96 protein-coding genes and 1 pseudogene (1 of these 97 running past the window's edge) are annotated in these 115,343 nt (G+C 40.1%); 68 read left to right on the forward strand and 29 right to left on the reverse strand.

Features of this window, described 5'->3' with window-relative positions:
* Positions 1–306 precede the first annotated feature (306 nt).
* The 3 genes from AC1DOK_RS10000 to AC1DOK_RS10010 all read left to right on the forward strand — a co-directional run bounded on the left by AC1DOK_RS10000 (position 307) and on the right by AC1DOK_RS10010 (position 2,004).
* Positions 307–663, forward strand: coding sequence for a histidine kinase (locus tag AC1DOK_RS10000; RefSeq protein WP_477554129.1), 357 nt, complete (start codon positions 307–309; stop codon positions 661–663).
* Positions 664–815: 152 nt separating this feature from the next.
* Complete coding sequence (locus tag AC1DOK_RS10005) at positions 816–1,463, forward strand: DUF2625 family protein (protein ID WP_477554130.1); 648 nt, start codon at positions 816–818, stop codon at positions 1,461–1,463.
* A gap of 187 nt (positions 1,464–1,650) precedes the next feature.
* Positions 1,651–2,004: a hypothetical protein gene (locus AC1DOK_RS10010; RefSeq protein ID WP_477554131.1), complete on the forward strand. Its 354-nt coding sequence runs from the start codon at positions 1,651–1,653 to the stop codon at positions 2,002–2,004.
* Between the two features lie 265 nt (positions 2,005–2,269).
* On the opposite strand, the gene AC1DOK_RS10015 is transcribed toward AC1DOK_RS10010, so the two are convergent.
* The 3 genes from AC1DOK_RS10015 to AC1DOK_RS10025 all read right to left on the reverse strand — a co-directional run bounded on the left by AC1DOK_RS10015 (position 2,270) and on the right by AC1DOK_RS10025 (position 5,904).
* A complete protein-coding gene (locus AC1DOK_RS10015; protein ID WP_477554132.1) occupies positions 2,270–2,659 on the reverse strand; it encodes a hypothetical protein in 390 nt (129 codons plus the stop codon).
* A gap of 213 nt (positions 2,660–2,872) precedes the next feature.
* On the reverse strand, positions 2,873–5,197 hold the full coding sequence (locus tag AC1DOK_RS10020) for an ABC transporter permease (RefSeq protein ID WP_477554133.1): 2,325 nt from the start codon (positions 5,195–5,197) through the stop codon (positions 2,873–2,875).
* 2 nt (positions 5,198–5,199) lie between these two features.
* Positions 5,200–5,904, reverse strand: coding sequence for an ABC transporter ATP-binding protein (locus AC1DOK_RS10025; RefSeq protein WP_477554134.1), 705 nt, complete (start codon positions 5,902–5,904; stop codon positions 5,200–5,202).
* Positions 5,905–6,205: 301 nt separating this feature from the next.
* Here AC1DOK_RS10025 and AC1DOK_RS10030 point away from each other — a divergent pair, with 301 nt between their 5' ends.
* Complete coding sequence (locus tag AC1DOK_RS10030) at positions 6,206–6,469, forward strand: S-layer homology domain-containing protein (RefSeq protein ID WP_477554135.1); 264 nt, start codon at positions 6,206–6,208, stop codon at positions 6,467–6,469.
* A gap of 66 nt (positions 6,470–6,535) precedes the next feature.
* Here the strand turns inward: AC1DOK_RS10030 and AC1DOK_RS10035 are convergent, their stop codons facing one another.
* Genes AC1DOK_RS10035 through AC1DOK_RS10045 form a run of 3 tightly spaced genes read right to left on the reverse strand, consistent with a single transcriptional unit; the run spans position 6,536 to position 10,826 of the window.
* A complete protein-coding gene (locus AC1DOK_RS10035) occupies positions 6,536–8,140 on the reverse strand; it encodes a xylulokinase (protein WP_477554136.1) in 1,605 nt (534 codons plus the stop codon).
* Between the two features lie 3 nt (positions 8,141–8,143).
* Positions 8,144–9,337: a class II aldolase/adducin family protein gene (locus AC1DOK_RS10040; RefSeq protein ID WP_477554137.1), complete on the reverse strand. Its 1,194-nt coding sequence runs from the start codon at positions 9,335–9,337 to the stop codon at positions 8,144–8,146.
* Between the two features lie 10 nt (positions 9,338–9,347).
* Entirely contained in the window at positions 9,348–10,826 is a 1,479-nt protein-coding gene (locus tag AC1DOK_RS10045) for an aspartate aminotransferase family protein (RefSeq protein WP_477554138.1), read from the reverse strand.
* Positions 10,827–10,974: 148 nt separating this feature from the next.
* Here AC1DOK_RS10045 and AC1DOK_RS10050 point away from each other — a divergent pair, with 148 nt between their 5' ends.
* Both AC1DOK_RS10050 and AC1DOK_RS10055 read left to right on the forward strand, forming a co-directional pair.
* Positions 10,975–11,628 carry a TetR/AcrR family transcriptional regulator gene (locus tag AC1DOK_RS10050; RefSeq protein WP_477554139.1) on the forward strand — a complete coding sequence of 218 codons (654 nt, stop codon included), beginning with the start codon at positions 10,975–10,977 and terminating at the stop codon, positions 11,626–11,628.
* A gap of 519 nt (positions 11,629–12,147) precedes the next feature.
* Complete coding sequence (locus AC1DOK_RS10055; protein WP_477554140.1) at positions 12,148–15,240, forward strand: S-layer homology domain-containing protein; 3,093 nt, start codon at positions 12,148–12,150, stop codon at positions 15,238–15,240.
* 505 nt (positions 15,241–15,745) lie between these two features.
* Here AC1DOK_RS10055 and AC1DOK_RS10060 read toward each other — a convergent pair.
* From AC1DOK_RS10060 to AC1DOK_RS10090, 7 genes are all read right to left on the reverse strand, one after another.
* Positions 15,746–18,157 carry a glycoside hydrolase family 38 N-terminal domain-containing protein gene (locus AC1DOK_RS10060; protein WP_477554141.1) on the reverse strand — a complete coding sequence of 804 codons (2,412 nt, stop codon included), beginning with the start codon at positions 18,155–18,157 and terminating at the stop codon, positions 15,746–15,748.
* A gap of 18 nt (positions 18,158–18,175) precedes the next feature.
* On the reverse strand, positions 18,176–21,022 hold the full coding sequence (locus AC1DOK_RS10065) for a glycoside hydrolase family 2 TIM barrel-domain containing protein (RefSeq protein WP_477554142.1): 2,847 nt from the start codon (positions 21,020–21,022) through the stop codon (positions 18,176–18,178).
* A gap of 151 nt (positions 21,023–21,173) precedes the next feature.
* Positions 21,174–22,388 (reverse strand): Gfo/Idh/MocA family protein, encoded by a 1,215-nt coding sequence (locus tag AC1DOK_RS10070; protein ID WP_477554143.1) that lies wholly within the window; start codon positions 22,386–22,388, stop codon positions 21,174–21,176.
* Positions 22,389–22,403: 15 nt separating this feature from the next.
* A complete protein-coding gene (locus AC1DOK_RS10075) occupies positions 22,404–24,626 on the reverse strand; it encodes a hypothetical protein (RefSeq protein WP_477554144.1) in 2,223 nt (740 codons plus the stop codon).
* A gap of 182 nt (positions 24,627–24,808) precedes the next feature.
* Positions 24,809–26,413 carry an ABC transporter substrate-binding protein gene (locus AC1DOK_RS10080; protein WP_477554145.1) on the reverse strand — a complete coding sequence of 535 codons (1,605 nt, stop codon included), beginning with the start codon at positions 26,411–26,413 and terminating at the stop codon, positions 24,809–24,811.
* A gap of 51 nt (positions 26,414–26,464) precedes the next feature.
* Positions 26,465–27,352 carry a carbohydrate ABC transporter permease gene (locus AC1DOK_RS10085; protein ID WP_477554146.1) on the reverse strand — a complete coding sequence of 296 codons (888 nt, stop codon included), beginning with the start codon at positions 27,350–27,352 and terminating at the stop codon, positions 26,465–26,467.
* Positions 27,353–27,379: 27 nt separating this feature from the next.
* Entirely contained in the window at positions 27,380–28,348 is a 969-nt protein-coding gene (locus AC1DOK_RS10090; protein ID WP_477554147.1) for an ABC transporter permease, read from the reverse strand.
* Positions 28,349–28,556: 208 nt separating this feature from the next.
* Between AC1DOK_RS10090 and AC1DOK_RS10095 the strand changes: the two genes are divergently transcribed.
* From AC1DOK_RS10095 to AC1DOK_RS10150, 12 genes are all read left to right on the forward strand, one after another.
* On the forward strand, positions 28,557–30,923 hold the full coding sequence (locus AC1DOK_RS10095) for a helix-turn-helix domain-containing protein (RefSeq protein WP_477554148.1): 2,367 nt from the start codon (positions 28,557–28,559) through the stop codon (positions 30,921–30,923).
* Between the two features lie 32 nt (positions 30,924–30,955).
* A complete protein-coding gene (locus AC1DOK_RS10100; protein WP_477554149.1) occupies positions 30,956–32,752 on the forward strand; it encodes a DUF1565 domain-containing protein in 1,797 nt (598 codons plus the stop codon).
* Positions 32,745–35,627, forward strand: coding sequence for a glycoside hydrolase family 2 TIM barrel-domain containing protein (locus AC1DOK_RS10105; protein WP_477554150.1), 2,883 nt, complete (start codon positions 32,745–32,747; stop codon positions 35,625–35,627). Before AC1DOK_RS10100 ends, AC1DOK_RS10105 begins: the two co-directional genes overlap by 8 nt.
* Before the next feature lie 84 nt (positions 35,628–35,711).
* Positions 35,712–36,761 (forward strand): aldose epimerase family protein, encoded by a 1,050-nt coding sequence (locus AC1DOK_RS10110; protein ID WP_477554151.1) that lies wholly within the window; start codon positions 35,712–35,714, stop codon positions 36,759–36,761.
* 546 nt (positions 36,762–37,307) lie between these two features.
* Positions 37,308–38,024 carry a HoxN/HupN/NixA family nickel/cobalt transporter gene (locus AC1DOK_RS10115; RefSeq protein WP_477554152.1) on the forward strand — a complete coding sequence of 239 codons (717 nt, stop codon included), beginning with the start codon at positions 37,308–37,310 and terminating at the stop codon, positions 38,022–38,024.
* Positions 38,025–38,210: 186 nt separating this feature from the next.
* Positions 38,211–38,513, forward strand: coding sequence for an urease subunit gamma (locus AC1DOK_RS10120; RefSeq protein WP_477554153.1), 303 nt, complete (start codon positions 38,211–38,213; stop codon positions 38,511–38,513).
* A gap of 34 nt (positions 38,514–38,547) precedes the next feature.
* Complete coding sequence (ureB, locus tag AC1DOK_RS10125; RefSeq protein ID WP_477554342.1) at positions 38,548–38,868, forward strand: urease subunit beta; 321 nt, start codon at positions 38,548–38,550, stop codon at positions 38,866–38,868.
* On the forward strand, positions 38,868–40,580 hold the full coding sequence (gene ureC, locus AC1DOK_RS10130) for an urease subunit alpha (protein ID WP_477554154.1): 1,713 nt from the start codon (positions 38,868–38,870) through the stop codon (positions 40,578–40,580). Before ureB ends, ureC begins: the two co-directional genes overlap by 1 nt.
* Positions 40,581–40,590: 10 nt before the next feature.
* Complete coding sequence (gene ureE / locus AC1DOK_RS10135; RefSeq protein ID WP_477554155.1) at positions 40,591–41,046, forward strand: urease accessory protein UreE; 456 nt, start codon at positions 40,591–40,593, stop codon at positions 41,044–41,046.
* A complete protein-coding gene (locus AC1DOK_RS10140) occupies positions 41,039–41,722 on the forward strand; it encodes an urease accessory protein UreF (RefSeq protein WP_477554156.1) in 684 nt (227 codons plus the stop codon). The genes ureE and AC1DOK_RS10140 overlap by 8 nt, the downstream gene beginning before the upstream one ends.
* Positions 41,723–41,746: 24 nt before the next feature.
* Complete coding sequence (ureG, locus tag AC1DOK_RS10145) at positions 41,747–42,358, forward strand: urease accessory protein UreG (protein ID WP_477554157.1); 612 nt, start codon at positions 41,747–41,749, stop codon at positions 42,356–42,358.
* A gap of 1 nt (position 42,359) precedes the next feature.
* Complete coding sequence (locus AC1DOK_RS10150; RefSeq protein ID WP_477554158.1) at positions 42,360–43,184, forward strand: urease accessory protein UreD; 825 nt, start codon at positions 42,360–42,362, stop codon at positions 43,182–43,184.
* Positions 43,185–43,189: 5 nt separating this feature from the next.
* On the opposite strand, the gene AC1DOK_RS10155 is transcribed toward AC1DOK_RS10150, so the two are convergent.
* Complete coding sequence (locus tag AC1DOK_RS10155; RefSeq protein WP_477554159.1) at positions 43,190–44,131, reverse strand: urea transporter; 942 nt, start codon at positions 44,129–44,131, stop codon at positions 43,190–43,192.
* A 224-nt stretch (positions 44,132–44,355) separates the two neighbouring features.
* Between AC1DOK_RS10155 and AC1DOK_RS10160 the strand changes: the two genes are divergently transcribed.
* Positions 44,356–44,868, forward strand: a complete 513-nt coding sequence (locus AC1DOK_RS10160; RefSeq protein ID WP_477554160.1) for a Crp/Fnr family transcriptional regulator — start codon at positions 44,356–44,358, stop codon at positions 44,866–44,868.
* A 35-nt stretch (positions 44,869–44,903) separates the two neighbouring features.
* Here the strand turns inward: AC1DOK_RS10160 and hmpA are convergent, their stop codons facing one another.
* Positions 44,904–46,136 carry an NO-inducible flavohemoprotein gene (gene hmpA / locus AC1DOK_RS10165; RefSeq protein WP_477554161.1) on the reverse strand — a complete coding sequence of 411 codons (1,233 nt, stop codon included), beginning with the start codon at positions 46,134–46,136 and terminating at the stop codon, positions 44,904–44,906.
* 461 nt (positions 46,137–46,597) lie between these two features.
* On the opposite strand from hmpA, the pseudogene AC1DOK_RS10170 reads away from it, so the two are divergent.
* The 15 genes and pseudogenes from AC1DOK_RS10170 to AC1DOK_RS10240 form a co-directional block, all read left to right on the forward strand.
* A pseudogene (locus AC1DOK_RS10170) lies at positions 46,598–46,834 on the forward strand (phosphorothioated DNA-binding restriction endonuclease family protein); the annotation flags it as partial.
* A gap of 159 nt (positions 46,835–46,993) precedes the next feature.
* Positions 46,994–47,560 carry a recombinase family protein gene (locus AC1DOK_RS10175; protein WP_477554343.1) on the forward strand — a complete coding sequence of 189 codons (567 nt, stop codon included), beginning with the start codon at positions 46,994–46,996 and terminating at the stop codon, positions 47,558–47,560.
* Positions 47,561–47,824: 264 nt separating this feature from the next.
* Positions 47,825–49,708: a type I restriction-modification system subunit M gene (locus tag AC1DOK_RS10180; protein WP_477554162.1), complete on the forward strand. Its 1,884-nt coding sequence runs from the start codon at positions 47,825–47,827 to the stop codon at positions 49,706–49,708.
* Positions 49,709–49,758: 50 nt separating this feature from the next.
* Positions 49,759–50,538: a restriction endonuclease subunit S domain-containing protein gene (locus tag AC1DOK_RS10185; protein ID WP_477554163.1), complete on the forward strand. Its 780-nt coding sequence runs from the start codon at positions 49,759–49,761 to the stop codon at positions 50,536–50,538.
* A 470-nt stretch (positions 50,539–51,008) separates the two neighbouring features.
* Complete coding sequence (locus AC1DOK_RS10190; protein WP_477554164.1) at positions 51,009–52,772, forward strand: AIPR family protein; 1,764 nt, start codon at positions 51,009–51,011, stop codon at positions 52,770–52,772.
* A 672-nt stretch (positions 52,773–53,444) separates the two neighbouring features.
* Positions 53,445–55,484, forward strand: coding sequence for a caspase family protein (locus tag AC1DOK_RS10195; protein ID WP_477554165.1), 2,040 nt, complete (start codon positions 53,445–53,447; stop codon positions 55,482–55,484).
* Positions 55,485–55,602: 118 nt separating this feature from the next.
* The gene (locus tag AC1DOK_RS10200) at positions 55,603–55,812 is read left to right on the forward strand and encodes a hypothetical protein (RefSeq protein WP_477554166.1); all 210 of its coding nucleotides are present in this window, start codon (positions 55,603–55,605) and stop codon (positions 55,810–55,812) included.
* A gap of 929 nt (positions 55,813–56,741) precedes the next feature.
* Positions 56,742–59,882 (forward strand): DEAD/DEAH box helicase, encoded by a 3,141-nt coding sequence (locus AC1DOK_RS10205; protein WP_477554167.1) that lies wholly within the window; start codon positions 56,742–56,744, stop codon positions 59,880–59,882.
* 226 nt (positions 59,883–60,108) lie between these two features.
* Entirely contained in the window at positions 60,109–61,269 is a 1,161-nt protein-coding gene (locus AC1DOK_RS10210) for an ABC transporter substrate-binding protein (RefSeq protein WP_477554168.1), read from the forward strand.
* Between the two features lie 34 nt (positions 61,270–61,303).
* A complete protein-coding gene (locus AC1DOK_RS10215) occupies positions 61,304–61,666 on the forward strand; it encodes a hypothetical protein (RefSeq protein ID WP_477554169.1) in 363 nt (120 codons plus the stop codon).
* A gap of 230 nt (positions 61,667–61,896) precedes the next feature.
* A complete protein-coding gene (locus AC1DOK_RS10220) occupies positions 61,897–62,427 on the forward strand; it encodes a hypothetical protein (protein ID WP_477554170.1) in 531 nt (176 codons plus the stop codon).
* On the forward strand, positions 62,424–63,170 hold the full coding sequence (map, locus tag AC1DOK_RS10225; protein ID WP_477554171.1) for a type I methionyl aminopeptidase: 747 nt from the start codon (positions 62,424–62,426) through the stop codon (positions 63,168–63,170). Before AC1DOK_RS10220 ends, map begins: the two co-directional genes overlap by 4 nt.
* A 266-nt stretch (positions 63,171–63,436) precedes the next feature.
* Complete coding sequence (locus AC1DOK_RS10230; protein ID WP_477554172.1) at positions 63,437–64,882, forward strand: alpha/beta hydrolase family protein; 1,446 nt, start codon at positions 63,437–63,439, stop codon at positions 64,880–64,882.
* A gap of 266 nt (positions 64,883–65,148) precedes the next feature.
* A complete protein-coding gene (locus tag AC1DOK_RS10235) occupies positions 65,149–65,718 on the forward strand; it encodes an SF0329 family protein (protein WP_477554173.1) in 570 nt (189 codons plus the stop codon).
* Between the two features lie 77 nt (positions 65,719–65,795).
* Positions 65,796–66,776 carry a BtrH N-terminal domain-containing protein gene (locus AC1DOK_RS10240; protein WP_477554174.1) on the forward strand — a complete coding sequence of 327 codons (981 nt, stop codon included), beginning with the start codon at positions 65,796–65,798 and terminating at the stop codon, positions 66,774–66,776.
* Positions 66,777–66,849: 73 nt separating this feature from the next.
* On the opposite strand, the gene AC1DOK_RS10245 is transcribed toward AC1DOK_RS10240, so the two are convergent.
* Positions 66,850–68,379, reverse strand: coding sequence for a flavocytochrome c (locus AC1DOK_RS10245; RefSeq protein WP_477554175.1), 1,530 nt, complete (start codon positions 68,377–68,379; stop codon positions 66,850–66,852).
* A 373-nt stretch (positions 68,380–68,752) separates the two neighbouring features.
* On the opposite strand from AC1DOK_RS10245, the gene scfA reads away from it, so the two are divergent.
* From scfA to AC1DOK_RS10260, 3 genes are all read left to right on the forward strand, one after another.
* Positions 68,753–68,902, forward strand: coding sequence for a six-cysteine ranthipeptide SCIFF (gene scfA / locus AC1DOK_RS10250; RefSeq protein WP_477554344.1), 150 nt, complete (start codon positions 68,753–68,755; stop codon positions 68,900–68,902).
* 122 nt (positions 68,903–69,024) lie between these two features.
* Positions 69,025–70,410: a thioether cross-link-forming SCIFF peptide maturase gene (gene scfB, locus AC1DOK_RS10255; protein ID WP_477554176.1), complete on the forward strand. Its 1,386-nt coding sequence runs from the start codon at positions 69,025–69,027 to the stop codon at positions 70,408–70,410.
* A 182-nt stretch (positions 70,411–70,592) separates the two neighbouring features.
* Entirely contained in the window at positions 70,593–71,237 is a 645-nt protein-coding gene (locus AC1DOK_RS10260) for a formylglycine-generating enzyme family protein (RefSeq protein WP_477554345.1), read from the forward strand.
* Positions 71,238–71,337: 100 nt separating this feature from the next.
* Here AC1DOK_RS10260 and AC1DOK_RS10265 read toward each other — a convergent pair whose 3' ends face one another.
* The 4 genes from AC1DOK_RS10265 to AC1DOK_RS10280 all read right to left on the reverse strand — a co-directional run bounded on the left by AC1DOK_RS10265 (position 71,338) and on the right by AC1DOK_RS10280 (position 75,240).
* A complete protein-coding gene (locus tag AC1DOK_RS10265; RefSeq protein WP_477554177.1) occupies positions 71,338–71,976 on the reverse strand; it encodes an ABC transporter ATP-binding protein in 639 nt (212 codons plus the stop codon).
* Positions 71,973–73,619 carry an ABC transporter permease gene (locus AC1DOK_RS10270; RefSeq protein ID WP_477554178.1) on the reverse strand — a complete coding sequence of 549 codons (1,647 nt, stop codon included), beginning with the start codon at positions 73,617–73,619 and terminating at the stop codon, positions 71,973–71,975. Before AC1DOK_RS10270 ends, AC1DOK_RS10265 begins: the two co-directional genes overlap by 4 nt.
* A gap of 1 nt (position 73,620) precedes the next feature.
* Positions 73,621–74,703, reverse strand: a complete 1,083-nt coding sequence (locus tag AC1DOK_RS10275; RefSeq protein WP_477554179.1) for a Fe(3+) ABC transporter substrate-binding protein — start codon at positions 74,701–74,703, stop codon at positions 73,621–73,623.
* Positions 74,704–74,952: 249 nt separating this feature from the next.
* Positions 74,953–75,240 (reverse strand): transporter, encoded by a 288-nt coding sequence (locus tag AC1DOK_RS10280; RefSeq protein ID WP_477554180.1) that lies wholly within the window; start codon positions 75,238–75,240, stop codon positions 74,953–74,955.
* Positions 75,241–75,581: 341 nt separating this feature from the next.
* Here AC1DOK_RS10280 and AC1DOK_RS10285 point away from each other — a divergent pair, with 341 nt between their 5' ends.
* The 8 genes from AC1DOK_RS10285 to AC1DOK_RS10320 all read left to right on the forward strand — a co-directional run bounded on the left by AC1DOK_RS10285 (position 75,582) and on the right by AC1DOK_RS10320 (position 82,517).
* The gene (locus tag AC1DOK_RS10285; RefSeq protein WP_477554181.1) at positions 75,582–76,811 is read left to right on the forward strand and encodes a chloride channel protein; all 1,230 of its coding nucleotides are present in this window, start codon (positions 75,582–75,584) and stop codon (positions 76,809–76,811) included.
* 236 nt (positions 76,812–77,047) lie between these two features.
* Positions 77,048–77,524 carry a GNAT family protein gene (locus AC1DOK_RS10290; protein WP_477554182.1) on the forward strand — a complete coding sequence of 159 codons (477 nt, stop codon included), beginning with the start codon at positions 77,048–77,050 and terminating at the stop codon, positions 77,522–77,524.
* A gap of 118 nt (positions 77,525–77,642) precedes the next feature.
* Complete coding sequence (locus AC1DOK_RS10295) at positions 77,643–78,074, forward strand: MarR family winged helix-turn-helix transcriptional regulator (protein WP_477554183.1); 432 nt, start codon at positions 77,643–77,645, stop codon at positions 78,072–78,074.
* A 127-nt stretch (positions 78,075–78,201) separates the two neighbouring features.
* Positions 78,202–78,555, forward strand: a complete 354-nt coding sequence (locus AC1DOK_RS10300; RefSeq protein ID WP_477554184.1) for a carboxymuconolactone decarboxylase family protein — start codon at positions 78,202–78,204, stop codon at positions 78,553–78,555.
* A 93-nt stretch (positions 78,556–78,648) separates the two neighbouring features.
* Positions 78,649–80,343: a dihydrolipoyl dehydrogenase gene (lpdA, locus tag AC1DOK_RS10305; RefSeq protein WP_477554185.1), complete on the forward strand. Its 1,695-nt coding sequence runs from the start codon at positions 78,649–78,651 to the stop codon at positions 80,341–80,343.
* The gene (locus AC1DOK_RS10310; protein WP_477554186.1) at positions 80,336–81,277 is read left to right on the forward strand and encodes a lipoate--protein ligase; all 942 of its coding nucleotides are present in this window, start codon (positions 80,336–80,338) and stop codon (positions 81,275–81,277) included. The genes lpdA (AC1DOK_RS10305) and AC1DOK_RS10310 overlap by 8 nt, the downstream gene beginning before the upstream one ends.
* A gap of 164 nt (positions 81,278–81,441) precedes the next feature.
* On the forward strand, positions 81,442–81,825 hold the full coding sequence (locus AC1DOK_RS10315; RefSeq protein ID WP_477554187.1) for an iron chaperone: 384 nt from the start codon (positions 81,442–81,444) through the stop codon (positions 81,823–81,825).
* Between the two features lie 32 nt (positions 81,826–81,857).
* Entirely contained in the window at positions 81,858–82,517 is a 660-nt protein-coding gene (locus tag AC1DOK_RS10320; protein ID WP_477554188.1) for a pentapeptide repeat-containing protein, read from the forward strand.
* A gap of 295 nt (positions 82,518–82,812) precedes the next feature.
* On the opposite strand, the gene AC1DOK_RS10325 is transcribed toward AC1DOK_RS10320, so the two are convergent.
* Positions 82,813–83,043 (reverse strand): hypothetical protein, encoded by a 231-nt coding sequence (locus AC1DOK_RS10325; RefSeq protein ID WP_477554189.1) that lies wholly within the window; start codon positions 83,041–83,043, stop codon positions 82,813–82,815.
* A gap of 24 nt (positions 83,044–83,067) precedes the next feature.
* On the opposite strand from AC1DOK_RS10325, the gene AC1DOK_RS10330 reads away from it, so the two are divergent.
* From AC1DOK_RS10330 to AC1DOK_RS10350, 5 genes are all read left to right on the forward strand, one after another.
* A complete protein-coding gene (locus AC1DOK_RS10330) occupies positions 83,068–83,913 on the forward strand; it encodes an SDR family NAD(P)-dependent oxidoreductase (protein WP_477554190.1) in 846 nt (281 codons plus the stop codon).
* Between the two features lie 2 nt (positions 83,914–83,915).
* Positions 83,916–85,463 carry an AMP-binding protein gene (locus AC1DOK_RS10335; RefSeq protein ID WP_477554191.1) on the forward strand — a complete coding sequence of 516 codons (1,548 nt, stop codon included), beginning with the start codon at positions 83,916–83,918 and terminating at the stop codon, positions 85,461–85,463.
* An 84-nt stretch (positions 85,464–85,547) separates the two neighbouring features.
* Complete coding sequence (locus AC1DOK_RS10340; RefSeq protein ID WP_477554192.1) at positions 85,548–85,724, forward strand: hypothetical protein; 177 nt, start codon at positions 85,548–85,550, stop codon at positions 85,722–85,724.
* Positions 85,717–86,298 carry an ATPase gene (locus tag AC1DOK_RS10345; RefSeq protein WP_477554193.1) on the forward strand — a complete coding sequence of 194 codons (582 nt, stop codon included), beginning with the start codon at positions 85,717–85,719 and terminating at the stop codon, positions 86,296–86,298. The genes AC1DOK_RS10340 and AC1DOK_RS10345 overlap by 8 nt, the downstream gene beginning before the upstream one ends.
* A gap of 150 nt (positions 86,299–86,448) precedes the next feature.
* Positions 86,449–87,219, forward strand: a complete 771-nt coding sequence (locus AC1DOK_RS10350; RefSeq protein WP_477554194.1) for an alpha/beta fold hydrolase — start codon at positions 86,449–86,451, stop codon at positions 87,217–87,219.
* 73 nt (positions 87,220–87,292) lie between these two features.
* Here AC1DOK_RS10350 and AC1DOK_RS10355 read toward each other — a convergent pair whose 3' ends face one another.
* On the reverse strand, positions 87,293–87,877 hold the full coding sequence (locus AC1DOK_RS10355) for a GNAT family N-acetyltransferase (protein ID WP_477554195.1): 585 nt from the start codon (positions 87,875–87,877) through the stop codon (positions 87,293–87,295).
* Between the two features lie 280 nt (positions 87,878–88,157).
* Between AC1DOK_RS10355 and AC1DOK_RS10360 the strand changes: the two genes are divergently transcribed.
* The 9 genes from AC1DOK_RS10360 (at position 88,158) to AC1DOK_RS10400 (ending at position 98,045) form a co-directional block, all read left to right on the forward strand.
* Complete coding sequence (locus AC1DOK_RS10360; RefSeq protein WP_477554196.1) at positions 88,158–88,820, forward strand: SGNH/GDSL hydrolase family protein; 663 nt, start codon at positions 88,158–88,160, stop codon at positions 88,818–88,820.
* A gap of 195 nt (positions 88,821–89,015) precedes the next feature.
* On the forward strand, positions 89,016–89,666 hold the full coding sequence (locus tag AC1DOK_RS10365; RefSeq protein ID WP_477554197.1) for a Vat family streptogramin A O-acetyltransferase: 651 nt from the start codon (positions 89,016–89,018) through the stop codon (positions 89,664–89,666).
* 255 nt (positions 89,667–89,921) lie between these two features.
* Positions 89,922–90,920: a YiiG family protein gene (locus tag AC1DOK_RS10370; RefSeq protein ID WP_477554198.1), complete on the forward strand. Its 999-nt coding sequence runs from the start codon at positions 89,922–89,924 to the stop codon at positions 90,918–90,920.
* 18 nt (positions 90,921–90,938) lie between these two features.
* Positions 90,939–91,973 carry a DUF3829 domain-containing protein gene (locus tag AC1DOK_RS10375; protein WP_477554199.1) on the forward strand — a complete coding sequence of 345 codons (1,035 nt, stop codon included), beginning with the start codon at positions 90,939–90,941 and terminating at the stop codon, positions 91,971–91,973.
* Between the two features lie 104 nt (positions 91,974–92,077).
* Positions 92,078–93,856: a LytS/YhcK type 5TM receptor domain-containing protein gene (locus tag AC1DOK_RS10380; RefSeq protein ID WP_477554346.1), complete on the forward strand. Its 1,779-nt coding sequence runs from the start codon at positions 92,078–92,080 to the stop codon at positions 93,854–93,856.
* A complete protein-coding gene (locus tag AC1DOK_RS10385; protein ID WP_477554200.1) occupies positions 93,834–94,580 on the forward strand; it encodes a LytR/AlgR family response regulator transcription factor in 747 nt (248 codons plus the stop codon). The genes AC1DOK_RS10380 and AC1DOK_RS10385 overlap by 23 nt, the downstream gene beginning before the upstream one ends.
* A gap of 143 nt (positions 94,581–94,723) precedes the next feature.
* A complete protein-coding gene (gene cstA / locus AC1DOK_RS10390) occupies positions 94,724–96,529 on the forward strand; it encodes a carbon starvation protein CstA (RefSeq protein WP_477554201.1) in 1,806 nt (601 codons plus the stop codon).
* 115 nt (positions 96,530–96,644) lie between these two features.
* The gene (locus AC1DOK_RS10395) at positions 96,645–97,247 is read left to right on the forward strand and encodes a hypothetical protein (RefSeq protein WP_477554202.1); all 603 of its coding nucleotides are present in this window, start codon (positions 96,645–96,647) and stop codon (positions 97,245–97,247) included.
* A gap of 42 nt (positions 97,248–97,289) precedes the next feature.
* Positions 97,290–98,045, forward strand: a complete 756-nt coding sequence (locus tag AC1DOK_RS10400; RefSeq protein WP_477554203.1) for a hypothetical protein — start codon at positions 97,290–97,292, stop codon at positions 98,043–98,045.
* 169 nt (positions 98,046–98,214) lie between these two features.
* Here AC1DOK_RS10400 and AC1DOK_RS10405 read toward each other — a convergent pair whose 3' ends face one another.
* Positions 98,215–99,384, reverse strand: coding sequence for an MFS transporter (locus AC1DOK_RS10405; protein ID WP_477554347.1), 1,170 nt, complete (start codon positions 99,382–99,384; stop codon positions 98,215–98,217).
* Positions 99,385–99,766: 382 nt separating this feature from the next.
* Here AC1DOK_RS10405 and AC1DOK_RS10410 point away from each other — a divergent pair, with 382 nt between their 5' ends.
* Positions 99,767–100,348 (forward strand): TetR/AcrR family transcriptional regulator, encoded by a 582-nt coding sequence (locus tag AC1DOK_RS10410; RefSeq protein WP_477554204.1) that lies wholly within the window; start codon positions 99,767–99,769, stop codon positions 100,346–100,348.
* A 435-nt stretch (positions 100,349–100,783) separates the two neighbouring features.
* Here AC1DOK_RS10410 and AC1DOK_RS10415 read toward each other — a convergent pair whose 3' ends face one another.
* Positions 100,784–101,557, reverse strand: coding sequence for a helix-turn-helix domain-containing protein (locus tag AC1DOK_RS10415; protein ID WP_477554348.1), 774 nt, complete (start codon positions 101,555–101,557; stop codon positions 100,784–100,786).
* Here AC1DOK_RS10415 and AC1DOK_RS10420 point away from each other — a divergent pair.
* The 4 genes from AC1DOK_RS10420 (at position 101,475) to AC1DOK_RS10435 (ending at position 104,196) form a co-directional block, all read left to right on the forward strand.
* Positions 101,475–101,681: a helix-turn-helix transcriptional regulator gene (locus tag AC1DOK_RS10420; RefSeq protein WP_477554205.1), complete on the forward strand. Its 207-nt coding sequence runs from the start codon at positions 101,475–101,477 to the stop codon at positions 101,679–101,681. The two genes, AC1DOK_RS10415 and AC1DOK_RS10420, sit on opposite strands and share 83 nt — an antisense overlap.
* Positions 101,682–101,734: 53 nt before the next feature.
* On the forward strand, positions 101,735–102,478 hold the full coding sequence (locus AC1DOK_RS10425) for a formylglycine-generating enzyme family protein (protein ID WP_477554206.1): 744 nt from the start codon (positions 101,735–101,737) through the stop codon (positions 102,476–102,478).
* Positions 102,479–102,520: 42 nt separating this feature from the next.
* Positions 102,521–103,483: a helix-turn-helix transcriptional regulator gene (locus AC1DOK_RS10430; protein WP_477554207.1), complete on the forward strand. Its 963-nt coding sequence runs from the start codon at positions 102,521–102,523 to the stop codon at positions 103,481–103,483.
* A gap of 86 nt (positions 103,484–103,569) precedes the next feature.
* On the forward strand, positions 103,570–104,196 hold the full coding sequence (locus AC1DOK_RS10435) for a type 1 glutamine amidotransferase family protein (RefSeq protein ID WP_477554208.1): 627 nt from the start codon (positions 103,570–103,572) through the stop codon (positions 104,194–104,196).
* Between the two features lie 88 nt (positions 104,197–104,284).
* On the opposite strand, the gene AC1DOK_RS10440 is transcribed toward AC1DOK_RS10435, so the two are convergent.
* Complete coding sequence (locus tag AC1DOK_RS10440) at positions 104,285–104,857, reverse strand: TetR/AcrR family transcriptional regulator (protein WP_477554209.1); 573 nt, start codon at positions 104,855–104,857, stop codon at positions 104,285–104,287.
* Positions 104,858–105,034: 177 nt separating this feature from the next.
* Here AC1DOK_RS10440 and AC1DOK_RS10445 point away from each other — a divergent pair, with 177 nt between their 5' ends.
* Both AC1DOK_RS10445 and AC1DOK_RS10450 read left to right on the forward strand, forming a co-directional pair.
* Complete coding sequence (locus AC1DOK_RS10445; RefSeq protein ID WP_477554210.1) at positions 105,035–105,736, forward strand: ABC transporter ATP-binding protein; 702 nt, start codon at positions 105,035–105,037, stop codon at positions 105,734–105,736.
* A complete protein-coding gene (locus AC1DOK_RS10450) occupies positions 105,736–108,783 on the forward strand; it encodes an FtsX-like permease family protein (protein ID WP_477554349.1) in 3,048 nt (1,015 codons plus the stop codon). The genes AC1DOK_RS10445 and AC1DOK_RS10450 overlap by 1 nt, the downstream gene beginning before the upstream one ends.
* A 225-nt stretch (positions 108,784–109,008) precedes the next feature.
* Here AC1DOK_RS10450 and AC1DOK_RS10455 read toward each other — a convergent pair whose 3' ends face one another.
* A complete protein-coding gene (locus tag AC1DOK_RS10455) occupies positions 109,009–109,575 on the reverse strand; it encodes a TetR/AcrR family transcriptional regulator (protein ID WP_477554211.1) in 567 nt (188 codons plus the stop codon).
* A gap of 195 nt (positions 109,576–109,770) precedes the next feature.
* Between AC1DOK_RS10455 and lpdA (AC1DOK_RS10460) the strand changes: the two genes are divergently transcribed.
* Positions 109,771–111,174 (forward strand): dihydrolipoyl dehydrogenase, encoded by a 1,404-nt coding sequence (gene lpdA / locus AC1DOK_RS10460; RefSeq protein WP_477554212.1) that lies wholly within the window; start codon positions 109,771–109,773, stop codon positions 111,172–111,174.
* Between the two features lie 50 nt (positions 111,175–111,224).
* Here the strand turns inward: lpdA (AC1DOK_RS10460) and AC1DOK_RS10465 are convergent, their stop codons facing one another.
* Positions 111,225–112,163 carry a helix-turn-helix transcriptional regulator gene (locus AC1DOK_RS10465; protein WP_477554213.1) on the reverse strand — a complete coding sequence of 313 codons (939 nt, stop codon included), beginning with the start codon at positions 112,161–112,163 and terminating at the stop codon, positions 111,225–111,227.
* Between the two features lie 124 nt (positions 112,164–112,287).
* Between AC1DOK_RS10465 and AC1DOK_RS10470 the strand changes: the two genes are divergently transcribed.
* Positions 112,288–112,734, forward strand: a complete 447-nt coding sequence (locus AC1DOK_RS10470; RefSeq protein ID WP_477554214.1) for a VOC family protein — start codon at positions 112,288–112,290, stop codon at positions 112,732–112,734.
* A gap of 171 nt (positions 112,735–112,905) precedes the next feature.
* On the opposite strand, the gene pgmB is transcribed toward AC1DOK_RS10470, so the two are convergent.
* Both pgmB and AC1DOK_RS10480 read right to left on the reverse strand, forming a co-directional pair.
* Entirely contained in the window at positions 112,906–113,583 is a 678-nt protein-coding gene (gene pgmB / locus AC1DOK_RS10475; RefSeq protein WP_477554215.1) for a beta-phosphoglucomutase, read from the reverse strand.
* 58 nt (positions 113,584–113,641) lie between these two features.
* Positions 113,642–115,343 carry the 3' portion of a glycoside hydrolase family 65 protein gene (locus AC1DOK_RS10480; RefSeq protein ID WP_477554216.1) on the reverse strand. Its footprint extends 587 nt past the window's final position, so 1,702 of the gene's 2,289 nt are visible here — the last part of the coding sequence; the start codon falls outside the window, past its right edge; the stop codon is at positions 113,642–113,644.

A 115,343-nucleotide genomic window follows, 5' to 3' on the forward strand; every position in this document is an offset into this window, starting at 1 on the left:
TGACTGCCAATGGGAATTGTATTTAGTTAATTCATTCACTTTGGAGCAACTTCAGGTACTTGATAAAGCAAAGATTAATTTACCCGAAAATTGGTTCACAGATTGGTTATCAAAGATTGTTGAAGATAAAAATCAATTGAACTAACGGGAAACGATAGCTAAATAAACAACAGGAAAAGGCAGCCAGACTATCGGCTGCCTTTTCTCAACTAACGGGCAGGTTAACGCGGTGCCAATGTAGAAGATTATGCAAATACAATCGATGATTAATTTTATGAAAAAGAAGAACATCGGGAGGCAATAAAATTGGGAAAGCATAATGAATTATTTCAAGATCTAAAACAAATAAGGGATAGTTGGGCAGAAGTGGATTACCTCGGTCCAAATGCGGTTATTCCTGACTGGTCTGATTTAAAAGGAGAATATCAGATATTAAATAACCTACTTGGTACAGAAGAAGGAATTGAAGCATTTAAAAAAGTTTTACAAGATAGAATTGATGGAGTCTTACATTCGGTTTTAGTTATGATAGACGGTGGTACAGAACTAGCCGAGAAATTCACTATTGACCTTGTTGTTGAAGATACTAGGGAATCCCTAAAGGAAGGGATTGCTTTACATGAAGAGTTTACGGGATATTTGCTTGATGCTGAGGACCGTTAAATTACTACGCTAACGGTAAACGATAATTGAATGAAGCAGATTGCAGCGGCAGTCTGCTTTTTTCATTGAAGTAACGGGTAGACTAGTGCAGTAAGAGGTAATTAAAGTTATTATTAAATAAGTTGTTGAATTTATTTTAGAGGAGTTACCGCATGAAGCCGTTAAATGAGCTTGTATTTGAGGATGAATCAGCACTTTTCATGATAAAACAATGGATTGTTGAATCTAACAATTGTAATGGAGCAATTATCCTCCCCTCTTTCAAAGAACATGGCGAAAAAGAATTGTTTCGCCTTCAAGTAACAACAAAATCAACGCTTGGCGCTGTCGCATATTCAACAGGTGGTATTTTACTTCAAAATGGATGGCTTCGTGTTTTAGGTTCAGGTCATGATAATTTACCAAGAACAATTACATCATGGACTGAAAAATGCAAGTTGGACAATGCCTTATTGGTTGCTGATGATGTAGTTGGCGGTTTTTTTGCTTTAAATGGCGGGTTCTTTGATGAAGGTAAAGGAGAAATTTTTTATCTTGCTCCTGATACGTTAGCGTGGGAATGTTTAGAGATGGGGTATACTGATTTTCTGAATTGGTCCTGTACGGGGGATTTGTCGGGATTCTACGAACCATTTAGATGGAATAGATGGGAAACCATTGTTCCTACGCTGGATGGGAATCAGGGCATTTCTATTTACCCCTATCTTTGGTCTAATGAAGCAAAGGAAAGTGGAATTGAAAAATGTTCAAAAAAAGCAGTACCATTAGAAGAACTTTGGGGGGCTTACTTTACATTTTAGAGAGCAATTAGGCACAGAATAAATAACATTTTTTGTTAAATATTCATTACACTATGGAAGAACGTAATTTCTTCCATAATCTGTGGCGCTTGCGCTGCATGTATGGCTAACGGGCAGGTTAGTTGAAAGGATTTGATAACTGGTTCACGAATAAAGCTGTATAAACGGATTTAAGGGGTAGTGGCGGGTGGCATTAGACAAAGTTATCGGAGCCGTGCTGTATTCTGTGACATTTGTTCGTGATTATATTCAGTTTGGTTTTCATTGCGAAACCGTTGATGCATGTCTAACTGCTTATGCTTTACCATCGGTAACGTTGAACGGTGTGGAGTATAGTTATGAAGCTATAGGTTACCGAGATGCCCTGTGCGGCTTAATCGACCAAAACGTTCAAGAGGTTCACACGGGGAATGATGATTCAATAAAAATAATGTTTGAAGGAAATGATGAGCTATTTATTAGACCTAATGATAAAGAACGAGAAATACTTGTTGAATATGCGGTATTTCTATGTGGTGATGTTTTTCAAGTATGGAATTAGGTCTCATTTGTCATTGAACTAACGGGAGACGATAGTACAATTCAGTAATACTTTTTTACCAAGTCATAATGTATTGTAAATGAACAAAAAAATGGATAGAGATTCAGATGTATTCTGAAAACTCTATCCATTTTTATTTCACCAATAAAATGTCTAACATCACATTCAATTGCTTATCATTATTGACTATAGTGGACTTCCTATAACTTTTAATAAAACGTTTTACAGGCTTTATTATTTTGGTGAGATAAGGAAGGATTCCTTCTTAATCACTAGCAAATAACTTCTTATCAAAAAACAAGAGAAGTAAGAATAATCCAATCGCAATCAGCAGGATGGTTGCTGGAATGATGAAAGCGAGCAAGGTTGCGGTACTTTCCATCTTATTGTATAGAAGCATGCCCAAAGGCATAAGTCCTCCACCGATCATGCTCAAGGTAGCATGCCATTTGGCAACTCGGATTAAGCTGACTTGCTTATGTACTTTATAGAATATGCCGTATGCAAATAGCGTAAGCCAACCGACGACAAGAATATGACCATGGCCAGGTACGAGCGTATAGTCCTGTCTGCCGGCCAAATCTGCCCCTAGAAGCGCGCCAATTAGCGAATAGATAGCTGCAATCCGAAAAAGCCACTTACTGTAGTTGTTCATCATCATCTCTCCTTCATTTATAAATAATCCATATTGTAACGAAGGAATATGAACGCAATATGAACAAATTATTGATAATTTTAAAAATTTAGTTTTTTATTATGTCCAATAGTTGTGAAAATGTAATTGGAGTTACAGAATGAAAGCACACTTTTAACAGTTTTCTTGCGGTTCTTTCAAATTTACTCGCAACTGTTGTAACTGAAAAAAGTTTTACTCTATACTTTTCAACGATTCAATCATATTTATTTTGTTTACTTTTCTCCTAAGCAGTAAGTTAGATACAACGGTAAGCAAGTATGAAAGAATAATTGAAACCAACATGATCACAATATTTAATTTATTGGGGATTTGTTGATGTGAGCTGGACAATACCTTTACAATCATCGAAAACATATATCCGCTTAACGGTAAGGCTACAAGTACCGCAAATGTGGTTAGGATGATGTTTTCAAAAAAGATAAGTCTGTTTATTTTATTTTTTTGATATCCTAGTACCTTCAGTGTTGCCAGCTCGCGATTCCTTTCATAAATGTTTATGGAAGATATCGTATATATGGCGCCGAAGGAGAGTATGACGGCACAAACGATAAACATGATAAATACAAAACTATTTTGTTTCACGATATATTGAGCTTCTTTCCTTAGATCAGTCTTATCTGTAATTGCCTCCACATGCTGATCTTGTTCAAAGAAGCTGCGAATGCTTACCAGATCTGCTGAGCTGCCTGCTTCAACTAACAGCGAGGTTGGACTGTAGTCGATGTCAAAACTCTTTAAATACGCTGGCGTGATATAAAACGACGGATTCGAATACTGGGTAGATATTTTTGAAACCTTCATGTGTACAGCTTTATTGTTAAACTCAGGTGCCGTGAGCTTTAATTGGATGATATCCCCTTCTGAAATCTGATAAACGTCGGCGTAAGATTTGGGAACCAGCACCCCACCATTATCCAATTCTATCCTATTTTCATTTTCGTCAAAGAAATGAATAAGATTGTTTTCTTGTTCAGTAACAACTAAGGTTGCATTTTCTTTGTCATCTTCTTTTATGAATTCAACAGGCAAGGTGGATAAGTCATAACTATTTTTTATACCGGTGGGTAATTTTATCGAAGCAGAAGGCGTTCCCATCGTATAATCCACTCGTAAATCATAAGTAAAAACATCTTCAACTTGGCTAGCTACTTTTAGCAAGGATGATTGAGTACCCAAAGCGGTTATCAATAAACTCGCGCTTACAACAACACCAACTGAACTCGCTAAAGCTTTTAATTTATTTAAAAATATATTTCTCAAAATGAGTTTGTAACTATAGGAAATATGACTCCATAAACCCGGAATTTTTTCGATAAATAACTTTTTCATCGTCTTTGGCGGTTTAGGACGCATAGCCTGAGCTGCACGTTCTTTTAATATGTTTCTGCCGCTTAAGTAACATGACAGGACTCCAAAAGCGCTTGAGATAATGATGGGAGGAATGATCGACAATAAAGACAGTGAGTATGTAACATCTGGCAGAGAGAAGGATCTTGCACTCGACACTGTTACTAATGGAATAAATACGAAAGCAGCAATGACAGAACCTAGGATTGAGCCTATGATCCCTACCAGCACAGGGAATCCCATGTAATGAAGCATGATGCTTCTGTTCTTTACACCCAAAGCCTTCATAATCCCTACTTGATTTCTTTGCGAATCTATAATCATCGACATGGTAAGAAACAGGATGACAGCTGAAATCAAAAAGAGAACGAAAGGTATAACCTTACTCATCATGCCATTATTATGGATCGTTTGATTGATTTTGGAGTAACCGAAACTCCGTTCTTTACTTACTTGATCCAAATATGTAAGGTGCTTGGACCCGGCTTCAATGGATTTACCAAGTTGGTCAATATCGTAACCTTCTATGGCATCAATGATGATTTCATTATAGGAAAATCCGTCTGCGATCAGGGGTATTGCCTCTTCGGCAATATAAGCTACCCCGTAGGTTTTATGATCTTGTGTTTCGTTCTTTTTGACATGTTCAACATTTTCACCCAAGCCGATAATTGTAAACTCGAAATCTCTTCCATTCGTATTTATACTTATTTGATCAGCGACATGATAATCATGTTCTTTTGCATAATGGGAATCTAATAAGATCTCATTCTTTTGTGACGGGATATTACCCTCAATCATAGTAAGCGTATTAATCTCATTTTTGACAGGGATGGAATGAATTTTTAACGAAGCTTTATAGTCCTTAAAGAGCTGGATAGCATCAAAGGTATAACGTCCTTCTATTTTAGAGATACCTTCAATTTTGCTGAAGCCAGCCACGTCATCTTTGGAAATTTGACTGTAATATACATTCAAGTCGCTTAAATTATATTCATGAAAGTAATCCTTCGTAAAAGAACTAAGCTTCTCACTATAAGTTACAAGCCCCGCATAGAAAAATGCTCCTACTGCAACAACCAAAACTAAGGCTATAAATTGCCCGATCGATTTTTTAATGTCCCTCAGCAATTTCGAAAATAACTTCATTATCACCACTCAATCCCTTCAACACTTTGTTTTTCATCATTAATTGTAACGCTTTCGATCATTCCGCTTTTCACCTTGATAACTTTATCTGCCATAGGAGCAATAGCGGAGTTATGCGTGACTAGAACGACGCATTTCTTCGTGTCTCTGTTCAAATCCTGAAGAAGCTTTAAAACGGACTTACCTGTAACATAATCCAAAGCTCCGGTTGGTTCATCACAGAGTAAAAGCAAAGGGTTTTTGGCAACAGCTCTAGCGATAGCAACTCTTTGTTGTTCGCCTCCAGAGAGCTGGGAAGGGAAGTTTTTGATACGATTCGTTAACCCAACTTTATGTAAAATATCTTTCGCATCCAGATGGTTCTTACATACTTCAGTCGCAAATTCAACATTTTCTAGAGCGTTTAAATTCGGAATTAAGTTATAGAATTGAAATACAAAGCCAACCTTCTCACCGCGATATTCTGTTAATTTCTTTTCGGTGAGGCTTGTTATCTCTTGATCACCAACAAACACTTGACCTGAGGTAGCCGTATCCATACCGCCAAGTATATTCAAGATCGTACTTTTACCAGCACCACTTGCACCCAATATAACGACGAATTCTCCTTCTGATATGGAAAAGTTAACACCACCCAGGGCTTTGATTGGCACATCTCCTATTTTGTATTCTTTCGTTACTTTTTTGAATTCGATTAACTGTTTCACTTCTTACATCTCCTCGTATCGTATTTTTGAAAAATTCTGACTTATTTAATAGGAGTACAATCATGTCCGAATTTGTTACACTGCATCTCTGTTGTTTGTTTTATCCTCATGTTTTTATTGTAGGCGATTCAGATATTGACAAAATGGACCTGTGATGGGTTTTGCGACTGGACCTAGGTCGAGGAGGAGGTCGATCTGAGGGATGAGAAGTGTATCCTCGCCGTAGTATCAAAGCAAGCTTTTCGAGGCTTGCCATAGTGATTGATGGTGGTGGCTTTGGAAGGCTTTTTCACTTATTAAATTGAGTTTTTTAGCTGAACGACTATTCTCATTTTCCCAACTGAATAAAGATGTTTCCAAAGGTAATTTCACAGATCTATCCAGTGCAAGTTCTTATGCAGTGAATGCGATTCAGAATGCAGCACAGGCTGGAATCATTAACGGTAAGAGTGACGGCAACTTTGATCCACAAGGGAAAGCAACTCGTGCTGAGACCCTGACGATCTTACTTAATGTATTGAAGCTTCAGCCTGAAGTGAAGAAGCTACTGGAGAGCTTAATCTAATTTCTTATCCTAAAAAGACAGTATCCCATGTGGATGCTGTCTTTTCTCATTCATATTTCGCTTATATTATCTGTTCCCATCATTCAAAATTCCAAATGCCTTCTTATTATTCTTATACAACGATTTAAACACTTCAAAATAGGTATCATAGGTCGCTTTATTATCTAGATTAGGCGTATACCTTGCGCTGACATTAATCAAAGCTTTGGCGTCATCCACCTGCTTAATAATGCCTAGCCCTATAGCCGTAATTACGGCTGCACCAATGGCTCCGACATTTTGCGGATTATCAACCGTTTCGATTTCCCGTCCAAGTACATCCGCAAGGATCTGGCAGGTTAGAGGAGCTAAGGCTCCGCCACCAACTAGACGAATGGTTTGTGAAGTCTTTGTTCTGGACTCCTGTGCTTCGAGCTGCCACCGCAGATGATAGCAAACCCCTTCAAGAACGGCATGGATGAGCTCTGTTTTGCCAGTATCGAGACTGATGTTAAAAAACATGCCTCGTGCATTCGCATCTTCAAACGGACTTCGATTCCCATGGAGCCATGGTGTGAAGATCACGCCATTACTGCCAGCTGGTACATCCTTGATCGCATGCATCATGTAATCGTAGAGACTGAGATAGATTGTTTCTTGTGAATCCGAGATCTGTTTCTGATCTAAGTAGATACCGATTTCATCGAGTGCCAGATGATTCTTCACCCATTCCAGGCATTTACCTGCTGTCTCCAGTTCACTAAAATAGTTAAAGTAACTGGGGTTAGCGCCTACAATCGATGCTATCATATTCTTCGTATCGAGCTGCTGTTTCTTGACCACGGTTGATACCCAGCCAGATGTACCCAAATAAATGTGCGTATCCCCTTCGCCTACTGCACCTGCGCCTACCCCAATCAGAGAGGCGTCGCCACCGCCACCAAATACAGGTGTTCCTTCTTGAAGTGAGAGTTCAGCAGCTGCTTTACTTGTTAATCCACCAACCTGTTCAGTAGAAGCGATCACTCTTGGCAAATGCTCCATATTCACCCCAAACATTCGGCACATTTGCTTGCTGAAGGACTTGCGGCCTTGCCTAGTATCATAGAGGAGTGTCGCATAGGCACTATCTTCGGTCATGACGAATTCACCTGTACACTTATGAAGCAGGAATTCTTTCACATCCAGCCATTTATGAATTTTCTTGAAAATGCCCGGTTCATTCCTCTCGACCCACTTATATTTCCATACAGGGTCCTTGACGCTTGCTGGAACTGCCTTCGTAATACGTAGCGATTTCAATAGCTTAAAGACGTTAACTCCCGCAATTTGCAGCCCATGCATCAAGCCTTCTCGGTGTTCTTTCTTAGCCCGATTATCCATGAAGCTCATGGCTTTACGCAGAGGTTCACCATGCTCATCGACGAGTATCAGTCCCTGCATTTGTGCACAAAAGGAAATCCCTCCTATCATGTCAGCTGAAATCTGATGTTCGCTAAGCACCTTCTGTGTAGTCTTACACATCGCGTTCCACCAATCGTGGGGATCCTGCTCAGCGCCTCCATTATCGAGAATAGTTAGTTCATATCCTTCAATTGCACTAGCAATGAGTGTTATCGTTTCGCCGATTTCATAGACACAGGTTTTGACCCCCGAAGTTCCTATATCATAAGTGATGACATGTACACCCACAGATTACACCTGCTTCCTTACTTGCTTCGAATATTTCTTCAAATAAACGAATCGCATGAGCAGGCTTTCTATAGGATGGATCGTCTTTACTTGACCAAATAGAGAGGCTCCAATATGTGCTTTGCTATTCTTCTCTAGGACCATACCGACGGCAATGGCATCTTCCTCCGTACTACCGCAGCACAAGGCACCTTTATTATGGATAAAAACAACCGAAGCTCGTTTTAAGCCATGCGTTATGGCACGAGGCGTATTCTCTACATTCTTAGCAGAGGTTCCTACAATTTGGGCAAAATCATCTAGTAGTGGCTTGAGTGGGAGATTCGTGTGGGAAATGGCTTGAATTTCTGGGGTGACGTTCCATATGATGTGGTTGATCTTGCGATATTGATTATAAATCGTCTGATAAATCTGGGCTTCCTCTGGCAAGGAGGCATGAAGCTCATTGTTACGTATCTCGATTTCGGTGCTAGTGTTATATAGTACGAAGCCATTCTCCGTCCGCCTGCTATGATAAAAGGTTCTATCACTGAATCCCGTTGTCTTTTTGATATTAGCTCCACTTAATGCTAGTGCAAACTGGCTCATCCTATAGAGATCAGCATCCTTGGATCCACTAAGCTTGATATACTCGGCAGTTATATAGTTCTTACAAGCCTTCTCTAGTTCTAGCGCCACATGAAAAGCTTCCTCATCATCACTCCCAAAGCAGAGCGCGCCATGATGCTTCATAATCACGGCTTTCCCTGTGGAATGAGTAAGTGCTACGGCTACATGCTCACGAAGCTTCTTCGTACTAGGTAGCGCGTAGTCTGCGCAAATCACCTTATCAGCCAGACAAGGATCAGCATTCTCCAACTCAATCGCATGGAGTCCACAAGCGCTTATAACAGAAGCATATTCTTGATGGGTATGGATAACAAACTGCATATCAGGGAAGAGCTTATACACCTCTGCATGAACACCTTTTTCAGAGGAAGGCTTAATAGTTCCGCTGTAGTTACAATCTGCGATTTGAACGGTAACGATATCCTCAGGAGTAAGTGTTTGATAGTTCCTGCCACTCGGTGTGATGACGAACTGTTCTTCATTAATCCGGTGGCTCACATTCCCCCATGTGCGGGCAATTAATCCAGACTCGACAAGCCTTATTCCAGCTTGAATGACTTTTTTTTTGGCCTCATCAATAGTAACCATGCTCGTCACCTCATTCCTGCTTAATGGCAACATTCTTAAAAATCGTCTCGAATCGTCTAAGCACATCTTCAATCATCTCAGACGTATAGGCAGCGCTAGTGTAAAGTCTGCTTCCTGCTAATGTAACAATTCCTTCTGCCATGTAAGCTGCACCCATGTGCTCCATTTCTTTCTTGCGTTTGGAGGTTTCAGATAGAATTGAAGGGATTTGCCATGGTTTGGACCAATTGATTGCAAAATGCATCGTGCCAACCGTCTCCAGATGACAGATCGATCCTTGGTTGAAAGCAACGAACGGCAGCTTGTATTTCTCAATCAGAGCTTGCAAGCCCTCCGTTAATAGATCCGCCATTTGCCCGGCCTTCTGGACTGCACCTGTTCTTTCAATTTCACACAAGGTATAATAACCAGCCACACAGCTGAGTGGATTAGCCGCCATCGTTCCCCCAACAAGTGCCTTCTTATGCTTCTCTCCAGACCCTATTCCTGCTGATAAATATTTCATATATTCCTTCTTGCCACCAAGTCCACCTGCACCCGGATATCCGCCTGCAACAACCTTCCCGAACACAGTTAAATCTGGGGAAACACCATAATACCCCTGCGCACCAGACATCCCAATCCGAAATGCCGTAACTACCTCATCAAAAATCAGCAATGCCCCGTACTTTCTACATAACTGCTCCACACCTTTATTAAAATCACGATCAACTGGCCTTGTGCCACTTTCTGGACCTAGAGGTTCAATTAAGACAGCTGCTGTACCGCCACGGAATCGGTTTAACCGGAGCTTTCTCTCCAAATCATGAAGATCATTCGGGAAAAATTCCTGCGTATGCTTAAAAATGTAACGTGGAACGCCATGCGCTTGTGTCCATTTGGAACCAGGAATACGTATCCCGTATGCGAGCTGATCGCTCCAACCATGGTAGGCTCCGCCCATTTTGATGATGTTCTTCTTCTTGGTCACTAACCTTGCTACCCTTATCGCAGCCATGCAGGCTTCTGTTCCTGAACCTAACATTCTGAACATGTCGACAGACTCGATGCTGTCAGCAATTTTCTTACCTAACTTATACTCGTATTCATGAAACAGTCCCGTAGATGGCCCACAGTCGTTCAATAATGCGATGACCTTCTCACGCACTTCAATCGGATTGCTACCGAGTACCGTCGGGCCGCCAGCTTGCAGAAAATCATAATAACGATTCCCGTCGATATCATACAGGTAAGCGCCTTCGGCTTTGGTGAACACGAGAGGGAACGGATGGTTGAATGCGAGGTTATGCTGTACACCACCAGGAATAATTCCTTGCGCTTCTTCGATCATTTCTTTGGATTTGGCACACTTGTGCTCGAAAAAATCCTCTTCATAACGCTTCAGAATATCAGGTTTGATCGTATAAATCGGCATTTGAATTAATTGATCAAGTTTAAGTGTCACTTGCTTAACATCTGGATAATGGGTAATGGCAAATGGTTGCTCCATAGGTACCTCCATTGTTATAATAATAAAGTGAGTGAATATTCACTCATTATTACAATACCATTTTTACCTCAAAAGTAAATAAGTTAATTGAATATTGAGTTATTATATATATGACCCATTAAACCACAAGAATGAGGGATCTAAAGCGATGCAATCCGAATATTATCAAGAAGCATTCACGAAAATTGCCGAAGAAAAGCAAAAGAAAATCTTAGATGCAGCCATTACTGAATTTGCAGAGCATGGCTATGGTAGTGCCAATATTAATCTGATCGCGGACAACGCTGGAGTCAGTGTGGGGGCGATGTATAAATATTTTTTGAGTAAAGAGAAGCTCTACCTAGCGGTTGTGCAGTATGGTGTTCAGAATCTCAATGCCGTTCTGGAAGAGATCATGAGCAGTAAAGGAGATCTACTAGAAAGAATCGAGCGTATTATTCATGCCATACAATCCTATACAAGAGAACATATTTATTTGACGAAGCTATACAATCAGATGACGACGGAGCATCATTCAGACCTTGTGTGGCGAATCGTTTCGGATATGGAGGGCGTAACTGCTGGATTGTATGCCTCATTTATAGAGGAAGCGCAGAAGGAGGGTACGGTTAGGCCAGAGGTGAATGCCAAGCTGTTTGCCTTTTTCCTGGATAATCTATTCATGCTCTTACAGTTCTCCTATTCCTGTGAGTATTATAAGGAGCGGCTGAAAATGTTCGTTGGAGAGGATGTTTTTGAGCAAGATGAGCTAGTGGCAGACCAGCTTATAGCGTTTATTAAAGGAGCTTTTTTCTTAAAATAGATATCGAGATCGTGAATTGCGCTATAGAACGAACTGTCCACACTAAGTTGTCCTTAGTAGAACATGGGCTTGTGGATAGATTGGAACTATAATGTTGAATATTGTGATTTTGTTGATAACATAATGAATTCGTGCTCACTTGTCCAGTAGATTATCCACTGTATCAACAGAATGGAGTAGGTATAATAATTGTCGGCGGACTGCAACAATTTAATCGTATATGAAATGAGTATTATTTTCAGGCTTTTCGGAGGCTTGCCATTGTGATGATGATGGTGTTGGCTCGGAGAAGTCTTTTTTAGCGCAACGAATCGATTTTAATAGATAAAATGTTACAAAAATAGACTATATTTGGTATAATATTCTTAGGTTATATTTTCCAATAATGAATATGTTATTGCCAAAGCGATATAAGCATTGTATCCACACGAGTCTCCATAAATATATTGCTGACTTTGTTGTTGTTAACTAGTTTCATAACTTATGAAAGGACTGATTTTTATTATTAGTTTGATAAGATTGACCAAGAAGATTATGTTGGTACTGCTTTGTATGCTTATTCTATCTAACGGATTCACTCAGCTTCGATTAATAGGGGCTGCATCCGCATCTGCTCCGACGACCGTGACATTTAGCTCGACCGAAGACAGTTCATGGGATGATGGGATTGCTGAGGATAACGAAGGCGATTCGGATGATGTTCCCGGTATCACTATGCAATTCTATAATATTAGCAACTCGAGTGGTACCTTAATTAACAAGCCTTTAGTTCATGGAGATTCTAATAGTAACGATGGCTTCAATGCATTAACAAGTTACGAAATAGATATGAGTAATAACGGTTGGACAGGTATGGGGATAAAATCAGCGATTGGTGAGGAGTTTCAGCTCAATGGCTTCTTTTATTCAAACTATGGTGAAATTTCACCCATTCAGATTACAGTAGATGGCTATCGAGACGGTACTAAAGTTGCAACGACTTTATTTCAAGCAGATAAAGAAATGGATTTTTACATGTCTAAATATGTAACGCTAAATGACGATTTTGATAATGTTGATACTGTGCTTCTTCATTCAAGCGAACCAAGCTGGCATGGGATTAACAATATAGAAATTGATAGCGCAATAGTGCCAATCATCGATTTTGCAACCACGGCGAACACGAGTACAACAGCAGCATTCAGCTGGACAGCTGCAATTGGAGCGACAGGGGTTATCATCCAGCAGTCGCCAGCAGGACAGAACAGCTGGACAACCGCGAGCACAGGAGCAATCGATACGAATGCAATCTCAGCTACAGTGACGGGACTTAGCGCACTAACGGACTATAAATTCCGACTTGTAGTTACAGGAGGAGCGAATGCGGGTCTTTCGAATACGGCAAATGTTACGACAGATGCTACACCAACCTATTTAATTAAACTGATTCTTGATCAAATAGCGACAGCACTGAATCAAGGCTACGCATCAGGTACACAAGAAACCAAAACCATTGATGTAACGAATGTCGGGACTGGTAACTTGTTGAACCTGTCTGCAACACTCAGTGGAATAAATGCAAGTGATTTTGTAATCTCACAGCTAGCTCCTTCATTAAACAGTGGTGCGCCAGCTGCGTCATTTACAGTCAAAGCGAAGGACGGATTGGTGGCTGGGACGTATACAACAACCGTGACGGTATCCGCAACCAACATGACGGACATGACATTCACGGTTACGCAAGTTGTTAATATGCCGAATGCTCCTGCCAATCCGCAGAATCTTAGTGCGGTTAGAGGAGATCGTCAAGTTAGTTTGAACTGGAATACGGTCACGGAAGCAACTTACTATAACGTTTATATGGCAACCGTAACCGATCAATTTGGCAGTACACCTATTGCAACGGTGACGGATGCTAATTACAACGTACAGAACCTGTTAAACGGGACAAGCTATTACTTTGTAGTGAAAGCTGGCAATCTAGGAGGCTTGAGCGCAGAATCGAATCAAGTGAGCGCAACGCCGGCAACTGTTCCAGCAGCTCCAATGAATGTGATAGCAGTCGCTGGTAGCGAACAAGCAACAATTACCTTCACTGCTCCGACAGATAATGGTGGTAGTGCCATTACGGGATATGAGGTAACAGCTTCACCAAGCAATATCATAGTGACTGGAACATCAAGTTCAATTACGATGATAGGATTGACTAATGGAGAGAGTTATACATTTACTGTGAAGGCAATCAATAGTGTGGGTAGCAGTGTCCCTTCTAACAATACTAATGCGGTCATGCCGAGGTCACATTCCAGCGAAGGTGGGAACAGTACAACTGCTCCTACACCACCAAGTACACCAAATACTCCAACTACACCAGGGCCCCCAAAAACAAGCGTAGATGTGATAGTTAATGGCAAGGGTGAGAATGTCGGAACGGCAACGGAAACCAAGATGGATGATCAGACGGTTACTACAATTACAATTGATCCGAAGAAGCTCGAAGACAAGCTTGCAACAGTAGAACAGAATGTGGTCATCACGATTCCGGTTAATACGAATTCCGATGTTGTGATCGGGCAATTGAATGGTGAAATGATCAAGAGCTTGGAGCAGAAGCAGGCGACCATCGAAATCAAAACCGGGAGCTCGTCTTATACCATTCCAGCACAACAAATCAACATGAATGCGATTTCGGAACGGTTCGATAAATCTGTGGAACTTAAGGACATTCAGATTCAGATCGAAATCGCCATACCACAGGCAGACACAGTGAAAATCGTAGAGAATTCAGCAGTTAAAGGCGGATTTACGATAGTTGTCCCACCACTTAACTTCACCGTAAGAGCGACTTCAGGAAATACTACGATTGAAGTGTCTAAGTTCAATGCTTATGTAGAACGAATTATCGCCATTCCTGACGGCATAGATCCTAGTCAAATTACGACAGGAATTGTTGTAGATCCGGATGGTACCGTTCGTCATGTTCCTACGAAAATCATTGTTATCGATGGTAAGTATTATGCGAAGGTGAGTAGCCTGACCAATAGTACATACTCCATCGTCTGGCATCCTATTACGTTTAAGGATGTCACACAGCACTGGTCGAAGGATGCCGTCAACGACATGGGCTCGCGGATGATCATAAGTGGCGTCGGTAATGATTTCTTTGATCCTGATCAAGATATTACCCGTGCTGAGTTCGCAGCTATTATAGTTCGTGGATTGGGATTGAAGCTGGAGAGCGGTGCAGCGCCATTCTCGGATGTAAATACTTCGGATTGGTATAACAGCGCCATTCAGACAGCTTACTCCTACAATCTAATCAGCGGATATAGCGACGGCACCTTCCGTCCTATGGATAAGATAACGCGCGAGCAGGCGATGACTATCATTGCGAAAGCGATGAAGATTACCGGACTAAAAGCAAAGCTTCCAACCGTTGAAGAGAACCTACTAAACCCATTCGCCGATGCGAATCAAGTGTCCGAATGGACGAAGACTTATATTGCTGACAGCCTACAGGCAGCAATCGTGTCGGGAAGAAGCAACTCTCAGCTTGCCCCGACAGCTCACATTACAAGAGCAGAGGTAGCTGTTATTGTTCATAGATTGCTGCAGAAGTCTGATTTGATTTAATCCTCATACGTGTAGAAATAAGGGTTATCCTAGAGCGGATGTATAGTCTGCTCTAGGATAGCCCTGTTTTACGTTATTCTACCTATACGCAATTTCAAATTAACAAGCTTCTTCTTATTGCTGGTTGGGATTGACGTTAGATAACGCTCATCTACGCACTAAATAAAAGAAAATTCTGACTTTTTTAAAGGAGTACAATCAAGTCCGAAATTGTTACACTGCATCTCTGTTGTTTGTCTTGCCTTCATGTTTTTATTGTAGGCGATTCCGAGATTGACAAAATGGACCTGTGATGGGTTTTGCGACTGAACCTAGGCCTAGGAGGAGGTCGGTCTAAGGGACGAGAAGTGTATCTTACCACATTTGAAGTGGAGTGTAGCTCTGAGTACACTTTACAATGTAAAAGGCAGACAAAGGAACCTCCTTTATCTGCCTTTATGAACTTATTAGTGATAACAAAACGTCTCTACAGGATTACACGATATACCTTCAGGCAAATTGCCTATTAAACGAAAGAATAGTAGCCTAGGACAGGACAGTTAGCAGCCTTTGCTGCTTGGAAGGCTTCGTGCTCATTTAACGAATTATTTAACAAGAGAAAATAACGATATTGATGGAAGCCGCCCAAATCTACTTTAAAATTGGTTTCCCAGAAATTATTCATGACCCAGGCATACACATCATCAATATTGTTGACATCCTTTTCGCCGCATAATTTGATCTCATGCGATTTGATATCTCCCATTGCAATAAGAGGCGTATCAGGTGTCGCGATGATTAGAGAGTTGTTCGATGACTGGTAGCACATGCCATTCTGTAAGGCATAGAAATCGGTGCAGGTTCCCGGCAGTTGATCGATTCTTGGACGGAAGATCGCACCCGTTTTTTCAACCCAAAATTCTTCATTGTCATAGCCTGTTGTGAATGGTAATGCCAAATACAAGTTTTCTGGTTCCCAAACACTTGTTTTATGGAAGCGGAAATCGACATCAATTCGAGGAATCTCCTTGTATGCAGTTAGGATCAGGGAGCTGGCATTGGTACCTTTCACCTGGTAGCCTAGCTCAACACGAGAATAAAGCGGCCCGTCTTCCAGCACAGTGGCAGATAGGAGTTTTCCGATATCCCTTTGCGTATGCAATGCCTTGCGGTTACGTCCCATCAGGTGCCTTTCCTCAAACTGGGTTGTTTTGACAGGCGTTACTTCATAAATTGGAGTAAAGGCGTTAAATTTGCTGGTTGGTTTGATTAGCTCCTTATCGTTGATCTTGTCATAGATCGAAGTGATGCCTTGTTCTTCTTCATATTGAATACGGAAGAACTTGTTTTCCAGTTTATAAGGAGTTACAACAGAGCCCGTCTGAAGTGTTTCGGCATATGTTGCTGCCAAATCGTTTACACGCTCGATTGCTACCTTGGCACGATTACCGGCTGAAATTAAAGGAGGTGCGGCAATGTCCCTGATCACGTAGCTTTTCTTCTGCTTAGCATCCAGCTTCACTAGGATATTGATTTCGTATCCACGCGAATAATGTCCAATTTGATGAGGTACAACTTTTCCAGTATCCTTCTCCAATATTTCAAAATGCTTGTGTCCAACTAAAGTTTCTAAACTAACATTTAGGACATCTATTACAGCGAAGTCATGTGGATTGATAGCTCCAAAAGTCAGTTCTTTATGAACTGAGATAGGGGTTTCCCCATGGAAATAAGTTATCTGGTCGATAGCTCTTGAAGCAGATTCGTTGGCTTTGAGCGCAAATAAGCTTTTCCTTAAATCGAGTTTATTGACATTCGGATGCCATGGCTCATCGATGGATGATGCGTAACCCCAAGTGTGCTCAGCATAGAACATTAAATTGTATTCGATACTGTCGAATACATCTTTGCCTATAATTTCACCATCTGGATCGAGCTGGCGTGCAGCGTACAGCTTTCTGCTTGCTTCGCGATAATGCTGGACGATATTTGGTGTAGAGCCTACGCCATCAGCCCACCAATCGGTCCAATCGCCAGAATAGGTTGGGATTTCAACTTCAGCTTGGTTTAGAATATCAAAGAATTCATCCAGTGTTACCATCTGAAGCTCAATTTCCTGGCCGTGCACCGCATTGTATTCATGAATGAATTCGACGATTTTGGTACTTGCAGGAGCGTTATCTGTCATCCTTCCGGAGAGACTGACCGGTACAAAATCATAAGGATGCTGCTGCTCTCTTAGTCCTCTTACATAGGCATCGATTCTTTTCTCGGCCTTATCGAAACTACTCAAGTGTTCAAGATTCAGACCATCACGAATCGTATACTCGTAATCATTATCGTGACAAATCAGCTCATTGCCGATCAGATAATGCTCTCCATTCCATACAAGCAACTTATTCCCCTTTGGCGACTGCCAGTAGAAAGGCATTTGCTTCTTGAATAAAGGGTGGTAGCCATGATGAGTATGAATGCAGGACATCAAGTTTCGGATCCCATTCTCATATAGCGCATCAGCGTATCCCCAGCCATAGCCGTTAATATCAGCGGTCATGGCAGAAGTCATTTGAATCGAGTAACGCTCCATACTTTTCACACTGCGAGCAATTGTATGGTTTAGAACGGTATAATCAACTAATTCTGTCATGTTGAGATAGTTGCCAGAAAGCCCAATTTCGCCTGATTTGACATATTTAATAAAATCATCGATATAGGATTGATCAGCGGTTTCGAGGAATTTCTCTACGCACCAGAAGCTTTCACAATTCCATTTGAAGCCTTCCCACTTGGTTTCTCCCGCATGAATGGCATTTAGAAAATCAATGACTTCTTTAATATAATAAATATGATGCAGTTCTATTTTCTCTTGATAATCGGTATAGCCAATATCTGTGTGGCTGTGATGGATTAAATACAAGGTGAATTTGGGTTGTGACATAGGAGCGCCTCCTCGATATTATGATTTCGCTTGGACTACAATCGTATAGTCGAACACAAATTCTTTATCAGTTAGACGATATTGTTCCAATGTGTAGGGACCACAGCTTCCAGAGCCGACACCGGTCATTGCATAGTCAATATTCCATACCGTGCAGCCATTTTTCTGTAACTCGAAATGATGTTTCTTAACAGCGAGCTCTTCACGCGTGTATTCCGAGGCGCAAAAGCTGAACGGCTTTGTGCTGCATACTTTAAGCGTCGTATTCCCATTCGATAGTGAACATTCTTCTGTATCGTAGTGCGAACCGTTCTCCTGAGGAAAAATATAGTTTTCAAAAAGTTCCGGCACGGTTGCATGAAACATACTTTTGTAACTGCCAGCATGCTTATCACTATAGCTCTCCTGCGGGCCATAGCCGAAATAGGTGCAATTCTGAAAATCGCCCTTTAGGAAATAGCGCATGCCAAAACGCGGCAGGTATGCAAGATCGTTACGCACGGATACCTGCAAGGAGACTTCAACAGATCCGCTTCCATACACTTTATAAACTGCTTGTATATTACAGAAAGGCGCTGCACGATCTGCTACAAGCGAGAGAGGGCAGGTAATAGTAACACATGAATTCGATTGTTCTACCGATGTTTCATAAGTATAGGCATATGCTGCATCCAGTCGAAGGCTTTTCCAGGAATGTGGACCGTACCAGGCAATTCCAGCCTCAGTCATATCGTTATCAGTAGGGGCGCGGTAAATATCAAATTCAGCCGGTTTGGCAAAACACTCGATCCCATTAACTACATACGAATCAAAAGTACCGAGTTCTGTATTAAAATGATAAGAAAATGCCTCGCCGTGTACCAGCCATCCAGTTTCAGTCTTCTGAGCCGATAGGGTGTGATGCGATACAGGCAAGCTCATGCTGAATATCTCCGTGGATAGATCAAATTGATCAAATCCCAAGGATGTTCCGACCGGGATTAGCGGATGTTCAGCTTTTTGTAGATATTCAAATTTCAGATAGATGCGCGAACCATCTATATGTGGAAGTGAAATCGGCAATTGTGCTTTCGAATGCGGAGCAAGACTGAAATCGGTAATAGCGCCTTCTGCTATTTTGGTGCCGTTCTGTTCGAGTGTCCAGACAATGACAAGAGCATCGGAAAGGTCTGCAAAGTCTAGTTTGTTGTCTGCCCAGAAAGTGTTAGCTTCTCTTGTAACATGAACAGGACGGGCACAGTTTTTCAGCTCCAGCAAACCGGTATGCGGCGTGCGGTCGGGATACACTAATCCGTCTACGCAGAAGTTACCGTCATGTAGCTCTTCGCCGAAATCCCCGCCATAAAGATACTGTGCGTTGCCATTCGCGTCGTGTTGTACAATCGCATGATCGCACCATTCCCACACAAAACCGCCGGCAAAACTAGGATAACGATAGAACAAATCATAGTATTCGGATAAGCTGCCGGGACCATTGCCCATTGCATGGGTAAACTCACACAGGATCAATGGCTTGTTGCTTTCCTGAGCCCGTTTTTCTGTATACTCAAGATCAGGATACATATGGCTTTCCAAATCCATGATATCAAAGTTGAATTTCCCCTCATCCTCGGGCATATAGTTTTTGGATTCATAATGAAGCAGACGTGAGCTGTCCATCTTCCGCACAACGTCAACAGCGGTTAACGTATTGACACCTAATCCACTCTCGTTGCCAAGTGACCAGATGATTACACAAGGGCGGTTGATGTCGCGAGTGACTAGACGCTGCACACGGTCCACAATAGCCGTTTGGAACTGCGGATCATGATGGACAAGGGCATACCAGTCATTATCGCGCAAACCATGGCTCGACCATGCGCCATGCGTTTCCATGTCGCCCTCATCAATCACATAGAAGCCATATTCGTCACACAAATGATAAAATTCCGGTGCGTTTGGGTAATGTGATGTACGAATGGCGTTGATGTTATGCTGCTTCATCAACTGCAAATCACGTACCATTTGCTCACGTGAAGCCACATAACCGGTATCGGGATAGCTATCGTGGCGGTTTACGCCTTTTAATTTGATGGGCTGCTCGTTGACAAGCAACACTTTGCCTCGTGTAGATATGGTCCGAATCCCAATAGTATCTACTATTCGCTCGTGTAAGGTATCTAGTACCATCTGATACAAATATGGCTGCTCGGCATTCCAAAGCACAGGGTTTTCTATGGTCAGACAAAGTGTGTCGTCGCATGTTTCGCCCTGAGCAACAGGCTTGCCTGCGGCATCCAGAATTTGAATGGATTTGTGAAGTGCAGGTCCTTCATCTTCAAAGTGGAAAGATACCTTTGCGCTTCCAGGTTCTATCAACATTTGCACCACATAATGGCGAATGTAGTTTTGCGGGCGTTTCAGCACATATACATCGCGGAAAATGCCCGACATACGGAATTTATCCTGTGCTTCCAGATAAGTTCCATCACACCATTTGAGAACCACAACCATGATTTCGTTCTCACCACTGTGCAAGAACGGGGTAATATCATATTCTGCAGTAGAGTGTGATACCTGACTATATCCAACAAATAGTCCATTAAGAAACACATAATGACAGGAATCTACACCTTCAAAATTTAGATAAAAGCGCATTACTTCTGTAAGCTGCACTGAAAAAGTTCGTTTATAAACGCCACACGGGTTTTCTTTGGGCACAAAAGGCGGATTATATGGAATTGGATAATCAATGTTGACATATTGATGCTTGTCGTACCCGTACATTTGCCAGTTAGAAGGAACCGGGAGGACGCTATCCGGAGTACCATCCAGAGAAGCTTCGGCAAAGGAAGGATAATACTTAAATTGCCAGCTTCCGTTCAACAGCAGCACACACTCATTGTTTACTTTCGAATTAGTGATTTGGTTAGGTGCACAGGGAATATAATAAGCCCGGTCAGGCATTGTGTTTACCCGGACGGATTGTAAATCCTGATGATAATTGTAGTTCATAATACCAGTCCTTTATCGTTATTTAAAAAGTGACAGGATAAAATTGTTCGCTTTCGGAAGACGCTTTGGCCTGCAGGCATACAAGGGTACTTCTGATACCGTCTTTCAGCGAGGACACAGATTCGGTTGTTTTGCCCTGCATCAGATGTACAAAATTCCGCATGAGAACAATGTCTCCACCGCCATGACGCGAGCCTTGATCATCGAGACGCACAGTGGTTACTTTATCACTCATGTGGTCAAATACTTTGATTTCATTGGTGGCGAAATTGAATTCTACGGTGCCCTTATAGCCATATAACCTAGCCCCTCGGCGTGCAGCACCTTTGCGGGCAAAGAAGTTCTGCGAATACATGGCGTGCATGCCGCTCTCGTATTTTACAATCATACTGCCAGAGTCCTCGTTGCCTGTGTCTACTGCAAATCCGCAGTAGTCGCTGCGTGGCGTGTCATTACGTAAATGAATGATGTTGTAAGTACTATCCATGCAGGTTTCCCACTTATCGCATTCGCTGCAGCGCAAGCCTGCTGGCATATCGCCCTTGTAAATCTGCTTGGACTTCATTGCACAAACTTTGACAGGCTCTTCTCCTAACAGATAGTTGATGACATCGATATCATGCGTCGCCTTTTGCAGGAATAGTCCATGTGAAATAGCCTCATTGCGGTACCAATCATGGAAATATACAAAACCATAAGGTACATCATTGAACGCTTGTACATGTTCCACCTTACCAATTGTGCCAGCATCCAGAATGCGCTTTACTTCCTGCACGATCGGTGTGACGCGTAACGGGAAAGAAACAACGGTAGGAGCCATTGCTTTCGCTTCGCACTCGGCAAGCGTTCTCAAATCCTCCATCGAAGTCGCTACCGGTTTTTCCAAAAACAACGGCAAATTGCGTTCCAGTACCTTGGTCGCAAAATAAGTATGCGTATTGCAGTTCGTACCTACGATCACGCCGTCCAGTTTCTCTTTGTCCAACATTTCGTCTGCATCTGTATAAAAATGAATGGTATCTGGATTCATCTCGCAGCTGCGCAAAAGTCCGTCGATTTTATCGATTTCCATATTGTGCATGGTTTCTTTGGAGCCGTCCTTCTTCATCAGAGCACGCACGCGCTCATGGTTGGTATCTGCGATTGCTTTGATACAAATTTCATAAGGCAGCGCGAACAGATCATCCATCAGCATGTCGATCCGTACGCCGTATCCAATAACACCAATATTCAACATCATGAAAGCCTCCTGTTATTTTTTGAGTTCAATTTGTATTCGCTCTCCGGCTGAAAGTGGCACAGTTTTCATTGCTTCAAAGTAATTGTGCGTCATGCGCCCTGCGTCTGTATGTTCGTCAGCTAGCAAGGTGACAATTGTGCTGTATGCTGTAGGATTATACAATTCCAGCGATACAGAGTCTGGATTCCACTGTGTGACAAAGCATTCCACATGGTCAAACACCTGCAGTATGCGGCTTGTAAAATCTACATAGACGCCCGGTACTTCGACGAATGTAAGTAACATAGAAACTTCCGGCCAGTTGGAGCCATAGAGGAACTCCCCGACGGTTTCTTTGCCTTCCCAATCACTTGTCTGTACGCGCTCGTTCATATAGCCTGCGGGCAGATATTTCTTTTCAAGAGTAAACTCCGGATCTTCTGCTAGAGATACAAACTGCGGTAAACTGTGTGCAATGGCGTGAAGATCGTGTAGATATTTTACATTGCCAGTAAAACGGAACAGCTTGAGAAGACTGTTGCCTGAAAGCGTGCAAATACCCGGAGCAGAGTGTTTGTTCTGCGCATTGGCAAATACGGTGCCGCTGCTGTGAACACCACGCTTGGCTGCGGTACTGTGAGCAGGAAATACAAAGTCATAGCTCATAACCCACGTCATAGCAATTTCACAGGTTTCTTGTGCATGAGAAAGCCAGATACTCTTATGCGTCGTCTCAAACAGCTGCACATAACTTTCCAGCATGGCGAAGGCCGCCTCGCTGTCCGGTGCCTGACAGATTTCACCAGGGCAGCCATTAAGCATACCTTTATTGACATAGTTGATGTAATAATATTCACCGAGCTGCTCGGCAACATGGCAGTATTCTGGATTCTGATAATATTCACTCGCGAGCGCTAGCGCGCCAACAGCCATACATGCTCCGGCGGAATTGCCTATAACGATTGTATCTTCGGCCATATCAATGAACTGTCCGAGTTGCCCATATTTGTGGAACAGTCGTACAAATGCATCGCAAAGCGCTTTTATAGGCTGATCAAATTCATGCGTAGAATAGTCGTTATCCGAAAGCCAGAGCAACTGTTTCAATGCGAAATAAAGCAAATCTGCGTTTTTTCGAACTAATAGAATCGAATCGCTTTTACTGTCACCACCGTCACTATAGAACTTTCCGTGTCCATACATGCCATACACCCAGCCGCCGGAATGCTGTAAGCGTGAGAAGATAAAGCGGAGAGTAGAAATAGCGCGCTGCCGAGCTTCAGAAGTATCTTCCAATAAGAATGGATAGCTGTTCATGCCTCCGCCGATCCAACCCGCCTGCCAGCACTGCTGAGGAATATTCCAGTCGGTTCCTACCGAATAATATCCTTCTTCTGTAAAATTCTCCTTTTGGTACTTTTCTTTGATGCTTGTATAAGCCTTATAAAATGGCACACTATAGAAATTTGTTGAGGTTTCCAAAGCTGTTTTGGCACTGTTTACCCGCTGGAAAAAGTTATGCAATGATATTTGCTGCCAATGATAAATACAGGCAGTCAAAGTCAGCGTATCACCTTCCTTAAAAATTGCTCCGGTATCATGCGAAGGAGCTAATGCATCCGGACGAAAGCCTTGTCCGTCGTTTTGATCACCAAAAAAATATTGTTCAGCTTCACGCACGCCTGGAACAGAAAGCGTAAAAGTAGCTTGATGGTCGATTTGATTTTCATTTACGGTAAAGCCTGTATAAAAACCGCCACATTGATGTTTCCCCAACAGAGTTGAGCCGGCTTGGCTGTTAAAATCATAGAACCCGCATAAAGGCGAAGTCATATCACCAGAGAGTAAAGAAATTTGCGACTGCATCTTCTCAATATCTAGATGAGGAATGCTGGTGATGACTTCGGCATCCGCAAAATGACTATTTTGGGGAGGTTCATAATAAGGCGCATACGGAAGAGGTAAGCTTACAAAGCGATTGCCGTTATAAACCGCACCAGGCATCAGCACATAGTTGCTCTTATCCCATTGATCCGTTTCCATAGAAAGTGAAAAGTTCATTGGAATGGACGTATCTTCTCTAAATATCAAGGTAATATCCAATTGTTGTCCATGTGACAGTGTCTGCACTGTGATCGAAGCGCTGCAAGGGAACTGCGAAAAAGCATAGTGGCTGTTATCCAGATTCACAAGAACTTTCTCGTAGTCTAACACCTCACTACCAGTAAAAGATTTGCACATAAGTGAATAGCGCATATCGGGTTCCTCTCCATTAGGCTTATTAGAATAGAAATCCGGTGTACTCTAAGAAGCAATACACCGGATTTTATACAAAACGAGAAATTATTTTAAATATAAGAATTTATATCGCCAGGCTCCTAATTCTTAAGTATTTCTCGCAGAAATGCACCCGTCTTATAAAGACGTTGAAACAGTTTCTACTTGTTTGCTTTCCAAGCATCATATTGAGTTTGTTTTTCTTTGATAATGTCGTCCACGCCAGCAGTCTTCAGACGCTTAAGGAGTTCTGGCAATACTTTAGTAGGGTCAACTGAACCAGAGCTGAGAGCTGGAATCATCTCGTCAGTAACTGAAGAGACGTTTGCAACTTGTGTTTTAACAGGTGACGGATCGAACACAAAGCCCGACACAGGAGAGATCTCTGCTGTTTTGTCATTCTCGTAAACTATTGTCTGGCTTTCTTTCTGTTTTGCACCGGATTCGTTCTTGTCATAGGCTCCACGGTTGAAAGTTGGGCTGTAAGATTGACCGATTTGCCATTCGTTCCAATTGAAATTGTATTTGCCTTCAATCAAAGTGTACTTGCCCTTTTCGTCATATTTGTAGTCAGTGCCTTCTTCACCCATCGTAATCAGTTTGTATAGATCATCGTTAGTGTTGAGCAGTTCAACTAACTGAAGAGCTTTTTCTATGTGTTTTGAATTTGAATTAATTGCAACAGCTGCGATGGAAGCAGAGCCTGCAGGAATGATGGTACGAGTAGTGGATACGGTTACAGCCTTTCCGGTTCCTGACTCTTTAGTCATCGACATGTTGTTGGCATCAGGATTGCCAGCGTAGTCAATGCTGTCAGGCCAGCCGTAGGTAATCTCAGCCACGAATTTGGCTGCTTTACGGTCAGGAGTCGTATCTTTTACCGTTGCGCCATCCTTGCGTACATAACCTTTGTTGTACCAGTCACGCATAATGGCAACGTATTTGGCGAAATCTTCAGTCTCAAACTGGTTGATGACTTTGTCTGGATGATCTAGGTTAATCCAACCAGGGATGGTCAAATCACCTACAGCTTCCATGTTCCAGTAGAGTGGCTCGTTTGCAAACATGTTGTGCTTAGAGCTGGTCTCAAATCCGATCATGTCAGGATGCTTTGCGAGCGCATTGCCAAGGAAAGGACCAATCATTTCCAGAGCTTCAATTGTTGGTTTCCCTTTGACTGCTTTCCAGTCAAAACCAGTTTCATCCACAAGGTCAGAGCGGAACGCAAATCCGTTACGTTTAGAGGTGCCCCATTGTTGATAGTTAACAAGTCCATAGATTTTGCCGTTAACTTTAACGCCATCCCACAAACCTGCTGGGATCCGGGAATAAGTTTCAGGTGCGTATTTAGGGATGAGGTCGGTCAGGTCAGCATAAGCACCTTTGGCGGCGTTTCCAAAGTAATTGATGTCAAACGCGCTTGAAGTGAAGCTGAGATCCCAATCGTCTCCGGAATTGATCATCAGATTCATTTTTTCAGCATATGTACTACTGTCTACAAGAATCAAATTCAGTTTGGCATTGATTTCCTTGCCGATGATTTCGTTAGCTTTCTTCATGATGCGGTCCAATTCATTGACAGGAGTGTTCATCATGTAGAATTTAAGATCAACCATTTTTTCATTAGCAGGAGTAGGAGTGGCAGCTGGACTGGTGGAAGTGGAAGATGGATTAGTGGTAGAGCTTGCGTCTTTCTGTGTACAGCCGGCCAACAACATGGTTGACACCAGAGTTACGGACAACATACTTGCAAAAATTTTTCTCATGAGTTATCCCCCTAAAATTTATTTAATTTTCCGAATATTTATCCGGTAAAATTACTCTTTTACAGCGCCAATTGTCAAGCCTTTCTCAAAGTATTTTTGGAGTAAAGGATACAGCAAGATAATTGGGCCAATGGCGAGCACGCAGGTTGCCATACGTGCACCTTCACTTGGCAGCATGCCAATGGCTGCCTCTATTGACTGTGAAGCTTGTGCATTTGCCTGCAAATACCCAATATTGTTCATTAAAGATTGAAGCAAATATTGCAGGGTGTACAATTTTGGTGTTTCGATGTATAACGAGGTGGTCAACCAGTCGTTCCAGTACGCAATCGCAATAAACAGACCGATCGTTGCCAGCGCCGGTTTGGAAAGCGGCAGCGCGATCTTGAAAAACGTACGGATTTCACCCGAGCCGTCCATGCGTGCTGACTCAATCAGAGAGTTCGGGATGCTGCGGAAGAAATTTTTCATGATCAGCACATTAATAGTCGACACCAGATAAACAATAACCAACACCCAAATCGTATTTTTTAGATGCAGATATCGCGTAAGTAAAATGTATTGTGGAACTAGACCACCATTAAATAGGACTGGCAGATATACAAAGAAAGTGAGCGCTTTACGGTAAGTTACTTCGGGACGTGTCAGTGAATACGACAGCATGGAAGTAATCAATAGATGTAAGAATGTACCAACAGCAGTCACGAATATGGTAACTCCATATGCATTTAGAATAGAGCCTGCTCCGCTGAACACATATTGGTAAGCTGCAGTACTGAACTCTTCAGGCCAAAGATGAAACCCGTCAAGCATCAGTGATTGTTCGCTAGTAAACGACACAGAAACAACCAAAAGAAGCGGAATAATGCAAGCCAGGCTCATCGCAAAGAAAATGAGATGAATCACTATTTTGGAAAAATGTATTTTTCTCAGAAGCATGTCTTTCCCTCCCAAATAGAAGCGGCTTTAAAAAAGTGCGCTGTCAGGATCAGTCTTTTTAATGATGTAATTAGCTATTAGTACAAGGAAGAAGCCAATTACTGCTTGATATAAACCAATTGCCGATGCCATGCCGTAGTCGTTTAACTTCTTTAGCGAGCGGAATACAAGTGTATCGATAACGTCTGTTGTTGCATATAGAGCACCCGCATCATTTGGAAGCGTGTAGAATCCGTTCCAGTCACCTAAGCCACCATTGAACAATTTGCCGACCCACAACAGTAAAAGAATAATGATAGTCGGTTTCAAAAGCGGTAGCGTGATATATTTAATTCGCTGCCACTTCGAAGCGCCATCCAGCTCTGCAGCTTCAAAGTAATCCGGGTTAATTCCGGCAATTGCTGCCACATACAGCACCGAAAAATAACCGATGTTCTTCCACAGATAGGCAATTGGCATGATGATTTGCCAGTAAGACGGTTCACTGTACCAGTGAATGGCTTCACCGCCGCCAGCGGTAATCGTGTTATTGACAATACCACGGTCAACACTCAGCAGGCTGAACAGAATGTACTGGATGACGATCCAAGAGAGGAAGGTTGGCAGTAAAATGGAACCTTTATATGTAGCAGATACAAATTTGTTTTTGACTTCATTTAATAGAATAGCTAATGCCAATGCGCAAAGCGTAACCGAAACAATTTCTAATAAATTGTAAAAAATCGTATTAAAAGTAACACTTCTCGCTGTATCGGATTTGAAGAAAAATTCAAAGTTTTTGAACAGCGGATCCATCCATGCACTTCCGAATATACCATCGCGTGCACTGTAATCTTTGAAGGCAATGATAACGCCGACCATCGGGATGTAACACAAGATCGCAATAAAAATTAAACCAGGAGCCATCATTAAATAGAAAGGCATCTGACGGCGAGCGCTGCGCAATGCTTTGTAGGACTTGCCTTTATGTATCGGCTGTGCAATAACTGTCTTCATTCTCTCCCTCCTTTCTTTGCAGCTTTTATATATCTGTCCTCATTGTAGGAGGGGCCTTATTATTACTCAACAATTAAAAATTGGGTTCTCTTAGTTTTTTGACACAAGGCCTCTCAGAAAAATAATGATTTCTACAAAATGTTAGAATTCATTGTGGTGATATCTTATTTTTTCTATAATAGAAATGGAAATAGACAAGGAGGTCGCAATGAAGTTCTCGAATAAAAAAACTCATCGAACGAGCTTTTTGCGTAAATTATTTTTATCCTTTTTGATTATCACGATCATCATCACTGTTTTACTGACGGTTTTTTTGACGATTACCTTTTTGCGCACCACATTTAATATGACCAGTCGTTATAACGACAAGCTAATTGCACAATCCAATTATAGTATTACGTATCTCGACGAGACGGCCAAAAAATTAGGGCAAGCGCTTTACAGTGATAAAGATATCATTGCTTTTCTAAACATGGCAAACAATGATACACTCATTTCGTTACTCGCAAGCAAGGTAATTGATAAGCATTTTTTAACATTGAACGATATCGAGAGCGTGTATCTTTACAATGCGGATTTAGATTTGTTGTACTCTTCTCGCAGTGGTGAGCGTCAGCCTGCGTCTACATTCTCAGATCAAGTACTGGTAAATCTGCTAACAGACAATAATTTTGTGAAAGAGCATCAAGGGCGTCCCGTAGTGGCACATGTTGATGAAGAAACGCAATCGGCTGATACATGTTCATACATATTATTAGATCCTAACTCGACTGCATCTGGGCTCAAAAACGCAATTGTTATCAATATCAGGACGAATACGCTTACTAAATCCATAGAGGCTATTAATCGATATGATCCGGTTCCAGATACATCTTTTCTAGTGCTTGACTCCAAAGGTGCTGTTCTGAGCACGGTTCTCGCACCCGGTTTCAAGCATGACAATAGTGCTATACGCGAATTGAGTCTGCAAGTACAGACATTGAGTGGCAATAGGAATCAGGTGCAAAAAATTGACGGGATCAGTTATCTTGTGTCATACAGTCAAAGCAACGCTAATAATTGGTACATAATGGGGTTAACTCCGGTTAAAACAATTTTAAAAGATGTTATCACGGCATCGCTGATTGCGGTGGGTATTGCAGTGATCGTATTTGGATTCTGTGTCTCAGTTTCCTTGTTTTTGGCACGTAGGTTGAATAGTCCGATCCAAGCAATCACGAGAATTATGACTGGGGAAGCTCATGAGAAACAGGATGCGCTTGTATCGAATACAGAAGAATTCCAATATATTTTGTCTGTGTTTGAATCTATTAAAAAACAAAACTTTGAGCTTGATCGGGTTATGCGTGGAACAGGCTATGCTGCCAAACATGATTTTTTCAACTCGCTATTAAGTGAAAGTACTACATATTCAATGAAAACAGTTCAGGAAAAATTGCGAGATTTGAATTTAGAATATATCTCTTCCAATCAGTTATGTATGTGTCTTTTTAAAATTGATAATTACAGTCGGTTTACATCCCAAAATAGTCAAAAAGAATGTTTGGCATTGCGTTATGCAGTTGTGAATATCGCAACAGAAATCGCTGAACCATTCGGTACTTGTGAAATATTCAGCTGTGAGTCTGATAAATTTCTGATGCTTGTTGACTGTGCCACAGTAACCCAATATAAAGTTTTGCAGGAACCGCTGGAGCGATATTTACGAGAAGTACAAACCAAAACACAATATTATCTTAATATTTCATTATCTGTCACTTATAGCACTCTGTTTCAAGGGCTGAAGCATTTACCAAGCATGTATAATAACTTGAAGGATTCGATTCAATTAAAAATTCGTTATGGTCATGGATGTATTATTACACCCTATATGATAGATGAAATCAATACGGATGATTTCCATATTCCAGTTAAAAAGGAACTACAGATGATCGAAAAAGTGCTGGAAGGCGATAGTGAGGGAGCTGTTGCAATCTATAGATCTATTTATAGAGAATTATCTAAATCTTCTTACAATGAAATTATAACCAACATGATCCATTTGATTTATAGCATTTACTCCAGTGTGCTCGCCAAAATGCCTGCAATAAAGGATAATCAGGATTTATTTCTGCAGGAGTTTTTGCATGATATTCAAGAGGCAGAAGTGGATACAGATATTGATATTTTGATGAATGCGTTTCTGGAAAAGCTGTGCGCAAAGATTTCGATCCTCAAAAACTCATCGGGCAGCAACGACTATTTGATGCAACGTATTATCGGAACTGTAGAGCAGGAATATTCCAATACGGGCTTATGTCTCAGTTTGATCGCTGAAAAGTTGCGTTTGTCACCGAATTATATCGGCCGTTTGTTTAAAACAATATATGGGCAGTCAATCGCGCAATACATCTTTGATTTCCGCATGCACAGGCTGGACGATTATATGCGCAACTCCAAAATCCCTTTGTCTGTGATAATCGAGAAGGTTGGTCTTGAAAGGAATAATTATTTTTACACGAGATTCAAGAAGCATTTTGGCATGTCGCTCAGCGAATACAGGCTGCATTTAGGCCAGGATCCAGATGATGATTGATTATTTACATTCTATTTAAGGAGTGATTACGGATGTCAGGCAAAGAATACCATGTTTCATTGGTGGGTAACGACTCGTGGGAAGGTTCACTAACAGCTCCATTAAGAACCATTTCAGCGGCAGCTGATAAGGCGCAGCCAGGGGATGTAATCACTGTACATGAGGGCACCTATCGGGAGAGAATTAATCCCCCATGTGGCGGAGAATCGGATGCTCGTAGAATTGTATATCAAGCTGCAGTTGGTGAAAAGGTTGAAATAAAGGGCTCCGAAATTATGAATAATTGGGAAAAGGTGCAAGGGGATGTATGGAAAGTGATCATCCCCAATTCTTTTTTTCAGGGATTTAATCCATACGATGACCTTATTCAAGGGGATTGGTTTAAGCCAAAGGGGCGGGAACACCATACTGGAGCGATTTATTTGAACGGGGATTGGCTGTTAGAAGCAGCTGAATTTAATGATGTCATACATAATGAAGGCAACACAATGCTCTGGTTCGCAAGAGTTGACGAGCAGAATACGATAATCTGGGCTAATTTTGGCAACTCCAACCCGAATGAGGAATTAGTTGAGATTAATGTAAGACAATCCGTGTTCTATCCGAAGCAGTCAGGCATCAACTATATAACCGTCAGAGGCTTTACGATGCGTCATGCGGCAACGCCTTGGGCTCCACCGACCGCCGAACAGATTGCATTGATTGGAACTCACTGGAGCAAAGGGTGGATTATTGAGAATAATGTCATCAGTCATTCGAGATGTACGGGGATTTCCCTCGGCAAATATGGTGACGAGTGGGATAATGCTGAGACAACTACCGAAGCTTATCACAGAACGATTGATCGCGCATTGGGGAATGGTTGGAACAACGAACAAATCGGCCATCATATCGTTAGAGGCAATACCATTTCTCACTGTGAGATGGCTGGTATTGCCGGCAGTTTGGGGGCTTGCTTCAGCGTCATAACTGAAAACGTTATTCATGATATTCATGTGCAGCGCTCCTTCACAGGAGAGGAGATGGCCGCCATTAAGTTTCACGGCGCCATTGATACTTTGGTAAGTAAAAACCGTATCTATCGTTCGGTGATTGGGCTTTGGTTTGACTGGATGACTCAGGGAACACGTGTATCTAGGAACTTGCTATATGACAACTATTCAAGTGATCTGTTCGTTGAAGTCAATCATGGTCCGTTTATGGTGGATCATAACCTTTGTCTCTCTACAGATTCCAAGGATATGTTGCTGAACGTTTCTCAAGGTGGAGCCTACGTTCATAATCTGTTTATGGGAGCAGTTTCAATATTGCCCGACTTAGGACGCTCTACGCCATATCTTCGAGCGCATTCCACTGAACTTGCAGGACATCATACGCTTGAATGCGGAGATGACCGCCTATATAACAACTTAGTTGTTGCTCAAAAGGATCTGATCGGGTTAAGTAAGTATGATTCTGCGGCTTATCTGGTATTTATGGATGGGAACGTGTTTCTTAATGGAGCGAAACCTTGTATACACGAGACGGCGCCTCTCGAAGCAGACTGGTTTGATCCTAATATCAAGTTTGTAATCGAAGAAGATTCTGTATATCTACATCTGGCATGTGATATGGATTGGAAAAATCACAAAAGCCGCAAATTAGTAACGACAGAGCTCCTTGATCAAACTCGGATATCGAAATTGCCTTATGAAGATACTGACGGTAAGCAGTTTAAGATGGACACTGATTATTTAGGGGATGCAAGAGATGTAAGCAATCCTTATCCGGGTCCTTTCGAAATGACTGGAGAGGGTCGGAAGGTTATAAAGGTTTGGCCTCATGGTTAACAAGCGGAATACAAATGGTAGAACAGTATTGAATTTTAATAGTGACTGGGGATTCTACAGAGGTGATCTAGTAGGTGCAGAAGCAATTGACTATGATGATCAGGCATTTGCAAATATAACAATTCCACACACAATGAGACTGGAGAAGAAACATTCTAATGGTGGACGATCAGTATATCAAGGGATAGGTTGGTACAGACGTTATTTTACTGTTGACGAGAAGTACCAAGGAAATACAATCAATATTGACTTTGAAGGTGTAATGATTGACAGTGAAATATATTTAAATGGAGAAAAAATTTATACTCGTAATGGTGGTTATGTAGGATTTTCTGTAGATATTACAGATAAAGTGAAATTTGGTGAAACCAATGTTTTAGCCGTAAATGTATCTAGCTATGATAGTCCAGATACACCTCCAGGAAAGCCAATAGCAAATCTCGATTTCCATTACTACGGTGGTATTTACAGAGATGTAACCATGAAAATTACAAATAATTTACACATTTCAGATGCATTACAGGCTGATCAAACAGCGAGTGGTGGAGTTTTTGTAACCTATCCCGAAGTGAGTCGAACGAATGCCAAGGTTAATGTAAAAACTCATGTCGTAAACAAGAATAATACATCAGCAGATACGAAGGTTGTAAGTAAGCTTGTGGACAAGGAAGGAAATACAATTGCGCAGGCTGAAACTGATGCAGCAAGTATTGCAGCAGGTGGTGATATGCAGTTCAATCAGGATCTAACTGTAGCAAATCCAAATTTGTGGCATCCAGATACACCTTATCTTTATTCTTTAGTAAGTGAAGTTTACAATGGCTCAACTTTAGTTGATTCTGTTACTACAAAGATAGGTATCAGAACTATAGTGTACAAGGCAGATGGATTCTATATAAATAGTGAAAGATTATATTTACGCGGAGCGAACCGTCATCAGTCCTATCAGAATATTGGAGATGCAGCCCCTAACTCTATGCAGTATCGTGATGCCATGCAAATAAAGGAAAATGGATTTAATGCTGTTCGTGCTACTCATTATCCAAGTGATCCAGCCTTTTTAGATGCATGTGATGAATTAGGCTTATTAGTTATTGAATGTCAGCCCGGATGGCAGAATTTCACAAACAGTGAAAAGTTCTATGATCTAACATTAAGAGATACACGTGAAATGATTAGACGCGACAGAAATAGACCGTCAGTCATACTATGGGAAACATCACTTAATGAGACTGGCTATTCAGCAGAATGGGCAAAAGAGGCTACTGCTATTGCTCATGCAGAATATCCTGGCAATCAGATGTATACAGCAGCAGACTATGGACTTCAGGGATCTTTATATGATGTTAATTACAAAGTTGTTGATACGAATTGGAAGTCTGACCCTAGCAAATGGACGGATTTTAATCCAAACAAGCCATTCTTTACTCGTGAATGGGGTGATTTTGAAGAATCTAGCAAGGCTTTGAGAAAACAAGGCGAAGACGCTATGATTACTCAGATCTTGACTCGTCAGAGATATTTAAATGGAGAGGGTTACTCTGACTGGGGTGGCCTTGATGCATGTGACAGAATAGGTGGATACTTCTTATGGAGCTGGAATGACTACGCACGTGGATCAACAACAGAGACATTGGGAAGTGGATCAGTAGATATAGACAGATATGAGAAATATGATTACTACTGGTTACAATCAATGCAATTGGCTGGAAATTCTGTTTATGGTGGGGTGGTATTTATTGCAAGTACATATTCTCCAACATCAAACCTAACTGTTAACGTATTCAGTAACTGTGACAGTGTTAAGCTCTATCAGAATAATGAATTGGTGAAAGAAATTACGAGGGAAGAGGCTTTAAAATCTGTTCCTAACATAGCTGAAAAAGGTGGAAGTCCAATCTTTACATTTAAATTAGATAAGTTTGCAGCTGGAGAGCTTAAAGCAGAAGCTATTTTAGATGGAAATGTGGTTAAAACTCACACAGTTATAACGCCAGGTCAAGCTGCCGGAATAGAAGTTGAAGTACGTGATAGGGGAATAAAGCCAGTAGCAGATGGTTCAGATTTAATACCTGTATATTTTAAAGTAGTTGATAAGAATGGAACTGTAGTACCAAACTACGATGGCAAAATTAAAATTGCTGTAACAGGTGCAGGAGAACTAGTTGGCCAAAATATTGAAAGAATAGGTGTTGAAGAACAGTGTGTTGAAGGTGGTATAGGTTTTGCATTTGTAAGAACTGCAGACGTTAGTGGAAATATAAATATTCATGCTGCAGCAGAACGATTAAATGCAGGAGTAAAAACAGTAAACACAGTACCATATGAAGGTCAATTTGTCCCTGATGGACAGCATACGCCATGGATAGGTGGAGTTGAAAAGCTGGAAACCACAGAACAGACATATAAAAATATTGCAGCTCATCAACCTGTTACAAGTTCTTCTGAACAACCAGGTGACGTTATAACAGATGCGAAAATTGAATCAATTACAGCATCTTCAGATTGTGTTGCTGATAGGGGTACTGATAAGCTTAGAGATGGTGTAACGACTATAGGAACAGGTTGGTTATCAAAGGAATTAACTTTTCCTCAGTCAGTTACAATAAAATTCAATAAACCTCAATCAGTTGTTGGAAGCTGTATTTTCTGGGAAAAGGACAGTAACTGGTACACGTATGATTTAGAAGTATCTACTGATGGTGAAACATGGCAAAAGGCACTTGATAATCGCTATGTAGGTGGACAGCATTTCACACCAGAAACATTTGCTAAGCAGTATGACCAAATAAATTATGTACGCGTAACCATCATGGACATAACTGCTGGTGGTGGGTTCAGAATAGGTATGGCGGAACTGATATTATACGGATAAAATGTAGATCAAGAGGAGAAAGATTCTGAAGGGTCTGAATACTTGAGAAGGATCGGAATCATCAGGGATAGAAAGAGGTGTAGCATGGCAAATACAATGTATCTGCTCGATTGCGGAAGTGGTTTTACAGTGGAGGTGTCCACATATGGCGCAAGCATTCGGAGATTGATGGTACCTGATCGGCATGGTGAAGCTCATAATGTCGCACTTTCACCAATGAGTATGGAGAATCACGCTGGAGGTTCCTACGCAGGAGCAGTTATTGGACCGTCGGCAGGGCGCATTAAGGGGGGGAATCTTCCGCTGGATGACAGCATTTATCAGCTAAGCAGAAATGATGGGGAAAACAATTTGCATGGCGGATCACATGGATTATCTTCGCAGATTTGGGATGTAGTTGATCAACATGTAATGAAGAACGCTGTCAGTTTGACGCTGAGATGCTGTTTGCCAGACGGACTGGATGGGTTCCCTGGAAACCGGGAGTTCCTCGTTAGATATATTGTCACTGCTGAAAATAGCCTCCGCATAGAATTTACGGCAGTGACGGACAAGCCAACATGGGTGGATTTGACAAGTCACCTCTACGTGAATTTATGCGGCGATTTCTCGCGAAGCGCACTTGATCATCAGCTGCACGTCGATGCGGAACAAGTATGCTTCAATAATGAGGAGCATCTACCAATAGGCTTGCATTCGGTTAATAATACGCCTTTTGACTTTCGCAAGCCAGCTATTATTGAAGAACAAGTTACTTCAGATCCTGAACATATTCAGCTAGTGCAAGCCAAAGGATACAATCATGCATTTCGATTGAATAAAGAAAATAATGATGGTCCAGAGAGGGCTGCTGCGGTTCTTTATGATCAAGCATCTGGTCGCAGAATGCGGTTATATACCGATGCTCCTGCGATAGTATTATATTCGGGCGGCTATTTGGATTCTTCGTTGCAATTATCAGAGAGTAGCCCAGCCATGCCAAGCTGTGCGCTTGCATTGGAAGCACAACAGTTACCTGACGCCGTAAATCATTTCGATTGGCCTAAACAGATTTTATATCCGGGACAGGTTTGGAGCAGATACATTCAGTTTGGGTTTGATACAACAGGAGGAAATCATGTACTTCACTCTTGATAATAGTAACTTTGTTGTCGATATCAATCATAGCTATTATCGTCTCAGCTGTTATAGGCGGAGTAGCACCGATACTAGTATCAATAGGTATATTGTTTTGAGCTTCGTGTTACTAGTAGCGGTACTATAAGAATAGGGGAGGTGAAATGCAATGAAAGGCGGACCTACAACTTTAATCTCAATAATAATAACGTTGTTGATGATATCGACTGTAGCTGTTATGCCCTCAGCTGCAGTGTGGTTCGTTATGAAAGAAATAATACCACTGCTAGTGTCTATTGGTATATTACTACTAAGTCTTGCAGCATTAGTAGGTTACTCTAAGAGAACTAGAAGGAAAGTATAATAGACGCATTAAGGGATGTATTGGCGGAAATAGTTAAGAGGGGCGGCTAACCCCTCTTTTTGTTATTAAGTCCGTTAAGGTACCTTTTAGCGTTTTGGACGATACGATAAAAAGAATTATTTAGTTCAGCTAAAGAATAGCATTATTCAGAATAAAAAAATATATAATCTATTTAGATATTCAATAATTGGGAGGTTACTATGGAAGCTAATTTGTTATCTATTCTAGCTTTGGGATTTGTTCTTGGAATCAAACATGCAATTGAGCCAGACCATGTAATAGCCGTATCGACTATTGCTAGTCAAAGTAAAAAGTTATTACGCTCCACTTTATCGGGAGTGTTTTGGGGGATTGGTCATACTGCAACCTTATTTATCTTTGGAATATTACTTATTCTTATGAAAGGTGAAATACCAGAGAAATGGGCGATGTCCCTAGAATTTTTAGTAGGAATTATGCTTGTGTATCTTGGGCTTACAACTATCCTTTCCTTAAAAAATTTACATGTACATAAGCATGAACATGATGAAGCAGACCATTTGCACATCCATTCTCATACACATAATGGCAAACATAAGCATAAACACCACCATAATAATGTTTCATATTTTAAATCCATGTTGATTGGCTTAGTTCATGGTCTTGCAGGAAGTGGTGCTGTGGTTCTACTGACCATGAGTACAGTAAAGAGTGCTTGGGAAGGTGCTATTTACATCCTTGTTTTTGGTGCAGGAACTGTTGTTGGTATGCTTATCTGTACCACAGTGATTGGGATACCATTTGTACTTAGTGCCAAAAAATATAGTCTCAATAAACCACTCACTCAATTGACTGCTGTCATTAGTACTGTTTTTGGAGTTTATTATATGTATAACTTAGGAGTAACAGAAGGATTGTTCAATCTCTGGATACAATAACTATTCGGGGTGAATACATTAAAGTGAGAGACCGCATCTATTTGATGCGGTCTTTGTTATTTGTTGCTTCGAGAAACTAATTTCTCATTCAAGTTTAAATGATTTTTTAATGGGCAAATTTATAAAAGTGAGTTTCATTTTTTTTCCAGAAAGCAAGTGGATTCGATTTAATAAGGAGGATTTAAGATGCAATTATTACCGCGTGAGATAGACAAGCTCATGATTGTGGTAGCAGCAGATCTTGCTAAAAGAAGGAAAGATAGAGGACTGAAATTGAATTATCCCGAAGCAGTAGCGTTCATTACCTATGAGGTGCTAGAAGGCGCTAGAGATGGCAGAACTGTAGCAGAATTGATGGAATATGGGGCGAATATTTTGACAAGGGATCATGTAATGGAGGGAATACCAGAAATCATTGATGATATTCAAGTAGAAGCAACATTTCCGGATGGAACGAAATTAGTAACTGTACATAGTCCAATTCGATAAAAAAGATAGGAGACTTACGTAAATGGCTATAGAAATGGAACCAGGTCAATTGATTTTAAAGGAAGAACCGATTACTTGCAATGAGGGAAGAATGGCATCGAAGGTTAAAGTGACCAATACAGGTGATCGACCTATTCAAATTGGCTCACACTTTCACTTTTATGAAGTAAATGAAGCCCTTCAATTCAATCGGGATGAAGCTTTCGGAAAACGATTAAACATCCCTGCCGGTGCTGCTGTTCGTTTTGAACCAGGTGATGAAAAAGAAGTGGAATTGGTTGATTATGCCGGAAAACGCGAGGTATATGGATTTAATAATAAAGTAGATGGTTCTGTGGAAAGAGGGCGAAACTAATGAGTTTTAATATGACAAGAAAGCAATATGCCCAAATGTATGGTCCTACTACCGGCGACTCCATTCGCTTAGCAGATACAGAATTATTTATTCAAATTGAAAAGGATTATACATCTTACGGCGATGAAGTCGTTTTTGGTGGAGGGAAGGTCATTCGTGATGGAATGGGCCAGCATCCTCTTGTTACAAGAGGCGATGGCATTCCAGACGTTGTGATTACAAATGCAGTCGTTCTAGATTATACAGGGGTCTATAAGGCAGATATTGGGATTCGCGATGGAAAAATTTCTGGAATTGGAAAAAGCGGAAATCCTTTGATTATGGATGGAGTCGATATTGTAATTGGAGCTTCGACAGAAGTCATTGCTGGTGAGGGAATGATTGTCACGGCAGGCGGACTGGACACCCATGTTCATTTCATTAATCCAGGTCAAGTGGACGTTGCGCTTTCCGCAGGTCTTACCACATTAATTGGCGGAGGGACCGGTCCAACCGCTGGCTCAAGAGCAACAACCGCCACGCCGGGGGAATGGAATATTCACCGGATGCTTGAAGCAGTAGAGGGGTTTCCTATTAATATTGGACTCACTGGCAAAGGGCAGGCTGCAGCGGAAGAACCCTTAGCAGAACAAATCCGTGCAGGAGCAATTGGACTCAAAGTTCATGAAGATTGGGGTTCAACTGCTTCTGCAATAGACCATGCGCTCCGAGTGGCGGATAAATTTGACGTACAGGTGGCACTCCATGCGGATACTTTGAATGAAGGCGGATTCGTTGAAAATACGATGGCTGCTATTAAAGACCGAGTTATTCATATGTATCATACGGAAGGAGCAGGTGGAGGACATGCCCCGGATTTAATCAAATCCGCAAGCTTTATGAACGTACTGCCTTCATCGACAAATCCTACCTTGCCATACACCGTTAACACAGTCGACGAACACCTAGATATGCTAATGGTTTGTCATCACTTAAATCCGTCTGTACCTGAAGATATTGCCTTTGCAGATTCACGGATTCGTAAAGAAACCATTGCTGCCGAAGATATCTTGCAAGATATGGGGATTTTCAGCATGACAAGTTCAGATGCTCAAGCGATGGGAAGAATCGGTGAGGTCATCATTCGAACATGGCAGGTAGCTGACAAAATGAAAAAACAAAGAGGCTCCTTGGAAGGAGATGGCGGATTTTCTGACAATAATCGGGTAAAGCGTTATATAGCGAAATACACGATTAATCCTGCCATTACGCATGGAATTTCTGACTATGTAGGTTCTGTTGAAGTAGGGAAAATCGCGGATCTTGTAATTTGGTCACCTTCGTTTTTTGGCGTGAAGCCCGAATTGGTTCTAAAAAGTGGTTTTATCGTGTATGGAATGATGGGCGATGCAAATGCATCCATTCCGACTCCGCAACCGATTATTTGTCGTCCCATGTATGCCGCTTGTGGGAAAGCTTTATTAAGAAGCTCGATAACATTCCTCTCCCAAGCAGCTATTGAAGCAAAAGTACATGAAAAGCTCGGGTTAGAAAAAATGATACTTCCGGTTCATGGCATTCGAAAATTAACGAAAAAAGATATGAAACTTAATTCTGAAACACCTGAGCTCACCGTTGATCCTCAAACTTACGAGGTAAGGGTAAACGGGGAACTCATTACATGTGATCCTGTTGATAAAGTTCCAATGGGCCAAAGATATTTCCTATTCTGAGGTGATAAGGTTGATTGTTGAAAGAATTGAAGCAAATATCGACAGTATGGAAAAAGAAGAAGTTATAAGACGCCATATCGAAAAAGTTTACCTTGAAAGCTCTCTTTTAATGAAACGAATACAACGAGTTACAACGGATCATGGGAGAGAAATTGGCATTCGGTTACAAGAATCTCGTGACTTGGCGGCTGGTGATGTTCTCTATATGGATGATCGAAATTTGATCGTAATCGATGTTCTTGCTGATGATTTATTGGTGATTAGACCGCGTAACCTGAATGAAATGGGGACAATTGCCCATCAATTAGGGAATCGGCATCTACCCGCACATTTTGAAAATAACGAGATGATGGTGCAATACGATTACCTTGTAGAAGAGGTTTTGAAGGAGCTTCATATTCCATTCACGCGAGAAGAGCGCAAAGTGAAGCAGGGATTTCGACATATAGGGCATAGCCATGGATAAGATGCTTTCTTTGCTTCAGATATGCGATTCGAACTTTCCAATCGGGGCATTTAGTCATTCCTTCGGACTTGAGAGTTATATTCAAGAAGATATCGTACACAACCCAGATACATTCACACAGTGGCTTCATGTTTATTTAAATGAGCAGCTCATCTATTCAGATGGGCTTGCTTGTCATCTGGTTTATCGGGCGTTGGAAGAAGAAAATTTCCATAAAGTGTGGAAGCTGGATCGACTGTTGACGGTACAAAATCTGCCTCGGGAAACTAGAGAAGGTACCCAAAGAATGGGAGAGAGCATGTTAAACCTTGTTGGAACTTTATATGATGCGCCTATACTCGCAACTTACAGAAAAAGGATTAATGAAAAACAATCTATTGGACATCCTGCGATTGTGTTTAYGATGATTGCACAATACCTTGAAGTACCGCAATTCACAACGACTCTTTATTATTTGCATTCCGTAGTTTCAAGTCTTGTCCAAAATGCTGTACGGGCAATCCCTTTGGGGCAGACGGCAGGTCAGAGAATTATTCGTGAAATCCAGAGCAATTTAATAAGGGCTTCCGAGAAAATTCAGCAGATGGATGAGGAGGATTTCGGCATCGTCTCTCCTGGATTAGAACTATCGCAAATGATACATGAGCGTATAAATATACGAATCTTCATGTCTTAAAATGTTGAAAGGAAGTGTATATGGATGGGACTCGTTAAAATCGGGGTTGGAGGACCTGTTGGAGCAGGAAAAACATTGTTAGTGGAAAAATTAACCCGGCATTTAAATGATGAATTAAGCATGGCAGTCGTTACAAACGATATTTATACCAAAGAGGATGCTAAATTTCTGATGCAAAATGGTGTCTTGCCGGGAGATCGTATCATTGGCGTAGAAACAGGGGGATGTCCGCATACAGCCATACGGGAAGATGCTTCTATGAATTTTGCGGCAATTGATGAATTAAAGGGAAAACACCCGGATTTACAACTCATATTTATCGAAAGCGGCGGGGATAATCTAGCGGCTACATTCAGTCCGGAATTAGTCGATTTCTCGATCTACATTATTGATGTAGCTCAAGGTGAAAAAATCCCGCGTAAAGGTGGACAAGGGATGATCAAATCTGATTTGTTTATTATTAATAAAACGGATTTAGCTCCGTACGTTGGGGCGTCCCTTGATGTAATGGAGTCTGATACAAAAGTATTCCGTGGAGATAAGCCTTTCGTATTTACAAATTTAAAAGACAATTCAGGACTAGACGATGTCATTAGTTGGCTGAAGCAGAATGCGTTATTAGAAGGGTTGGCTTAGAATGGGGGATTGGACTGGCGAATTGAGATTGGAGGCAGAGGAACGGAAGGGAAAAACAGTCGCAAAAAACGTGTACTTCCAAGGTGCACTTAAAGTTATGCGTCCAGTTTATCATGATCATTCAGGTCAAGCTTGTTATTATCTTTTAAATCCTGGCGGGGGCTATTTGGATGGCGATCGTTATAAAATGAAGATTACCTTGGATGAAAAAGCCAAACTTACTTTAACAACCCAATCTGCTACAAAAGTTTATAAAACACCGAATAGTCATGTGTATCAGGAAACAGAGATCATTCTTAAAGAAGGAAGTTTTCTTGAGTATTTACCTGATCCGCTCATCGCGTACCAACAGGCAAGGTATAAACAAAAAAACGTTGTTCGTATGGAAAAAAACGCAACCTTTCTTTATACAGATATCATAACTCCAGGGTGGTCTCCTGAGGGCGAACGATTCCGTTATGAAAGCATTCAATTGTTAAATGAGATTTATATCGATAACGAGCTGGCCGTCTACGACCATATTAAATTGAGTCCGTCTACCCAAAATATGGGCGGACTTGGATTCATGGAAGGCTTTACGCATTTAGGTTCCATGATAGTGGTAGGGAAACAAACAGATCATCATCTTCTTGATCGGTTATTTCACGTCATGAATGAAAGTAGGGATTCATTTAAATCGGGAATATCACTTTTATATGTTCCGGGATTTACTATTCGTGTTTTGGCAAACTCGACGCAAGTAATCGAAAGAATATTTACGGAATGCCTACAAATCATTAGACAGGAATGGTTTAATACCCGCCCCAGCTTCTTAAGAAAATACTAGATTCATTAAAGAGAAGGCAGCACTTTTCTTGCCCCCAGAAAAAGCCATGTACACAAAACAAAAGGCATTGTAAGTGCAGGAAGACCATACGGCAAAAGCCAAGTATCCATACTAGCCGTAATGGGAACCGTTAAACAAGCTGCAATAATCCCTGTTAGAAGCGCAAAACGTTGATTTTCCTTAAAGACAATGGAGACAGCGATAATCGTTAAGATGGCATTGTATCCATAAAGCCCCATGGAGATTAGACTGTGCTCTCCTCCAAGAAGGTAGGAAGTAATTAGAGCTGCAGCATTTCCAATGATGGCATAGAGCCCAAATTTCCACCCTGCTGATAAGAATGCAATATAGAGTAAAATTCCGGATAAGTTATTATCGAGTAAGAAAATTTGTCCGGCTCCTTTAGTAAATCCGTCAAGCCAATTTATCTCTCCTTTTATATTTAGTGTCCAATGAGATAAATCTTGTGGTACAAGACCAGGACTCAGCTTAAACGTACCCAATCGATAAGATGTCAGCAGTAAAAACCAGGTAAGGATGATGAATGGGAATGTTAGAGCAGGAAGCCCAGTATTTTTCATTACCTGGATCATCGCTGCTGAGAATATTGCTGCGATAGCAGCGCCGATTAATGCAATGATCCACCGTTCTCCGCCACTTATAAACAATGAAAGTGCCATGCCTGTTAGTACGGAGTTATACCCAAATAAACCTCTGTTAACACTCTCCGCATCTGCTCCCAGTCCTTTTCCAATTAAAGTTCCGATGATGGCAGATAGAAGTGAAATAATCCCCAAGTATAGGGATGAAATCGTGATTGCTATAAGAATAACGAATCCAGTTACAGCATTTTCAATCAATATTACTTGAGAAATACCTTTTAGAGATGATAATGCCAGCCCAATAACCGAATTTCTATTAAGGAAACTTGGTGTAGTTGTTTGCATAATAACCACTCCATTTAAAGTTTGATTTTTTTATCTAACGGGTTTATTTACTTGAGTATTTTCCCCAAAAATGGGCTGAAATATTTAGCCTTCTTGTATATATACAGGCATGTTGCTATAGTTATTTATTAGTAATAGAAAATTATAACTAAATTCAAAAGGGGCTGCGCCTAAGTCAATTATGATGACTTTGGAGTCAGCCCCTTTAATAAGAGGTGTTACTGATGTTATTACATAAAGGTGAAATCTTATTTCGACAAGGCGACAGCGGCCCTCTGTATCGGATCAAGAGCGGGATGCTCAAGATTGTTCGCATACATGAAGACGGTAGCCAAATCTTAATGAATCTCATTCTGGCAGGAGAGGTGATACCCCATCATTCCTTAGTTAGTCCGAATAGTTATCACGGGACAGCGATCGCTCTGGTCACTTCTGAAATTGAAGTGATTCCAACGCAGGAATGGTATTCAAAGCTTCAAGAAAATCCTGAATATTATCGTGATATCGCACTCTTGTTGCAAGACAGGCTTATGATGCTGCAGCAGCGTATTGATCAGTTGTCTCAGGTAACTCCGATGATGAAGCTTGAGAAACTACAGGGCTGGTTTCATAATTTTATTGCACCTGCTAGCCTTACCGATGTGTTGACACAGGATGAGATCGGTCAGCTGATTGGGCTGCGCCGTGAGACTGTAAATCGCTTACTGCGTGTACAAGCTTCCGATATGGAGTCATGACAGTCAGTGAGCTTCCTTAAGAGGCTTTGAATTTGTTATGAAGCTGTTCCATCCTCAATGCTTCCTGCAGGGCCGAAGAACTCAAAATGGATATGATCTGGTGATACATTGTTAGCCTTTAAAGCCGCATACATCGCTCTCATAAATGAAATTGGTCCGCAAAGATAAATATCGGCTTCTTCAGCCGGAAGAATCGATTTCAACCATTCCGCATCGATAAAGCCTTCTTTGTCATAGCGATTTACGGCTTGGTCCTTGTTTAGCGGCTTTTCATAGCAAGTGAAAACGGACAGTTGTTCATGCTTATTAGCTAAGCCTAGGACATGCTCCTTCATCGCATGAACTTGTTCATTTTGCGTAGCATGGATAAAGGAGGCGCTTCTCTCTGGCTCAGTTTCAAGCACAGTATGAAGCATACTCATGAGAGGAGTCAAACCGACTCCACCACTGATGAAGGCAACTGGACGTTTACTTTCTTGATTCAGTGTGAAATCTCCAGCTGGAGCAGATAGCAGCAGAATGTCGCCAGGCTGCATCGATTCGTGCAAGTATATGGAAACTTTCCCAGCTGGGTGATCGGCTAAAGCATCTTCTCGTTTAACCGAAATCCGGTAATAAGGTTTGTTAGGGGAATCGGATAGGCTGTACTGGCGTAGATGGGTATGGTTCTCACCCGGAATATTGATCTTTACCGTTACATATTGGCCTGGCAGATAGCTAGCAATTGCTTTGCCGTCCTGTGGAACGAGATAGAAAGAAGTGATTACATCGCTTTCTTCCACTTTACGTTCAATTGTAAAGGCTCGAAAGTCGTCCCAACCCCCATGCTGACTCTCAGCCTGCTGATACATTTCGGCTTCCACACTAATGAATGCATCGGCAATAACACCGTATGCTTCTTCCCAAGCCTTCAGGATCTCGTCTGTAGCTGCATCCCCGAGCACATCCTTGATGGCAGCAAGCAAATTCTCACCTACAATCGGATAGGCTTCCGGCTGAATACCAAGACTGCGGTGCTTCTGTCCAATTTGCTTGACTACAGGCAAGATCGCTTCTAGATTGTCGATATGCGCTGCCGCTGCATATACCGCATTAGCGAGTGCTGCTTGTTGTCTGCCTTTTACTTGATTGGCATGGTTAAACACATTCAAAAGCTCAGGATGATTGGTAAATAGCAATTGGTAGAAACGCTTTGTAATATCGACACCGTGCTTTTCTAATACAGGTACGGTTGATTTAATAATGGATATTGTGTTTTCATTCAACATAAAGGAGTCTCCTTTTCCAATCGAAGATGTGATATGTATAAAGTCTACGCTGATAAGAAAGTGTGTCTTGTGATTTAAGTCACATCAATTGGGGAGGGTTTGTGAAGAGATACGAGGTACGAGCTTTTTGAGGGGAGTAGAGGAATAGATGAAGTCTAGGATCTTAATCGTAGAGGATGAGGAGAATACAAGAGAGGCCGTGTCGGAATTGCGGTTGAAGAGGAATGAGCTAGTGGAGGTTTTGGAGTTGTAAGGGGATTGGGAGATAAGGGATAGATGAGATAATACTGTGTTAGATCATATAAAACACTAAGAGTGAAATTGGGGCCTTGCTGTTAGCAGGCCTCTTTGTTGCGATGTTTTTGTCAAAAATCAAACCATATTGTTGTTAAGAAATGGTATAGCATGATCAACGAAGTAGGACTTAGTATCCATAGAGAATGAACATGAGGTAACGATAAATGGAAGCGAACGAGTTAAAAGAAAAGATCTCCAATCTATCCATATGGAAAAAGAACGGACAATGTGCTCCTCATAAGCCGTTATTAATTCTGTTAGGTCTTGCTCAACTGCAACAGGAAAAAACAACATTGCAGTATGAACAAGTACGAGGGAAATTGAAAGATCTGCTTATTGAATTTGGCCCAACCAGGAAATCGTATCACCCTGAAGAACCATTTGTTGGGCTTCTGACTGATTGTTTATGAAACACTCTTAGAAAGAATGAATTTGTAATAGGTAACAGGTCATATTTTGGTACGAAACTCGATTCAAAATCATATTTACGAAAACATACGTTTATGATACGATGCGGATAATGATACATAACCGAAGGAATGATGAGAAAAATGACAAGAATGAAAATAGCGTATGCAAGGGTTTCGACAGCAGACCAATCCCTTGATTCACAATTGGATGCACTAGAGCAATTCGGTTATGACAAAATATATATGGAGAAAGCAAGCGGCGGAAAAGATGACCGCCCCGAACTAGCCAAGGCTTTGGAGAATTTGCGTGAAGGTGACACCTTTATCATTTACAAACTAGACCGTCTGGCTCGCTCGACATTGAAGCTAATCGAAACTCTTGATTTATTGAACAAAAACGGCGTTGAGCTTGTGAGTCTTTCAGATAACATTGACACGTCTACGACATCAGGAAAAGCGATGTTTGGTATGATGGCTGTCTTTGCAGAGTTTGAACGGTCAATCATTCGAGAACGCACTGTAGCGGGGCTCAAAGCAGCTAGAGCAAGAGGAAGGAAGGGCGGTCGTCCCAAGACAGATAATAAGAAGCTAGACAAAGCAATCAAGCTGCATGAGAGCGGAGAATTTACGGTGACACAAATACAGGAGATGACAGATGTAAGTAAAGGATCGCTATACAGAGAGTTGAATAGGCGGAAACAAGAGACTAGTAAATAAACTTAAAAAGTGCTGCTAAAAGGATTAATGGATTTTTACGTCTATTAAAAATCTTAGGAGTATTGATACCCAGTATCGATTTAAATTAGATTGTCATTAGATCGGTAGTTTGCCATTGTAATACATCCACCAAGTTTTTCTGGATTTTATGTACGTACGTAGTCTTAGATCAGTAGGTTAACCTATTACAGAAACTAAAGGTATTTGATATAATATGTCGAATTTACTATGTATAATTATACATCGAAAGGTTGTTTAACACCAATGAACTACGAGTATTCAACAATTAAAGAAAAGCCAGATAGTTCTCCTGAGCGGTTTACAATATATTTAGTGAACGGAGAAGAGTATATCTTTTGTCCAATTAGAAATAGAGCGTTTAAAGTAGATAATAAACCAGAAGAAAAAGTTCGTCAGTGGTGGATATATCGTCTTAAAGAGGTTTACGGATATGATTTTAGTCAAATAAAAGTTGAAGTTCCCGTGATTGTGGGATCAACAGAAGCTAAGAAAAAAGCAGATATTGTTGTCTACCAGGATGAAAAATGTAAAGTGCCAAGAATATTTATAGAAGTAAAAAAACCAAATAGGAAAGATGGACTGGAACAACTAAAGGTTTATATGAATGCTACAGGTTGTAGGTTAGGGCTGTGGAGTAACGGTGATTCTCCTCATATTTATTTATTAAGAGTAGAACCACAGGAGTCTGAAGAAGAAGCTACCTGGAGAGAATTAAGAAATATTCCTGGGAAAAATGAGAAGTTATCTGATGTTGATACACCCATTCTAAGAAAGGAATTAGAGCCAACATATGATTTCCTTTCAGTATTAAGCGATTGTGAGGACTATATCAAAGCTCATGAAGGGTCGAATCCGTTTGATGAAGTGTTTAAATTAATATTCGCAAAGCTTTTTGATGAAAAAGCAAATTTAAAAAATGATAATTCTCCTGCGAAATTTCGAATTGGAGTACTTGAGTCTCCTCAAGATGCAAGAGAAAGAATTACTCAACTTTTCGAGCAGGCTAAATTAAGATGGAGCGAAGTGTTTCAAGCCGGAGAAGAAATAAATTTACTTGAAGAGAGTTTAGCATACTGTGTATCAGCTCTTCAAAAGATATATCTATTAAAATCCCCTGCTGATATATTAGGTTCTGCATTTGAGGTCATGATTAACCCCGGAATGAAGGGTGATAAGGGTCAATATTTTACACCAAGACATGTTGTTAAGATGTGTATCGATGTTTTAAACCCTAAAGATGGGGAAACGGTATTTGATCCTTCTTGCGGCAGTGGTGGCTTTTTAATCGGAGCTTTGGATTATGTATATAGACAGATTGAACAAGAAAGAGATGATGAGAACGACATAATCGAGAATAAAAAAGATTACGCTTCTGAGTGTGTATTTGGCATAGACTATGATCCATTAATTGCGAAGGTTGCTAAAGCCTATATGTTGATTTGGGGAGATGGAAGATCAAATATTGCGACTTGTGATGCTCTTAACTCAAATAACTGGGATCATGAAACATTATCTAAATTTACTACTCAAAAAGGTAAAACCCAATTACGTCAATTCAATATCATTGTAACCAATCCACCTTTTGCAGGGGATATTGATAAAGATGATACACTGTCGCAGTATCAACTTTCATCTAAACCCACTAAAAATGGTGGCTTTAAAAGAGTGAATAAGTTATCAAGAGACAAGCTATTTATTGAGAGATGTTTGAACATGCTATTACCAGATGGGCGTATGGCAATTGTTTTACCAAGAGGTGTTCTGAAAAATTATAATGATGAGTATGTGAGACGATTCATATTAAAGAATGCCAAAATATTAGCGGTTGTTGGATTAGGTGGCAATATGTTTAAACCATTTACCAATACTAAAACATGTGTATTATTCCTTCAAAAACGTCTAACTCCAATTTCAGATTCGGATTTGGAAACTGGAAATAGTTTGAGTCAAGATCCTGATGTAATTTATGCTGTTACGGAGAAGTCAGGGAAGGATAAAACGGGACGGATCATTAAGGACGATAATGGTATGATTATCTCCGATTTAGAGGAAATCACAAGGTACATTAATTCTAATATATCATTTGAAGAAAAAACCAATACTCTTAATAAGAAAAATAAAAAATAAAGAAATTAGTGTCTATTATGATAGACAACAGAAAAGAAAGAGGTAGTAATATGGCTATCTTCACAAAAAGAAGGCATGCCGATAGTTTATTAGAACTAAAATCGGCAGAAGATGGATTGTTTAAAATTAATCATATTTATGAGCCAGAATTTCATCAAGATAAATATGTTGATGCATGTATTGAAACAAGTAAGTTAGAAGACTCCTTTCAGATTGGCGATGAAAAATATATTACCAAATCAATAACCAGAGGGAAACAACCTTTCTACGCAGATAATGAAGATGATCCCGTTTCATTATGTTGGGAAGGCATGGTTCTTCCGGACGGCACTCGTCTAATTGATAAAGATGGTAAAGAAAATGTTTGTGCTTTAAAGTCTAATAGTGTTAGAAGTGGTTTTATCGATACGAGTCTTGCTAGGTCCGTTACAAGAGAGTTTTATGAGAAAAATAAAGATAAAGCTGGAGTAAAGAAAAACGATATTCTTATTAATTCAACAGGCGATGGAACAATCGGTCGTGTTGCTGTATTTAACTATGATTTCCCGGCTGTGGTAGACGGACATATCACTATTGTTCGGTTTAAAGATCCGGTTTTAGCATGGTATGTTGCAGCTTTTTTACAAACGGAAACAGGTCAAAATCAAATTTATCGATATATAAATGGTTCAAGTGGACAAGTTGAAATATATCCTCAGGATATTGAAAGAATATGGGTTAAGCCCTGTGAAAGAGAGAAAATGAGCAGAATCGCTAAGTCGTTTGAAGCAGCATGTAAAAAGCATGATGATTTCTATAAAGATTTAAAAGCGGCATTGTATGATATATGATATTAATGCAACATACGTTGAAATAAAAGTTTAAGTTACTATAAGCGAATACTGCCACATCTTAAGCCTGTCTATATTACGCAGCCCACACATGTGGAGTGCTGTTCACTATTAGTTTGGAACGGAAAGAAAGAGTGAGAAGTTAATGTGGGAATGCCCTCTCTTGAACGAGAGGGCATTTTTTTGTCTTCATAAGGAGAGGGAGTTGGATGCCATAGGACACTAGGGGTGATTTACATCTAAAAGAATGTTTTTGTTTAGCAATATAGGGCAGTACACATCTACTCAGCAAACAGACGTAAAAATACGAACGATACAAAAAGGAAAATACCAACATATGGTACAATAGTTGTAGGTCAATGTAAGTAAGGTTTTAATATTACAAAAAATAGTGTAACTAAATAGCTGTTCATACTATTTTTTTGCTATAATTGTCTAAATATCATTATTTTTAGGTGGTGCTTTTAAAATTGGCAACTAAAATGGATAATTCTCAGTTAATAGCAAGAGAATTAATAAAAAAAAGTTTTGAAGAAAGTTTATTAGAAAATAATGAAGAAATAGATAGTAATCAATCTAAATATTTTAAGATGCTACATGGCTATTTTGAAGTTTTTTCAGCTAGCTTAATATTAAAAGTATTCGATTTAAGCGATGAAGAATTAGAGAAAGGAATGGTTGGTAGTGGGAACGATGGCGGATGTGATGGTCTCTTCTTGTTTATAAATGATGAATTAATTTTTGACGATACACCTTTAGAAAATATCAAAAAGAATCCTAAATTAGATCTCTACATAATTCAGTCAAAATTTGAAACATCATTTAGAGAAGATGTATTTAATAAATGGAAAAGCATTGTTGATAATCTTTTTTCAATAGAATCATTTCATGGTAATGATTTTTCAAAAAGATATAATAGTGATGTATTAGAGTTTTTTGAAAGATTTCATGATACGTTTTTGAGTTTAATTACTAAATCTCCAATAGTGAATTTTAAATTCTTTTATGTAAGTTTGGGAAATGAAATACATATTAATGTTCAACAACAAGCAGAAGAAATGTTATATAACTTAAAACGTTTATATCCAAGCCCTAATACTACAGTAAACGTTGATTATATTGATTCTCAAAAAATTCTTGCTTTATATGATGCACCGTCAAAAACTGATTTTGTATTGCACATCTCTGAAACTCCTATAATTGTACAAGAGGAAAAAGAATATATAGTTTTAGCAAACTTAGGTCAATACTTTAAATTTATTACAAATGAAAATGAAAAATTAATTAAACACATTTTTGAAGCTAATGTACGAGATTATCAAGGAAATACTACTGTAAATAAGGAAATTGCAGATACACTCAATCAAAAGGATTTTAGAGAAGACTTTTGGTGGCTTAATAATGGGGTCACAATGTTAGCGAGCGAAATTGACCAAAAATCTACTAAAGTTTTTGAAATAAAAAACCCGGAAATAGTAAATGGATTGCAAACTACTACCGAAATATATAATTATTTAATTTCTGCCAAAAAAGATGATAGAAATGAAAGTCGAAAAGTTTTAATAAGGATAATAGTGCCTGATAATGAAGCTTCTCGTGATAATATTATTTTAGCAACAAATAGTCAAACAACTATACCTAAAGCAATACTAAGAGGAACTGATAGTATTCATAGAGAAATAGAAAGTTATATAAAAACTAAAGGATTATTTTACGATAGACGGAAAAACTTCTATAAAAATGAAGGTAAACCAAAAGATAAGATCATTAGTATCCCATTCTTAGCACAATGTCTAATTTCAATTTTATTAAAGAAACCAAACTATGCTAGAGCACGTCCTTCTACGTTACTAAATGATGAGGATACATATAATCATTTATATTCAAATAATAAAATTTTAGATAGTTATTATAATGCGGCTATTATTGGAAAAAAAGTAAAAAGTATAATAAATAGTTTAGGTATGTATTCTATTAGTGAACAATCAGACATTTCATTTTACGTAATGTATGTTTGTTCAGCTAAGGTTGTTGAGTCTGTTGATATTACACCTGAACAATTAAGTTTAATTGTATTAGAAGGTTTTACAGATGATAGAATTAAATATTGTTCAGAATATGTTTTTGATAAATATAAAACATTAGGTGGGAATAATAAGGTAGCCAAAGGTACTAGTTTGATAGATGAAATCTTAAAAGATGAATTTATAAAGGAACCATTTAACAATATGTAAACTTCCTTTAGATTAGTAACGGTTTTCCGTATTGCAAAGAAAAGTCCAAAATTAAGCCACATGTGAGCCTTCCTCCGGTGGCTTAGTTTTTGTTGGGAAAAGTCATTGACATACAGAGTATGCCGCTATGCGCCAGCAAGTTTTATTATGGGATTGTCATTAATTATCATTTATATTGGTACTATGAGTATGATGAAAAGTACAAGCAATAAAATAGTTTTAATTAAAAATAGTACTAAGAAAGATGTTGTTATCTCGTGTGTAACTTTGATTTTGGTAGGCGTTGTATTAGGTGCAATCAATATCCTACTTATTTTAAGTAGTAATAATATTAATCAATCATTTTAACTGTCATTTCGTGATGATTTTCAGAAGAAACTTTTTGGCGATATTGAATTAGAGAATCCTATAATGTAAGAAAATGTTGAGCTGCTGAAGTAACAAATAGCGGAACTAGTAGATATCGTTATCGTTGAAGTTATCTATGCTATCATTGAAAGCAAAGGGTTAACGTTCAGGAGTTCGAGCGAGCCCATCTACTAAAAGAGAAGATCACGGTGGATTCGACTAAAGTGCATTTAAAAGCATCTATTCGGCGCTTTATTCGATATTCTCTATGCTCTAAAGACTTACATAACTAATATAGAGAATATAAGGATACGGGAGTAGCAAATGGAAAACTACAAATTTCTGCTTGTCGGAGTCGACAAATACTTATTTGAAGGTTATACGCCTTTGTCAAGCATTACAAACGACGTAAATCAGTTGGAAAATATAATAAAAAAATATTTTGTATTCGATCAGATTGACACCTTTAAGGGCGAAAAGGCAATGAAAGAAAATATTGAAGCTGCAATTAATAACTTATTTTTAAATTGCAATGAAACAGATACTCTCATTCTTTATTGGAGTGGACATGGAGACCGTATTAATAATAATGGTTATCTTGTTTGTCGTGACTCAAAAGCTGAAGACGTCACAAATGATAAAATAAGCATGAGTGAATTGGCAAAGATAATTGATAGTTCTAAAGCAAAGGCTGTCCTAGTAATAGTTGACTGTTGTTACAGTGGTCTTCTTGCGAAAAGTAGAAAGGATAATGCGGAGTTGCAGCTTAATGGTAAAGGAAAAATAATAATTTCTGCAAGCAGTGATGAAGTGGCATTTAGTGATGATTCTAATGGTGTTTTCACTAAATTTCTATTAGCAGAATTATACGAAGTAATACAATATGAAGGTTACCAAAAAGTTGATATCACAGAGCTTTATTCAAAAATTGTAATTTCGATGGAGGCAGCTAACCATAAGCAGATCCCAAATTTAAGAGCTACTATTCAAGGGAGATTTTACCTTTCGTTAAATAACCTGACGATGTCTATACCTGGAATTCCAAGAGGGCGTGACATTGTAAATTTTAAGAGTCAAGAATTAGTTGAGAGTCTTAAGTTAGAACTAAAGAGAAATAGTGGATTAGATGAAGAGCATTATTCTAAAATAATTGCTCCATATCTAGATATCGAATTACCTGCAGGCAGGGCAAAGGCTCTTAAAATAAATCCGTTAGATGAGAAGCGGTTCTTTATCTCAATGGAATCATTTGATTGGGTTAAACAATCCCCAGTTTTAATTCCTGGAAATATGCTATTACCCGTTAGCTCTAGACTACAAGCGGAAGAAATTCATGAGGCTGCAAAGCATAACTTGGTAAATATCTTTGGAACTCTTTCAAAACCAAATAGTAATCTATTTTTCAGTAAGCTAGTTCTAAAGTATAAGGATAAGCAAGTAGAATTAGAGGGGCTTAAATCAAGGGGACCAGTAAGGGAATTAAAGATGAATGATATGATCCTTTGGTTCACTTATAATCATGATTCAACTAATTTTATAGTATTAAATTTTTCGAAAGATTCAGGGTACTCGTTAGGATTACTTTCGACACATGATGAACAACTGTTTATTAAATGTAATTTATCAATTCATACAGAAGAAGTAATATCAGAAATTATGTATTACCGACATTCTGATACTTGTGTTATAAGGGTTGAAAATAAAGATAAAGACGGGATTAATTCGGTATATATATATTCGATGAATCATGGTGTTATTAATAAAGTAATGAAGGTCAAACAGCATGAAACGATTATACCAATTAATCTGGATTGGTATGTTATTCTAGGGAAAAACACCATTTCATTGGMTACATCTGACAATCAAATAATATACAAACATTTTTTAGGAAAGGGTTATTTCCATTCAATCCCAATATTTCATGACTTTGTATCGGAATTCAAATTCTATATATCATATAAAAAACAGTTATACTCCGTTGAATTTATCATTAATAACTTACAAGTTATAAATTTGAATATTCCAGGAGAAGTTAAGGGTGTAATAAATGAAAATTATATACTTTTTAACTGTTATGATGGCTTAGAACTTTATAATATTAATAGTAAAGAGACTAAACAAATAAAAATTGATTCAAAAGATAAACTAAGTTACTTTAATCCTGGAATTTTAATTAAACAAGAATGCTACGGATATGATAATGGTAGATTGGATAAACTAAGATACTACCTAGTGTTTGACTATAGTGATTCATTTGACAGCATTTTAAGCGGCAGATCTTTAACTAGCCATGTGTCCGTGAGCCATACTGGATATTGTATTGCTAACTTAACTGAAAGCAATACAATCATAATATGGGAATAAATGTTGGAAGATTCGCTAACAAGGTATATAATAATAACTAACGAGAAGCACTCGTAAACAGATGAGGACTATTCCTTCTGTTTACGTGTGCTTATTTTATTTTTAAGGAGGATACTTTATGAAACGAAAGATTGAGATTATCACTGAGGAACAACTGGCTAATTGTATCAATAGCAATTCTAGTGTCGAGATTTGGCTGGGAGATAACCTAGAGGAGGTATCTGTTCTTCTGGACTTCGATGAGAACACAATAAGAGTAACGGATGGTTGTTACTTTAGAAAAAATATATCAATTTATTTAATTGGCAACTACTTCACTCTTAGTTAGATATTAATATACAAAAAAATGGTTTGAAATACCCCCTGCGGCGCCTTTCAAGAAAACCGACATGCGGTAGCGGTTTCGATTAGGGGAGACGCTTGGGTCCTATGGCCATTATGTTATGTACGAAACATTGTGCCAAAAAATTGAGTGAATTATTTGATCTCAACTGTTTGATGCTACTGGACAAACTGCTTAGTGGCGTAATATTCAATGAACGCGACTGGATACGGGAAGAGAATATAAATACAAGAGACTCGATAAGCATATCGAATTAATTGGTCGCATAAGCTCGAAGAGTTAATGAATGTAAAATATGCATCAATGAGGTATCTGTGGGAATTCAATAGTAAAAAAATTGGTAAAATGATAAATAATGAGCCGAGGCGTAATACGTAGGACAAATTTATACTTGTAGGGGATAATACCACCTAAAATATAATTCTTAAGCTTTTTTAGTAATTTAAGAATGAAATATGATGATTAAACGAGCTAGGTTGGTGTGATAAATCAATACCCAGCAGATTTATATTGTTGCATTACTTAAGTATTAGTTTGATAATAAATATTATGGCGGGAATATTGAATTATTCAGTAATTCAATTAGGCTTTATAAGCAATATAGCACTTGGACTTTTACAGACTTGAATATAAATCATAATGAAGTGCTTTATAGGGTGCTCCAATTATACAAATAATCTCTATACCTTCTCAGCCTCCTCTCTAAGGAGGCTTTTTCATACGGACATATGCTTTTCGACAGTTTTAGTATCATTCGATTGCTATGTAATCGTGGAAATAATCTGTTGAATAAAGGAACTTACAGTTGAAATATGGAATAAGTTTTAAAGACTATTTCGAGTGCTCGTCAATTAGAGCGGAATAAATCTTTTTCTACTAAGATACATATTACTCCACCCAAAAGAGGTAACTCCATGAAACAAGGACTCTATGAGCAAATCATTAATAATATAACGTCGCTTCAGTTATCTGCCTTGGACCCAGAACTCTATGAGATTGGCAGGGAAGCACTAGATGTGGAAGAAGCTCGGAAGATGCTGTCGGGTTATATGGCTATGGTAATTCGTAGGGCACTTAAAGTTGTGCGAGAACAAAGTAGCGATGAAGAAGCGGTATTGGCGCAAATTCGGACCTGTAATGAAATTATTGACACATTGAAGAATACGTTAGGGCAGGATGAGTACAACGAGCTCCAGTTAGATGAACAAGGTGAAGTACTCACCTATGTGTATTCAAAGTTAAATCATATCCGTGGGATCAGGGATGAGAAGGTGCTGAGACCTGTTACACCTTTATCTCAAAGCTCGCTCTTTACTGGGTCTCACTCTGAACCGAATATGCTACATGAGTTGAAGCGTGAAATTGTAACGGCAGATCGGATAGATTTGTTGGTTTCTTTTATCAAATGGAGTGGTCTACGTTGTCTAATGGAGCAGTTTGAGCAGTTTACCGCTAATGGTGGGCAGCTACGCGTCATTACGACTACATATATGGAAGCAACAGATATCAAAGCGGTAATCGAGCTCAGTAGGCTCCCAAATACCGAGATCCAAATATCCTATGACAGTGATCGGACGCGGTTGCATGCGAAGGCTTATGTTTTTAGAAGAGATACGGGATTCACGACGGCCTATGTAGGCTCATCTAATTTATCCAATCCAGCACTCACCAGTGGGTTAGAGTGGAATTTGAAGGTGACCGAGAAGGATTCGTACGATGTACTTAAGAAGATTGAAGCGAGCTTTGAGAGCTATTGGAATGATAGGGAGTTTAAGAGTTTTTCTTCCGAGAATGTGGAACAGGTTCAGCAACTGAAGGAAGCATTAGGCAAGAAGAAGGAACAGAATACCTTACAATTTCATTTTGAGATAACTCCCTATGATTATCAGAAAGAAGTATTGGAGAAGCTTGAAGCACAAAGAACCCTATTCGGTAGAACCAGAAACCTGTTGGTGGCGGCTACTGGAGTCGGAAAGACGGTTATTTCTGCATTTGACTATAAACGGTTTTTATCCAAGAACCCAAGAGCTAGACTACTATTTGTGGCGCACCGAGAAGAGATTCTGAAGCAGAGCCAAGATACATTCCGTTTTATTCTTAAAGACTTGAACTTCGGCGATCTGCATGTAGGCCAGCATCAAGCGGAGTCTGTGGATCATTTGTTCATTAGTATTCAAAGCTTTAATTCTATGAATCTAACAGAGAAGACAACGAGTGACTTCTATGACTTCATCATTGTCGATGAATTTCATCATGCGGCAGCTCCTTCATACCAGAATCTATTATCCTACTATAACCCTCAGATTCTACTAGGATTGACGGCAACACCGGAACGTATGGATAGCAAAGACATTCTAGCTTATTTCGACCATACAATAGCTGCAGAAATAAGACTGACCGATGCGATCGATCGTAAATTGCTTTGTCCTTTTCAATATTTCGGTATAACGGATCATGTGGATCTGTCACGAGTGAAGTGGTCTAGAAAGGGCTATGATCTTGCAGAGTTAGAGCAGGTATACACCCATAATAAAATTCGTACGACGCAAATCCTGAATAGTATGAAGAAATACGTCACGGACATGGAAGATGTAAAAGGTCTTGGATTCTGTGTAAGTGTTGAACATGCCCTCTATATGGCCAAGGTATTTGAAGAAGCGGGAATCCCAGCAGTGGCGTTACATGGGAAATCGAGTGATCAAGAACGAAGTACGGTTAAGAGTAGACTCATTAGCGGTGAGATCTCAATGATCTTTGTCGTGGATCTCTACAACGAGGGCGTGGATATTCCAGCGATTAATACCATCCTATTCCTGCGACCGACGGAGAGTTTAACTGTGTTCTTGCAGCAGCTTGGTCGTGGACTACGATTGACCGAGGGTAAAGAATGCCTTACGGTACTAGATTTTATCGGACAGGCTCATAAGGAGTACAACTTCCAAGATAAGTTTAGAGCATTAATGGGTAAGACGAAACACTCGATTCAGCATTATGTGGAAAATGGGTTCTCTACTCTGCCTAGAGGATCCTTCATTCAATTAGAGAAGCAAGCTAAGGATTATATATTACGGAACCTGAAGCAAGCAAAGACCAGTCGGAGTAGCTTAATTAGCAAAATGAAGTATTTCCAAGAGGATACAGGGCTTGAATTGACCTTGGCTAACTTCGTACGTTACCATGGCATTTCTTTGTTTGACTTCTATGGTGGCCGGAGTGGTAACCGATTCTTTAGAGGATTAATGGTAGAAGCAGAGATTCTGGAAGCCTTCGAATGGGATCATCCTGAATACGTGAAGCGTATACCTGCATTATTGAACTTGAATTCTCGCAGATGGTTGAAGTTCTTAATTCATTATTTGGAAAATGGTAAGAAGCCGCTTGACGAAGAAGAGAACCGGATGTTGGTCATGTTCTACTATACATTACATCGGGCAGAGCCTTCCAAGCTGGGATTTGCAAATATTGAAGAAGGCATTCAAGCAGTTCTAAGCTGTCCTGAGTTTAAGGATGAGATTGTGGATATCCTAAAATATAACGAGGAACATCTTGATTTTGTGGATAAAAATAATGAGTTTCCTTTTACTTGTCCACTAGATATCCACTGCTCTTACAGTATGGATCAAATATTAGCGGCATTTGGCTACTGGAATGAGGATAAAGCACCTACATTCCGTGAAGGCGTAAAACATTTTGAGAACGAGCAGACCGACATCTTCTTCATTACACTTAATAAATCAGATAAAGATTTCTCACCATCCACACTCTATGAAGACTATGCGATTAATGAAAGGCTATTCCATTGGCAGACACAAAGTAGTGTCTCCGAAGACACCAAGACTGCACAGCGGTATATTCTTCACCGAAGAACAGGAAACCGCATTGCCTTATTTGTTCGGGAATACAAAGAGGACAATAGATTCACATCTCCATTTGTTTTCTTAGGAGAAGCCGATTATGTGAGTCATGAGGGAAATAAGCCCATGAGTATTGTATGGAGATTGAGGGAAGAGCTGCCACCACAGATGGTAGCGACGGCTAATAAGTGTATTGTGTAGTTATGAAAATTGATACATCAAGACAGCAACTAGTCCTCCCAAACGGGAAGCTATTTAGGCATAAAAAAGAAACAGTCCAATACTTAAAAGCAAATGCTTTTAGAATTGGACTGCTTGCTTTTTATCTAGTTTTTAAATTCATGAAAGTTAATTTTTTGCCCTGACACGTTATGTCATACCAACTATTGTATGATGATTTCAGAAAGAAGAAGGGAGTTGTGAGAGTATGAGATTAACAGTTACATCAAGTGATGACAAAAAACATAAGGTGCTAGAATTAGCCAAAGAGCGGTTTGAAGCGAAGTACAAGGGTGCTATTATTGAAATTGAATCCCTGCCTAGAGAAATTCTAGAACAACGTATACGCAATGGAAATCCTCCTGATTTAATTGAGTGGGACGGCAGTAATATCGGGCATCTGCTCGATCAGAAAATTGCACTAGATCTCACCCCTTTACTAGAGGATGGCTCATTTGATTTATCCGACTATTATCCTTCAGTTCTTGAGGCTTCAATGGATCAAGGTCGACTTGGGGCGATACCGGTAATGGCAGAGGTTCCTGGTGTTTTTTACAACAAAGCATTATTCGACGAGGCCGGTGTTGCATATCCACAAGACGATTGGACTTGGGATGAGTTTGTTAAAAAAGCTCGAATGCTGAACAAATACGATTCTGACGGTGAAGTTATTCGTTATGGAGCGTACCTAGTACCACGGCTTCTTCCTGTCGAGCCACTTGTATGGAGCTGTGGTGGAGCATTTTTATCAGAAGACGGCACGGTAGCATCTGGTTATTTGGATTCCCCTGCTACAATTGAAACGATCAGAAAATATATTGAGATGTATCACCCACTAGAGGTAACACCATTCGAAGATGTCGGCAAGGATACATGGATATCGTGTTTCATTCACAATAAAATGGCTATGTATTATGATGCTAACTGGACGATTAAACCAATGAGACCAGAACATCGGGAACAATTTGGGGTTGTCATGCCTCCTCGGATGGGAGAAACTGAGTTAATTAACATTGTTCAAGTTTATGGGTACTGCATTTCTGCTAAGTGCTCAGATGTAGAATTAGCTTGGGCGTTTCTACAGGAACTTGCTTCTCCTCATACAGACCCTGGCAGAGAATGGGCAAAGCATAATCTAGCAGTTTCACGTACAGTGGCCCAAATTAGTGGTCAGCAATCAGATCCTTTGTACAGACCATTTCTTGAATCATTAAACAGTGCCAAACAAGGTGCATTTGATGTGTCAAGCATGCATCTCTGGAATTACTGGAATAATGATATTTTCCAGAATTGGATACTCCGAGAAAGCCGTATCAATGTGGAGGAACGTCTGAAGAGGATTGCCAAAGAGTACGACGATAGTCGATAGAAGAACAGAATGTGTGGTGAGTCGATTGGGCAATATGCATCGCATCCTATGGTTTGATGAACAAGTAAGATATGGGAAGTACCCGAACAGCAATCATTTATCTGAACATTTTGAAATATCTATCCGACAGGCTTGCCGGGATATCGAATATTTGACGAATACCCTTCGTGCTCCTCTTGTATATAATCCTAAGAAGCGAGGGTACCAGTATGAAGATAAAACCTATGTACTACCAGCCCTCATGCTTACAGCGTCAGATATTCAGATGATCCAGGCCATAATTGCACATCTTGAGCAAACAGCGGCTGTGTTTGGTGTTACTAGTTTTTCTGATAGAGCTGTTGAATTACTACGACAAATTATCTCGCAATCTTCCTATGAGGATGCACAAAATTAACCTTAAATGTGGATATCCTGAAATATAAAAGAAACAGTCCAATACTTAAAAGCAAATGCTTTTAGAATTGGACTGTTTTTTATTGCAATGCTCGACCTTACCGGACATCAGATGTCAGTGATCAAGCTATATGTAAAAAAGTTTGACCTTTTAATTTTCAAGTGGTATAAATGGATTGAGTGATTCAATCCGTTTAATTTTTGTTAATACAAGTAAGGAGCGTCCTTTCCATGAGTCCTACCTTATCTCGTGAGAACTATTTCTTAACTGTGATAAATAAACTTAATGAGCATCATGTAGAGAGAGGAAGCTTGGAACAAGAACTGCAAGAACTGCTACTGGATCTTGCTGAATCCGTTCAGGCTAAGATAGAGATTAGTGTAGTGATGGTACAAAGAATTAATAGCCTTTTTGAACGGTACCAAGCCGTTCGACTGAAAGTAAGCATTGTTCCAAGGATAGAGAATTTATCTGTTGATATGCCAATTAATGAGCGAAAAAAAGAAGAGCAGCAACAAATCCTTTTTCATACGGAATTTGTAGATGACCCCGATGAATTGAAGCGAATGTATATGGAGTCGATTATAAGTTTACTTGAGGCGATGGAGAAGAAACAGCTGGATTTGCAAAAATGTATACAATGTGACAGTTGGTTTATTCCTTATCAACGAGCTCAAGTAACTAAGTTTTGCAATTTCAAATGCCGCAATCGGTTTAATTATCTTCTTAGAAATATGGACAAAGAGGAGACGGTTAAATGATTATTCTGAAATCTGATGAAGAAATCAAGCTAATGAGGGAAGCAGGACGTATTGTTGCAGAGTGTCATGCATTCTTAGCAGAAACAATTAAGCCGGGGATAACAACACTAGCGATTGATCAACTAATTGAGGAGCGGATACGCTCACGAGGAGCGACTCCCAGTTTCAAGGGACATAATGGCTTTACGGCTTCCATCTGTGTTGCCAAGAATGATGTGATTTGTCACGGTTTTCCTGACTCGAACCCTTTGCTTGATGGAGATGTGGTAACCATTGATATTGGTGCTTTTTACAATGGTTACCATGGGGACTCGGCATGGACCTATGCGGTAGGAAGCGTTTCTCAGGAAATTGAAAAGCTGATGGAGGTATGTCATCAAAGCTTAATGCTTGGCATTGAACAGGCAGTGGTTGGAAATCGGATTGGTGATATCGGTTATGCGATAGATACGTATGCAAAGCATTTCGGATACGGGAATGTTAAAGAATTTACTGGTCATGCGGTGGGGAAAGAATTGTGGGAGGAACCGGCTGTCCCTCATTATGGTAATAAGGAACAGGGAGTGCGATTGAAGAAGGGTATGGTTCTTGCTATTGAGCCTATGCTTACGCTAGGCGGTTGGCGTGCTTATGTTGAAAGTGACGGCTGGACTGCCCGAACAATTGATCACTCCATATGCGTACAGTATGAACATACCGTTGCGATTACAGATAATGGACCCCAAATACTTACTGTGCTATGACGATAGAACGGCTTGTCTATAGTTTCACCAATGTGGAGTGCGTGGTAAGGATATATTGAGAGGGACATTAAAAGGTAAATGTTACAACAAGGTCTGCTGAGAAAGCAGGCTTTTCTTTTATGAACTATCCTAAAGAGTTAATAGTTAATTGCTATGAAATAGTTTGGCGTTGTTTGGCATACTTCAGAATAAATTCATTATTCCCCCAACTTTATTTTCAGAAGTTCAGGATAAGATGAAACTAGTTAATAGGGGGTGAGATCGAGATGAGGATGTTGGAAGTAATTGTGATCGCGATCAATTTTGGTCTGTTGTACTGGGCAATTATCGAGAATAGGAAGGGCGGCCAGGGATCTGTCTTCCCTTTGATGATCGCCTTCGGTTTGGTTATGGTACAAATTGCAGTGGAGGGCGGGCGTTGGCAGATGGTTCCGGCTTACTTGACTCCATTGGTTTTGACGGCTTATTTCTTCTTAGGCAAGCGGAAGGAGGGTGGCAGAAGCCGGGTTACGGTCTCGGTTCAAGTGGTGCTGCTGACCTTATTTTTGTTAGTCTCGTCTGTACTTCCGGCGATGTTGCCGGTATTCTCGTTTGTGAAACCGACTGGGCCTTATGCGGTGGGATCGACAGTTTATCACTGGGTGGATGAACAGCGGCAAGAAAAGTATTCCGATAATCCAGACGCCCGACGTGAGCTGATGGTGCAAGTTTGGTATCCAGCCGCCAAAGGAGGCACGGAAAAGCAGAGTCCTTATCTCCAAAACGCGTCGAAAATGACTGTAGCTATATCATCAAAAATGCTGGAACTTCCAGCTTTCACGTTCAGCCATCTGGGGCTGGTCAAAACACATTCTTTACTGGAAGCCAAGCTTTCGGACTTGGAGAGTCGTTATCCCGTATTGATTTTTTCTCATGGGATGAACGGCTATCGCAATCAAAATATGTACCAGGTGGAGGAACTTGCAAGCCATGGCTATATCGTTTTGGGCATCGATTATGCTTATGAAGCTGCTGCCACCGTGTATGCTGACGGACGCGTAGCCATGAGCAAAGTCGGCACTAACCTGACTTCTATGGCCAAGTACGATGAGCATATACCACTTTGGGTCGACGATGCTACCTTTGTGCTCAATCAAGTGGAGAAGCTCAACAGGAACGATTCTAAAGGTCGCTTTACCGACAAAATCGATCTTGAACGAATCGGGATGCTCGGACATTCGTTCGGGGGAGCCGTTACAGTGCAAATGATGAAGAACGATTCACGTGTGAAGGCAGCCTTAAGTATGGACGGTGGGTTTTATGGTTCGCCGGTTTCCGAAAAAGGATTGGGAAAGCCTTTTTTTATGATGTATTCAGAAGAGACATATAATAAGGTAATGACCTCTTACGATGATATTCCGAAACAGAGAGGGGTGGGAAGCCGAGAGGAGTTTGAAGCTCCCAGGAAAGAATATATGCTAAAATCAGGCAATGCATTGGCAGGCGGCGGTTTATCCATACTTATTCCTGGTTCAAAGCATGCAAGCTACTCTGATCTTGCGCTATTCTCTCCATTACTAGGGTTAGGCGGCTCAGACACGCGGCGGGACCACCGTATCGTGAACGAATTCAGTGTTGCCTTTTTCGACCAGTATTTAAAAGGAAAGGACGACTCTGCGCTCAAAGCATTAGTTGCTAAATATCCGGAATTGAACTTCAAAGTGAACAAGTAAAAGATATGAAACATTAACTTATGGGATCAATCTTTCCATACTATCTGGCAGTGTAGAACTTTATTTCAAGTTCTGTTCTGCCATTTTTCTTTAAATTGAACATAGTTGCTATTACAATGAAAGAAGTTGAATTTATTTACGACACCAGTATAGGCAAAATGTTGAATGGTAACCATTTATTATGATCAATGTGTTGGATATTGTATTATGGATAACAGAACGACTGCCTCAATAACTATTTATAATATAGAACATAGGAGGATTACATGTCCTGGAGCAAAATGAAGCAACAACTGGAGAGTTTTCTCTGTCCTGCGTTATATGGAAGGGTCGAATACCGTGCAACCAGCTACCGTTATTTACCTGATAAAGCAGGACAATGTTATATTGCAGTAGATAAAAAGAATGTACTCAATATGAATGATAGTACTACCTTAATCAGATGGTATCAGACCGAGCTCGAAATTAAGAATGATTCAGATATCCAAATTCCTATCAACAATGAAGAAATTGAAGCGGTCAGAAAAGATACCAAGGGGATAGTTCCGGAGGATCGTCTACAAGTAATTGCAAGAAGTAGAAAAATATCAGAATATGCAAAGGAGCTTTTGTCAGCACAGTCATCATTAAGTAAATCAAATTTTATCGTTGTAGCTAATAAGTTTCTATCCATTTCTATAGAGGAAAGCATAGAGAGCAATGATATCCTATTGAATATTCTAGCTTTGGTGGACAGACGAGTTGGAAAAAAGCGAATTTTAAACATGACCGAGAAGATGAAGTTAAAGCATCCAATTGTGCAGTATTTTTATGAACTACGGCTTAGTACGTTATGAGAATAAATAACTTATTCAGAGTGAGCAAGCGTTCGTCGCCGATCTAATCAACGAATTGTTGGAGGAGATGGAAGAACATGTCCACAATCATTGAAGGATTCGTTCCTTTTCAAGGGGAACATTGCGAGACGACAACAATGGGCAACTTGCTTCATTTTGCGGGAGTTCGGCTATCGGAACCGATGTTATTCGGACTTGGTCAAGGGTTAGGATTCATTTATTGGGATTCGAAGGGGATGGGTTTTCCTTTTATTGGGGGAAGGGTGAAACCGGATGAATTGTCTGCTTGCATAGCATCCCGGCTCAACTTAACCATCAGGACGCAAGAAACTTCGTCTGTTGAAAAAGCTTGGCAGAACGTACGGAGCTTCATAGAACACGGAATTCCGGTTGGGCTTAAATTGGACTCCTATTATTTGGATTATTTCACGAACAAAGTGCACTTTGCCGCCCACTATGCGGTAATATATGGCATGGATGACGAATACGCCTACTTGGCGGATACAAGACAACAGGGTGGACTTGTGACGACGCGTTTGGTCCATTTGGCAATGGCTAGAAACGCAAAGGGGCCTATGAGCTCCAGGAATCGTTCCTTTACGCTTGAGCCGATCGGTACTCTCCCCCCGCTTATGCCCGCTATTCGATCATCCTTAACCCAGAATGCACAGAACTATTTGAATCCGCCCATTCGCAACATAGGGAATAAAGGCATTATAAAAATGAGCAGTGAAATCCTGAAGTGGCCTTCTCGCAGTAAGAATTTTGAGCAAGATCTATGCTTGACGGCATTATTAATGGAAAGAGCGGGAACTGGCGGCGCATTGTTTCGAAATCTATATCGAGATTTTCTACAAGAATGCGTGAATCTGTTTGGAGACCCAAAAGTAGAACAGGCATACTTGCTGTTTACGGAAATCGCACCAATGTGGATCAGCGTCTCTTCTTTGATCGACCATGTAGGAAGAACGGAAAACCACCAGGAGCTGAACCAGGTTTCCAAGCTTTTGCTTGAGATTGCGGATAAAGAACGTATAGCCATGGAATTATTATTGTAATTAATTAAAACAACAAACGCTTGGACTCATCAGAGCCCAAGCGTTTGTTGTTTGCATATAGAAAGCTGATATCTTATTGTGCTTTTACGAATTCAGCTGATTTTAGACCGGCTTGGCGACCGAAAACAATGATCTCCCCAACGGAGTTGCCGCCGATGCGGTTTTGACCATGCAAGCCGCCTGTAACTTCGCCTGCTGCAAACAGTCCTGGAATAGGCTTACCGTCTTTATTTAGAACTTCTGTGTTTGTGTTGATTTTTACGCCACCCATGGTGTAATGAATCCCTGGGGCGATTTTGATTGCATAGTATGGTGCGCCGGACAAGTCTTTGTCCATCCCTGTTTTTCTGCCGAACTCGGCATCCTTTTTATTCTTTACTGCGCTGTTCCATGTATCTAGCGTGGTTTTTAGCTGATCTGCAGGAACACCCATTTCTTTGGCTAAAGCTTCGATCGAATCCCCTTTAATGACAAAACCCATTTTTTCGTATTGCTCGATTGCTTTAACACGGGATTTTACGCCGGAATCAAATACAAGATAAGCCGATTTTTCAGGAAGTTTATTGATAGCGGCGGTGACATTGTCACGAGTATCCAGTTCGTTTACGAAACGTTTGCCGTCACTAGCAACGAGGAGTCCTCCTTCTCCGCGAACAGCTTCACCAATGAGATAGGATTTCTCTTGCTGCACGGTTGGGTGAACTTGGATTTGATCCATATCGACCGTTGTACCATCGAGTTTTTCAACCATCATAATGCCGTCACCGGTGCTGCCTTTTTGGTTTGTTGTTACTAACCCTTTCAAATCAGGTCTAACTTCGGAAATCATGTCCATATTGGCGCCGAAACCACCGGTTGTCACGACGACGGCATTCGCTGCAATATTTTTCTCGTCTTTTTGGTTAAAGGTGACTTTGACGCCATTTACTTTGCCATCTTTTTGTGTAATATCCGTCACGTTGGCATTAACAAAAAGCGGAATTCCTTGTTCATGTACATTTTTCGTCAAACCGTTAACAAGGTATTGTCCTACTGCTGAGCCATCTTCAGGACGGTGTGTGCGTTTTTCGTTCATACCGCCAGTAATCGTGATATTGTTCAACCGAATTCCCATGGAATCCAGCCAATCGATCGAACTTGCAGAATTGTCAACGAAGAAACGAAGCATGTCTTTGTCGTTTGTACCATGACCGCCTTTTAAGGTCTCTTCATAAAATAAATCATTGCTGTCTTGAATACCTTGCTCTTTTTGGAACTTGGTTTCAGAAGCATTCATTCCCGAAGATGATTTGGATGTATTCCCTCCGGCAACCGGCATTTTTTCAAAAATAACCGGGTTCATGCCTTTTTCTTTTGCCTCAAGTGCAGCAGACATACCGGCGCCGCCTGCACCGACAATGATGATATCATATTTATCTTTTAGTTGATCGTACGGTGTATATTGGGCTTGAGACGCTCCCGAAACGGCTTCCGTTCCTTTGGTCTCTTCTTTTTTGGCATTGCCCTGACTTTGGTCTTGGTTATTGCTTGCGCTACCGCATCCCGAGATCACGAGCATGAAAGAGAGAACGAGAGTAAGCGTTGCTGTTACTTTCTTTTTCATGTTAAACCCTCCACTTTTCTGTATCTTTATTTCGATTACATAAAGAGCCAAACGCTTTAGCTTCTTTAGGCAAAATTTATTTTAATATATCATCGGTCTAATTGTTGTGAATTATTTCACATTATTCTTAAAAAGAAATAATTACCATTATTTACAATTACCACGTCTTTCGGTTCTCCATGATCTGAAGGTACTGGGGCTGTTTATGCCATGGTCATCCTCACTGCTGGACAGCTGTCATCGATCATATGCTGACTCCTATTTGACTGCTAGGTGACATGAATCATAGTCGTACATGCGAGGTGTTGCTACAATGGTATATGGAAATAAAAGTGAAATTATTCACAAGAAATTGCAAAAGGAGTTATTTATGATGAAAAGAATCGTAACACTCAGTACCCGCAAACTAATGGATACCGCAAAACACGGCGGATGCGGCGCATGCCAGACATCTTGCCAGTCCGCTTGTAAAACTTCCTGCGGAGTTGCAAACCAGAAGTGTGAAAATGCATTGAACAGATAGGATTCGGAATTCTACCGCCCATTGCTCTGCAGTTGGGCGGCTATTTTTAAGAAACGGATGCCGCCTCTATAGGACGGCAAGCACGTTTCTACTTGTGGGTAAAAGGAGCTTGATTAGCAAGTATGATTCATCAATATAAACTAAACGGTTACAACATTGTACTCGATACCTATAGTGGCTCGGTGCATGTTGTCGATGACCTAGCATATGAAATCATTGAGATTTATGAGAAAACTTCTATCGAAGAAATCGTGACAACGATGTTGGATAAATATAAACATGATTCCGGCATCTCCGAGAGCGACATTCGAGAAACCATCGCGGATATCGAGGAGCTTAAGAATGATGGTCAGCTTTTTACTGAGGATGAATATGAGAACCTCTCCATTGATTTGAAAAATAAAAAAACTTATGTCAAGGCGCTTTGTCTCAATGTCGCGCATACCTGCAATCTGTCATGCGAGTATTGCTTCGCTAGCCAGGGGAAATACAACGGAGATCGAGCGATTATGAGCTATGAGGTTGGACAAGGAGCTATAGATTACCTGCTGGAGAATTCGGGTCATCACCGCAACCTAGATATCGACTTTTTCGGCGGGGAACCGCTTATGGCCTGGAAAGTGGTTAAACAGATCGTAGCTTATGCAAGAAGCAAAGAACAAGAGTACAAGAAAAAGTTCCGCTTCACCTTCACGACGAACGGTATGCTGCTGAATGATGAAGTAACCGAGTTTTTAAATCAGGAAATGTACAATGTCGTATTAAGCCTGGATGGAAGAAAAGATGTTCATGACCGACTCCGCAAAACGGTTACCGGAAAAGGCAGTTACGATCATATTGTTCCGAAATTCCAGGAATTCGTCCAAAAGCGCGGAGACCAAGAATACTATGTACGAGGAACCTACACGCGTAACAATGTCGATTTCACTAATGATATATTTCATATCGCAGACCTGGGTTTTGACAAGATCTCGATGGAACCGGTCATCTGTGATCCGCAGGAACCCTATGCACTTACCGAGGAGGACCTCCCGGAGATTTATAACCAATACGAAATTCTCGCCAAGGAAATGATCGAGCGCGGTGAACAAGGTAAGGGATTTACCTTTTATCATTACATGCTTGACCTATCGGAAGGCCCATGCATCCAGAAGAGAATCAGCGGCTGTGGTTCAGGAACCGAATATCTCGCTGTCACGCCTTGGGGCGAACTTTTCCCTTGCCACCAGTTTGTCGGGGATGAAGAGTACAGCATGGGAAACATCTGGGATGGAATCACAAAATCTGAGTTGCAATGCCAATTTAAAGAGAGTAACTGCTACTCGAAGCCGGAATGCAAGGACTGCTGGGCGAAACTTTACTGCAGCGGTGGCTGTCCTGCCAATGCGCTGCACGCGACTGGTTCCCTGGACGGAACCTACGACTTCAGCTGTGACATCTTCCGCAAGAGGGTCGAATGTTCCATGATGGTGAAGGTTGCTGAATCCATTAGAGCGATGGAGGAGTAATCTAGCCGGTTCTAAAAGAATAGCATATTAGAGTTGGATTTGAAGCTTAAGCTGGTTCATGGCTTGAGCTTCTTTCTTTTGTGTTGATTAAACGGCCCTAAACAAGGTAAAATTTGTTAAACGAAAATCGTTAGGAGGAAGGTAGATTGTCAAATGAAATAAAGAACTACATTGACTATCCAATGGTACAAATTCCAGGGGGAGAAATAGAATTAAGAGACGATAGAATAAAGAGCAAATGGAAAGCTGAGATAAAACCGTTTCTTCTTGCCCCGTATCCTGTAACTATGGGTTTATACGATGCCATTACAAATAAATCACCTTATTCTTTTGACGGAGATTTACAACCGGTTGTGAATATTTCTTGGAATGATGCCATTTCTTTGTGTAATCTGCTTTCACAGAAAGCTGGACTGAAAGAGTGTTATTCAATCAGTAATGATGGTGATAACATTATTTGTGATTGGGAATCAGACGGATATCGACTTCCTTCAGAAGCAGAGTGGCAATATGCTTGTAAGGCAGGGACTACTGGTTATACATACGGAGAGCTTGATCAGATTGCCTGGTATAATGAAAATTCAGGAGGCAAAATCCATGAAGTAGGAAGAAAAGAACCGAATGCATGGGGTCTGTATGATATGTTAGGGAATGTTTGGGAGTGGTGCTTTGATTTATATGATGAACAAGTGTACGGCTCCTATCGAATTTTTCGAGGAGGCAGCTGGGCTGAAGAGGCCAGGGGTTGTGGGGCTTCGTGCCGTCGTCGCAGCCATCCGACATTTTGCATAGACGACCTTGGATTCCGTCTTGCCCGATCTATTTAAGAGACGGTGAAGCCGTTTCTTCTTGCTTCTACAAACATGCCAAAGCCAAAAAACGCCCATACATGGGGCGCTAATGTGTTCTATCGTATCTATCTGCCTTTTACCTGAGTACGATACTATGATCACAGATTGCCTCAACATCATTTCGATCATGTGTGACCATAATACAAGTCATGTTGGCTTTCTTCAGAATCACTCCAAGTTCCTCTCGGATTGACTCTTTTAAATTTGCGTCCAAGTTGCTAAATGGTTCGTCCATTAACAACACATTCGGCTTTGGGGCAAGCGCTCTAGCAAGCGCAATTCTTTGCTGCTGTCCTCCACTTAATTCATGGGGATACCTTTCACCAAAGTTCTCCATGTGGACAAGCTCCAGCATCTCATCTAAACGCGATTTTCGCTGCTTTCTAGGTAGACGTGATAAACCAAAAAGAATATTATCCTTTACCGTCATATGAGGAAATAGGGCATAGTCTTGAAACACCATTCCAACTCCTCTAATCTCTGGTTGAATAAATACATCTTCACTTACAACGGTAGTACCCGCAATTGTAATGGTTCCGTTCTTCGGCATTTCGAGGCCTGAAATTAGACGGAGTAATGTACTTTTGCCACTTCCGCTTGGCCCTAAAATACCGACAATTTCACCCTTTTCCATAGTAAACGAAAAATCGTTAATCACTGGCTTCTCTTTACGAGAAAATGAAAAAGTAAGACCTTGAATTTCGACAATACTCATTGTTTCACCCTCTTACCTATCATCTGTACAATGATTATAGATATAATACTAATTGCAATTATTAGAAGTGATGAAATAGAAGCCTCATATATTTGCTCATCATTTGCATATTGATACGTCTTTGTTGCTAACGTTTCAAAATTAAAAGGTCGGAGCAACAAAGCTAGTGGCAGTTCCTTGCATATTTCAACAAACGTTAATATAAAGCCACTAATTAAAGACCCTTTAATTAAAGGAAGATCCACTTTAAAGAATGTTTTTGTTACACCTAGTCCGAGCATTCTCGAAGCTTCCATATATTTGGTCCCCGTTTTCTCAAAGCCCACTTCAATAGCATTAAATCCGGTAGCCATATAACGAATAAAATAGCCAACGATTAACATGATTAAAGACATACTTAAAATGAGAGGTGCTTTACCTAGTCCCATCGCAGAGTATAACGGAGCAAGCCATTTATCTAACGAAATGAACATAGCCAGTACACCAATTGCAATAATTGGACCAGGAATCGAATAGCCTAAGGTCACGCACTTCGATAGGATGAAAGAAAATGATGTATGAGATCGGCAAACGTTAGCGACTATAACAGAAAAAATAAGAATAATTAAAGTAGAAATTACTGCAACATAGACGGTTTGATAAAACAATGTAAAAAATGAAGAGTCCCAAACTTCGTGAAACGTCATTTTTGCCCAAGCAATCAACTGAATGAACGGAATGAGAAACCCTAACAGAAACACAACTCCGCAATACATAAAGGCGGCAGTCCCAGCAATCCCTGTCAACTTCACAGGTACAAGCGGCCTCGATTTATTACTTAAATGATAACGCCGCCGCTGTCTAAGCAGTCTCTCAATAAAGAACATTCCAACGATGATAACCATCAACCAAGCAGCAAGTCTCATTGCTGAATCTACATCGTACATCCCGAACCATGTTTGAAAAATAGCTGTTGAGATGGTGTGAATGCCAAAATAGCTGGTAACTCCATAGTCACCCAGCACTTCATAGATTACTAATACGATACCTCCTACAATAGCAGGCCTTGAAAGAGGAAGTACTACTTTAAAAAATACAGCTAGTGGCTTTCGTCCTAACAGTCTTGCATTCTCTATATAGGATGTACTTTGGCTTTCAAGAAAAGCTCTTGTAATCATGTACACATACGGAAATAGGAATAAAGTAAAAATAAACACAGCTCCACTTATTCCTGAAATTGTTAATAGTTCTGAGTTAACCTGATGATTAAAATGATTCCTTAACGTTGTTTGAACCACTCCAGTATAGCCTAGCATGGTTCGATAAGTATAAGCAGCTATAAAGGTCGGGATCGATAGTGGCAGCATTAACCCCCAACGAAAAAAACGTTTAAGCGGAAAATCATACGCCGCAATCAGCCACGCCAAGGTTACACCCAAAAAGGCTGTAAGAATACCAGTCAGAACCACAAGTATGACGGTGTTTGTAACATAATTTGTCAGCAAGTACTGACGAATGTGAAGCCAGTTTTCATTAGGTTCTTGGAATATGGAAGAGAATACAAAAAGGATAGGCAGTAGAATAACTACTGCCCCAACTAAACTAATCATCCACCAACCGTTAAACTCTTTTTTAAGATTACGTTTAATGAACTGTGCCTTCATATTACTTCCAGCCTGTTTTATTAAAGATTTCGATCGCCTTTTTATTGTGCTCCCCTAAAGTATCAAAATTTAATTCTTGCATTTTGAAGTCGCCCCAGCTCTTAAGCAATTCTGGTTTAGCGGCATTAGGATTTACTGGAAATTCATAATTATTTGCTGACAAGTACTCTTGAGCTTTAACATCAGTCATATACTCAATAAGTTTAATCGCATTTTCTTTATTCTTGCTGTGCTTCGTCAACCCAATTCCGCTGATATTCACATGAGTACCATTTGTTTCTTGGTTCGGGAAGAAGACTCCGATATTATTAGCAACTTTTACTTCTTCAGGATCTTTAGAATTTGCAAGCAGTCCAACATAATAGGTGTTCATAATGGCAACATCACCAGTACCTGCAGCAATGGCTTTGGCTTGGTCACGGTCACCGCCATCCGGCTGGCGAGCAAAATTGTTTACCATTCCTTTGGCCCATTGTTCTGTTTGTTTTTCACCGTTTAATTCAATAAAGGAAGCAAGTAGGGATTGGTTATATAAGCTTGTTGATGAACGAACTAACACTTTCCCTTTCCATTTATCACTTGTTAAATCCTCGTAAGTAGACAATTCCTTAGGTGAAACTCTGTCTTTCGAATAGGCGATTATACGTGCTCTTGTTGCCAATCCAATCCAGTTATTATCGACATCACGAAGATTTTTGGGTACGTTTTTATCAATAATATCTGAAGTAACGGGTTGCAAGATATCATTTTGCTTTGCGTTTGCAAGGACTCCACCATCTACTGTAATAAATAGATCAGCTTGTGTACTTTCCCCTTCGCGCTTTAATCTCTCAATAAGTTCTTCCGCTTCTCCTTTGACAACATTAACTTTAATGCCTGTGTCTTCAGTAAATTTCTTATAAATATCATTATCAACTTCATAATGTCTTGCTGTATAAACATTTACTTCATGATTTTCAGTTGTTTTCGGTTTTGGAGCTGCTGTTTCTCCTGCTGAGTCACTTTGATTTGATCCACAACCTGCTAGGCCAATCGTCAGTACCGAAACAGCCAATACAGATTTAAATAACTTTGATAAATGCATTATATGTACCCACCTCTTCTACAAATTCACTTAATTGATATTGATAATTATTATCAATTACTTTTATTATTTTAATTTCCATCATGTCTAATGTCAACAGTAAATTTATGCGCAATGTTGCAAAAGTGGTATTCATTGTAGACAATCTGAATCAGAAACTAAAAATAACGTAAGAAGGATGGGGTCATTGTTGTATCAATGACTACCATCCTTCTGAAATAGCAAAGAGGGGCCGCTGCCCCTCTTATTTTAGTATAGTGTAGGAATTGGCGGACATGAAACTGCATTAATGAGTCTTGGATCAATTCCATAGAATATCCAGAATGCTCCAGTCCATCGGAAACCTGTAACTACACCATACTCAACCCGCGTTGGATAGAACCAGAAATTTTCCCCATTCCATAGCCAGACATAAGTGTATTCAAATACGCAGTCAATGATATAAGATACTTCAGGTTTTTCTGGGATATAATTAGGGGGAGGAGGCAGTGTCTGTCTGGTTGATCCTTGAGATTCCGGCATTGGCATAAATGCCATTTGATTTCACTCCTTATAAATGGGATAAGTTGCGATCAACTTCTTTATTTCAAACTCCTTCGTTTTTCCTGTATATATTACGTAGGTGAATAACCAAATGATTGTACACTTGCCTAGATTCAGAGCCGCTGCTCTGGTCTTCTTTTTATCTATACCAGTAGAAAGGTCAATTCCGAGTAGTTTTTTAGTGCTGCCTTTGTTATACTCAAATAATTGCTGTTTTCGTATAAAATGAAAGTAAACACACATACTTGATAAAAAGTAGTAAATAAAATTTACCTTAAACCAAATATATAAAATTTTGAGGGAGCTTCTAAAGAATGGAGGGTACATAAAAGAGGATGAAATTTTCGAAATTTGGTAATTTAATTCTATATAGCATCATTTTAGGAGGAATTACAGGGCTTTTAACATGGACTTTTCTTTCTGTAATTTCTTTAACGACTCACTTTTTATGGGATTATTTACCTGATGTAGTTGATGTTGAAAACTGGACCCTAATCGTGTGTTTAGTTGGTGGTATTTTGGTAGGGTTATGTCAAAAGTACTTTGGCAATTACCCGCGTACTATGGATGTTGTAGCAGCAGAATTCAAGGAAACCAAAAGAATTGATTATAAGTCAGTATATAAGAGCGCAATAGCTTCACTTTGTGTCCTTTCTTTTGGAGCTAGTCTCGGTCCCGAGGCGGCTTTAGTGGGCATTATAGGAGGTCTTTCTACATGGGTAGGAGATGTTCTCAAATCTACGGTTAAGAAAAAATCTGTAGAAAATGAATATGGAGATATCATAATAGAGTATAGTGTAGAGGCTACAGTAGGCATGATTTTTAGAGCACCACTATATGGAGCTAATACATTCTTTGAAGATCGAAAAGATTCAAAACGTATAAAGTCGATAAAGACTCTTGTATATTCAATAACTACTCTTGCAGGTTTTGGTGTATTTATACTTTTATCCAAAATAGATAACAGACAATTTTCTATAGCTGATTTTGGTCCAGCAACATTCGGTGGAAATGAAATCATAGCCCTAATCCCACTTATACTTATAGGAATATTGATTGCAAAATTATATGAGTCTTCGGGACATATTTTTCATAAAATACTCAAGCCTCTAGAAAATTATAAAGTAATAAGAGCTGTTATCGGTGGATTAGTACTAGGATTAATAGGAACCATTCTTCCTCTTACTATGTTTTCAGGGGAGCATGAGCTAACCGAATTAGCAGAACAGTGGCCCCAAATGTCTATTTATTTATTACTGACATTAGGTATTGTAAAGTTATTCTTGACAGAATTTTGTTTGAGTACTGGTTGGCGCGGAGGACATATTTTTCCTATTATTTTCGCAGGGGTAAGTATTGGATATGCAATTGCCTTGTTGTTTCCAATAGATCCGGTAACATCCATTACGATTGTCACTACTGCACTCACAAGTGCAGTACTTAGAAAGCCATTAGTCGTTATATTTCTGTTCATCATGATATTCCCAATAAAGCTAATTATCCCAATGTTAATAGCAGCATATTTGCCAGTATATTTATTAAAGTTGAAGGTGAAATTGAGATAACTTCTCGAGATCACTGCTATCAATGACATAAACACCACCTATGCGCTGCTTCATAAACCGGCAACATAGATTGACGGCTGGAGAGTAATCAGTTAGTCTTAATGACTGAAGGATAATAGATTGAAGGACATTAGACCACATACAATAAACTTATGAGAAGTAGGGAACGAAATAACACCTTGCTTCTTTTTCTTTGGAGATAATACACGCTATAACTAACATAAAGGAGATCGACAATGCCTACAATTACTGCACAACCATTTGATCAAGAAATGCAACAACTATTAGGGGAAATTGTACCTAGTTATCATGGACGGGAACTAAGCATGAAGGATAGCTCGGAATTACCTGAGCATATTTATATCATTGAAGCCGAGGATGCTATGGTTGGGTTCGGTGTGTTCTGGGAATTCAAGAGCGGGAAACAATTAATTCACAAAGCGGAACAAGATTATTTTAGCCCTGATGAGAAATATCTAGAAAAGGACTTCTATATTGATGTCAAAAACAAACAAGATTTTATTTTTATAGAAGCTTTGGATGTATTTAAAGACTTTGAACGTAAAGGTTATGCAGCTTCCTTCATTACATGGCTAAAAGAGAAATACCCGAACAAGAAGATGTATGTCTATTCATTAGAAAAAACAAAGAATTTTTGGTACAAGCAAGGTTTTGAGGTTGTGGGAAGTACAGTATGGATGTCTTATAATTAAATGCTATAAATGAGTATAAATAAGGGGGCTGATTAAGCCCTCTTATCGTTGTTTCATTGAGACAAGAGGGAGAAAAATAAGTTATACTGAGACTATAATTTATTCAAAGGAGAATTGTATGTTTGATCTGAACGATTGCATCGGTTTTATTACGAATACGGCTTCCAAAAAAATAAATGATGAATTTAAAACTAGATTAGAGGATGTTGGTGTTACCCGAGTACAGTGGATGGCTCTTTATTTCATTGGAGAACAAGATGGAATTATCCAAAAGGAATTGTCCCAAAAAATGAATGTGCAGGAATCGTCAATTGCCAGGCTTATGGATCGCATGGAAAAAGAGAATTTATGTTTGAGAATTAGCGACGCTACAGACAGAAGGATTACCAGAATTCGTTTAACACCGCTAGGTGAAGCACTGAGAGCAGAACTGCTCCCTCTTGGTCAAACTTTTCATAATGACGCTATTCAAGACATATCACAGGAGGAATTATTTATTTTTAAAGAAGTACTCGACAAAATGCTTCGGAATTTATCGAAAAATCACTAAATTAATTGACATTATTCGAGTTAAGTGTTAATTTATATCTATATACTTTACATAGCAACAATTGCAGTGTAAAGTAAATTTTTAAGAAACTACGTGAATTATTTCACAAATAAGAGGAGAGATAAAGATGAAAAAAGATGTTAGACAAATGTTGAATGATTTCACAAACGGACTGGCTACTTTGTCTGAAACCAACGGTGAACACGTAAACGCGTTTATGAATTTGTTAGGAACCACCTACTCAGAGGGAGCTGTCGATACAAAAACCAAAGAACTGATTAGTGTTGCAATTGCCGCTTACAACCGTTGCGAGTACTGTATCGTTTTTCACGTTTACAAAGCTCTTGAAGCTGGCGCAACACGAGAGCAAATTATCGAATCAGCGATGGTGGCAGTAGCGTTTGGCGGAGGTCCGAGCATGGCCTACTCTGTTACCCTTCTTAAGGACTCTGTTGACGAATTTGAAAAAGACTTTAAATAACGATTATATAAGTAGCGTTTCTGAACAGGGAGGCCTGCTTTAATAAGCAGGCCTCTTGGATCACACTTAGAAAAACTAAAGGGGGTATCTCTTTTGGAAATTAAATTCGAACAACTCACCGGACATGACTCTAAATCGAAAATAGGAAAAATAAATGTATCAGTTGGAGAAAAAGTTGAAATTGGACAACAACTATTGCAGTTAGAAAGTAAAAAGGGAAACACCCCTTTCAAATCCAAATACACGGGTAAAATCGATGAGATTATGGTTTCAGAAGGTCAGGAAATTGGGATTGGACATGTGCTGTTTACAATGACCACCAATCAGAACGAAGCTGCCAAACCCAAATTAGATTATTTTGCCGGACTGGTTCATGGTAAGAAGGAACATGTGGAGGCCGATCTTCTAGTTATCGGTGCAGGACCCGGAGGATATGTTGCTGCTATTTATGCGGCGAAACATGGCTTAAAGACCGTTATTGTGGAGAAACAGCTACTTGGTGGAACCTGCCTAAACGTGGGCTGTATCCCTACCAAAGCCCTAATCCGATCTTCAGAAGTATTCCATAACATTAAGAATGCAGGAGAATTCGGAATATCAGTTGATCATATTCAAGTGGAAATGGCTAAGGTCATCGAACAAAAAGATAAAATCAAAGATACGCTTGTTTCGGGAATCGGCTACCTGATGGAGAAAAACGGAGTGAGAGTGATCAAAGGGAATGCATCCTTTTTAGACAGCAAGCAGGTTCTGGTCAAGAACGGGAAAGACGAATATACCATTCAAGCGACCAATACGCTAATTGCTACCGGTTCCAAAATTGCTGAAATTAAACTGCCAGGTATAGAACATGATTTTGTCTGGAACAGTACATTGGCACTGCAACAAAAGGAGAATTTTAAATCGATCACCATTATTGGCGGCGGTGTAATCGGTATGGAATTTGCCTTTATCTACTCTAACTTCGGTATCCAGGTTAACGTAATTGAATATTGTGATCGGCTTTTGACTATGGTGGATGAGGACGTTTCTGAAGAAATCAAACAAATAGCTGTCGAACGTGGGATTGGCGTTCATACTGGAGCCCGAGTAACCAGAATCGAAAAAGATCAGAATGGCAACGCAGTCGTTATTTTTGAAAAAAATGATAAAGAGATGTTTATGACAAGTGAGAAAGTTCTGGTTGCCATTGGAAGAGAACCAAACTTGGAAGGATTGGATATCGATAAAGCTGGCGTTAAGCTAAATGAGAACGGAAAAGGGATTGCCGTTAACGAATATTTGCAAACATCTGCAGATCATATTTATGCTATTGGCGATGTCACCAATCGAATCCAGCTGGCTCATGTTGCTTCCCACGAAGGAACAGCAGCAATAGACCATATATTAGGAACACCTTCGACTTTAAATTACGATATGGTACCAAACGTTATCTTCACTTCCCCTGAAATTGCATCCGTTGGACTGACGGAAGAACAGGCGATACGTCAAAAGATGCAAATCAAGATCAGTAAATTCCCTTTCCAGGCAAATGGAAAAGCATTGACCATGAGAGAAGGAAAAGGGTTCATCAAATTAATCAAGAATATGGACAACGGTAAAATCGTCGGTGCTTCCATTATCGGTCCCGAAGCTTCCGCTTTGATCAGTACACTTACTGTAATTATCAATAATGAGATCTCAGAGGAAGAAATTGTTCATACCATTTTCGCTCATCCGACGACCGGTGAAGCTATTCACGAAGCAGCATTAGGCTTAGGTATTGGAGCACTTCATTTCCATGAATAAAATCGTCCTATCTCAGGAAAACGATCCTTATTTTAATCTGGCTCTTGAAGAGGAACTGCTTAGAAACGCACGGCTGGATGAAGTGACACTATACCTTTGGCAGAATGACAAAACAGTCGTTATCGGTAGAAATCAGAATCCTTATATGGAGTGTGATCTGGAGCAACTGGGGCTTAATGGCGGTAAATTGGCCAGACGAATTTCGGGTGGGGGAGCAGTCTACCATGATCTTGGTAATCTAAACTTTACTTTTGTATTCCGAAAGTCACAAGAAAATTTGACTAAACAAATCGCAGTAATCCAGAAAGCTGTCGAACGTTTTGGACTTCAAGTTGATCTGTCGGGCAGGAACGATTTGACACATGAAGGTTTAAAGTTTTCTGGTCATGCCTTCTACGAAGAAGACGGGAATGCATTTCATCATGGGACAATGATGGTCGACGTGGACCTGACTATGCTTGCAAAAGTGCTGAAGCCATCCAAGCTCAAGCTGGAATCCAAAGGAATCACCTCAGTCAAAAGCCGGGTCGTCAATTTGAAGGAACTAAACAATGAAATCTCAATTTCCAGCCTTTCTGAAGCGATGATTGACAGCTTTAAGGAAATTTACGGTGAAAATTCCTTCTTGGTAAAGTATAGCCGACAAGAGAAATCGCCTGCCTTTACTAAGAAATATATGGATGATAGATGGATTTATGGGGAGAGTCCTAAGTATAATGCGTTTATTGAGAAAAGGACTCCATCAGGCAATATTCAGGCCTTTTTCGAGGTTGAACATGGGCTTGTAAAAGAATTGAAGATTTTTTCCGATAGTATCTCTATTCTGGATTTCCGTGCAATTGAAAACCGTTTTATTGGAATGGATTTTAATGAAATAATGGAAAAAGATTTGTTGTATTCACTCCAAGAGTATAATCTGATAAAATTTGAATAGAAGTATTAGCAGCCGCTTTAAGAGCGGTGGCTATACGGAAGTTTTACGGGTTGACCGCACACCTTGCCGGGGGCGGTCTATTTCTTTTTGTTTAATTGTAGCTTCTAACTGATTAGAGTATATTTAGGAAAATACTACTAATTGGACCCATGAAAGGAGAAATCATGGAGAAAATCACTTATCAGTCAATTGATGAATATATTTCACAATTTTCACCTGAGGTGCAGGAAATTCTTCAAACGTTAAGAAGAGTTATTAAGGAGTCGGCGCCAGATGCAAAGGAGAAGATCAGTTATCAGATGCCTACTTTTGATTTGCATGGAAATCTGGTGCATTTTGCCGCATTCACAAAGCATATCGGATTTTATCCGACTCCAAGCGGAATTGCTACATTTCAACATGAGTTGTCCCCGTATAAATCGGCTAAAGGATCCGTACAATTTCCTATTGATAAGCCGCTGCCATATGATTTAATACGCAGAATAGTAGAATTTAGAGTTGCTCAGAATATCGAAAAAGCCGAATGCCAAAAAAAGAAGAAGTTGTAGGTAATTGATTCTCTGTAAAGGATGTGCTGATGTTGGCCGCTAAAGTGAAAATCCAGGCGCCTAAGCTGCCGCGTGTATTTGAGCCTCTTAAATGGGATTTGGAGAACGTGCTTGAAGAGCGCGAACTGGCTAGGGTCTCGATTCACGATTCACATATTGAAGACTTGGTTATGGATAAAGGCAGAATAGATTGCGTCGTATTCTCGAATGTTACTTTTACGAATACGTCATTCTTTAATGCGGAGTTTACGGATGTTATTTTTGATAAATGTGATCTGTCGAATGTTGATTTTACCAATGCCGTCATCCACCGCGTGGAAATGCGAAATTGCAAGCTATTAGGAACAAATTTCACTGGCGCCATGCTGAAAAACATTCAATTGCTGGAGTGCTTTGCGGATTATTCCAATTATCGGTTTGCAGACTGCAGCCACATGAAGTTTCAGGAATGCTCACTCAATCAGGCTGATTACTATGAGGCCAAATTTCAGCACGTCGTATTCGATCGTTGTCCATTAAACCAGGCGAATCTGGTGAATGTTGATCTCAAAGGCATGGATTTAAGCACCTGTACCTTCGATCGACTGATGGCATCTCCAAACCTGCTCGCTGGATGCGTAATTGATTCCAGCCAAGCGGCTGCATTTGCCAAGCTGTTAGGGTTAGTGTTCAAGGATGAAATGGAGGAGTAGAGTAATAGTTAGTGAATTGTCGAAGTCAGTTAGTCCATTGGAGGATTTTGGGAGAGGCTGCTGTTTCACTAATTCGAATCATTACAAGGGGTTCCGAGAACTCTTACACTTTTTCTTTGAGATATTGCATGTATAATTTCCCAGTATTATAATTAAAATAAGAACAGAGGCTGTGTTGCTGCACAAGCCTCTGTATACAATAGCCGCTTTAAGAACGGTGGCTAGACGGAAGTTTTACGGACAGACCGCAAACCTTGACCAGGGGCGGTCTATTTCTTTTTGTTTAGGTATATAATCAAGCGCAGTCTAATGCCCATTGTGCAGCGGTTTGATGATTGACACCTTTCAGGTATTCTTCGATTGCATCCTTCGTATCAGAATCTACAAACTTCGACTTTGCCATTGTAATTACACCGACTTTCCTTGATTGTTGTACTTCTATTATAACGATAATTCCACAAATTGGGTTAGGAATATGGTATGTTGATAGAGAATAGGAGACCGAATGAATCTGGATTTGCTTCATGCTCTGGGTCGGAAGGAGTTCCACATGCATACCTATAATTTTCGCGAAAAGTTATTATTTCCACCTACGTCTATCAATGAGAAGAAGCTTAGAAGCCAATTAGAAGGAAAGACGATTCTAATAACTGGAGCAAGTTCGGGGATTGGGGAGCAGTTAGCTTATTTGCTGGCGGATCTGAATGTGCATCTCATTTTAGTGGCTCGAACAGAGGACAAGCTGCTAGCCATGAAGCGTGAAATTGAACTAAAAGCTGCCCGAGTTAGTGTTTTCCGAGCGGATCTTCGGAATAAGGACGAGATGGAAGGGCTGATCGCCTTTATTCAGCAGCTACCTAACGGATTGGATTATATCGTAAGCAATGCTGGTATTTCGATCAGGCGCTCGATTCACGATTCCTTGGATCGTTATCATGATTTTACTCGGACGATGGCGATTAATTATTTTGCACCGGTTCAATTGTTGCTGGCAATCATTCCTCTTTTGCAGAAAAATCAGGGTCATGTCATCAACGTATCAACGGTTAACGTTCTATTATTGCCCATCCCCCATTGGGCTGCTTATCAAGCATCGAAGTCCGCATTCGACACCTGGTTTCGCTCTACGGCGCCAGAGCTGAATGCGATGGGGATTTCCACTACTTCAATCTATCTTCCTTTAGTCAAAACACCTATGATCCTGCCGACACCAGCTTATCAAGACCTGCCAGCCATGAGCCCGAAACATGTTGCTCAAATCATTTGTAAATCCATGTACACACGAAAACGAATCTATAAGCCGTGGTGGATTATTTTTGGGCAGTGGGCTTCCATCCTGTTCAGAGGGATATGGGAGTTATGGACTCCGGTACGATTGCGAAAAAGGGGAAAATAACGATGAACTTCATGAACTTGGTGCATGTACTTTACAAAATCAAACTGCTTACTCCTCTCGGACTCGTTCGCTTCATTTCTGCGGTATGGAAATATGGCATTAATATAATGGCTCTGCTAGGCTTTGCAGCCAAAACTCATGGCAATAGAGTCGCGTTAGTTGATGAACATGAAACGTTAAGCTATCAGGAATTGCTGTCGCAATCAGAAAAGCTGGCATATCTTTTACAACAACAATATGGCATTCGAAGCGGTCAAAAAATAGGTTTATTGTGCAAAAATCATGCATCCTTGGTGAAATCCATGTTTGCTGTATCGAGGCTTGGAGCCGATATCTACTTGCTTAATGCTGAAATGAGCAAGAGTCAATTGGACAACCTTGTGGATTCCTATGATTTTCAATTAATCATCTATGATAGTGAAATAAGTTCTTTGATCGAGCAGTCCAATTATACAAAAGATAAAATTCTAAGCTATCATGACCATTTACCAGCAATAAGCAGCTTACTGACCACTCAAATGAATGGCAGACCCAAGCTACAGCGAACCTCATTGAGTAAGCTCGTCATTTTGACGGGAGGGACTACAGGGAAATCCAAAGCAGCAGCGCACCAACCATCGATGTTCAATTATATAAACCCTTTTATCGCATTAATTACTCGGCTGAATCTTTTACACTATCGTATGGCTTATATTGCGACGCCTATTTATCACGGCTATGGTGTGGCTGTATGCTTGTTATTCATCGCAATGGGCGCAAAAATCGTGATTCGCAAAGGCTTCGATGCAGCAAAAGCATGTGATCTCATTCACGAGCATCAAGTCGAGGTCGTAACTGTAGTGCCGTTAATGATCCATAAAATGTTGAAGCATAATGCGGATCATTTAACATCTCTGTCCTGCATTGCTTCAGGCAGCGCAGAACTGAGTCCGAAGCTTGTAGAGGAGACACGCAGCAAGCTAGGCGGTATCTTCTTATACAATCTGTACGGCACTTCGGAAGCTGGCTTGAATATGATCGCAACACCGCAAGACTTGAAAAATGCAGCGACTACAATCGGCAAGAAAATAAATGGCGTTAGGGTAAAAATCGTTGATGATCATAACAATGAGGTCGAGATCGGTAAAGTAGGTCAATTTTGTATCAAAAATAAGTGGTCCAAAACAAATGGTCCTGATGTTTGGATCGAAACAGGCGATCTGGGCTACCGAGATCAGCATGGGTATTATTATTTGTGCGGCAGAGTAGACGATATGGTTGTCTCAGCCGGCGTAAATGTTTACCCGATTGAACTGGAGCAAATACTCCTCAAACACCCTCAAGTAGAGGATGTTGCTATTATTGGGATTAGCGATGAGCATTTTGGGCAACGATTGCAAGCATTTGTCCTTCTAACAAGCCATTCTAGCGTGACACAAGAGGAACTTCTGGAATGGTTACGCCCTAGAGTTGCGAGATTTCAGATGCCGAAAGAAATTACCTTTGTTGATTCTATGCCGTATACGCCTATTGGGAAGTTGGATAAGAAGCAGTTAAAGGGCGTAATGTGAAAAGTGAGTCTTCAATTCATATTTTCCATATTAAGTATGCTATAATGGCGTCAAGATCTTATATGGGATGGAAGGTGAAATATCATGGATCGTTTTCAAGATTTACAAAAATTAATCAAGCTCACAGGAGATCGAGCAAGACTGGATGCAAAAGCAAATGGAACTTACATTGTATATAAGACGGATAAAGGTCAGATCGTCAAAGAATATGCAAATGGTGAGATCGTACCAATAAATGATCCAGGGGTGTCTCATGAATGAACACTCTGCAATGATGTATGTATTCGCAGGGAATAATGGCAGCGGAAAAAGTACAATTCGTAATTTGATTGTGGATCAACTTGGCATAAGTATTAACATTGATCCAGATGCATTGGCCCGAGGGATTGATGCCGAACATCCAGACCGTCACAGGATATCTGCAGGAAAAGAAGCGATATTACTTGCTAGGGACTGTATACGCTATAATCGTAACTTTTCTGTAGAAACGACATTGGCTGGCGGTAATGTAATACGACTAATGCGTGATGCCAAGGCGAATGGTTTTATAGTGACGATGTTTTATGTTGGACTTGGTGATTATCGATTAAATATTGATCGGGTTGCAACACGGGTTAGAAATGGTGGTCACAATATCCCCTCAGAAGACATTATAAGAAGACATACAACATCAATGCAAAATTTGCATTCTAATATACATCTTATTGATCATTTAATTGTTATTGACAATAGCAAAGCAACTGGCGAAATTGTGTTACATGTAGAACAACGTGTTTTGAAATACGAGGTTGATCCACTGCCATTATGGGTTCAAAGTATTAGGCAGTTTTTTTAAAATTAAACAATAGAGATCGAAACGACCAGTATGATCATGAACTGGTTGTTTTTATTTTGATTTCATATTTTGGGAATCATATTGTAGTTTTAAGACTCACCCGATATAATAGGAACATAAGTTCGATATTTGTTTTGTGAGGTGTAGGAAATGCAGGAATTTAGATTGAAGAACACAAACGCTCGTCTGCGTTATCACGATTTTCCTGGAGAAGGTATGTCGATCCTTTTTATACACGGGTTAGGGTGCGCAGGTTCGTTCGACTATCCGCAGGTTGCAGCGCAAGAAGAACTATCCGGACATAGGCGCATCCTTGTCGATCTGCTTGGATCAGGCTTTAGCGATAAACCGAATGACTTTGGATATTCAGTAGGCGACCATGCTGACTATCTATTGGACTTTGTCTCTTATCTGGGGCTGGATCAATTTATTCTATTTGGCCATAGTCTTGGTGGTGCAGTGGCACTTTCTTTGGCGAATCGGTGCAGGGATCGTATTGCCAAGATCATTCTAAGCGAGGCAAATTTGGACAGTGGCGGTGGCTTTATAAGCAAAGCTATTGCGGCATCCAGCATGGCGGATTTTATGGTGCAAGGGTTTCAGAACCTCATTCAAGAAAATCAAAAAGCATTAAATGAGATGTGGGCTGCCAGCGTTTCCGTATCGTCCCCAAAAGCCATTTACCAGTTATCGAAATCTGCAGTCGAGGGAGAAACGCCTGCTTGGAGAGACATCCTCTACTCGTTAAATTGCCCCAAAACATTCATCTTCGGAGAAAACTCGCTCCCGGACCCCGACATGCAAGTATTGGCCGAACATGGTTTACATATTGAGGTTGTCAAAAACGCAGGTCATTCTATGGCATGGGAAAACCCAAAGGGATTAGCTATGGCTATTAGAAATGGGATCGTAAATACATAAACTCCACAAAGACAGACGCCCTGCCGGCTTAAAGAGGTCAGCAGGGCGATTTTGCGTGTGGCTGTGCAAATATTTAAAACTCTACACCACGAACTTTAGAAAATACCATTGTATCACTTAACGAACCATCAGCTTCACACGTATCTTTGCGAAGAATTCCATCCAAAGCAAAACCTGAACGCTCCGCAACACGTGCACTTCGAATATTGCGCGAATCACAACGAATTTCAATACGATTTGCTTGTAATTCCTGTATTGCAAAATTCGTAATCGCATCCACTGCTTCCGTTATATATCCTTGTTTGCTGCAAGAGGTACGCACCCAATATCCAATTTCAAACTTCCGCGATTTCCAATCGATCCGGTGAAGACCACTGCAGCCAATTAATTGACCAGTCTCCTTGTGGAATAAATGCAGCCTCAAATCAGTACGCTCCAAGAATTGGATTCGAGCTCGTCGCATGTTTTTTTCAGTCTCTTCGACTGCAGGAATGTTTTGAGCCCAAGGCATCCATGGACGTAATTCCTCAATACTTTCGATAACCGCAGCATTTACATCCTCGCCATCTCCCCATAATGGAGCCCGGAGCAGCAGACGCTCACTTTCAAAACTCTCAGGTACTGACAACATAATCGGATCAAAATTATTAGTGCTCATATACCCAACTCCCAGAAAATATTTCCAAACAATATAACATGGGGGGTGTTGGTTTTTCAAGGTTTTTTATGTTTAGAGACGATTCTGGAAGTTCAAAGGACGGCCGAGACAGATTTTTCGATTTTCTTTTCTACAGCAGGAGAAAGCTTGAAAGAGGAATTGACTTCGACTCAAAATAAGGTCGGAAATCACCTATCAGAACGACTTCTATTTGATAGATATCGGTATTCAACTATGTCATAATGGAATTAAGCTTTTTATTTTTCTGGAGGTGAGACTTATGTTGGTTGTGGGATTTGGCGATAGCATTACGGCAGGAGTGTTTTTGTCGACAGAGGATACATTCTTTTATAAGTTAAGCCTTAAATATGGATTTGACATCTACAATGCAGGAGTTGCAGGCAATACGACTTCGCAAGCGATGGCCCGGATGCAGGCGGACGTTATGGATAGGAGTCCGAATATTTGTATTATTGAGTTCGGTATGAATGATCACGTGGCTACGGAAATAGACAAGCAGGCTGTGAATAAGGCAACATTTGAGGCCAATTTAAAGATGATGATTAACAACCTTCTAGAGATAAAATGTGTGCCGATTCTTTGCACGATTTCGCCAATTATCGAGGGGAATGCTGATGAATACTACTATAATCGGCATCCGCAGGACTGGTACCGAACGCCCTTGGGTGCGCAGGCTTGGATTGATCAGTATAGCCAGATCATTCGCGATGTTGCCGCTGAAATGAATGTACGACTGGCGGATGTAGCGGCAAAGTTCGCGGATCATCTTGAGCATGGCGGGACGCTGACGGGCAAGAATGGTGTTCTACGCAATCTTGATAATGCAGACGCTGATGACGGCGTGCATCCGACACCCGGCGGCCATGACCTGTATTTCTCCGCGATCTCAGAACAACTAAATACGATCAAGATTGGATGTTAATCACCGCTTATGTGGTGATTTTTCTTTTGAAGTGATATAGAATTTAAAGATGAGATGTGATAGTATTCCTCGAGTATATATCTCAATAATTGTTTTTTTGGAGTATGCTATTTGAGGTTATAGATGATAGTTTAGAAAACGGTTTAGCTTATTTGAAGGGCAAGGTTAATAACGTATTAGAGAGGAAGTTTAAGTATGACGATAGCTCCGGATAAAAATAAGCTTTATCCAAATGAAAATATTAGAACAGTTTGTTATATTAAAAATTTACCAAGCAGGCCAAATGTTGAGATAGGCGATTATACATACTACAGCGACAATACAAACTCACCAGAGAATTTCTATGACAATATTCAGCATCATTATGAATTTTTAGGTGATAAGCTGGTTATAGGTAAGTTCTGTGCCATGGCTGAAGGGGTTACTTTTATTATGAATGGTGCTAATCATCGGATGGATGGTTTAACAACATACCCTTTCAATATTTTTGGCGGAGGCTGGGACAAGGTTACTCCAACCATAGAGCAGTTGCCTTTCAAAGGCGATACTTTGATTGGTAATGATGTATGGTTAGGACAAAATGTAACGATTATGCCGGGGGTGAAAATTGGTGACGGTGCAATTGTTGCTTCGAACGCAACGGTAGTAAAAAATGTTGAACCATATACGATTGTTGGCGGTAATCCTGCACATGTTATTAAGAAGCGTTTCAGTGATGAGATGATTACTTTATTACTCAAGCTTGAGTGGTGGAACTGGGATGAGTATAAGATATTTGAAAATCTTGAGCAATTAGTATCGGTTAACGATATTGCTACACTAAAGAAGCTACTGAATGAGGAGTAATTCTTTCATTATAACGGATTCATAGCCCATTCGAATGAATGTGCTCCGATATTTTTGGGGACATGTTCTATCAAACTTCCTTTCACAAATTAAATGAACCGCATGTCATTTTTAATAATGATATGCGGTTCATTTTGCATGGGGCGATAGGATTTTTAGAGCAAAAATTAATGAATTTTCCCTTTGTGGTCGATGTAGATATTTGTAATGGAATGATGTGCTTTATAATCAATTGAAATTAAGGAGTGTAGTGTTTTGAAGAAATTATTATCCGTTTTTTCAGTATTAATTGTATTGTCTGTTCTTTTGATTTCCTGTGGTTCTCCGGAGAAGGAAAAGGAAGAAAAAAGTGATTCAGCAGCAGATGTAGGAAAATACAATTCCTATGTAGGCATAAGCAATTATATCACGGGATGGCTGGAGTCAAGTATTTACGGATATATAGAGAATTTTGGATTTGAAGAAGAGATTAAATTTAAAAAAAATTTTGACCCGAAAAAGTTCAATGGTATGATCTTGACTCCAATTGTCAAAGGCAGTTTTGATCAAGTGGAAGAGGCGCTGGCATATACGTCTAAGAAGCCTTCTTTCGGTGCAGCAGATGAATCTATGAAGATTTTACTGCCCAAAATGAAAGATTACTTAAATACAATAAATGAAGTAGACACCTATTATCGTTCAAAAGCCTTTGCAGAGGATAACTTCGCAAAAGGAAAAGAATTACATAAAAAGTTCTATGCTATGTACAACGAATACTGGGATTTAGCTGATAAGTTTTTCATAGATCTCTCTGAAATAACGAAGAAAAGGCAACAGGTAGACTTGGAAAAGTTAAAGAAGGAGGATTATCTGGTCAGATATTATGCGAAAAGCATTGTAATAAAAGCGAAGGAAATTCAAAGTGATTTTGACTTAGCTAAGGTAAATGACAGTAACTTACTGGATTATGACGCCAATAAATACAAAGAAAGGTATGACTTATTAACGGAAGATATGAATAAGTTCTTGGAATACGCCAAGGACAAGTCGAGACTTGAAAAAGAAGGCCTTGGATTTTTATGGAGATTTGATGAGACCATACCGGAAGTGAAGGCAAGCGCTACAGATATCATGCAGGTCTTACAAACGAAGAGTACCAACTCAAACAAGCCTTCTGACGGTAAAGTAAAATCACGTGAGACAATAGGATATCTGGAGAATTACAACAAAAAGGTTTCTAGTTTAATTAGCTGTTATAACAATATGATTAAGTAAGCTATGGGGATGAGTATAGTGAAAAGAAAATTAGTCATGATGGTGGTGATGCTTGTACTGTGTAGCGTGCTTACTTCTTGTGATAATAGGACAAAGGAAGATAAGGAGACACCAAACATAAATGTGGCATCCTCCGACATGGACAAGTCTTTGCAGGATGAATCCATGATAAAGAAGTATACGGCGTATACGAAGCTGAATCTGCTTGTGACTGGGAAATTGGAAAGTTGTTTACGTTTTTACTTTGGTAAGTTCGGAGCAACAGAAGAGTTTAAGGTGGACAGTCGTACAAGCCTAAGTAATGGGATCTTCCTGGAGCTTAACAAAAAAGATATGACCGGAGTTGAAGAATACGCGTCAAAGGAGCCATCCATTGCAGGGGTCGACAGTTCTGTAAAGGAGATGTACCCGAAACTCAAGGAATTGGTTCAATCTCTGGAGGAAGCTGATTTATATTATAAGATGAAGTCTTATGTAGATGATAATATGGCAAAAGGAAAAGAATTGCATAAGAAAATTTATTCTCAATCTCAGGAAGTAAAACCACTAGCTGCAAAGTTCACTTCTGAACTGGCTGCAGATTTTTCTAAGAAGAGTAAGGCGGAATTGAATAATCTGGAGAAGAAAGATTTCAAGGTGAAATACTATTCTTTGAGAAGTGTTCTGAGTGCTATGGAGTTAGAGGATGAAATCGTCAGACAAGGCATTTCTTCTGGAAATCTGAAAGATCTAGATATGGAGAAGTTCAAAGAAAAGTATAACTTTCTGGTTGAGCACACAAATAAGTTCCTAGAAATTTCCAAGGATCTAGAGCAGTTGAAAAAGGAAAAAATTAATGAATCCACTGCATACGTGAGTGATTTTCGGATTTCAGTCATGAATACAAAAGCAGCCGCTACAGATATGATCATAAGGGCAGAGGCAGAAAAGAATGCAAAGGTTGGAGCGGCAAAAGATATTTCGCGTGTGGAAAAAGAAGTAGGAACCCCAGAAAATTATAGTAAGAAAATCAAAGAGAGTATCATACAATATTTAACAAATTTAACCAAATAGTTGATGGTAGAAATGCACGTCTTAGTATAAGCAACAAATCTTTATTTTTTGTTATAAGATTAGCCTGATTGATGTAAAGGAATAAATAGAACGGATGGATGAATGTGTTACATCTACTGCCTTTCATGATAGAAAAAATAGGAATTATTGTGATCGTAGCTTTTTTACTTTCTCAAATGAAATCATTTCGTCAAATTGTACAAGGGGAACACAAAACAAGTGGGAAAATTCAACTCACCATCCTGTTCGGAGCCTTTGGAATTATAAGTAACTATACGGGGATCGAAATCCATCACAATGCAATTGCCAACCATAGTTGGTTAGTTACTATTGGTTCGGATAATGCAATTGCTAACACGAGAATCATGGGTGTTTTCATTGGAGGCTTGATAGGAGGACCCGTAGTAGGACTCGGAAGTGGGCTGATTGCTGGTATACATCGCTATTCATTGGGCGGCTTTACTGCTGCAGCCTGTGCAATTTCAACCATTTTGGCTGGAGTTACTGCGGGATATATAGGGAAATGGCGCCGGAAATTTAGAAAAATTACCCCCTTATTTGCCGTAACAGTAGGGATGACATTAGAAGCAGTTCAAATGATGATTATTTTGTTGCTAGCAGAACCATTCGTAAATGCTTGGGAGCTTGTTCAGGTAATTGGACTGCCGATGATTATTGGAAACGGTTTTGGGACGTTGTTATTTGTTTTTATTATTCATTCGATACTCCGTGATGAAGAACGGACCCGTGCGTTTCAAACAAATCGTACGTTTCATATTGCGGATCAAACGCTACCCTTTTTTAGACAAGGACTAAATCCGGTTTCGTGTAAAGAAATTTCCAAAATTTTGCTCTTAGGAACGGATGCAGACGCAGTTGCTATTACTGACGACCACAGGGTACTCGCTCATGTGGGTGCTGCGTCTGATCATCATACGCCTCTTGAGGGATTGGCAACAGGTTTAACTAAAAAAGTGCTTGAACAAGGTGTAATCCATGTAGTCAAATCAAAAAAAGATATTTATTGTTTTCAAGAGGACTGCCCCTTGCAGGCAGCGATTGTGATCCCATTGAAAGTCCATAGTACAACGGTTGGCACACTCAAAATGTATTTCACAAATCCCGAAAAATTAAATGAAATTCAGCAAGAACTAGCTGAAGGCTTAGCTAATTTATTTTCTACCCAGTTAGAGTTAGCTCAAGCTGAAAAACAAACGAAGTTGTTGAAGGATGCGGAAATCAGAGCGTTACAAGCACAAATACATCCACATTTCTTATTTAATGCGATTAATACGATTTCTGTATTATGTCGTACTGACGTCGAAAGAGCGCGAGAACTACTCATTGATCTGAGTGATTTTTTTCGTAGTAATTTGCAGGGTGCACGTCAGTTACTTATTCCTCTAGAAAAAGAATTAGAACATGTTGAGGCCTATTTATCATTAGAGCAAGCCCGATTTCCGAATAAGTATCAAATTGTTTTGGATATAGAACCAGGTCTTGAGACGGTTCTTCTGCCTCCATTTTCCTTGCAGCCATTAGTGGAAAATGCGATTCACCATGCTTTTTCAAATATTAAGAGCAGCGGGAAAATAACCATAAGGATTTTTGCCGAAAATGAATGCATGAATATTGAAGTTGAAGACAATGGGATAGGTATAAAGTGTGAGAGAATGAGAGCACTTGGTCAGCAAATTGTAGATTCTAAAAAAGGTACAGGAACGGCAATTTTTAATATTACTGAACGTCTGGAAGGCATTTATAACGGGAGAGCTTCACTAATTATCCGAAGTGAAGTAGGAAAAGGCACGATAATTCAAATGGCCATCCCCCTTGATCGTAAAGGAGATACTGAGCATAATGCTGAAGGCTTTTATCGTTGATGATGAACCACTTGCAAGAGACGAATTGAAGTATTTGCTGCTTCGAAGTAAACAGGTAGAAATCGTTGGCGAAGCAGATTGTATAGAAGACACACTTAAACAGATATCATTAGTGAACCCGAATGTTGTATTTTTGGATATACAGCTTGCGGAGGACAGTGGATTCGAATTGGCCAAACAATTGCTTACCTTTAATCCGCCCCCTGCAATTGTTTTTGCTACGGCCTATGATGAATATGCTCTACAGTCATTTGAAGTAAATGTCGTGGATTATATCTTAAAACCATTTAATGAAAAGCGAATCCAGCAAACATTAGAAAAAATTCAGAGTATGCAAAGAATCTCGGAGAAGGATAGGAATAGCCATACTTCCCCATCAGCCATTCCCGTTGAACAATTTGGTAAATTAGCTGTCTTAGTTGATGAACGAATCGTCATAATCGATTGTCAGATGATCGTGTTCGTAGGTTCGAGTGAAGGTAAATGTGCAATAAAGACGTTGGACAAAGAATACAAGGTGGGCGATTCGCTCATTATGTTAGAAAAAAAGCTCAATCCACATCGATTTATTAGAGTTCATCGTGGGTTCATCGTTAATATCGATCATATATCTGAAATTCAGCCTTGGTTTAATTCCACTTATAATCTAATCATGAAAGACGGATCTAAGATTCCAGTAAGTCGTACCTATGTGAAAGATTTAAAGCAACTCCTAGGCTTTTAGCTTAAAATTGTAAGCGCTTTTGTATTTTGATGTTCTATTTTTGTAATCCACCTCCGCTTTTTTGTGCTTTATCTTGAAAATCAATTTAATTGGTTTTCATTGCGTATGATTAGCATAACACCAAGGAGATGGAGGTACGCAATATGAATGCAGTTACAATAGTAGTTGGGTCTATATGTATTTTATTAATTGCTTATCGTTTATACGGTACGTTCATGGCGGCGAAAATATTAAAACTTGAGGCAATGGATGCCGCTAAGAAAACTCCTGCACATGAGCTAGAGGATGGTAAAGATTTTGTACCAACCAATAAATGGGTCACGTTCGGTCATCACTTTGCAGCAATCGCTGCTGCGGGTCCATTAGTTGGCCCGATCTTGGCCGCACAATTCGGTTATTTACCTGGACTTATTTGGCTTCTTATTGGAGCTGTTATCGGAGGAGCCGTACATGATGCCGTTGTCTTATTTGCTTCGATGAGAAAAAATGGACAATCTTTATCTGAAGTAGCTAAAGCGGAACTTGGTCCTGTTGCCGGCTTTTGTACAGGGCTCGCGATGTTATTTATCATCACGATTACAATGGCGGGGCTTTCTATGGTTGTACTTCATGCCTTAGAAAATAATCCATGGGGTACATTTGCAGTTGGTATCACGATCCCAATCGCAATGGGTGTGGGAATCTACCACCGGATGACAGGTAAATTAAAAGGAGCTACCATTGTCGGTTTTGTCTTAATTATGGTGGGAATTCTGCTCGGACCAAACATCCAAGGTACTGCTCTTGGCGATTTCTTAACACTTAAAGCAAGCACGCTTGCTATTATTTTACCCGTGTATGCATTCTTTGCTGCGGCATTGCCTGTCTGGCTCTTACTTGCACCTCGTGATTATTTAAGCACCTTCATGAAAATTGGAGTTTTTGGAGCACTAATTGTTGGTGTTTTTTATGTAAACCCTACAATTCAATTTCCAGCTCTTACTGAATTCATTAATGGCGGCGGTCCAATCGTTGCGGGTCCAGTTTGGCCATTCATCTCCATTACGATTGCCTGCGGGGCCATTTCAGGATTCCACGCATTCGTTGGATCAGGAACAACACCCAAAATGATAAATCGCTGGACAGATATTAAACCAGTAGCATTTGGCGCTATGCTTGTTGAATGTCTTGTTGCCATTATGGCTTTGATTGCTGCTGTTTCCCTTCAACCAGGAGATTACTTTGCAATTAACTCCTCACCTGAAGTATTCGCAACACTTGGGATCGATACCGTCCATCTGAAAGAATTAGCTGCAGAGATTGGGATGAATCTAGAAGGACGTACGGGTGGAGCGGTTACACTAGCTGTCGGTATGACTTATATTTTCACGAAACTTCCTTGGTTTGAAAACTTAGCCTCTTTCTTCTTCCAATTTGTCATTCTCTTTGAAGCGGTCTTTATTTTAACAGCCATCGACTCAGGTACACGTGTAGCACGATACTTGATTCAAGATTTCTTTGGAGATTTCTATAAACCACTAAAGAGAACGAACTGGTTACCAGGTAACATATTTGCAAGTGCATTAGCGTGTTTTATTTGGGGCTATCTGCTCTTTTCAGGGGATATCAGCTCGATCTGGGCACTGTTCGGAGTTTCCAATCAATTGATGGCATCTATCGGTTTAATTATCGGTGCAACAGTTGTCTTGAAAATTGCGGATAAACGTTGGTATATGCTCACATGCTTGATTCCACTAGCTTATTTATACGTAACAGTCAATGTAGCAGGATACTGGATGATTAAGAATGTGTATCTGAATACAGCTTCCAAAAGTTATAGTTTGTTAAATGGCGTTCTTTCCATCGTTATGTTGGTCTTAGGGTTAATCATTATTATTGCCGCTATCAAAAAGTGGATGGAGCTTTGGAAAACTCCTCAGCAAGAATTAGTAAAAAAATATGGAATATAAATAAATAGAGCATAATTCATTGAGATTTCATCTCTATGGATTATGCTCTTTCTTTTTCTAAGCTTGCTGTATAATGATTACGTAGAACAATTAATATTATGGAGGAATACATCAAATGCCAGACATGATTGAAGAGCTCAGGAAAATGTCTCAAAAAAAGGGATTTGAAAATAAAATAGATTTTCAACAGTTGCTAGAAAAATGCAAGACCATAGCGTTATCAAGTGCAGATGCTGAATTTTTAACAGAACTATATTCTTTAGCAAAAAATTTGTACATTCGTAACATAATAATGATGTCACTTGTGTTTTGTGAAGATATTGAGTTAAAGGATTTTTTCTTCAAAGCCTTTAAAAAAGAACGCTATCTAGATATGAGATTGACTGCAATCCGAGGATACGCGAATTATGCCACTGAAAAAGAAGTAGAGAAACTGATGTCTAAGTTCATAGAAACTCTGATGAAGCGTCCTGAAAATACACCATATAACTATCAAGAATATGAGTTGATTCGTTCTGCTTTTGGGTTACCGTATTTAGTAAATAGATTTGGATACGCTTGTTTTATTCAGGCATATGCACAAGAAGAAAAACAATACAATGCAATGCCAGATGCTTTCAAAGGACACTTTACGATAGATGAAAAAGGAAATCCTGTCCAACTTCGGTCATCTGAAGAAACCAAGAAAATGCTTGATGAATTTTGGGGAAGAGTCTAAGCATTTTCTAATTAATTCATCAATCAGAAGGGAGTGCTATTATTGCGTTATGACATTGAAATTGCGTGCACATCCTATTTGACACTTCACGAACAAAAGCTACGGATTAAGTCATTTTTGATAGATTATTTTGGCACAGCTAACTTCTTTCTTGTTGAAACGGGCTTTTCTATAACAGCCGTACAAGAGGAAATAGCTTTTTTTGAGTGGATAAATACAGGTAGACCGGATCGAACGACTAAAGAATTGTTTCTTTTTGAATGGGTTGAGCAAGAGAGAGGGATTGGGCATTTACAATTGAAATGCAGCTTTTTTAACCGTTTGAAAGATAATAGCAGGCGGAAACAATTCGAGAAAATCGTTTTGCAAATAAAAGAACATATGGGGCATCCTACCGAAACACTTCATATCGATCAAACAGGAAAATATATCGATGTACGGCAATTTCATCATCGTGCTGATGGGAAAATTGGATATGATTTGCTTCCTTATGCAGAAGATGAGCAGGGACGTTGGCGTGAAAATTTGGGTGTTGGCTTATGGATATATCGTGAGGATTTTCATCTTTTATACGAAGGAATCAAGGCGGTATATCCGCGTAAGGGGACAGACTTTGAGGATTTCGATGACACTGGTATGAATTTTATTAGTAAGTCGGAGTGGAAAATGATCTTGAAGCATTGGACGCAACTTGCAATCAATAACCCATCTAGCGCTGAATTTATAGATTATGTAAGTCGGTGGGTAATAGCAACGCTAGAGCATGTGGATGAAATTGCGATTGAAGGGAACTTGTGATTTGATGATCTCGTTATAGGATGACAAGAATGATAGCCGATTCCATTGCAGGTTAATTGTGTTTATTATATTTTATTGGAACAGATTCTTGTCATGATCATGTGACAAGAATCTGTTCTGTTAGCGTTTTTCGTTTATTGGGTCGTGCTAATAGCACTGAGTAAGAGCTTTATTTTGATATGACAGCCCACGGACGGAGGGTCAATGCCCAAAATAGGAGTGTCAAAGCACTAACGGCGGCACCCAACAGGCATACTCCGTTCCAGCCAGCGTAAGCGTAGATACTGGTTGAAGCGATTGAACCGGTGGCGCTGCCGATAGAATAGAAAATCATGTAGCCCGCGGTGAGTCGACTACGTGCCTCAGGGCGCACGTTAAAGATTAAACTCTGGTTAGTGACATGTACGGCTTGCACCGCCAGATCAAGGAGGACTATGCCAGCGATTAATGCGGGCAGTGAGTGTTCGGTAAAGCTGATTGGCAGCCATGATATGAGCAACAGGGTTAGCGCGATGCCGGTGGTCCACTGACCAAAACCTCGATCGGCGAGCCGCCCTGCCTGAGCTGCCGCTAACGCTCCAGCAACTCCAGCGAGACCAAACGCCCCAATCGCGGTATGCGAAAGAGACAGCGGGGGAGCACTGAGAGGCAGCACCAGCGAAGTCCACAATATACTGAACACAGTAAAAATCAGTAGAGCTAGTACGGCGCGGATGCGTAAGATTCGTTCTTGCACGAACAAGGTGAACACCGAACGAAGCAGCTGTGGATAGGATAGTGACGCTCCTTCGCGTACATAATTCGGCAGCGCCCGGAACAAGGCGCCAGCCATGACGAGCATCAACGCCGCAGAGACGAGATAAACCGAACGCCAACCGGCAAGATCAGTCAATACGCCAGCGACGGTTCGGGCAAGCAGAATACCGATAACCACTCCGCTTGTCACCAAGCCGACTATACGTCCGCGCTCGGCTGGGGCAGCTAAAGTCGCTGCGAACGCCACGAGCATCTGCGTCACTACGGCGAGCAGTCCAACCGCAGCCAAGCCTGTGAGCAACACTATGCTGGTGGGGGCGATGCCAACCACAATCAGAGCTAACACGGATAATAGCATCAGACCGGGGATTAGCCGGCGTCGATTCAACAGATCGCCAAGAGGTACCAGTATTAGCAGTCCCAACGCATAACAAATCTGAGTAATGGTAATGACAATGCCGACGGATGAATGGGCGATACCGAACTTGCTCGCCAGAACGTCCAGCAGGGGTTGTGCGTAGTAGATGTTTGCGACAGCCAGCCCGCAGGCGGTTGCAAACAACAGTGCCACATAGCGAGACATTGAAGAGACGGGAGCTGATTCGGATGTGTTGAACGCACCTTGTGTCGTTTCCGCTTCAATGCTGCAATAATCCCCTGTAATGACTGCCGCTTTTTCTTCAAGCTCCTCCATTTTTCAAACACCACTCCTCATTAAATTTATTATCATACCAATCAGTATATTGTACCGAACGGTATGATTTAATGCCAAGTTAATATAACTCGCACCAATGCGTACTGTCAATCGATGATTGACGAAGATTATTTTGTGAAATTAAAGAATATAGCATTTTACTTGTCAGTAAAGGGGGTTTATAATTTGTGAGAAAGAACTATTATTTGACAGCGTATCCTTCGAAGAATAAAATTATAACATACTGAACGATATGAAAAGAGGGGTTACCATGGTCCGACAGCGGGAATTTGATGTGGAAGAGGCATTAGACGCAGCTATGCAAATATTTTGGGAGAAGGGATTCGAAGCTACCTCATTAAGCGATTTAACATCCAGAATGGGCATTCAGCGGCCAAGCATATACTCAACCTTTGGAGACAAGAAAGAATTATTCGAAGCCGCGCTGCGAAAATATACACGAACCCATGCTTCCAATGTCCGAGCTAAATTCCAGAACAATTTATCAGTAAAAGAAGGGTTTTGCATCATATTTGAAGGTGTTGTGGCAGAGAAATATTCAGAAAGTTACAATCGGGGATGCTTTTGCATCAATACGATGGTGGAACTTGCACCTCATGATGAGAAATTTGAAATCCTTACAAGGGAACATCAGATGTATCTTTCGGCAATATTTCAAGAAATGATCGAACGAGGCGTAAGATCGGGTGAGCTTGAAATTAAAATGAATGCAAAAGCATTAGCACAGACACTAGTTATATCGTTAATCGGACTTACCGTGATGATGAAATCTCGACCGGAACGATCATTTATTGATAATTCTGTAGAGACTATACTTACATTAATTAATTAGATGTAGGGTGTTTCTATAAAATCTAACTTGGACTAGAGCAAGCACTATTCCGTTTGGACACAATAAATTGTTCTCTGCTTTCACTGTCTACTTCACACATGTGGAGTGCTTAATATTGATGATTCGTTATCGATAAATGAGATGTGACAGTTTCGCTTAAAAGTATTGTTTTGCTGGAAAGGGAAGGCTCAGCTCAGCTGGAAGTACGAGCTGGTTGGTTACACTATCCCAAAAGTAAGTCGATGAAGTAAATGGTTTTTGCGCGGGTGCCTAACTCAGCTGGGAGTATACCATGTAGTGTTCACACAACCCAAGGAATGAAGAAGCAGTTGTAGGGATTATCGTGAGGAATTAGCTCAGTCTGGTAGTCCACCATATATACAATCGAAACGACAGTAGTGTCGTTTTTTTTTTTTAGGGTGACTCTGAAATGGATTAGTCGTTGCCCTTTGCATATTGCTTCGGAGATTTACTGACCGCTGCTTTGAAATCTTTACTAAAGTGGGCTTGGTCGAAATAGCAGAGATCCATCGCCAATTGAGTCATATCCACTCCACGTTCTATTAACTCCATCGCCTCATGCATTCGATAGCGCCGAATTACCCATTTAGGGCTTACACCTATATATTGATTGAACCAACGTTGTATTGTCCTCTTGGAAATGCCGAACTGATGAACTAGGTGTTCGACTTTGGTGATGCTAGCATTATAAACGATCTCATCTATTACTTCATTCAGTAAGTCAACCGTTTCATCATGATCAGGTATACTTTGTCGTAATAACCGTTCAACGATCATAATCTTCTCTTCTTTATTCTTAAGCGTAAACAGTTCCTCTTCAAAAGAGTTATTATCTAGGGTAAAGTAGTCGGAAATATTGACGACTTGATCTGTAAGTGTAGAAACAGGCGCTTGAAAATAACAATGAAAAGCTCCAGGCCTGAAAAGAACGCCTACAATCTGTCCTTCACCTTGCAGAACATTTACAGATTTTCTGCTTTCTATGCCGCGTATATACGAATTGTCACGCTGGAAAACCACGTTTACTCCCGGATGTTGCAAAACTTCTTGGGAATAACTGCTATGATCGCTAGTACAATAGCGTTCTTTATAGGAGGGTAATGATTTGAAAGATGAATTAGTATTAAATAACCGCCTTAAAGTAGCGAGAGCAGAAAAAAATCTTTCACAGGGGCAATTGGCTGAAATGGTGGGAGTATCACGCCAAACAATCAGCTCAATTGAAACAGGGCAGTTTTGCCCGACTGCTAAATTAGCTCTCATTTTATGTGTAGCTTTAGATAAGAAATTTGAGGAATTGTTTTATTTTTGAATTGAAGTATTCGAGGGCGGAAAGTCATGATTCACTACACAGGAGCTGATGCAATGGATGATAAAATAAAGAATTATTTAGATAACCAAATGGTACCGATTCCTAGTGGCATAGAGCATATAAGGGATTATCGAGATGAACAAAAATGGATTAGTTCAGATTCTAGAATGAGCATACCTGGGCAAAAAAACAATTTGAAGGAAATAAAACGCGAAGTTGAAATAAAACCATTTTTTCTTGCACAATATCCTGTAACTAAGTGTTTATATAATGCAATAACCCAAAAAACATCGGTCAACATTGAATTGGATTCTACACCAATGGTGAATGTATCTTGGTATGATGCTATTTTATTTTGCAACTTGCTTTCAAAAGAATTGGGATTGAAAGAGTGTTACTCTTATGACCACATCGATGGTAATGTTTTTTGCGATTGGAATGCTAATGGATATAGATTGCCAACAGATGCGGAGTGGCAATACGCATGTAAAGCAGGCTCAACTGGATATAGATATGGTGAGATTAAGGACATCGCTTGGTATCGTGATAATTCGCAAGGTAAGATTCATGAGGTAGGACAAAAAGAGCCAAATCAATGGGGCTTATATGATATGCTGGGAAATGCCTGGGAATGGTGTTGGGACTTGTATGATGAAAAAACATATGGTCAATACCGTATTTTTCGTGGCGGAAGTTGGGCCGAATCGGCTAGAGGGTGCGGAGCTTCATGCCGTCGCCGTGGTCATCCGTCATTTGGCATTGATGACCTAGGATTCCGTCTAGCTAAATCTATCTGATCGGACTTATTGGTATCATCTTGATAGAAAGGAAGGGATGCTATGTCCAAAAACGATAATATGCTAGCAATTCTATGGATGCTGAGTTCAGGAGTAAAAATAACTGCGAAACAAATTGCGGAAAAGTTAGAGGTAAACGTGCGAACCATATACCGTTATATTGATTCGCTTTGCGCCAGTGGAGTACCGATCGTATCTGATGCAGGTCAGAATGGTGGATATAGCTTGCTGAACAATTTCATCAGTGCGCCTTTGTTCTTTGATGTTGAAGAACAAAAAGCGATACTTCATGCTGCCGTATTTGCAAAAGAAGCAGGGTACCCTTTCAGTGAGGCATTAAGCAAAGCTACAGATAAATTGAAAATGTATTCAAACCGGGAACAGGAAAGCAATCTCAAGCGCCATTTAACTGGCTTTGAAGTGATAAGCCGTAATATTGACCCTTCTGTTAAGCCAACATTAGTAGAACTGGATCAGGCTGTAGCAAACGAGTATTCTGTAGAGATTAAATACCGCACAAGCCATGAAGAACAATCCAAGCAAAGGGTGATTGATCCTTATGGTGTGATTTATTGGAATAATAAATGGTATACGATTGGGTTTTGTCATCTACGAAATGAAATCAGAAGTTTCCGAGCTGAACGGATTTTACAGATAAAACAAACGCAAATGGTGTTTAAACGGCCTGAATCTTTTTCTGCCAAGGAGTTTTTTTTACAAAATCTATTGCCGGAACTGACGGATAAGGATGAGGTGATTTCGTTAATCATAAGGGGCAGGGCTGAGGCTTTGGACGACTTGTGTATTCATTGGTTTTTGGGTCATCATCTGAAAGAGAGGACAACCAATCAAGCTGTCTTTTTACTTGACCAAAGAGCAATTCATGCATATGTGCCGTATTTCCTTTTATCCTATGGGAAGGCGATTCAGGTAATCGAACCACAGAGTTTGAAGATACAACTCGTTGCTGTCGCATCAGAGTTAATGGAATACTATAAGATTTAACAGCTTCACTGACAGCCGTTGTCAGTGAAGCTGTTTTATAATGAGACAAAGGTATCAATGAATTGTAAAAGATGGAGGACATGCAAATGAATAATACAGTATATCTCTATGTATTTGATACGTTGGCAGACTGGGAAATAGGTTACTTAACTGCCGAACTGAATTCGGGAAGATATTATAAGAAAGGGCTGACGCCATCCAAAATAGTTACTGTTGGAATTGAAAAGACCCCTATTATTACAAAGGGGGGCTTGAAAATATTACCTGATATTAAGCTGGATGAGTGCTGTATTAACAACACAGATGCTTTGATTCTACCGGGTGGAGATACGTGGGCAGAAACAATTCACGAACCTATACTAAAAATAGTAGAGCAGTGTTTAAGGGAGAATATTGTTGTAGCGGCGATTTGCGGTGCTACAGTAGGACTGGCTAAGAGAGGATTGTTGGATTCGCGATGGCATACGAGCAATGACTTGGAATATCTTAAAATGATATGTCCTACCTATACCGGAGAAAAGTGCTACAAGAAGGAGTCCGCCGTAACTGATGGAAAACTGATAACTGCTTCTGGAGTAGCTCCATTGGAATTTGCTTTACATGTCTTAAAGTCCTTAGATGTATTCACACCACAAACATTAGACGCTTGGTATAATCTGAATAAAACTCATGAACCGAAATATTTCTACGAGTTGATGAGTTCAATTCAATGAACGTTGATGGTGCGGAAGTAGGCAACAAAAAAGAGGCTGAAAACCTTGTAATAACAAGGATTTGGGCCTCTTTGTTTTTAACATTTAATCATATAAAAGAAGCTCTGCCATTAATTGCTGTTTTTAGTATCAACTCTGCCATTTCCTTAGCTGGCTTTTTCATACCGTCTTTCAGCCACATCTGAATGACCCCGACAGCACCGCTTGCTAAAAAATGAAATATATATTCAGCATCCTCTTTATTTAAGGAATCATTTTCGATCACGGCAATAAAATGCTGTCTGCCAATAATTTTTATGACTTCTTGCTGAAACTTCATATCTCCGTTTGGACTCAGTAAAAGATCAAAAATTTCTGCATTTTCCTCTACATATTCTAAAATTTTTTCAGTCATTTCAATGGGAATAAGCTTATTGTCTTTAAAATCGTAGCCTTCCAAATACTGATTGATATCATTGATTATTTCAATTTCAATCTGATGAAGCAAATCATACTGATCCAAATAATGTGCATAGAATGTCGCGCGGTTAATATCAGCATCTTCACAGATTTCCTTGATAGAGATTTTTGAAATGGGTTTTTGTTTTAAAATTTTCACAAAGCTTTCCTTTATAACCATTTTAGTGTATTTTACCCGTCTATCAGGTTTCTTTATTTCCATAATAACCTCCTGTAGGCAAAATAGTAATGTTATTTATTAAACACTTTCTGAAAATCTGTTGCCTAACTATCACTTTTTAATTATATGACTGTTGTATTTATTTCATGATGTTAATATACTTTGTTCATGATAAATAATCAACATAATGTTTGTTAAAGTTGGAGGTAGATTAGATTCATGTCATTTATAGAATTCAAAAACATTAAGAAGGAATACGTTATTGGAGATGTAACCATTACAGCCGTCCAAAACTGTTCTTTTTCAATAGAAAAAGGAGAATTAGTTGTCATATTGGGTCCATCTGGTGCAGGTAAAACAACTGTTTTAAATTTGCTGGGTGGAATGGACGGCCCAAGTGATGGTGCGATATGGGTAGATAATAAGGAAATCCATCAGTATAGCAAAAAAGAGCTTGTAAATTATAGGCGTAATGATATTGGATTTGTGTTTCAATTCTATAATCTTGTAGAAAATCTGACGGCGCTTGAAAATATTGAGCTTGCCTGTCAAATATGTCCGGATTCACTGGATCCGAAAACCATTTTAGATCAGGTTGGTTTATCCGAACGCAGGAGCAATTTTCCATCGCAGTTATCCGGAGGAGAACAACAGCGTGTTGCCATAGCAAGAGCTATCGCCAAAAATCCCAAGCTGCTTTTGTGTGATGAGCCTACGGGTGCCCTTGACAGTGTGACTGGGCAGCGGATTATTGAACTTTTACAAAAAACTTGTAGAGAAATGGGCATGACAACCATATTAATTACGCACAATGCCGTTATCGCAGAAATAGCAGATAAAATTATAAAAATCAAGAACGGAACAGTGAATGATATTATGATCAATAAAAACCCTAAAAAAGTGGATGAGATTACGTGGTGATGAAATTGATATACAAGAATACCTTGGTAAAAATAAAGAAATCATTGGGAAGATATATATCACTGTTCGTTATTGTTATGGTAGGCGTTGGCGTTTTTTCAGGACTAAAGGCAAGCGCGCCGGATATCCTTACAGGTGTGGATCAATATTATAAAGAACATCATTTAATGGATTTTAAAATCGTCAGCTCCCTGGGATTAACAGATGAAGACGTTGGTGCACTAAAGAAATTAAAGAATGTAGAAACAGTGGTTCCCAGTTATTCTTTGGATGTTTTGGATCAAGGCCAAACGACCAGGGTGCATGCAATCGAAGAATCCATCAATACGGTCAAACTGATAGATGGCAGGATGCCTGAAACCGATATGGAATGTTTGGCAGATGGCAATAAATATAAAGTCGGCGACAAGATCAAGATCACCAGTGATGTAAGCGATAAACTGAAAAATACGGAATTTACCGTTGTAGGAACTGTGAAATCGCCTTTATATATGGCACATGATTATGGAAACACCACGGTCGGTGACGGAACCCTATCCTCCTTCATTTATGTTAATAAAAACAATTTCATTATGGAAGCTTATACGGAAATCTATATTGCTTCCAATACCCAGGATGCTAAGGCGTATTCCAATGAATATGAAGAGTTTGTATCCCCGATAAAAGAGGAAATAGTAGAGATAAAGCCTGAAAGAGAGAGTGCACGGTATCAGGAGATATACAGCAAAGCAAGCAATGAAATCAATGACAACGAAGCAAAACTGAAGAACGAAAAAGAAAAGAACGAAAAAAAGCTAACCGATGCAAAAATTCAGTTGGATGAAAATTCCTTCACACTTAAAAACGCAAAAGAAGAGCTTGCTAAAAATGAAGCTGATTTACAAAAAAACATTGAAACAAAGAACGCAGATTTCCAAACCGGAAGAAATAAAATTGCCAACGGTTGGAATGAAATCAATGCTGCATTAAAAAGCAACGGTATGGAAAAAGAAGAGTTAGGTGCCAAAATCAATGAACTGGACACCACTATTCAAACAATGAAGGCGCAGATGAACCAGCTTCCTGCCGACAGTCCGGAATATGCACAGTTCAGTGCAACAATAAGTCAGTATTCCGCTTCCTATGAAGGATTGCTCAAATTAAAAACATCTATTGATGCATTAACTGCGCAAGAAGAACAATTAAACAAAGGCATTAAAACCTTTAATACTGAAATTGCAAAGGCAAAAAATGAAATTGAAAAAGGCAAAAACAAAATCGCCGAAAATGAAAAGAAACTGGACGATGGGTATAAGGAATATAACGAAAACTTGGCAAAATTCAATTCGGAAATGGACGATGCCAACACAAAGATTGAGGATGCAAGAAAAGATATTTCAGAAGTAAAAAAAGCTAAATGGTATGTTTATGACAGAGATGCCGTTATTGGTTACGATGAACTTAAATTTGGCACAGATGCCATAGATTCCGTGGCCGCTGTTTTCCCTTTGTTTTTCATAATAATCGTTATTTTGATGACATCCAATACAATGGCCCGGATGATCGTAGAAGAACGAAGCGAACTTGGAACATTGACATCATTAGGATATAAAGACAGCAGAATTATTTTCACTTACCTGCTTTATGTGCTGTCTGCAACCGTACTAGGGACTATAACCGGTTTTTATATAGGAAGCAGTGTAATTCCGCATATTATCTATGCTGCTTTTAATCAATTCATTTTACCGCCGCTGGTTATCCAATATGACATGTTAAGTTTATTGCTGATTTCTGCGGTGGCCATAACGCTGATGACAGGCGTAACGGTTTTCTTCTGCAATATGGAATTAAAACAAAAACCTGCAGCTCTGTTGCGTCCGGTACCACCAAAGGGTGGACAAACCATACTGCTTGAAAAAATAGGTTTTCTATGGAAGCGTCTTTCCTTTACCTGGAAAGTGACCTTGCGAAACATATTCCGCTATAAGCAAAGAGTATTTATGACGATTGTCGGCGTAGCGGGGTGTACGGCGCTATTGCTTACGGGATTTGGTTTGAGTGACAGCATTAACGGTGTCGCAGAAAGACAATATGGTGAAATCTTTAAATATAATGCATTGATGGTGCTGAAAAGCGAAACCCAGAAGATAAACGGGAATTTGGAAAATCTGCTGGTAGAGGAAAAAGTCGAAGACCCGGTTTTAATAAAGCAAACCACCTTTGAAGCCGGATCCGGAGACAAATTACTGGATACTTATTTAATCGTACCTGAAAATAAGGAGTTGTTTGCGAAATATTATAATTTGACAAGTCAAGTAACAGAAACCGGCATTAAATTGGATGATAGCGGTGTTGTTATTACGCAGAAGCTGGCTGAGGTTTTAAATAAAAGCAAGGGTGATGCAATCAATATCAGAGATACGGATAATCATTCGTATTCATTGCCTATTTCCGATGTTGCAGAGAATTATATGAAGAATTATGTCTACATGAGCAAAGAGCTGTACAGTACGGTGTTCGGCGAAGATGCCTCCTATAATATGATTGTATCTGATTACAATCAGGATGAAACAACACTAGCAAAGCATTTGCTGGAAAGTGATTCCATTGCCAATGTGACCTTCAAGGAGGATATCGTGCAAAGAGCAGTGGATGGAAATGCAAGCTTAAACAATGTGGTGGTTTTGGTGGTTATTATTGCTTCACTTTTGGCAGTCATTGTGCTGTATAATTTAACTTCCATTAATATAAGCGAAAGAAAGCGCGAAATAGCTACACTGAAGGTACTAGGATTTACCGATAAGGAATCCAATCAATATATTTACCGTGAGGCTTTTATGCTGACCTTGATCAGTACGGGTGTGGGCCTATTGTTGGGAATTCTGTTTCATCGATTTGTAATCGGAGTTATAGAAGGGGATGCAAGTGTGTATTTCAAAAATATACATGGTATCAGTTTTGTATGGGCAGCTCTGATCATCATTATAGTTTCTGTCATTATGCAAATGGTTACCTATTCTAAAATAAAGACAATCGACATGATTGAATCATTAAAGTCTGTTGAATAAATGTTTAGTACCTTCCCACTGAGATGGGGAGGTATTTGTTCTATTGTTCAGCACAATTTGCGGAAAATTAAAAATAATAATAGAAAACTAAGATAATATTGATCATCTCATTTCGAAATAATGGCAGGTACAATAGATTAGTCAAGGGGCTGATGATAATGAGTGAAAAATCAAACCAAAAATTAATCATTCAAAATAGAAAACAACGCGAAAAGAAATTTCGTACTAGGTCATAACCAGCTCTTTGGCATACTGCTTGCCTGCCGAGAGAAGGCTGTCGCTCAGTTCAGGATCATTAACAGACCGTGCAAGAACAAGAGAGCCGACCATGGTACTTAACAGTGCGCTACCTTTGGACGCGTCAATTTCAGCCAGATTGGAGATAAAAGCAATCATCCGCTCCAGTTCATGGGTAAATACCTGCCGAATCTCTTCTGAACAACGGGATATTTCGCCAGAAAGGGCAGGAAGAATGCAGCCCATCTCCGTTTTGTCACGGTGATACGGACTTAAATAATAATCAATGACAGTATTGATTTTGGGGTTCTGCTTCTCCTGATCAGCAGCTTCCTGTAGAAGTGCGATGGTATCGCTGATGGCATACCGGCAGGCTTCGGCGACCAACTGTTCTTTGTTATCAAAGTGTGCATAAAACCCACCGTGAGTTAGCCCCGCCCCCTTCATAATGAACGGAACACTTACATCGTGGATACCATTGGCGCGAAAAGCCTGGGCAGCACTTTCAACGATCTTATTCCGCACTTTCATCTTATGGCCTTTGGGATAGGGCATTGTAATCACTCCACAGCTTCATAATTCTACTTTCAAAATATTATAAGCGTCATAATAATACCTGTCAATTTAGTGATCCGGTAACTGTTAGCTCAAGAAAGGCTAATCACGGCTGTTGACGGTTTTAAAATATGATGTTTATAATATATTATGTCCATCATATTTTAAAACAACTTCAACAGGAGGTATCTGGATATGAGTAAGCTTGAATCCGTAGAAACGTTGGTCATAGGATCAGGTCCGGGAGGTTATGTGGCGGCGCTGCGATCTTCACAGCTTGGTATGAAAACGGCGATAGTCGAACGCAGTCAACTTGGCGGAGTTTGCACGCATGTTGGTTGCATTCCATCCAAAGCATTAATTGCAGAATCGCATCGCTATGATTTGCTCAGACAGTTTAATAACGCAGATGTGGCAGCGTCATTTAAGAATGCTCAGGATTTCAAGCAGGGGATTGTGACTAAGCAGGCAGGTGGAGTTAGTTATTTATTGAAGACTGCTGGTGTGAGCATTGTGGAGGGAGACGCAAGTTTGGTTGATGCACATACAGCTATTATCAAGCAAACTGGACAGGAGCAAACCATTTCTTTTAAGTACGCCATACTGGCAACGGGCTCTCGTCCGATTGAGCTGCAAGCATTTCCGGTTAGAGGGCGTATTTTGTCTTCCACAGAAGCTCTGTCGCTCCCTGAGGTTCCGAACAGCCTGGTAGTTATCGGCGGTGGATATATTGGTGTCGAACTGGGGCAAATGTATGCCAAATTTGGAGCTAAGGTAACGATTCTGGAGGGAGGAGAACAAGTGCTGCCGGGATTCGAGGCAGACCTTACGGTGCCTGTTATCCGGCAGTTGAAAGCTGATGGTATTAACATTATAACCGGGGCGACAGCTGAGAAAGTAGTGCAGAATGCGGATACAATTACACTGCATTATTTAAAAAATCGGGAGCAGCATCATGTTACAGCGGAATATGCGTTAGTCACTATCGGCAGAAAGCCAAACACAGACGGCAATTTAGGGTTGGAGCATATAGGTTTGCCGGTGACGAGCAGGGGGCTGATTGAGACGGACGAACAGTGCAGAACGGCTATCCCGCATATTTTCGCAATCGGAGATATTACGGCTGGTCCGACACTTGCTCACAAGGCGTCCTATGAAGCCAAGATTGCGGCAGAAGCCATTGCAGGCCATGCCTCCGAGGTTGATTATAAAGCCATTCCGCTCGTCGTTTTTTCTAATCCAGAGCTGGCCAGCGTTGGCTTAAGTGAAACGGAAGCAAAGGCAAAATTCATTCCGATTGTTATTGGCAAGGCCTCTTTTGGGATCAACGGGAGAGCATTGGCATTGGGGGAAACTGAAGGATTCGTCAAAATTGTGGCGGACCCGACCTCAGGAATCGTGCTTGGTGCACAAATCGTTGGCGTGGAGGCGTCAACACTCGTATCGGAGCTTGCACTTGCTATCGAGATGGGTGCAACCGTGGAGGACTTGGCTATGACGATTCACCCCCATCCCACATTAGGAGAAGTGATTATGGAGGCTGCCGAAAACGTAGTAAGAAAAATGATGATGAAAATTAAAAAAGAGCAGCAGATTTAACAACATTGAAAGGGAATGGGAGAGATTAGTATTGCGATCTGCATGCTGATTTATAATTTTTGATAGTGATTTAAGAGATTCTCTACTCTATCTTGGATCATTTGTTTTAATGATTCAGGCTTCACGGATATAACATAATGACCATATCTCATCAAATAGTTAGCTATAAACTCCTCTTCTCCTGGATTATAGAATCCCTTAATGACTGTTTGATTACCATTTTCTAATTTCATAGAAGGATAATGTTCTTTATAAAAAAGATCCTTGGCATGTTCTAAAATCTCTACTTCAAAGTCAATACTCTTCTCAGATTGATAAATTTCTAATGAACGACTAACGAGTTCATCTATAGAAAAGTGAGATTTGATTTCCTCTTCTTCTATACGGGTTATTCTATCGCATCTGAAAACTCTATATTTATTCGTATTTAACTCTATTCCAGTAGCATACCATTGACCAAACTTGGCGGAAATTTTGAAGAATTGAACGTGGTAACTTTTTGTCTGATTATCTTTTACATATTGAATCTTACAGCTGCTCTCATTAAGAATGCTTTTTAGAATTTGATCTAAAAAACGACTGACATTATGATGCTGATATATTTCAAATTGTAGGACTTTTTTCATTTGGTGAATCTGATTTATTTGTTTTCTAGAAAGACAGTTTTCAAACTTTTCATTTAGTTGATTAACACTTAAATGAAATGGTGTTGATTGATAAGATTCTAACGTCAACATTGCAAAGTACAGAGCATACACTTCATCAATTGTAAAAATAATGGGAGATAACAATCTATTTTTTAAGATACCATATCGTCCATGTCTGCCATGTTCCGAATAAATAGGCATACCTAATTGTTCTAATGAGCTAATATCACGTAGAGCTGTACTTTTTGAAATATTGTATTTATCCATTAGGTCATTTAAATTAAAGAATTCTCGACTGTTTAAGTATCTGGTCATGTCATTTAATCTTTCTGATTTCTTCATAAAATATATCTCCTTATAAAGGTGTCATATTTTGATACCTTTATATATTATGATAAGTTCAAGGTCATATATCAAATGTATAAGATATCTACCTAAAATGATTATATAAAAGGAGATTGAAACCATGAGTACAACACTAGAAATAGCTATTTTCTTATCTATGAACGGAAAAGCAAAAGAAGCTATACATTTTTACAAAGAACATTTTAACGCAGAGGAATTGTTACGTGTAACCTATGAAGACATGGCAAAACACGAAAGCTCCATACAGCTTACTGATGAAAATAAAAATTATATTGCTCATTCTGTCTTATCAATTGGAAAAACAAAAGTCATGATAGCAGAAGATACAATGAATACCAGTGAAGCATATACAGTTGGGAATAACACTTCATTATGTATTCAAAGTGCTGACATAGCGGAAATTGAACATTTTTATAATAGCTTAATTACAGATGATCGAGTGAAAATCATTGTTCCTTTATCGAATAATGTGTTTAGCAAAGCATACGGTATTATTGAAGACCCGTTCGGTATTCAAATTCAATTAATGTTTGATGACAGATTATAATGCCTAATTCAGTTTTGTAAAGTACCTTATCTCTTCTTTATCCGTATAGAATCCAATGGATTCGTATAGATATAAAGCCGATTTATTTGTAGTTAATACCATGAGATTAGTGTCAAAAAAATCGCCCTTCCTAACCAACACGGCTAGGAAGGGCGATTATCTTTTTTTTTCTTATTGTTGCTTAACGAGGGTAACAAGCGTATCCAGATTTAACTCTGAAGTTCCTGCAAGCACGAGATCCGCATGTGGAAATGCTTCGGATGAACCAATAGCAACGGCGAACATGCCTGCTGACTTAATTGCTTGCACTCCGGCTACAGCATCTTCAACACCGACACAGCGGCTTGGTTCTACACCCAGCAGTTCAGCAGCCTTTAAGAATACTTCAGGATCCGGCTTTGTGTTCTGGATCTTAGCGGCATCAACAATAATTCCGAAGGAACTCGTTAATCCTAGACTATCCATCACCGTAAAAGCATTCTTGCTGGCTGATGCAATAGCAGTCTTAATACCCGCACGGCGGAGTTCGTTCGTGAACTCGATTATGCCAGGTAGAACATCTTGTGGTGTGATGGAGGTAATTAATTCTTGATAAAGCTTGTTCTTCCGCGTTGCTAATTGGTCTAGCTCGTCGTCTGTATAGTTAACAGGCACTTCTGCTTGGCTAAGTAGCAGGTTCAGAGAATCCATGCGAGAAACGCCTTTTAGATTTTCATTAAATTCGCGGGTGAAAGGAATGTGCAATTCGTCTGCAATAGCTTTCCATGCCAAGTAATGATGTTCTGCTGTATCTGTAATGACGCCGTCTAGATCGAAGATCACGGCCTGAATTGGTTGTTGCATATTCATAGAGTCCTCCTGAGGTTATTTATAATTGATACTATTTATGATGTTATCTATGAGTTATTTATGATTGACGTAATGATGTCTCAAGAACTTGGTTTGCTTGTAATGTCACTTGCTCGTTATACAACTGAAGTGTGATTGGCTCCCCTTCAAGGACCTCAAGCTGTAGGCTGCCTTTATCGATTCGACAGGAAATGAGACGACCGTGATAACGGATTCGGAAGCCGTATCGTTCCCAGCTTGCAGGAATGGTTGGTGCCAAGGATAGACCTGATTCTTTCAATCGAACTCCCGCAAAGCCGTATACGATAGCCATCCAAGTACCGCCCATATTGGCCAAATGCAAGCCATCCTTCGTGTTCCCATGGGTATTATCCAGGTCTAATCGCGCTGTTTCAGTGAAATAATCATAGGCTTTATTGAGATAACCGACTTTGGAAGCCATGATGCTAAAAATACACGAAGACAGGGAGGAGTCATGCGTTGTGATCTCCTCATAATAATCAAATGAACGGCGGATTGTATCGGAATCCTGTTCATCTTCCAGCAAGAAATGAGCTAATACCGTATCGGCTTGTTTGCACACTTGATATCGATAAATCGTTAACGGATGGTAGTGAAGCAGCAATGGATGTTTATCCTTCGGCGTGTTCTCGAAATCCCATTTCGCTTTGCGAAGGAACGTATCATCTTGTGGATTAATGCCAAGTTCCTCATCATAAGGAAGATACATCGTGCTCGACGCGTGCATCCATCCTTGAACTTCCTCAGGGCTGACTTGTAGACGATTACATAGCGCAGCTAACCCTGCTGGATCATAGGCTCGAAGAAGCTCGAAGCTTTTGGCTGCCCATTTGAGGTTATGCTTAGCCATGACATTCGTATAGTAGTTGTTGTCCACGCAACATGTATATTCATCCGGTCCTGTTACCTCATCAATATGAAAAGCACCTTGGTAATCATGGCCCATATCCATCCATAAGCGTGCTGTCTCGAATAAAACCTCCGCTCCGTAGTTCAATAAGAAATCTCGATCTTCCACGGCGAGATAATATTGGACGTAGCTGTACGCGATATCCGCGCTAATATGGTACTGCGCCGTTCCGGATGGGAAGAAGGAGGAACATTCGGTACCTGAAATGGTGCGCCAAGGGAATAATGCACCTTGCTTGTGTCCCATTTCCCTAGCACGATCTCTTGCTTGTTCTAAGGTTGAGTAACGGAATAACAAGAGCTGTCGAGCAATTTCTGGTTGTGTCATTAAGAAGATCGGGAACATATAAATCTCTGTATCCCAGAAAAAGTGTCCCTCATAGCCTTCTCCCGTTAACCCCTTCGCAGAGATATTACTATAGGCATCTCTTCCGGCAGATTGCAGAAGATGATAGAGATTAAAGCGAATACCTTCCTGCAAGGAAGCATCTTTCTCAATCTGAATGTCCGAGGAGTTCCAGAAATGGTCCATATATTGTTGTTGCTGCGCAATAATATCTTCGAAGCCCCGCGTTAGAAGTTGTTCTTGGATGCGCATCCCTTGCTCGATGGGTTGATCACCGTGCCGTAAGGTGTCTGTGTACACATTCCATTTGGTGAAGTGAATCGGCTCCTCTGACGAGAATGTATAGGTGCAAGTGACTTTCTTCTCTTCGACTTCCGTCTGAACCCCAGCATGATGCGGGTATTGATGCCGCGTAACACAAGCCATTTGGAGCTGAGAGACTGTCGTTTCGTTCATCACATACGCGTACGCTCCCTTTGTGTTA

This window comes from Paenibacillus sp. P5_B5, assembly GCF_056400365.1.

What these genes read in the sequence shown, in the direction of transcription:
- AC1DOK_RS10385 (WP_477554200.1), top strand. Translation starts at nt 93,834, where the DNA reads ATGCTGAAGGCTTTTATCGTTGATGATGAACCACTTGCAAGAGACGAA.
- AC1DOK_RS10245 (WP_477554175.1), bottom strand. Translation starts at nt 68,379, where the DNA reads ATGAAAAAGAAAGTAACAGCAACGCTTACTCTCGTTCTCTCTTTCATG.
- AC1DOK_RS10205 (WP_477554167.1), top strand. Translation starts at nt 56,742, where the DNA reads ATGAAACAAGGACTCTATGAGCAAATCATTAATAATATAACGTCGCTT.
- AC1DOK_RS10200 (WP_477554166.1), top strand. Translation starts at nt 55,603, where the DNA reads ATGAAACGAAAGATTGAGATTATCACTGAGGAACAACTGGCTAATTGT.
- AC1DOK_RS10265 (WP_477554177.1), bottom strand. Translation starts at nt 71,976, where the DNA reads ATGAGTATTGTCGAAATTCAAGGTCTTACTTTTTCATTTTCTCGTAAA.
- AC1DOK_RS10330 (WP_477554190.1), top strand. Translation starts at nt 83,068, where the DNA reads ATGCATACCTATAATTTTCGCGAAAAGTTATTATTTCCACCTACGTCT.
- AC1DOK_RS10075 (WP_477554144.1), bottom strand. Translation starts at nt 24,626, where the DNA reads ATGCGCTATTCACTTATGTGCAAATCTTTTACTGGTAGTGAGGTGTTA.
- AC1DOK_RS10110 (WP_477554151.1), top strand. Translation starts at nt 35,712, where the DNA reads ATGGCAAATACAATGTATCTGCTCGATTGCGGAAGTGGTTTTACAGTG.
- AC1DOK_RS10020 (WP_477554133.1), bottom strand. Translation starts at nt 5,197, where the DNA reads ATGAAGTTATTTTCGAAATTGCTGAGGGACATTAAAAAATCGATCGGG.
- AC1DOK_RS10405 (WP_477554347.1), bottom strand. Translation starts at nt 99,384, where the DNA reads ATGTCTCGCTATGTGGCACTGTTGTTTGCAACCGCCTGCGGGCTGGCT.
- AC1DOK_RS10240 (WP_477554174.1), top strand. Translation starts at nt 65,796, where the DNA reads ATGTCCACAATCATTGAAGGATTCGTTCCTTTTCAAGGGGAACATTGC.
- AC1DOK_RS10395 (WP_477554202.1), top strand. Translation starts at nt 96,645, where the DNA reads ATGCCAGACATGATTGAAGAGCTCAGGAAAATGTCTCAAAAAAAGGGA.
- AC1DOK_RS10100 (WP_477554149.1), top strand. Translation starts at nt 30,956, where the DNA reads ATGTCAGGCAAAGAATACCATGTTTCATTGGTGGGTAACGACTCGTGG.
- AC1DOK_RS10155 (WP_477554159.1), bottom strand. Translation starts at nt 44,131, where the DNA reads ATGCAAACAACTACACCAAGTTTCCTTAATAGAAATTCGGTTATTGGG.
- AC1DOK_RS10045 (WP_477554138.1), bottom strand. Translation starts at nt 10,826, where the DNA reads ATGGAGCAACCATTTGCCATTACCCATTATCCAGATGTTAAGCAAGTG.
- AC1DOK_RS10335 (WP_477554191.1), top strand. Translation starts at nt 83,916, where the DNA reads ATGAACTTCATGAACTTGGTGCATGTACTTTACAAAATCAAACTGCTT.
- AC1DOK_RS10295 (WP_477554183.1), top strand. Translation starts at nt 77,643, where the DNA reads ATGTTTGATCTGAACGATTGCATCGGTTTTATTACGAATACGGCTTCC.
- AC1DOK_RS10150 (WP_477554158.1), top strand. Translation starts at nt 42,360, where the DNA reads ATGGGGGATTGGACTGGCGAATTGAGATTGGAGGCAGAGGAACGGAAG.
- AC1DOK_RS10410 (WP_477554204.1), top strand. Translation starts at nt 99,767, where the DNA reads ATGGTCCGACAGCGGGAATTTGATGTGGAAGAGGCATTAGACGCAGCT.
- AC1DOK_RS10060 (WP_477554141.1), bottom strand. Translation starts at nt 18,157, where the DNA reads ATGTCACAACCCAAATTCACCTTGTATTTAATCCATCACAGCCACACA.
- AC1DOK_RS10270 (WP_477554178.1), bottom strand. Translation starts at nt 73,619, where the DNA reads ATGAAGGCACAGTTCATTAAACGTAATCTTAAAAAAGAGTTTAACGGT.
- AC1DOK_RS10425 (WP_477554206.1), top strand. Translation starts at nt 101,735, where the DNA reads ATGGATGATAAAATAAAGAATTATTTAGATAACCAAATGGTACCGATT.
- AC1DOK_RS10450 (WP_477554349.1), top strand. Translation starts at nt 105,736, where the DNA reads ATGAAATTGATATACAAGAATACCTTGGTAAAAATAAAGAAATCATTG.
- AC1DOK_RS10325 (WP_477554189.1), bottom strand. Translation starts at nt 83,043, where the DNA reads ATGAAGCAAATCCAGATTCATTCGGTCTCCTATTCTCTATCAACATAC.
- AC1DOK_RS10005 (WP_477554130.1), top strand. Translation starts at nt 816, where the DNA reads ATGAAGCCGTTAAATGAGCTTGTATTTGAGGATGAATCAGCACTTTTC.
- scfA (WP_477554344.1), top strand. Translation starts at nt 68,753, where the DNA reads ATGAAAAGAATCGTAACACTCAGTACCCGCAAACTAATGGATACCGCA.
- AC1DOK_RS10275 (WP_477554179.1), bottom strand. Translation starts at nt 74,703, where the DNA reads ATGCATTTATCAAAGTTATTTAAATCTGTATTGGCTGTTTCGGTACTG.
- AC1DOK_RS10120 (WP_477554153.1), top strand. Translation starts at nt 38,211, where the DNA reads ATGCAATTATTACCGCGTGAGATAGACAAGCTCATGATTGTGGTAGCA.
- ureG (WP_477554157.1), top strand. Translation starts at nt 41,747, where the DNA reads ATGGGACTCGTTAAAATCGGGGTTGGAGGACCTGTTGGAGCAGGAAAA.
- AC1DOK_RS10210 (WP_477554168.1), top strand. Translation starts at nt 60,109, where the DNA reads ATGAGATTAACAGTTACATCAAGTGATGACAAAAAACATAAGGTGCTA.
- AC1DOK_RS10015 (WP_477554132.1), bottom strand. Translation starts at nt 2,659, where the DNA reads ATGAACAACTACAGTAAGTGGCTTTTTCGGATTGCAGCTATCTATTCG.
- scfB (WP_477554176.1), top strand. Translation starts at nt 69,025, where the DNA reads ATGATTCATCAATATAAACTAAACGGTTACAACATTGTACTCGATACC.
- cstA (WP_477554201.1), top strand. Translation starts at nt 94,724, where the DNA reads ATGAATGCAGTTACAATAGTAGTTGGGTCTATATGTATTTTATTAATT.
- ureB (WP_477554342.1), top strand. Translation starts at nt 38,548, where the DNA reads ATGGAACCAGGTCAATTGATTTTAAAGGAAGAACCGATTACTTGCAAT.
- AC1DOK_RS10085 (WP_477554146.1), bottom strand. Translation starts at nt 27,352, where the DNA reads ATGCTTCTGAGAAAAATACATTTTTCCAAAATAGTGATTCATCTCATT.
- AC1DOK_RS10315 (WP_477554187.1), top strand. Translation starts at nt 81,442, where the DNA reads ATGGAGAAAATCACTTATCAGTCAATTGATGAATATATTTCACAATTT.
- AC1DOK_RS10365 (WP_477554197.1), top strand. Translation starts at nt 89,016, where the DNA reads ATGACGATAGCTCCGGATAAAAATAAGCTTTATCCAAATGAAAATATT.
- AC1DOK_RS10285 (WP_477554181.1), top strand. Translation starts at nt 75,582, where the DNA reads ATGAAATTTTCGAAATTTGGTAATTTAATTCTATATAGCATCATTTTA.
- AC1DOK_RS10300 (WP_477554184.1), top strand. Translation starts at nt 78,202, where the DNA reads ATGAAAAAAGATGTTAGACAAATGTTGAATGATTTCACAAACGGACTG.
- AC1DOK_RS10080 (WP_477554145.1), bottom strand. Translation starts at nt 26,413, where the DNA reads ATGAGAAAAATTTTTGCAAGTATGTTGTCCGTAACTCTGGTGTCAACC.
- AC1DOK_RS10350 (WP_477554194.1), top strand. Translation starts at nt 86,449, where the DNA reads ATGCAGGAATTTAGATTGAAGAACACAAACGCTCGTCTGCGTTATCAC.
- AC1DOK_RS10220 (WP_477554170.1), top strand. Translation starts at nt 61,897, where the DNA reads ATGAGTCCTACCTTATCTCGTGAGAACTATTTCTTAACTGTGATAAAT.
- AC1DOK_RS10090 (WP_477554147.1), bottom strand. Translation starts at nt 28,348, where the DNA reads ATGAAGACAGTTATTGCACAGCCGATACATAAAGGCAAGTCCTACAAA.
- AC1DOK_RS10175 (WP_477554343.1), top strand. Translation starts at nt 46,994, where the DNA reads ATGAAAATAGCGTATGCAAGGGTTTCGACAGCAGACCAATCCCTTGAT.
- AC1DOK_RS10345 (WP_477554193.1), top strand. Translation starts at nt 85,717, where the DNA reads ATGAATGAACACTCTGCAATGATGTATGTATTCGCAGGGAATAATGGC.
- AC1DOK_RS10095 (WP_477554148.1), top strand. Translation starts at nt 28,557, where the DNA reads ATGAAGTTCTCGAATAAAAAAACTCATCGAACGAGCTTTTTGCGTAAA.
- AC1DOK_RS10445 (WP_477554210.1), top strand. Translation starts at nt 105,035, where the DNA reads ATGTCATTTATAGAATTCAAAAACATTAAGAAGGAATACGTTATTGGA.
- AC1DOK_RS10440 (WP_477554209.1), bottom strand. Translation starts at nt 104,857, where the DNA reads ATGGAAATAAAGAAACCTGATAGACGGGTAAAATACACTAAAATGGTT.
- AC1DOK_RS10180 (WP_477554162.1), top strand. Translation starts at nt 47,825, where the DNA reads ATGAACTACGAGTATTCAACAATTAAAGAAAAGCCAGATAGTTCTCCT.
- AC1DOK_RS10215 (WP_477554169.1), top strand. Translation starts at nt 61,304, where the DNA reads ATGCATCGCATCCTATGGTTTGATGAACAAGTAAGATATGGGAAGTAC.
- AC1DOK_RS10280 (WP_477554180.1), bottom strand. Translation starts at nt 75,240, where the DNA reads ATGGCATTTATGCCAATGCCGGAATCTCAAGGATCAACCAGACAGACA.
- AC1DOK_RS10070 (WP_477554143.1), bottom strand. Translation starts at nt 22,388, where the DNA reads ATGTTGAATATTGGTGTTATTGGATACGGCGTACGGATCGACATGCTG.
- AC1DOK_RS10050 (WP_477554139.1), top strand. Translation starts at nt 10,975, where the DNA reads ATGCAATCCGAATATTATCAAGAAGCATTCACGAAAATTGCCGAAGAA.
- AC1DOK_RS10470 (WP_477554214.1), top strand. Translation starts at nt 112,288, where the DNA reads ATGAGTACAACACTAGAAATAGCTATTTTCTTATCTATGAACGGAAAA.
- AC1DOK_RS10230 (WP_477554172.1), top strand. Translation starts at nt 63,437, where the DNA reads ATGAGGATGTTGGAAGTAATTGTGATCGCGATCAATTTTGGTCTGTTG.
- AC1DOK_RS10235 (WP_477554173.1), top strand. Translation starts at nt 65,149, where the DNA reads ATGTCCTGGAGCAAAATGAAGCAACAACTGGAGAGTTTTCTCTGTCCT.
- pgmB (WP_477554215.1), bottom strand. Translation starts at nt 113,583, where the DNA reads ATGAATATGCAACAACCAATTCAGGCCGTGATCTTCGATCTAGACGGC.
- AC1DOK_RS10360 (WP_477554196.1), top strand. Translation starts at nt 88,158, where the DNA reads ATGTTGGTTGTGGGATTTGGCGATAGCATTACGGCAGGAGTGTTTTTG.
- hmpA (WP_477554161.1), bottom strand. Translation starts at nt 46,136, where the DNA reads ATGTTGAATGAAAACACAATATCCATTATTAAATCAACCGTACCTGTA.
- AC1DOK_RS10290 (WP_477554182.1), top strand. Translation starts at nt 77,048, where the DNA reads ATGCCTACAATTACTGCACAACCATTTGATCAAGAAATGCAACAACTA.
- AC1DOK_RS10310 (WP_477554186.1), top strand. Translation starts at nt 80,336, where the DNA reads ATGAATAAAATCGTCCTATCTCAGGAAAACGATCCTTATTTTAATCTG.
- AC1DOK_RS10185 (WP_477554163.1), top strand. Translation starts at nt 49,759, where the DNA reads ATGGCTATCTTCACAAAAAGAAGGCATGCCGATAGTTTATTAGAACTA.
- AC1DOK_RS10455 (WP_477554211.1), bottom strand. Translation starts at nt 109,575, where the DNA reads ATGCCCTATCCCAAAGGCCATAAGATGAAAGTGCGGAATAAGATCGTT.
- map (WP_477554171.1), top strand. Translation starts at nt 62,424, where the DNA reads ATGATTATTCTGAAATCTGATGAAGAAATCAAGCTAATGAGGGAAGCA.
- AC1DOK_RS10160 (WP_477554160.1), top strand. Translation starts at nt 44,356, where the DNA reads ATGTTATTACATAAAGGTGAAATCTTATTTCGACAAGGCGACAGCGGC.
- lpdA (WP_477554212.1), top strand. Translation starts at nt 109,771, where the DNA reads ATGAGTAAGCTTGAATCCGTAGAAACGTTGGTCATAGGATCAGGTCCG.
- AC1DOK_RS10105 (WP_477554150.1), top strand. Translation starts at nt 32,745, where the DNA reads ATGGTTAACAAGCGGAATACAAATGGTAGAACAGTATTGAATTTTAAT.
- AC1DOK_RS10430 (WP_477554207.1), top strand. Translation starts at nt 102,521, where the DNA reads ATGTCCAAAAACGATAATATGCTAGCAATTCTATGGATGCTGAGTTCA.
- AC1DOK_RS10115 (WP_477554152.1), top strand. Translation starts at nt 37,308, where the DNA reads ATGGAAGCTAATTTGTTATCTATTCTAGCTTTGGGATTTGTTCTTGGA.
- AC1DOK_RS10435 (WP_477554208.1), top strand. Translation starts at nt 103,570, where the DNA reads ATGAATAATACAGTATATCTCTATGTATTTGATACGTTGGCAGACTGG.
- AC1DOK_RS10355 (WP_477554195.1), bottom strand. Translation starts at nt 87,877, where the DNA reads ATGAGCACTAATAATTTTGATCCGATTATGTTGTCAGTACCTGAGAGT.
- AC1DOK_RS10260 (WP_477554345.1), top strand. Translation starts at nt 70,593, where the DNA reads ATGGTACAAATTCCAGGGGGAGAAATAGAATTAAGAGACGATAGAATA.
- AC1DOK_RS10040 (WP_477554137.1), bottom strand. Translation starts at nt 9,337, where the DNA reads ATGGTTACTATTGATGAGGCCAAAAAAAAAGTCATTCAAGCTGGAATA.
- AC1DOK_RS10340 (WP_477554192.1), top strand. Translation starts at nt 85,548, where the DNA reads ATGGATCGTTTTCAAGATTTACAAAAATTAATCAAGCTCACAGGAGAT.
- ureC (WP_477554154.1), top strand. Translation starts at nt 38,868, where the DNA reads ATGAGTTTTAATATGACAAGAAAGCAATATGCCCAAATGTATGGTCCT.
- AC1DOK_RS10465 (WP_477554213.1), bottom strand. Translation starts at nt 112,163, where the DNA reads ATGAAGAAATCAGAAAGATTAAATGACATGACCAGATACTTAAACAGT.